This is a genomic window from Comamonas brasiliensis (genome assembly GCF_018292285.1).
Classification (GTDB): domain Bacteria; phylum Pseudomonadota; class Gammaproteobacteria; order Burkholderiales; family Burkholderiaceae_C; genus Comamonas; species Comamonas brasiliensis.
Genome location: NZ_JAANES010000005.1, coordinates 170,221 through 285,563, shown reverse-complemented (window position 1 = coordinate 285,563; position 115,343 = coordinate 170,221). Strand labels below are relative to the sequence as shown.

Annotated in this window: 98 protein-coding genes, 6 tRNA genes and 1 riboswitch (2 of these 105 only partly in view); of the genes, 28 read left to right on the top strand and 76 right to left on the bottom strand. The window is 62.5% G+C overall.

The annotated features are described in order from the left end of the window. Both DJFAAGMI_RS20425 and DJFAAGMI_RS20420 read left to right on the top strand, forming a co-directional pair. Window positions 1-1,539 carry the 3' portion of a hypothetical protein gene (locus DJFAAGMI_RS20425; RefSeq protein ID WP_211458713.1) on the top strand. 189 nt of this gene lie to the left of the window's left edge, so 1,539 of the gene's 1,728 nt are visible here — the last part of the coding sequence; its start codon lies off the left edge, out of view; its stop codon occupies window positions 1,537-1,539. Continuing rightward, window positions 1,536-2,900, top strand: coding sequence for an MATE family efflux transporter (locus DJFAAGMI_RS20420; protein WP_211458711.1), 1,365 nt, complete (start codon window positions 1,536-1,538; stop codon window positions 2,898-2,900). Before DJFAAGMI_RS20425 ends, DJFAAGMI_RS20420 begins: the two co-directional genes overlap by 4 nt. A gap of 5 nt (window positions 2,901-2,905) precedes the next feature. Here the strand turns inward: DJFAAGMI_RS20420 and phoR are convergent, their stop codons facing one another. From phoR to pstS, 7 genes are all read right to left on the bottom strand, one after another. Next, window positions 2,906-4,282: a phosphate regulon sensor histidine kinase PhoR gene (gene phoR / locus DJFAAGMI_RS20415; RefSeq protein ID WP_211458709.1), complete on the bottom strand. Its 1,377-nt coding sequence runs from the start codon at window positions 4,280-4,282 to the stop codon at window positions 2,906-2,908. Window positions 4,283-4,369: 87 nt separating this feature from the next. After that, a complete protein-coding gene (phoB, locus tag DJFAAGMI_RS20410) occupies window positions 4,370-5,065 on the bottom strand; it encodes a phosphate regulon transcriptional regulator PhoB (protein ID WP_003053455.1) in 696 nt (231 codons plus the stop codon). A gap of 18 nt (window positions 5,066-5,083) precedes the next feature. Then, complete coding sequence (gene phoU, locus DJFAAGMI_RS20405) at window positions 5,084-5,785, bottom strand: phosphate signaling complex protein PhoU (protein ID WP_003053453.1); 702 nt, start codon at window positions 5,783-5,785, stop codon at window positions 5,084-5,086. Between the two features lie 10 nt (window positions 5,786-5,795). Further along, window positions 5,796-6,572, bottom strand: a complete 777-nt coding sequence (gene pstB / locus DJFAAGMI_RS20400) for a phosphate ABC transporter ATP-binding protein PstB (RefSeq protein ID WP_003053452.1) — start codon at window positions 6,570-6,572, stop codon at window positions 5,796-5,798. Window positions 6,573-6,589: 17 nt separating this feature from the next. Next, window positions 6,590-7,480, bottom strand: coding sequence for a phosphate ABC transporter permease PstA (gene pstA / locus DJFAAGMI_RS20395; protein WP_043005431.1), 891 nt, complete (start codon window positions 7,478-7,480; stop codon window positions 6,590-6,592). Beyond that, window positions 7,477-8,415, bottom strand: a complete 939-nt coding sequence (pstC, locus tag DJFAAGMI_RS20390) for a phosphate ABC transporter permease PstC (RefSeq protein WP_211458815.1) — start codon at window positions 8,413-8,415, stop codon at window positions 7,477-7,479. Before pstC ends, pstA begins: the two co-directional genes overlap by 4 nt. A 173-nt stretch (window positions 8,416-8,588) precedes the next feature. Further along, complete coding sequence (gene pstS, locus DJFAAGMI_RS20385) at window positions 8,589-9,620, bottom strand: phosphate ABC transporter substrate-binding protein PstS (RefSeq protein ID WP_211458707.1); 1,032 nt, start codon at window positions 9,618-9,620, stop codon at window positions 8,589-8,591. Between the two features lie 456 nt (window positions 9,621-10,076). Here pstS and DJFAAGMI_RS20380 point away from each other — a divergent pair, with 456 nt between their 5' ends. Continuing rightward, window positions 10,077-11,558 (top strand): Ppx/GppA phosphatase family protein, encoded by a 1,482-nt coding sequence (locus DJFAAGMI_RS20380; protein ID WP_211458705.1) that lies wholly within the window; start codon window positions 10,077-10,079, stop codon window positions 11,556-11,558. Between the two features lie 171 nt (window positions 11,559-11,729). Here the strand turns inward: DJFAAGMI_RS20380 and ppk1 are convergent, their stop codons facing one another. The 5 genes from ppk1 to DJFAAGMI_RS20355 form a co-directional block, all read right to left on the bottom strand. After that, window positions 11,730-13,796: a polyphosphate kinase 1 gene (ppk1, locus tag DJFAAGMI_RS20375; protein ID WP_211458814.1), complete on the bottom strand. Its 2,067-nt coding sequence runs from the start codon at window positions 13,794-13,796 to the stop codon at window positions 11,730-11,732. Window positions 13,797-14,271: 475 nt separating this feature from the next. Further along, a complete protein-coding gene (glmM, locus tag DJFAAGMI_RS20370) occupies window positions 14,272-15,606 on the bottom strand; it encodes a phosphoglucosamine mutase (protein ID WP_211458703.1) in 1,335 nt (444 codons plus the stop codon). Between the two features lie 36 nt (window positions 15,607-15,642). Further along, window positions 15,643-16,491 carry a dihydropteroate synthase gene (folP, locus tag DJFAAGMI_RS20365; RefSeq protein ID WP_211458701.1) on the bottom strand — a complete coding sequence of 283 codons (849 nt, stop codon included), beginning with the start codon at window positions 16,489-16,491 and terminating at the stop codon, window positions 15,643-15,645. A gap of 71 nt (window positions 16,492-16,562) precedes the next feature. Beyond that, window positions 16,563-18,485 (bottom strand): ATP-dependent zinc metalloprotease FtsH, encoded by a 1,923-nt coding sequence (ftsH, locus tag DJFAAGMI_RS20360; RefSeq protein ID WP_003067340.1) that lies wholly within the window; start codon window positions 18,483-18,485, stop codon window positions 16,563-16,565. A 246-nt stretch (window positions 18,486-18,731) separates the two neighbouring features. Beyond that, window positions 18,732-19,394, bottom strand: coding sequence for an RlmE family RNA methyltransferase (locus DJFAAGMI_RS20355; RefSeq protein ID WP_003053442.1), 663 nt, complete (start codon window positions 19,392-19,394; stop codon window positions 18,732-18,734). Window positions 19,395-19,426: 32 nt separating this feature from the next. On the opposite strand from DJFAAGMI_RS20355, the gene DJFAAGMI_RS20350 reads away from it, so the two are divergent. Beyond that, window positions 19,427-19,897, top strand: coding sequence for a YhbY family RNA-binding protein (locus DJFAAGMI_RS20350; RefSeq protein WP_003067342.1), 471 nt, complete (start codon window positions 19,427-19,429; stop codon window positions 19,895-19,897). Between the two features lie 62 nt (window positions 19,898-19,959). Further along, window positions 19,960-20,718, top strand: coding sequence for a glycosyltransferase (locus DJFAAGMI_RS20345; RefSeq protein WP_211458699.1), 759 nt, complete (start codon window positions 19,960-19,962; stop codon window positions 20,716-20,718). Between the two features lie 122 nt (window positions 20,719-20,840). On the opposite strand, the gene DJFAAGMI_RS20340 is transcribed toward DJFAAGMI_RS20345, so the two are convergent. The 21 genes from DJFAAGMI_RS20340 to rpsB all read right to left on the bottom strand — a co-directional run bounded on the left by DJFAAGMI_RS20340 (window position 20,841) and on the right by rpsB (window position 43,126). Next, window positions 20,841-21,725, bottom strand: coding sequence for a Kdo hydroxylase KdoO (locus DJFAAGMI_RS20340; protein WP_211458697.1), 885 nt, complete (start codon window positions 21,723-21,725; stop codon window positions 20,841-20,843). Between the two features lie 46 nt (window positions 21,726-21,771). Continuing rightward, window positions 21,772-22,191 (bottom strand): DUF4149 domain-containing protein, encoded by a 420-nt coding sequence (locus tag DJFAAGMI_RS20335; protein ID WP_211458813.1) that lies wholly within the window; start codon window positions 22,189-22,191, stop codon window positions 21,772-21,774. Between the two features lie 137 nt (window positions 22,192-22,328). Next, the gene (gene greA, locus DJFAAGMI_RS20330) at window positions 22,329-22,805 is read right to left on the bottom strand and encodes a transcription elongation factor GreA (protein ID WP_003053437.1); all 477 of its coding nucleotides are present in this window, start codon (window positions 22,803-22,805) and stop codon (window positions 22,329-22,331) included. Window positions 22,806-23,025: 220 nt separating this feature from the next. Continuing rightward, the gene (gene carB, locus DJFAAGMI_RS20325) at window positions 23,026-26,277 is read right to left on the bottom strand and encodes a carbamoyl-phosphate synthase large subunit (RefSeq protein ID WP_003053436.1); all 3,252 of its coding nucleotides are present in this window, start codon (window positions 26,275-26,277) and stop codon (window positions 23,026-23,028) included. Continuing rightward, window positions 26,270-27,442, bottom strand: coding sequence for a glutamine-hydrolyzing carbamoyl-phosphate synthase small subunit (carA, locus tag DJFAAGMI_RS20320; protein ID WP_211458695.1), 1,173 nt, complete (start codon window positions 27,440-27,442; stop codon window positions 26,270-26,272). Before carA ends, carB begins: the two co-directional genes overlap by 8 nt. 172 nt (window positions 27,443-27,614) lie before the next feature. Further along, window positions 27,615-28,406 carry a TrmH family RNA methyltransferase gene (locus tag DJFAAGMI_RS20315; protein WP_211458693.1) on the bottom strand — a complete coding sequence of 264 codons (792 nt, stop codon included), beginning with the start codon at window positions 28,404-28,406 and terminating at the stop codon, window positions 27,615-27,617. A 216-nt stretch (window positions 28,407-28,622) separates the two neighbouring features. Continuing rightward, window positions 28,623-29,354, bottom strand: coding sequence for a ribonuclease HII (gene rnhB, locus DJFAAGMI_RS20310; protein WP_167003313.1), 732 nt, complete (start codon window positions 29,352-29,354; stop codon window positions 28,623-28,625). Continuing rightward, window positions 29,317-30,513, bottom strand: a complete 1,197-nt coding sequence (gene lpxB / locus DJFAAGMI_RS20305; protein WP_211458809.1) for a lipid-A-disaccharide synthase — start codon at window positions 30,511-30,513, stop codon at window positions 29,317-29,319. Before lpxB ends, rnhB begins: the two co-directional genes overlap by 38 nt. Before the next feature lie 50 nt (window positions 30,514-30,563). Further along, window positions 30,564-31,352: an acyl-ACP--UDP-N-acetylglucosamine O-acyltransferase gene (gene lpxA, locus DJFAAGMI_RS20300; RefSeq protein WP_211458691.1), complete on the bottom strand. Its 789-nt coding sequence runs from the start codon at window positions 31,350-31,352 to the stop codon at window positions 30,564-30,566. A gap of 15 nt (window positions 31,353-31,367) precedes the next feature. After that, window positions 31,368-31,808 carry a 3-hydroxyacyl-ACP dehydratase FabZ gene (gene fabZ / locus DJFAAGMI_RS20295; RefSeq protein ID WP_003053425.1) on the bottom strand — a complete coding sequence of 147 codons (441 nt, stop codon included), beginning with the start codon at window positions 31,806-31,808 and terminating at the stop codon, window positions 31,368-31,370. Beyond that, window positions 31,808-32,809, bottom strand: a complete 1,002-nt coding sequence (gene lpxD / locus DJFAAGMI_RS20290) for a UDP-3-O-(3-hydroxymyristoyl)glucosamine N-acyltransferase (protein ID WP_211458690.1) — start codon at window positions 32,807-32,809, stop codon at window positions 31,808-31,810. Before lpxD ends, fabZ begins: the two co-directional genes overlap by 1 nt. 16 nt (window positions 32,810-32,825) lie before the next feature. After that, the gene (locus tag DJFAAGMI_RS20285; protein ID WP_003053423.1) at window positions 32,826-33,332 is read right to left on the bottom strand and encodes an OmpH/Skp family outer membrane protein; all 507 of its coding nucleotides are present in this window, start codon (window positions 33,330-33,332) and stop codon (window positions 32,826-32,828) included. Continuing rightward, window positions 33,332-35,647 carry an outer membrane protein assembly factor BamA gene (bamA, locus tag DJFAAGMI_RS20280; RefSeq protein WP_211458689.1) on the bottom strand — a complete coding sequence of 772 codons (2,316 nt, stop codon included), beginning with the start codon at window positions 35,645-35,647 and terminating at the stop codon, window positions 33,332-33,334. The genes DJFAAGMI_RS20285 and bamA overlap by 1 nt, the downstream gene beginning before the upstream one ends. Window positions 35,648-35,690: 43 nt before the next feature. Continuing rightward, entirely contained in the window at window positions 35,691-37,061 is a 1,371-nt protein-coding gene (rseP, locus tag DJFAAGMI_RS20275) for an RIP metalloprotease RseP (protein ID WP_211458688.1), read from the bottom strand. A gap of 88 nt (window positions 37,062-37,149) precedes the next feature. Further along, a complete protein-coding gene (gene ispC / locus DJFAAGMI_RS20270; protein WP_211458687.1) occupies window positions 37,150-38,328 on the bottom strand; it encodes a 1-deoxy-D-xylulose-5-phosphate reductoisomerase in 1,179 nt (392 codons plus the stop codon). Further along, window positions 38,325-39,182 (bottom strand): phosphatidate cytidylyltransferase, encoded by an 858-nt coding sequence (locus DJFAAGMI_RS20265; protein ID WP_211458686.1) that lies wholly within the window; start codon window positions 39,180-39,182, stop codon window positions 38,325-38,327. The genes ispC and DJFAAGMI_RS20265 overlap by 4 nt, the downstream gene beginning before the upstream one ends. A gap of 14 nt (window positions 39,183-39,196) precedes the next feature. Continuing rightward, complete coding sequence (uppS, locus tag DJFAAGMI_RS20260; RefSeq protein ID WP_043009319.1) at window positions 39,197-39,934, bottom strand: polyprenyl diphosphate synthase; 738 nt, start codon at window positions 39,932-39,934, stop codon at window positions 39,197-39,199. Between the two features lie 23 nt (window positions 39,935-39,957). Continuing rightward, complete coding sequence (gene frr / locus DJFAAGMI_RS20255; RefSeq protein ID WP_211458685.1) at window positions 39,958-40,518, bottom strand: ribosome recycling factor; 561 nt, start codon at window positions 40,516-40,518, stop codon at window positions 39,958-39,960. A 37-nt stretch (window positions 40,519-40,555) separates the two neighbouring features. After that, window positions 40,556-41,278: a UMP kinase gene (gene pyrH, locus DJFAAGMI_RS20250; RefSeq protein ID WP_003053409.1), complete on the bottom strand. Its 723-nt coding sequence runs from the start codon at window positions 41,276-41,278 to the stop codon at window positions 40,556-40,558. Window positions 41,279-41,371: 93 nt separating this feature from the next. Beyond that, entirely contained in the window at window positions 41,372-42,265 is an 894-nt protein-coding gene (gene tsf, locus DJFAAGMI_RS20245) for a translation elongation factor Ts (RefSeq protein ID WP_003053404.1), read from the bottom strand. A 108-nt stretch (window positions 42,266-42,373) separates the two neighbouring features. Then, window positions 42,374-43,126 carry a 30S ribosomal protein S2 gene (rpsB, locus tag DJFAAGMI_RS20240; protein WP_003067383.1) on the bottom strand — a complete coding sequence of 251 codons (753 nt, stop codon included), beginning with the start codon at window positions 43,124-43,126 and terminating at the stop codon, window positions 42,374-42,376. 226 nt (window positions 43,127-43,352) lie between these two features. Between rpsB and DJFAAGMI_RS20235 the strand changes: the two genes are divergently transcribed. Both DJFAAGMI_RS20235 and DJFAAGMI_RS20230 read left to right on the top strand, forming a co-directional pair. Further along, window positions 43,353-44,741, top strand: a complete 1,389-nt coding sequence (locus tag DJFAAGMI_RS20235; RefSeq protein ID WP_211458683.1) for an amidase — start codon at window positions 43,353-43,355, stop codon at window positions 44,739-44,741. Window positions 44,742-44,838: 97 nt separating this feature from the next. Beyond that, complete coding sequence (locus tag DJFAAGMI_RS20230; RefSeq protein ID WP_211458681.1) at window positions 44,839-46,422, top strand: NAD(P)H-hydrate dehydratase; 1,584 nt, start codon at window positions 44,839-44,841, stop codon at window positions 46,420-46,422. Between the two features lie 64 nt (window positions 46,423-46,486). Here DJFAAGMI_RS20230 and rnr read toward each other — a convergent pair whose 3' ends face one another. Next, window positions 46,487-49,099, bottom strand: coding sequence for a ribonuclease R (gene rnr, locus DJFAAGMI_RS20225; protein WP_211458679.1), 2,613 nt, complete (start codon window positions 49,097-49,099; stop codon window positions 46,487-46,489). Between the two features lie 34 nt (window positions 49,100-49,133). Between rnr and DJFAAGMI_RS20220 the strand changes: the two genes are divergently transcribed. The 6 genes from DJFAAGMI_RS20220 (at window position 49,134) to DJFAAGMI_RS20195 (ending at window position 50,358) form a co-directional block, all read left to right on the top strand. Then, window positions 49,134-49,218, top strand: a tRNA-Leu gene (locus DJFAAGMI_RS20220). Between the two features lie 144 nt (window positions 49,219-49,362). After that, a tRNA-Leu gene (locus DJFAAGMI_RS20215) sits at window positions 49,363-49,447 on the top strand. A gap of 142 nt (window positions 49,448-49,589) precedes the next feature. Further along, window positions 49,590-49,674 (top strand) — tRNA-Leu (locus DJFAAGMI_RS20210). Window positions 49,675-49,817: 143 nt separating this feature from the next. Continuing rightward, window positions 49,818-49,902, top strand: a tRNA-Leu gene (locus DJFAAGMI_RS20205). 143 nt (window positions 49,903-50,045) lie between these two features. Beyond that, window positions 50,046-50,130, top strand: a tRNA-Leu gene (locus tag DJFAAGMI_RS20200). A gap of 143 nt (window positions 50,131-50,273) precedes the next feature. Beyond that, window positions 50,274-50,358, top strand: a tRNA-Leu gene (locus DJFAAGMI_RS20195). 148 nt (window positions 50,359-50,506) lie between these two features. Here the strand turns inward: DJFAAGMI_RS20195 and DJFAAGMI_RS20190 are convergent. Continuing rightward, the gene (locus DJFAAGMI_RS20190; RefSeq protein WP_211458677.1) at window positions 50,507-53,158 is read right to left on the bottom strand and encodes a DUF349 domain-containing protein; all 2,652 of its coding nucleotides are present in this window, start codon (window positions 53,156-53,158) and stop codon (window positions 50,507-50,509) included. A 215-nt stretch (window positions 53,159-53,373) separates the two neighbouring features. Next, window positions 53,374-57,267 (bottom strand): DUF748 domain-containing protein, encoded by a 3,894-nt coding sequence (locus tag DJFAAGMI_RS20185; RefSeq protein WP_211458675.1) that lies wholly within the window; start codon window positions 57,265-57,267, stop codon window positions 53,374-53,376. Window positions 57,268-58,140: 873 nt separating this feature from the next. Between DJFAAGMI_RS20185 and DJFAAGMI_RS20180 the strand changes: the two genes are divergently transcribed. The 3 genes from DJFAAGMI_RS20180 (at window position 58,141) to nrdR (ending at window position 61,030) form a co-directional block, all read left to right on the top strand. After that, window positions 58,141-58,974 (top strand): lytic transglycosylase domain-containing protein, encoded by an 834-nt coding sequence (locus tag DJFAAGMI_RS20180; RefSeq protein ID WP_211458673.1) that lies wholly within the window; start codon window positions 58,141-58,143, stop codon window positions 58,972-58,974. Window positions 58,975-59,088: 114 nt separating this feature from the next. Then, window positions 59,089-59,243: riboswitch (ZMP/ZTP riboswitch) on the top strand. Between the two features lie 35 nt (window positions 59,244-59,278). After that, entirely contained in the window at window positions 59,279-60,526 is a 1,248-nt protein-coding gene (gene glyA, locus DJFAAGMI_RS20175; protein WP_003053390.1) for a serine hydroxymethyltransferase, read from the top strand. 21 nt (window positions 60,527-60,547) lie between these two features. Beyond that, window positions 60,548-61,030, top strand: coding sequence for a transcriptional regulator NrdR (nrdR, locus tag DJFAAGMI_RS20170; protein ID WP_087081895.1), 483 nt, complete (start codon window positions 60,548-60,550; stop codon window positions 61,028-61,030). A gap of 130 nt (window positions 61,031-61,160) precedes the next feature. Here the strand turns inward: nrdR and DJFAAGMI_RS20165 are convergent, their stop codons facing one another. From DJFAAGMI_RS20165 to DJFAAGMI_RS20155, 3 genes are read right to left on the bottom strand one after another with little or no spacing between them, the layout of a single operon-like run. Further along, window positions 61,161-62,996, bottom strand: coding sequence for a bifunctional metallophosphatase/5'-nucleotidase (locus DJFAAGMI_RS20165; RefSeq protein WP_211458671.1), 1,836 nt, complete (start codon window positions 62,994-62,996; stop codon window positions 61,161-61,163). Between the two features lie 50 nt (window positions 62,997-63,046). Further along, the gene (gene aroC / locus DJFAAGMI_RS20160) at window positions 63,047-64,144 is read right to left on the bottom strand and encodes a chorismate synthase (RefSeq protein WP_211458669.1); all 1,098 of its coding nucleotides are present in this window, start codon (window positions 64,142-64,144) and stop codon (window positions 63,047-63,049) included. 29 nt (window positions 64,145-64,173) lie between these two features. Then, window positions 64,174-65,628 carry a CoA transferase gene (locus DJFAAGMI_RS20155; RefSeq protein WP_211458667.1) on the bottom strand — a complete coding sequence of 485 codons (1,455 nt, stop codon included), beginning with the start codon at window positions 65,626-65,628 and terminating at the stop codon, window positions 64,174-64,176. 171 nt (window positions 65,629-65,799) lie between these two features. Here DJFAAGMI_RS20155 and DJFAAGMI_RS20150 point away from each other — a divergent pair, with 171 nt between their 5' ends. Further along, window positions 65,800-67,080 (top strand): citrate synthase family protein, encoded by a 1,281-nt coding sequence (locus DJFAAGMI_RS20150; protein ID WP_249334580.1) that lies wholly within the window; start codon window positions 65,800-65,802, stop codon window positions 67,078-67,080. Window positions 67,081-67,148: 68 nt separating this feature from the next. On the opposite strand, the gene DJFAAGMI_RS20145 is transcribed toward DJFAAGMI_RS20150, so the two are convergent. Further along, complete coding sequence (locus tag DJFAAGMI_RS20145) at window positions 67,149-67,601, bottom strand: CBS domain-containing protein (protein ID WP_003053381.1); 453 nt, start codon at window positions 67,599-67,601, stop codon at window positions 67,149-67,151. Between the two features lie 254 nt (window positions 67,602-67,855). Between DJFAAGMI_RS20145 and DJFAAGMI_RS20140 the strand changes: the two genes are divergently transcribed. The 4 genes from DJFAAGMI_RS20140 (at window position 67,856) to DJFAAGMI_RS20125 (ending at window position 71,357) form a co-directional block, all read left to right on the top strand. After that, complete coding sequence (locus DJFAAGMI_RS20140; protein WP_211458665.1) at window positions 67,856-69,154, top strand: O-acetylhomoserine aminocarboxypropyltransferase; 1,299 nt, start codon at window positions 67,856-67,858, stop codon at window positions 69,152-69,154. Beyond that, a complete protein-coding gene (locus tag DJFAAGMI_RS20135) occupies window positions 69,154-69,576 on the top strand; it encodes a GNAT family acetyltransferase (RefSeq protein ID WP_211458663.1) in 423 nt (140 codons plus the stop codon). Before DJFAAGMI_RS20140 ends, DJFAAGMI_RS20135 begins: the two co-directional genes overlap by 1 nt. A 66-nt stretch (window positions 69,577-69,642) precedes the next feature. Further along, window positions 69,643-70,452 carry an alpha/beta fold hydrolase gene (locus DJFAAGMI_RS20130; RefSeq protein ID WP_211458661.1) on the top strand — a complete coding sequence of 270 codons (810 nt, stop codon included), beginning with the start codon at window positions 69,643-69,645 and terminating at the stop codon, window positions 70,450-70,452. Window positions 70,453-70,469: 17 nt separating this feature from the next. Next, the gene (locus DJFAAGMI_RS20125; protein WP_211458659.1) at window positions 70,470-71,357 is read left to right on the top strand and encodes a PoNe immunity protein domain-containing protein; all 888 of its coding nucleotides are present in this window, start codon (window positions 70,470-70,472) and stop codon (window positions 71,355-71,357) included. On the opposite strand, the gene DJFAAGMI_RS20120 is transcribed toward DJFAAGMI_RS20125, so the two are convergent. Then, window positions 71,343-72,155 (bottom strand): alpha/beta fold hydrolase, encoded by an 813-nt coding sequence (locus tag DJFAAGMI_RS20120; RefSeq protein WP_211458657.1) that lies wholly within the window; start codon window positions 72,153-72,155, stop codon window positions 71,343-71,345. The two genes, DJFAAGMI_RS20125 and DJFAAGMI_RS20120, sit on opposite strands and share 15 nt — an antisense overlap. Window positions 72,156-72,407: 252 nt before the next feature. Between DJFAAGMI_RS20120 and DJFAAGMI_RS20115 the strand changes: the two genes are divergently transcribed. After that, window positions 72,408-72,764 carry an Mpo1-like protein gene (locus tag DJFAAGMI_RS20115; protein WP_211458655.1) on the top strand — a complete coding sequence of 119 codons (357 nt, stop codon included), beginning with the start codon at window positions 72,408-72,410 and terminating at the stop codon, window positions 72,762-72,764. A 129-nt stretch (window positions 72,765-72,893) separates the two neighbouring features. Here DJFAAGMI_RS20115 and DJFAAGMI_RS20110 read toward each other — a convergent pair whose 3' ends face one another. Continuing rightward, entirely contained in the window at window positions 72,894-74,177 is a 1,284-nt protein-coding gene (locus tag DJFAAGMI_RS20110) for a YihY family inner membrane protein (protein WP_249334623.1), read from the bottom strand. A 539-nt stretch (window positions 74,178-74,716) separates the two neighbouring features. Between DJFAAGMI_RS20110 and DJFAAGMI_RS20105 the strand changes: the two genes are divergently transcribed. Next, window positions 74,717-75,232, top strand: a complete 516-nt coding sequence (locus tag DJFAAGMI_RS20105) for a DUF2069 domain-containing protein (protein WP_211458651.1) — start codon at window positions 74,717-74,719, stop codon at window positions 75,230-75,232. Here DJFAAGMI_RS20105 and DJFAAGMI_RS20100 read toward each other — a convergent pair. Continuing rightward, window positions 75,219-76,172 carry a LysR family transcriptional regulator gene (locus DJFAAGMI_RS20100; RefSeq protein ID WP_211458649.1) on the bottom strand — a complete coding sequence of 318 codons (954 nt, stop codon included), beginning with the start codon at window positions 76,170-76,172 and terminating at the stop codon, window positions 75,219-75,221. The two genes, DJFAAGMI_RS20105 and DJFAAGMI_RS20100, sit on opposite strands and share 14 nt — an antisense overlap. Window positions 76,173-76,315: 143 nt before the next feature. Between DJFAAGMI_RS20100 and DJFAAGMI_RS20095 the strand changes: the two genes are divergently transcribed. Further along, window positions 76,316-77,746 (top strand): FAD-binding oxidoreductase, encoded by a 1,431-nt coding sequence (locus tag DJFAAGMI_RS20095; RefSeq protein WP_211458647.1) that lies wholly within the window; start codon window positions 76,316-76,318, stop codon window positions 77,744-77,746. Between the two features lie 69 nt (window positions 77,747-77,815). Here the strand turns inward: DJFAAGMI_RS20095 and DJFAAGMI_RS20090 are convergent, their stop codons facing one another. Then, window positions 77,816-78,415 carry a hypothetical protein gene (locus tag DJFAAGMI_RS20090; RefSeq protein ID WP_211458645.1) on the bottom strand — a complete coding sequence of 200 codons (600 nt, stop codon included), beginning with the start codon at window positions 78,413-78,415 and terminating at the stop codon, window positions 77,816-77,818. Window positions 78,416-78,657: 242 nt separating this feature from the next. Here DJFAAGMI_RS20090 and DJFAAGMI_RS20085 point away from each other — a divergent pair, with 242 nt between their 5' ends. From DJFAAGMI_RS20085 to DJFAAGMI_RS20075, 3 genes are all read left to right on the top strand, one after another. Continuing rightward, window positions 78,658-79,488 carry a thymidylate synthase gene (locus DJFAAGMI_RS20085; RefSeq protein WP_003053357.1) on the top strand — a complete coding sequence of 277 codons (831 nt, stop codon included), beginning with the start codon at window positions 78,658-78,660 and terminating at the stop codon, window positions 79,486-79,488. A 123-nt stretch (window positions 79,489-79,611) separates the two neighbouring features. Continuing rightward, on the top strand, window positions 79,612-80,115 hold the full coding sequence (locus DJFAAGMI_RS20080; protein WP_211458643.1) for a dihydrofolate reductase: 504 nt from the start codon (window positions 79,612-79,614) through the stop codon (window positions 80,113-80,115). Window positions 80,116-80,281: 166 nt separating this feature from the next. Further along, the gene (locus DJFAAGMI_RS20075) at window positions 80,282-81,364 is read left to right on the top strand and encodes a metallophosphoesterase (RefSeq protein WP_003053352.1); all 1,083 of its coding nucleotides are present in this window, start codon (window positions 80,282-80,284) and stop codon (window positions 81,362-81,364) included. A 107-nt stretch (window positions 81,365-81,471) separates the two neighbouring features. Here the strand turns inward: DJFAAGMI_RS20075 and DJFAAGMI_RS20070 are convergent, their stop codons facing one another. Then, window positions 81,472-81,705 (bottom strand): DUF333 domain-containing protein, encoded by a 234-nt coding sequence (locus tag DJFAAGMI_RS20070; protein WP_249334577.1) that lies wholly within the window; start codon window positions 81,703-81,705, stop codon window positions 81,472-81,474. A gap of 254 nt (window positions 81,706-81,959) precedes the next feature. Here DJFAAGMI_RS20070 and xth point away from each other — a divergent pair, with 254 nt between their 5' ends. Then, window positions 81,960-82,736 (top strand): exodeoxyribonuclease III, encoded by a 777-nt coding sequence (gene xth / locus DJFAAGMI_RS20065; protein ID WP_211458641.1) that lies wholly within the window; start codon window positions 81,960-81,962, stop codon window positions 82,734-82,736. 11 nt (window positions 82,737-82,747) lie between these two features. On the opposite strand, the gene DJFAAGMI_RS20060 is transcribed toward xth, so the two are convergent. The 31 genes from DJFAAGMI_RS20060 to DJFAAGMI_RS19910 form a co-directional block, all read right to left on the bottom strand. Then, a complete protein-coding gene (locus DJFAAGMI_RS20060; protein ID WP_249334575.1) occupies window positions 82,748-83,509 on the bottom strand; it encodes a hypothetical protein in 762 nt (253 codons plus the stop codon). Between the two features lie 185 nt (window positions 83,510-83,694). Continuing rightward, on the bottom strand, window positions 83,695-85,245 hold the full coding sequence (gene ntrC / locus DJFAAGMI_RS20055; RefSeq protein ID WP_043008447.1) for a nitrogen regulation protein NR(I): 1,551 nt from the start codon (window positions 85,243-85,245) through the stop codon (window positions 83,695-83,697). 46 nt (window positions 85,246-85,291) lie between these two features. After that, entirely contained in the window at window positions 85,292-86,401 is a 1,110-nt protein-coding gene (glnL, locus tag DJFAAGMI_RS20050; RefSeq protein WP_003053347.1) for a nitrogen regulation protein NR(II), read from the bottom strand. Between the two features lie 36 nt (window positions 86,402-86,437). After that, a complete protein-coding gene (locus DJFAAGMI_RS20045; protein ID WP_148729735.1) occupies window positions 86,438-86,950 on the bottom strand; it encodes a hypothetical protein in 513 nt (170 codons plus the stop codon). A 179-nt stretch (window positions 86,951-87,129) separates the two neighbouring features. Beyond that, complete coding sequence (glnA, locus tag DJFAAGMI_RS20040; RefSeq protein WP_003053345.1) at window positions 87,130-88,545, bottom strand: type I glutamate--ammonia ligase; 1,416 nt, start codon at window positions 88,543-88,545, stop codon at window positions 87,130-87,132. Between the two features lie 321 nt (window positions 88,546-88,866). Further along, window positions 88,867-89,745, bottom strand: coding sequence for an EI24 domain-containing protein (locus tag DJFAAGMI_RS20035; RefSeq protein ID WP_043008451.1), 879 nt, complete (start codon window positions 89,743-89,745; stop codon window positions 88,867-88,869). A gap of 14 nt (window positions 89,746-89,759) precedes the next feature. Next, window positions 89,760-90,740 carry a sterol desaturase family protein gene (locus tag DJFAAGMI_RS20030; protein WP_211458639.1) on the bottom strand — a complete coding sequence of 327 codons (981 nt, stop codon included), beginning with the start codon at window positions 90,738-90,740 and terminating at the stop codon, window positions 89,760-89,762. Window positions 90,741-90,761: 21 nt separating this feature from the next. Beyond that, window positions 90,762-91,589, bottom strand: coding sequence for a polysaccharide deacetylase family protein (locus DJFAAGMI_RS20025; RefSeq protein WP_211458637.1), 828 nt, complete (start codon window positions 91,587-91,589; stop codon window positions 90,762-90,764). 71 nt (window positions 91,590-91,660) lie between these two features. Then, entirely contained in the window at window positions 91,661-92,842 is a 1,182-nt protein-coding gene (locus DJFAAGMI_RS20020; RefSeq protein WP_211458635.1) for a YncE family protein, read from the bottom strand. 281 nt (window positions 92,843-93,123) lie between these two features. Next, window positions 93,124-93,648 carry a phosphoribosyltransferase gene (locus DJFAAGMI_RS20015; RefSeq protein WP_003053337.1) on the bottom strand — a complete coding sequence of 175 codons (525 nt, stop codon included), beginning with the start codon at window positions 93,646-93,648 and terminating at the stop codon, window positions 93,124-93,126. A 40-nt stretch (window positions 93,649-93,688) separates the two neighbouring features. Continuing rightward, window positions 93,689-95,065 (bottom strand): adenylosuccinate synthase, encoded by a 1,377-nt coding sequence (locus DJFAAGMI_RS20010; RefSeq protein ID WP_167008345.1) that lies wholly within the window; start codon window positions 95,063-95,065, stop codon window positions 93,689-93,691. Between the two features lie 37 nt (window positions 95,066-95,102). Continuing rightward, window positions 95,103-96,251 carry an ATP phosphoribosyltransferase regulatory subunit gene (locus DJFAAGMI_RS20005; RefSeq protein WP_003053335.1) on the bottom strand — a complete coding sequence of 383 codons (1,149 nt, stop codon included), beginning with the start codon at window positions 96,249-96,251 and terminating at the stop codon, window positions 95,103-95,105. Between the two features lie 93 nt (window positions 96,252-96,344). Next, entirely contained in the window at window positions 96,345-96,533 is a 189-nt protein-coding gene (locus tag DJFAAGMI_RS20000; protein WP_211458633.1) for a DUF2065 family protein, read from the bottom strand. Between the two features lie 135 nt (window positions 96,534-96,668). Continuing rightward, entirely contained in the window at window positions 96,669-97,559 is an 891-nt protein-coding gene (gene hflC, locus DJFAAGMI_RS19995) for a protease modulator HflC (protein ID WP_003053333.1), read from the bottom strand. Between the two features lie 11 nt (window positions 97,560-97,570). Further along, complete coding sequence (gene hflK, locus DJFAAGMI_RS19990; RefSeq protein ID WP_211458631.1) at window positions 97,571-98,962, bottom strand: FtsH protease activity modulator HflK; 1,392 nt, start codon at window positions 98,960-98,962, stop codon at window positions 97,571-97,573. Between the two features lie 71 nt (window positions 98,963-99,033). After that, a complete protein-coding gene (gene hflX, locus DJFAAGMI_RS19985; protein ID WP_003053330.1) occupies window positions 99,034-100,197 on the bottom strand; it encodes a GTPase HflX in 1,164 nt (387 codons plus the stop codon). Window positions 100,198-100,298: 101 nt separating this feature from the next. Further along, window positions 100,299-100,553, bottom strand: a complete 255-nt coding sequence (hfq, locus tag DJFAAGMI_RS19980; protein WP_003053328.1) for an RNA chaperone Hfq — start codon at window positions 100,551-100,553, stop codon at window positions 100,299-100,301. Window positions 100,554-100,657: 104 nt separating this feature from the next. Then, window positions 100,658-101,998 (bottom strand): ribosome biogenesis GTPase Der, encoded by a 1,341-nt coding sequence (der, locus tag DJFAAGMI_RS19975; protein ID WP_043008468.1) that lies wholly within the window; start codon window positions 101,996-101,998, stop codon window positions 100,658-100,660. A gap of 15 nt (window positions 101,999-102,013) precedes the next feature. Then, window positions 102,014-103,189 (bottom strand): outer membrane protein assembly factor BamB, encoded by a 1,176-nt coding sequence (bamB, locus tag DJFAAGMI_RS19970; RefSeq protein ID WP_211458629.1) that lies wholly within the window; start codon window positions 103,187-103,189, stop codon window positions 102,014-102,016. Window positions 103,190-103,191: 2 nt separating this feature from the next. Further along, window positions 103,192-103,869 (bottom strand): YfgM family protein, encoded by a 678-nt coding sequence (locus DJFAAGMI_RS19965; protein WP_167008362.1) that lies wholly within the window; start codon window positions 103,867-103,869, stop codon window positions 103,192-103,194. A 49-nt stretch (window positions 103,870-103,918) separates the two neighbouring features. After that, window positions 103,919-105,265 carry a histidine--tRNA ligase gene (gene hisS / locus DJFAAGMI_RS19960; RefSeq protein WP_211458627.1) on the bottom strand — a complete coding sequence of 449 codons (1,347 nt, stop codon included), beginning with the start codon at window positions 105,263-105,265 and terminating at the stop codon, window positions 103,919-103,921. A gap of 157 nt (window positions 105,266-105,422) precedes the next feature. Beyond that, a complete protein-coding gene (gene ispG / locus DJFAAGMI_RS19955; protein WP_211458625.1) occupies window positions 105,423-106,703 on the bottom strand; it encodes a flavodoxin-dependent (E)-4-hydroxy-3-methylbut-2-enyl-diphosphate synthase in 1,281 nt (426 codons plus the stop codon). 19 nt (window positions 106,704-106,722) lie between these two features. Continuing rightward, a complete protein-coding gene (locus DJFAAGMI_RS19950; RefSeq protein WP_211458623.1) occupies window positions 106,723-107,715 on the bottom strand; it encodes a helix-turn-helix domain-containing protein in 993 nt (330 codons plus the stop codon). After that, complete coding sequence (pilW, locus tag DJFAAGMI_RS19945; RefSeq protein WP_419095619.1) at window positions 107,708-108,559, bottom strand: type IV pilus biogenesis/stability protein PilW; 852 nt, start codon at window positions 108,557-108,559, stop codon at window positions 107,708-107,710. The genes DJFAAGMI_RS19950 and pilW overlap by 8 nt, the downstream gene beginning before the upstream one ends. Window positions 108,560-108,584: 25 nt before the next feature. Next, the gene (rlmN, locus tag DJFAAGMI_RS19940; protein ID WP_211458621.1) at window positions 108,585-109,706 is read right to left on the bottom strand and encodes a dual-specificity RNA methyltransferase RlmN; all 1,122 of its coding nucleotides are present in this window, start codon (window positions 109,704-109,706) and stop codon (window positions 108,585-108,587) included. A gap of 130 nt (window positions 109,707-109,836) precedes the next feature. Then, complete coding sequence (gene ndk, locus DJFAAGMI_RS19935; protein WP_003053316.1) at window positions 109,837-110,262, bottom strand: nucleoside-diphosphate kinase; 426 nt, start codon at window positions 110,260-110,262, stop codon at window positions 109,837-109,839. A gap of 122 nt (window positions 110,263-110,384) precedes the next feature. Beyond that, the gene (locus DJFAAGMI_RS19930; protein WP_211458619.1) at window positions 110,385-111,974 is read right to left on the bottom strand and encodes a pseudouridine synthase; all 1,590 of its coding nucleotides are present in this window, start codon (window positions 111,972-111,974) and stop codon (window positions 110,385-110,387) included. Then, entirely contained in the window at window positions 111,971-113,125 is a 1,155-nt protein-coding gene (gene scpB / locus DJFAAGMI_RS19925) for an SMC-Scp complex subunit ScpB (protein ID WP_211458617.1), read from the bottom strand. Before scpB ends, DJFAAGMI_RS19930 begins: the two co-directional genes overlap by 4 nt. Window positions 113,126-113,224: 99 nt before the next feature. Continuing rightward, window positions 113,225-114,283 carry an RluA family pseudouridine synthase gene (locus DJFAAGMI_RS19920; RefSeq protein WP_211458615.1) on the bottom strand — a complete coding sequence of 353 codons (1,059 nt, stop codon included), beginning with the start codon at window positions 114,281-114,283 and terminating at the stop codon, window positions 113,225-113,227. Window positions 114,284-114,285: 2 nt separating this feature from the next. Then, window positions 114,286-115,155 carry a peptidoglycan DD-metalloendopeptidase family protein gene (locus DJFAAGMI_RS19915; protein ID WP_043005451.1) on the bottom strand — a complete coding sequence of 290 codons (870 nt, stop codon included), beginning with the start codon at window positions 115,153-115,155 and terminating at the stop codon, window positions 114,286-114,288. A gap of 13 nt (window positions 115,156-115,168) precedes the next feature. Beyond that, window positions 115,169-115,343 carry the 3' portion of a protein-L-isoaspartate(D-aspartate) O-methyltransferase gene (locus tag DJFAAGMI_RS19910; RefSeq protein WP_034376608.1) on the bottom strand. 611 nt of this gene lie beyond the right edge of the window, so the window shows 175 of its 786 coding nt (coding positions 612-786); its start codon lies beyond the right edge, outside the window — the gene reads right to left on this strand; it ends in the stop codon at window positions 115,169-115,171.

Sequence of the window (115,343 nt, the reverse complement as noted above, 5' to 3'; positions counted from 1 at the left end):
CCCACGCTTTCGGGTCTGGCTCCCAGCATCGATGGTCTGCTGCCCTACTGGCTGGGCGCCTTGTCCCTGCTGGGCTTCGAGTGGCTGCTCGGCGCTGAAATGGCGGCGCGCCTGCCGTTCATCGCCTTGCTGATCCTGACCCTGGGAGCCACCTGGTGGGGCGCCTACTATCTGGCCCGCACGCCAGGCGCACAGCCCGTCGCCTTCGCCTTTGGCGGAGAGGCGCAGCTGATCGACTACGCCCGCGCCATGGCCGATGCGGCCTTGCTGGCCCTGGTTGCCTGCCTGGGTCTGGCCCAGCTCTCGCATGAAACCACCAGCTACGTCACCCAGCTGGGCTGCACGGCACTGCTGTTCTTTGCAGCGGCAGCCATGGCCTATCACCCGAGGAAGTCAGCGGCGGCCCTGATATTCGGCCTGCTGGGACTGGCCCTGAGCGGAGCCCCCACGCTTGCCGTGCTGTTCGGACTGGGCGGCAGCGTGATCGCCTTCACCCAGCGCAGCTGGGGCGACAATCCGGGCCGCTCACACCGCCAAGCACGCCTCTGGGCCGCAGCCTGGATGGCCGCCACGGTGCTGGCCGCCAGCCTGACCACCGCACTGGATCAATGGGTCTGGCATCTCGTGGACTCGCTCAAGGACTGGAGCGCGCTGCTGCAGCTGCTGTTGTGGTTCTGCTGGCCTGCCTGGCCCCTGGCTCTGTGGACGCTGTGGGTCTGGCGCCGCCAGATTGCCTACCCCGGCCACAACCCGCATCTGTCCATTGCTCTGCTGTTTGCCACCGTTCCGGTGGCCGCCTGCCTGAGCAGCACCCCGGCCGACCGTGCCCTGCTGCTGGGACTTCCTGCCATCGCCACCCTGGCCGCCTTCGCCCTGCCCACCTTCAGGCGCAGCATCAGCGCGCTGATCGACTGGTTCACACTGCTGTTCTTTACGGCATCCGCGATTGCCATCTGGGTAGTCTGGCTGGCATTCCAGACCGGATTTCCGCCCAAGATCGCCGCCAATATTGCACGCCTTGCCCCGCAGTTTGAAGCCAGCATCTCCTGGCCCACGGTCATCGTGGCACTCGTCGCCACTGCCGGCTGGTTTGCACTGGTGGTCTGGCGCACTTCGCGCAACCGCGCAGCCATCTGGAAGAGCCTGGTGCTGCCGGCCGGCGGTGCCACGCTGAGCTGGGTGCTGCTGTCCACGCTCTGGATGGAGCCACTGGACCATGCTCGAAGCTATCAGTTCCAGATGACACAGCTGGACGACGAGCTCAGGCAAAACGGCGCCACAAGCTGCGTGCTGACCTATGGCCTGGGCCGCTCGCAGATTGCGGCCGTGCGCTACTACACCCATGTGGATACGGCACTGCTGCGCCGCAGCGATCCCGGCGACTGCGGCTGGGCGCTGGTCGATGCAGACCGCTGGGCGGGCGACCACAATCGCAAGCTGCGCCAGGGCTGGAGCGAGGTCAGCCGCATCACCCGCCTGGCTGGTCAGAAGGAAGTTCTGGTTCTGCTCAAGTACACCGGCCCCAAAGCCGCGCCATGAAGGGCGAGCTGCAGTACATAGGCCGCCATGCGGGTACGGTGCTGGCCGGCCAACTGGCCGTCATGGCCTTCGGCACCACCGATACCATCGTCGCCAGTCGCTATTCCAACGAGGCCGTCGCCGCCCTGTCCGTGGGCTCGGCCATTTTCATCAGCGTCTATGCTTCGCTGATGGGCATTTTTCAGGCTCTTCTGCCCCTGTGGTCCGAGCAGCGTGGCGCCGGCCAGCCCCAGGCCATAGGGCATTCGCTGCGCCAGTCCATGTATCTGTGTGCCGCAGCCTGCGTACTGGGGATGGCAGTGCTGCTAATGCCTGACGCGCTGCTGCGCTGGACCGATGTGCCCGATGCGCTGCAGCTGGAGGTCAAGCGCTATCTCGCCGTGCTGGCCTGGGGCCTGCCTCCGGCGCTGCTGTTTCGCATCTACAGCGCACTCAACCAGGCGCTGGGCCACCCCAAGCTGGTCACCTGGCTGCAGCTCATCTCGCTGCTGATCAAAATCCCCTTGTCCGTCTGGTTCACCTTTGGCGGCCTGGGCCTCGCTCCCCTTGGAGCCGTGGGCTGCGCCCTGGCCACGCTGCTGGTCAACTACACCATGTTTGCCGTGGCCCTGTGGCTGATGCGCACCCAGGATTTCTATGCGCCGCTGGCGCTGTGGCAGAAGCTGGAGCCCCCTGACTGGCTGCAGCTGGGCCGCTTCTGCCGCCTTGGCATTCCTGCGGGTCTGGCCATTCTGGTGGAAGTCACCTCCTTCACGCTCATGGCCCTGTATGTGGCACGACAGGGCTCGCTCTCGTCCGCCAGCCACCAGATCGCTGCCAATCTGGCCGCCATCTGCTATATGGTGCCGCTATCCCTGGCCATTGCCACCAGTGCCCGCGTCAGCTACTGGCGCGGCGCAGGCGATGAAGCCCAGGCCAGAACGCTGATTCAGCAGTGTTTCAAGCTTGCATTGATGATAGGCATGGCGACAGCTGCCACCTTGTTCCTTGCTCGCAGCTGGATTGCAGACATCTATACCGACTCCCCGCAGGTGCTGGCCATGACGTCCTGGCTGCTGATCTGCGTGGCCACATACCATGTGGCGGACTGCGTGCAGACCTACTGCATTTTCGTGCTGCGCTGCTACCGCGTGACCGTGGCGCCTCTGGTGATTTATTGCCTGCTGCTCTGGGGCGGCGGCCTGGGTCTTGGCTACTGGCTGACCTACCGGTGGCAGGCCGCTCCCGGCTGGCAGGACTGGCAGGCCACGCCCATGCCCTTGTGGATCTGCAGCGCGGCCGCCCTGCTGGTCACGGCCCTGGCATTCAGCACCATCCTGCACAAAACCATACGACCGCCCAGGCCCCGGACCAGCCACTGAAGCGCTCAATGAGACAGCGTCTTGGCCGGCACCTCGGTCACGGCCCGCACACGTCCGGGCGGAAAAGTCACAGCGAACTCCGAGCCCTTGCCCAGCTCGCTCTCGATGCTCAGCTTGGCACCATGCCGCTGCAGCACATGCTTGACGATGGCCAGTCCCAGGCCGGTGCCGCCAGTGTCACGTGAGCGGCTGCGGTCCACGCGATAGAAGCGCTCCGTCAGGCGCGACACATGCTTTTCATCGATGCCGGGGCCGGAATCCTTGACGGCAAAGCGGGCCGACCCGTCAGGCAGCAATTGCCAGCGCACATCGATCTGCCCGCCTGCAGGCGTGTAACGCATGGCATTGGCCAGCAGATTGGAGAACGCGCTGTGCAGCTCCGCGCTGGCACCTGCCAGCTCTCCGGCCTGCCTGAGCGCCTGCTCGTCGGGAAAGTTCAGCACATGGGGCTTGGCCTGCTTGCGCGTCAAGGCATTGGAGAGGCCGCGCGCCTCGTTCTCGCAGCGAGTGAGCAACTGCGCCACCGAGACCCAGTCGTTGTTGCCTGGCAGCGGACTGCCCTCCAGACGCGACAAGGTCAGCAAGTCCTCCACCAGATGCTGCATGCGCTCGGCCTGCTGGGCCATCAGCTCCAGATAGCGATTGCGCTCGTCCTCCTCCAGCGGCAGGTTCTGCAGCGTTTCCACAAAACCGGCCAGCACCGTCAGCGGCGTGCGGATTTCATGCGAGACATTGGCCACGAAGTCGCGGCGCATGGCTTCGGCCTGCTCCAGAGCCGTCACATCGCGCGCCAGCAGCAGCTTGCGCCCCTCGCCATAGCCGTAGAGCTGCACCGACAGCTTGACCGGCCGCGAAGGCGTGCTTTCGCGCCCCTGCATGACCAGATCGTGGGTGAAGTCCTGCGCCACGAAATAGGCACTGAACTGAGGATTGCGCACCAGGTTGCCTATGCTTTGCAGCACGTCGCGCTCGGCGTCGAAGCCGAACTGCTTGGCCGCAATCTGGTTGCACCATTCGATGCGCCCCTGCGCATCGAGCAGCACCACACCATTGGGACTGGCCTGCAGGGCCGACAAGATATCGTTGAGCCGCTGATCACCCTGCTGCACCTGCTGCACGCTCTGGCGAATCCAGCGGCGCATGCGCACGCCAGCCTCGCCCCAGATGCCCGCCAGGTTGGGCACGGCACCCAACTCCGACTGGCGCAGCCAGCGCAGCAGGCGCGCGCCATTCCAGCTATCCACCAGCCACCAGATCCAGCCGCCAATCAAGGCACCGGCCATGGCCGCCACAGATTGCTGCCCCACCGTCGCATCGGGTGCGAGCAGATGGGCCCACAGCAGCCATACCACCATGGCTGCCGCGATCTGAGAGGCCAACAATCGAAAACCACGCCACCCCATATTTGCTTTCAGTTGTGATTTTTGTCGACCCAGCCAGACCGGGCCGAGGTTTTGGGGGAAGTGCTGTCAGGCCATGGCCTGAGCGCTGAAACGGTAACCTGCGCCGCGAACGGTTTCAATCAGAACACCTGCCACGCCCAGCGATTCGCGCAGGCGCTTGACGTGCACATCCACCGTGCGCTCTTCGATGAAGACATGGTCGCCCCATACCTTGTCGAGCAGCTGCGCACGGCTGTGCACGCGCTCGGGGTGCTTCATCAGATAGTTGAGCAGCTTGAACTCGGTGGGTCCGATCTTGAGCAGATCGCCCTGCCAGCTCACGCGATGGGCTGCGGCATCCAGCACCAGCTCGCCAATGCTGACCTTGTCCTGCACCTGCTCTGGCGCGCGACGGCGCAGCACGGCACGGATGCGGGCCAGCAGCTCCTGGGTGGAGAATGGCTTGGTGATGTAGTCATCGGCTCCGGCATCAAGGCCTGCCACCTTGTCGGGCTCGTCACCGCGCGCCGTCAGCATGAGAATGGGTACGGCCTTGGTGCGGCTGTCGGCACGCCATTTGCGGGCCAGCGACAGGCCGCTGGCACCGGGCAGCATCCAGTCGAGCAAGATCACATCGGGCAGCACGGCATCGAGCTCGCGCTGCGCCGACACACCGTCTTCCGCCCAGACGGGCTGGAAGCCGTTATGCCTCAAATTGACCGCGATCAACTCTGCAATCGCAGGTTCGTCCTCCACGATGAGGACCATGGGCATCTTCTTCATCCCTGGGTAGCCTCCGTCTTACAACACCGCAGATTCGATTTCAGCCATGGTCTGATGGCGCACGTCCTTGCCCTCGACCAGGTAGATGATCAGCTCGGCCACGTTCTTGGAGTGGTCGCCGATACGCTCGATGGCCTTGGCCAGGAACAGCAGGTCCAGGCTGGCGGAGATGGTGCGCGGATCTTCCATCATGTAGGTGATGAGCTTGCGCACAAAGCCGTCGAACTCTTCGTCGATCAGATCGTCTTCGCGCAAGATGGCCACCGCCGCCTTGGTGTCCAGGCGGGCAAAGGCATCCAGGGTCTTGCGCAGCAGCTCGGAAGCCATCTGGGCAGCCATGCGCAGCTCGCCGCTGGGCAGGGAACGGGCGGCGCCGCTTTCGATGATGGACTTGACCATGCGGGCCATCTTGCAGGCCTCGTCGCCCATGCGCTCCAGATTGGCCGTGGCCTTGGAGAAGGCGATCAGCAGGCGCAGGTCGCGGGCCGTGGGTTGACGGCGCGCGATGATGGACGACAGCTCATGGTCGATCTCCACTTCCATGGCATTGACGCGCTGCTCGGTGCTGATGACCTGCTCCACGGCATCGGTGCTGAAGCTGGTCAGTGCATAGACGGCATTGCTGATCTGCGACTCGACCAGACCGCCCAGCTCCATGACGCGGGCAGAGACACGGTTGAGTTCGGAGTCGAACTGTGTGGACAAATGTTTTTCTGTCATTTTTGAGTCCTTAGCCGAAGCGGCCTGTGATGTAGTCTTCCGTTTCCTTGCGCTGGGGCTTGAAGAACATTTTTTCGGTGTCGCCGAACTCCACCAGGTCCCCCAGGTACATATAGGCCGTGTAGTCGCTGCAACGGGCGGCCTGCTGCATGTTGTGGGTCACGATGACCACGGTGTAGTCGTTCTTCAGCTCCGCAATCAGTTCCTCGATCTTGGCCGTGGAGATGGGGTCCAGCGCCGAGCATGGCTCGTCCAGCAGCAGCACCTCGGGCTTGATGGCAATGCCGCGCGCGATGCACAGACGCTGCTGCTGGCCGCCCGACAGACCCGAGCCGCTTTGCTGCAGCTTGTCCTTGACTTCATTCCACAGCGCCGCCTTGCGCAGCGCCCACTCCACGCGGTCGTCCATATCGGAGGCGTTGAGATTCTCGAACAGCTTCACGCCGAAGGCGATGTTGTCATAGATGGACATCGGGAACGGCGTGGGCTTCTGGAACACCATGCCGACCTTGGCGCGAATCAGTGCCACATCCTGCTTGCTGGTCAGCAGATTGTCGCCGTCCAGCATGATCTGGCCTTCGGCGCGCTGCTCGGGATAGAGCTCGAACATGCGGTTGAAGGTGCGCAGCAGCGTGGACTTGCCGCAGCCCGAGGGGCCGATGAAGGCCGTGACCTTCTTCTCGGGAATATCGAGGTTGATGTTTTTCAGCGCGTGAAACTTGCCGTAATAGAAGTTCAGGTCGCGCACGGCCAGCTTGACGTTGGCGGGAGCAATGGTTGCAGTCATGATCTTGAACCTTGGAATTATTTCTGGCGGGTGATGAAACGCGCCAGGATATTCAGACCCAGCACAGCCACCGTGATGAGGAACACACCGGCCCATGCCAGTTGCTGCCAGTTCTCATAGGGGCTCATGGCAAATTTGAAGATGGTCACCGGCAGGCTGGCCATGGGCTTGCTCAGGTCGGCATTCCAGAACTGGTTGTTCAGCGCCGTGAACAGCAGCGGAGCAGTCTCGCCTGCGATACGAGCCACGGCCAGCAGCACACCGGTGATGACACCGGCACGCGCCGCACGCAGCGTCACCATGATGATGACCTTCCACTTCGGCGTGCCCAGTGCATAAGCCGCTTCACGCAGGCTGGCAGGCACCAGCACCAGCATGTTTTCAGTGGTCCGGATGACCACGGGAATCACGATCAGCGCCAGCGCGATCACGCCGGCCATGCCGGAGAAGCTCTTGAAACGCACTACCACCACGGTATAGACAAACAGACCGATGACGATGGAGGGAGCGGACAGCAGAATGTCGTTGACGAAGCGCGTGGTGGAAGCCAGCCAGCTCTTTTTGTCGTACTCGGCCAGATAGACACCAGCCATCACGCCGATCGGCGTGCCGACAAAAGTGGCCAGCGTCACTATCATCAGCGAGCCCCAGATGGCGTTGGCAATGCCGCCCTCCTCGTTGGGCGGAGGCGTCATCTGCGAAAACAGCGCGAAGTTCAGGCCGCCCACGCCCTGGCGAATGGTTTCCCAGAGAATCCAGATCAGCCAGAAGACGCCGAACAGCATGGCAGCCATGGACAGGGTCAGCGCGATCTGATTGAGGCGCTTGCGCCTGTCGTACTTGGCCTGACGCACGGCAGCCAGGTCGGCCGCATCAAGCATCTTGGCGGAGGTGGAGGTCGAGCTCATGAGCGGGCTCCTTCGTTCTTCTGCAGGCGATTGAGCAGCATCTTGGAGCAGGCCAGCACCACGAAGGTGATGAAGAACAGCACCAGGCCCAGATAGATCAGCGATGCCTGGTGCAGGCCTTCGCCGGCTTCGGCAAACTCATTGGCCAGGGCCGAGGTGATGCTGTTCGCGGCCTCGAACACGGACAGCGAATTGAGCTGGTTCATATTGCCGATCACAAAGGTCACGGCCATGGTCTCGCCCAGCGCGCGGCCCAGGCCCAGCATGACGCCGCCGAGCACGCCGGTCTTGGTATAGGGCAGCACCACTTTCCAGACCACTTCCCAGGTCGTGGAGCCCAGGCCGTAGGCCGACTCCTTGAGCAGCGCCGGCGTGACCTCGAACACATCGCGCATCACCGAGGCGATGAAGGGGATGATCATGATGGCCAGGATGATGCCGGCCGAGAGAATGCCGATACCCACGGGAGGCCCGGAGACAAAGGCGCCCAGATAGGGCACGCCGCTCAGCAGGTTCTGCAGCGGCTGCTGCACATAGGTGGCCAGCACGGGGCCGAACACCATCAGACCCCACATGCCGTAGACGATGGATGGCACTGCGGCCAGCAACTCGATGGCCGTGCCCAGAGGGCGCTTGAGCCAGGCGGGAGAGAGTTCCGTCAGAAACAGCGCAATGCCGAAGCTCACGGGCACGGCAATCAAGAGCGCGATGGCCGAGGTGGCCAGCGTGCCGTAAATCATGACCAGGCCGCCGTACCGATTCTGGACGGGGTCCCAGACGCTGCTGGTCAGAAAGCCCAGACCGTATTCCGAAATGGCGGGCCAGGCGCCGACGATCAGTGAAGCCATGATGGCCAGCAGCAGCACCAGCGTCAGAATCGCTGCGCTGCGTGCCAGGCCACCAAACAAACGATCCGCCATACGTCCCGAGATCATCGGAGCACGTGGCGGAGAAGGAGAGCGTCGCTTGGCGGCATCGGTGGAGGCAGCAGCCAGCGAACTGGAGGGCGACGTAGTGGACACGTGAGCGCCTTTATTCGCAAAGGGTTGAAACAAGCAGCGGAGATGCCGTCCGGCACGGCAGTCCGCTGCTCACTGATTACACGAGATTACTTGGCAACAACCTTGCCCGAGGTGTCCTTGATGTCGTTCCAGGACTTGTAGATCACGTTCTTGACGGAGTCGGGCATGGGCACGTAGTCCAGATCGGCAGCAGTCTTGTCACCTTGCTTGTAGGCCCACTCGAAGAACTTCAGCGAAGTGGCGGCCTGGGCGGGCTTGTCCTGGGTCTTGTGCATCAGGATGAAGGTGGCCGAGGTGATGGGCCAGGCGCTCTTGCCGGGCTGGTTGGTCAGGATCTGGTAGAAGCTCTTGGCCCAGTCGGCACCGGCAGCGGCAGCCTTGAAGGTATCGTCGTCAGGAGAGACGAAAGCGCCGTCCTTGTTCTGCAGCTGTGTGTAGGTCAGCTTGTTCTGCTTGACATAGGCGTACTCGACATAGCCGATGGAGTTGGGCAGACGGCCCACAAAGGCGGCAACGCCTTCGTTGCCCTTGCCGCCGGCACCGGTGGGCCAGTTCACGGCCGTGCCTTCGCCGACCTTGTCCTTCCACTCGGCGTTGACCTTGGAGAGGTAGTTGGTGAAGCCGAAGGTGGTGCCGGAGCCGTCGGCGCGGCGCACGGGAGCGATGGCGGCATCAGGCAGGGCCACGCCGGGGTTCAGAGCGGCAACGGCGGGATCGTTCCACTTGGTGATCTTGCCCAGGTAGATGTCGCCCAGCACCTGGCCCGACAGCTTCAGCTGGCCGGGAGCCACGCCCTTGATGTTGACCACGGGAACAATGCCGCCGATCACGGTGGGGAACTGCAGCAGGCCCTTCTTCTGCAGCTCGTCATCGGTCAGGGGCGCATCCGAGGCGCCGAAGTCCACGGTCTTGGCATCGATCTGCTTGACGCCGGCGCTGGAGCCCACGGACTGGTAGTTGATCTTGACGCCTGTGGCCTTGTGATAGTCGGCAGCCCACTTGGAATACAGAGGAGCCGGGAAGCTCGCACCGGCACCTGTAGCTTCCTGGCTGGCGTTGGCAATACCCGCGGCAGACAGAGCACCGGCTACCAGAACGTGAATCAAGGACAACTTCATGAAACGACCTCTTAGGGTTGAAAGATTCGATGGAGTGGACTTTAAAAACCTTTTATGACAGCGTCGTGACATGAAAATTTCAAGGCGCAACCGAGTGAAAACCAGTCAATCCGGTCATGCGATTGTCATATTTCGTTCGCAAACTGCTGAGCCTTGACCTACATACTCGGTCCCCGAGTAAAAACACAGGTAACAGCTTGTCGCAAGGCCGATGCCGGGGCGCTGGCAATGTATGACATAGTCTGTCACACAGCGTGAGCACCCCTCGGCGGTGGCCCGGGCCGGCAATACCTGCAAATACCTGACTTGGCAGAGGCTGAACTCTTCCCCCTGATAGCCCGATGACGGCGCATATTGCATATTCCACTGCCCGATGCATGTGTCGTCAGCTCCCTCACGCTCATGCTCCACTCGTGCCCCAACCCGCATAACAACAACGCATTGATTGGCTCAGAAATGGCTCCAGAATCGCTGCTTGCCGCCGTAGACCTTGGCTCCAACAGTTTTCGCCTTGAAATAGGCCGCATCGGCTCGCATCAACGCATCGAGCGAGTGGAATACCTCAAGGAAACCGTGCGCCAGGGCAACGGCCTGAACTCGCGCCAGGAACTCTCGCGCGAGGCCATGGAGCGAGGCTGGGACTGCCTGGCGCGCTTCGGCGAGCGCCTCAGAGGCTTCGATGCCACGCATGTGCGCGCCGTTGCCACCCAGACCCTGCGCGAGGCACTGAACGCCGGCGAATTCGTGACGCATGGCAGCCAGCTGCTGGGCTTTCCCATCGAGGTCATTGCCGGCGAGGAAGAAGCCCGGCTGATCTATCGCGGTGTGGCCAGCTCCCTGCCGCCCAGCCAGCAAAAACGCCTGGTCATCGACATTGGCGGGCGCTCCACCGAAATCATCATCGGCCAGCACAGCCAGCCGCTGCAGGTGGCATCGTTTGCGCTGGGCAGCGTCTCCTGGAGCAGCCGCTTCTTCAGCGATGGCGCACTGAACAAGGCCAACTTTCAGGCCGCCGTCGCCGCCGCCAAGCAATGCCTGGCCCAGGCCCAGTTCGCCTATCCAGGCACCGCCTGGGACTGCGCCTACGCCTCTTCCGGCACGGCCAATGCCGTGGCCGACGCCCTCACGGCCCAGGGCCTGGACGGACAGGTGATCACCCCTGCCAAGCTGCGCCACCTCTACGAGATGCTGCTGGACATCGGCCATGTGGACCGCCTGCGCATGCCGGGCCTCAAGGAAGACCGCCGCCCCGTGGTCGCGGGCGGCATCAGCGTGATGATGGCCGTGGTCGATCTGCTGGGCATTACCGAGCTGGAAGTCGCCCAGGGCGCACTGCGCCAGGGGGCCCTGCACGACCTGCTCGACCATGAGCCTCCCGCCGACAAGGAGGCCGCAGAAATCAGCGCCCTGCAGCTGGATTTCGGCGTGGATGTCCCCCATGCCCTGCGCGTGCAGCGTATCGCCACCGAGCTGTACCAGCAGATCCTGCCCGCCGAAACGGCGGCGCAGAGCGCACAGGCCCTGACCATTGCAGCGCAGCTGCATGAGGTCGGCATGCGTGTGGCCCTGAGCAACTACCATCGCCACGGTGCCTACATCGTCGAGCATTGCGGCCTGGCCACCTGGGAGCCTGAGCTGCGCCAGCGCATCTGCCAGCTGGTGCTGGGTCACCAGGGCAAGCTGCGCAAGCTGGAGGACGCCATCGGCGAGCCCCAGCTGGCCCTGCCGCTGATGGCGCTGCGCATCGCCGTGCAGCTGTGCCACACCCGCCGCGAGCCGGACATGAAAGGCATGCAGATCAAGCGCTCGGGTTCGGAATGCAGGCTCTCCACCCCTTCGGGCTGGATGCTGACCTATCCGCAATCCGCACGCCTGCTGGAAGAGGAAGCCATGGCCTGGAGCAAGACGCCCTGGAGCCTCAAGCTGCAGCTGCGTTGACGCGGCCCGCCGTTCGGGCGCATGGCAAAGACAAAGGGACTGCGAGGCAGTCCCTTTTTTGCATTCAGCCTTCAAAAAGAGAGCTGCACGCGCCTGTCAGATAAAGATTTCAGCATGAAAAGCATCTGAAATCCTTGGCCAACAAGCGCAATCAGCTCCTTCTTTGATAACTCAGAGGCTCTTGCCGCCGTAGCGCACCATCAGCGCCTGCTGGGCACCCTTGCCCTCCAGGGGACGCTCGGGCTTCTGGTAAGCGCCCGAAGCATCCAGCGTCCAGGCATCGCGGTCATCGCCCAGATAGGCCACCAGGCACTCGTCAATCACGCGCTGGCGCAGCTTCTTGTCCAGCACCGGCCAGGCCAGCTCCACACGGCTGAGCATATTGCGATTCATCCAGTCGGCGCTGGACAGCAGCAGCTCTTCCTCCTGCCCCCAGGCAAAGTAGAAGACGCGCGAATGCTCCAGGAAACGGCCGATGATGGAGCGCACGCGGATATTGTCGGTGACGCCCGGGCGCTGGGCCGGCAGCATGCAGGAGCCGCGCACGATGAGATCGATCTGCGCGCCCTTGCGACCGGCCTCGACCAGAGCGCGGATCAGCGGCTCGTCGGTCAGCGCATTCATCTTGAGCACCATGCGCGCCTTCTCGCCCCGCGCCGCTGCGGCAGCCACCAGGCCGATCAGCTCCAGCATGCGGTTTTGCAGATGGAAGGGCGCCATGACCAGCTTTTGCAGCCTGGGCATGGTGTTGTGGCTGGAGAGGTGGCGGAACACCGCATCCATATCGGCCGTGATCTCGTCATTGCAGGTCAGCTGGCTGATGTCGGTGTACAGACGCGCGCTGCGGGCGTTGTAGTTGCCCGTGGACAGATGGGCATAGCGCTTGAGCTGGTTGTTGCGCTTTTCGCGCCGCGTGATCAGCAGCATCTTGGCGTGGGTCTTGAGGCCGACCACGCCGTACACCACCTGAACGCCCAGCGATTCCAGCTTTTCCGCCCAGTTGATGTTGGCCTCTTCGTCAAAGCGCGCCTTGAGCTCCAGCACGGCCAGCACTTCCTTGCCGCGGCTCACGGCCTCGGCCAGCAGGCTCATGATCTCGGAGTCGGTGCCCGTGCGGTAGATGGTCTGCTTGATGGCCAGCACCTGCGGGTCGTTGACGGCCTCGCGCAGCAGCTCCAGCACGCCGTCAAAGCTCTCGAAGGGCTGATGGATGATGATGTCGCTCTTGCGCATCTGGGCCAGGATGGAGCGGCCGGGCACAAGCTGGGTGGGCCATGCCGGCTTCCACTTGGGAAACAGCAGGGCCGGGTCGTCGACCAGATCGATCAGCTGCATCTGGCGCACCAGATTGACCGGTCCCTTGACGCGGAACAGCGCCTCGGCAGGCAGGCCGTATTGCTCCAGCAGCAGGTCAGAGAGCACCACGGAGCATGAGGAAGACACTTCCAGACGCACCGCCTGGCCGTAATGGCGGTGGTGCAGGCCCTGGCGCAAGGCCATGCGCAGATCCACCACATCGTCCTCATCCACGGCCAGATCGGAGTGGCGGGTGACGCGGAACTGGGAGAACTCGGACACTTCCCGGCCCGGGAACAGCTCGGCCAGATGGGCGCGCACCACGCTGGAGATGCTGACGAACAACTTTTGCTTGCCCGAAATCTTCTCGGGCAGGCGGATCAGGCGCGGCAAGGCGCGCGGCACCTTGACGATGGCCACCTCGTTGGCGCGCCCGAAGGCATCCACGCCGTTGAGGCGCACGATGAAATTAAGCGCCTTGTTGGCGACCTGCGGAAAGGGGTGCGACGGGTCCAGGCCCACTGGCATCAGCAGGGGCTGGACCTCGCGCATGAAGTACTCGCGCACCCATTTGCGCTGCGCCACGCTGCGCTCGCCGTGCGAGACCAGGCGGATCGCATGCTTGTCGAACGCAGGAATGATGGCCTGGTTGTAGAGCTGATACTGCTTGGCCACCAGGCCATGGGCCGTGGTCATCAGTCGCTCGAAGCTGGCACGCGAGTAGGTGCCCTGCTCGTCACCCACCTTGGCGGCCGAGACATGAGGGGCGCAGCGCACCTCGAACCACTCGTCGAGATTTGAGGACACGATGCACAGATAGCGCAGGCGCTCGAGCAGCGGCACATCCTCGCGCTCGGCCCAGCTCAGCACGCGCTCGTTGAAGACCAGAATGCTTTGATCGCGGTCCAGCAGCTCCAGAGTCGGCTCGATCACAGGCGGCATGGCTACCTCGTTCTTGGACGCCGCCCGGCGTCGGCGCGGCGCTTTGGCAGGGACGGAAGATGCCGCAGGGGCCGCGTCGGAAACGGCACCGGGCACCTCATGGTGCCCGGCCCCGGCGGCTTGCGCAACTGCAGGCGGCTCGCCTGCGGCGCCCTTCACGCTACCGCCCTGCTCTGCTGTTGCCGCTGCCGGCACCAGCGAGAGATGCGCCAGCCCCAGGGATGCGGGCCCCGCCTCTTGCGACTGACTGGCGGTCTGCGAGGCTGCGGCGCAATCCTGCCCTGAAGAAGAAGTGGTGGAAGCGGAAAAGAAAGAATCGGAACCAGGTACGGATTGGGACATGTGGCAGCAGCCTGCGAAAGCTTGAAGCGCCCCTGAGGGCATGTCCGCAGTCTGCCGATGGTTTATGACAATTGCATGACCAAAATATGACTGTCATCGTTGTTCATGACAGCCGCCCCTGGTTTGAACAGCGTCAGCTGGTCCTGACCACCTCGGCCAGACGCTCGGCACAGTTGCTGGCCATGTCCGCACTTCTGGCCTCGACCATGACGCGCACCAGGGGCTCGGTGCCGCTGGGGCGGATCAGCACGCGGCCGTCGCTGCCCAGCAGTTTCTCGACAGCCGCCTGCTCGCCGGGGAGCTTGGCGTTGTTTTTCCAGTCCTGTCCCGGCTGCAGGCGCACATTGATCATGACCTGGGGAAACAGCTTCACGGACTCCAGCCACTGGGCCATGGTCTTTTTGGAGCGCACGCAGGCCTGCAGCACCTGCAGCGCACTGACGAGGCCGTCGCCGGTGGTGTGCTTGTCCAGCGCCAGCAGATGGCCCGAGCTTTCGCCACCCAGCTGCCAGCCCTTGGCAGTGAGTGCTTCCAGCACATAGCGGTCTCCGACCTTGGCGCGTACAAAGCCCACGCCCTGCGCCTTGAGCGCCTGCTCCACCGCCATATTGGTCATCAGGGTTCCGGCCACGCCGCTCACCGCATCGCCGCGGGCCAGACGGTCGGCCGCCATGAGATAGAGCAGTTCGTCGCCGTTGTACAGGCGGCCCTGCGCATCGACCAGCTGCAGCCGGTCGGCATCGCCGTCCAGTGCCACGCCGTAGTCGGCATTGTTGGCACGCACGGCCCTGACCAGCGCCTCGGGATGGGTCGCACCCACGCCCTCGTTGATGTTGAGGCCATCCGGAGAGCAGCCGATCTCCACCACGCTGGCACCGAGCTCATGAAAGACCTTGGGTGCGATCTGATAGGCCGCGCCATGGGCCGCGTCCACCACGATCTTCAGACCGCGCAGCGACAGGCTGTGATCGAAGGTGCTTTTGCAGAACTCGATGTAGCGGCCGGCGGCATCGGCCAGGCGCCGTGCCTTGCCCAGAGAGGCGGAGTCCACCCAGACGGGGTCTTCCTTGAGGGCGGCCTCAACATCCTCTTCCCAGGAATCGGGCAGCTTGGTGCCCTCGGCGCTGAAGAACTTGATGCCGTTGTCGTAGAACGGGTTGTGGCTGGCGCTGATGACCACGCCCAGGCTGGCGCGCTGGGCACGCGTCAGATAGGCCACGCCCGGTGTCGGCAGGGGGCCAAGCAGCATGACATCGACACCGGCAGAGTTGAAGCCCGATTCGAGTGCGCTTTCAAGCATATAGCCGGAGATGCGGGTGTCCTTGCCGATCAGCACCAGAGGACGCTCTTGCGTACGACGCAGCACGCGCCCGACGGCATGCGCCAGGCGCAGGGCAAAGTCAGGCGTGATGGGCGACTTGCCCACCGTGCCGCGAATCCCGTCAGTGCCGAAGTACTGTCTTGCCATAGTCTTGTTGTCCTTTTTAGATTCAATACTCTGTCATCAGGCCTGCAGTGCTTGCGCATCATGCATGGCCTGCCAGACTGCCAGCGCGGCCACCGTGTCCTTCACGTCGTGGACACGCACAATTCTGGCCCCTCGCTCGACCGCCAGCAATGCCGCCGCCACACTGGGCACCATGCGCTGATCCACGGGCAGGCCGCTGACCTGCCCCAGAGAACCTTTGCGCGACCAGCCTGCCAGCAGCGGGAAGTCTAGGCCCAGCAGCTCACGCTGATGTGCAAGCAAGGCAAAATTTTGTACCACGCTCTTGCCAAAGCCAATACCGTAGTCCCAGGCGATGCGCGAGCGTGCAACGCCTGCGTCGAGCAAAGGCTGCGTCGCCTGCAGCAGAAAGTCACGCACCTGCGCCACGGCGTTGCCCTGCATATGCTCCAGATGCATGTCCTGCGGGGTCTTGTGCATATGCATCAGGCACACCCCGCAGCTGCCGTGCCGGCTCACCACTTCGAAGGCGCCGGGCTGACGCAGCGCCCAGATGTCATTGATGATGTCGGCCCCGAGATCCAGGGCTGCCGCCATGACTTCGGGCTTGTAGGTATCGATGGAGATGGGCACATCGAGCTTGACGGCCTCGCGCAGCACGGGCAGAACACGCGCCAGCTCGTCCTCCAGGCTGACTGCAGGTGAGCCCGGCCTGGTGGACTCGCCGCCTATGTCCAGAATATGCGCGCCCTGTGCTAGCAACAGCTCGGCATGGGCCATGGCCTGGGATACCCCGGCATGCTTGCCGCCGTCAGAAAAGGAATCCGGGGTCACATTCACGATGCCCATGACCTGGGGCTTGTCGAGCTGCACGAGAAAACGCGAGGTTTGCCACTGTTGCGACATAGATCTTCCGATATCTGAGAGTACAAAAACAAAAGGCCCCTGAGGGACCTTTTGCAGCGGAGACTTGGCGCTTAAGCCGTAGTCGGTGAAGGCTCGGCATTCGATGCGGGATTGCCTCCGGAGGAGTTGCCGCCATCCGACGAGGGCGGATTGCGAGGCGTCCAGTCCTTGGGAGGACGAGGCTCCTTGCCGGCCATGATGTCGTTGAGCTGTTCGGCGTCGATCGTTTCCCAGTCCAGCATGGCCTTGGCCATGGCGTGCATCTTGTCGCTGTTGTCTTCGATCAGCTTGCGCGCCAGCGCATATTGCTCGTCGATGATGCGACGCACTTCATCGTCCACCTTCTGCATGGTGGACTCGGACAGATTGGAGCCCCGGCTGAAGGTACGACCCAGGAAGGGCTCGCCTTCCTGCTCGGAGTAGACCATGGTGCCCAGCGCATCGCTCATGCCGTAGCGCGTCACCATGTCGCGGGCGATCTGGGTCGCACGCTCGAAGTCGTTCGAAGCACCAGTCGTCATCTGGTTCATGAACACTTCTTCGGCGATACGTCCGCCAAACAGCATGGCGATCTGGTTGAGCATGTACTCCTTGTCGTAGGAGTAGCGGTCCTTCTCGGGCAGGCTCATGGTCACGCCCAGCGCACGGCCGCGCGGGATGATGGTGACCTTGTGCACAGGATCGCACTTGGGCAGCAGCTTGCCTATCAAGGCATGGCCGGCTTCATGGTAGGCCGTGTTGCGGCGCTCTTCCTCGGGCATGACCATGGTCTTGCGCTCGGGGCCCATGATGATCTTGTCCTTGGCCTTCTCGAAATCCTGCATCTCCACCGTGCGCGCATTGCGGCGAGCCGCCATCAGAGCTGCTTCGTTGCAAAGATTGGCCAGATCGGCACCCGACATGCCGGGCGTGCCGCGCGCGATGATGGCGGGGTTCACGTCCTGGCCCACGGGGATCTTGCGCATGTGCACATTGAGAATCTGCTCGCGGCCGCGGATATCGGGCAGCGTCACATAGACCTGGCGGTCGAAACGACCGGGACGCAGCAAGGCGGCATCCAGGATGTCGGGGCGGTTGGTTGCAGCCACCACGATCACGCCGAGATTGGTCTCGAAACCGTCCATCTCGACCAGCATCTGGTTCAGAGTCTGCTCGCGCTCATCGTTGCCGCCGCCCATGCCGGCGCCACGCTGGCGACCGACGGCGTCGATTTCGTCGATGAAGATGATGCAGGGTGCATTCTTCTTGGCGTTTTCGAACATGTCGCGCACGCGGGCCGCGCCCACGCCAACGAACATTTCAACGAAGTCGGAACCCGAGATCGAGAAGAAAGGCACCTTGGCTTCGCCCGCAATCGACTTGGCCAGCAGCGTCTTGCCGGTGCCGGGAGGGCCGACCAGCAGCAGACCACGGGGAATACGACCGCCGAGCTTCTGGAACTTGTTGGGGTCCTTAAGGAAGTCCACGACTTCCTTGACCTCTTCCTTTGCCTCATCGGCACCAGCCACGTCGGCAAAGGTGACGGTGTTGCTGTTCTCGTCGAGCATGCGTGCCTTGGACTTGCCGAAGCTGAAGGCACCGCCCTTGCCGCCGCCCTGCATCTGGCGCATGAAGTACACCCATACGCCGATCAACAGCAGCATGGGGCCCCAGCTCACGAGCAGCGTCATGAGCAGCGAGCCTTCTTCACGTGGCTTGACGTCGAACTTGACGTTGTTGTTGATCAGGTCGCCCACCAGGCCACGATCCAGATAGGTGGCTGTAGTGCGGATCTTGCGATCATCGGTGGTGGTGGCTACGACCTCGGTACCGCCGGCACCTTCCTGAATGGTGGCGCTCTTGATACGGTTGTTGCGCACTTGCTCCAGGAATTCCGAGTAGCCAACATGAGAGGCACCGCCAGCACCTCGGGTGTCAAACTGTTTGAACACCGTAAACAGCACCATGGCGATGACCAGCCAGACGGCGACTTTTGAAAACCACTGATTGTTCAAGCGGGGCTCCAATGGAATATTCAGACGTAAAGGCCCGGAGGGGACTCCAGACCTAGTTGAGGTTCATTTTAGGTGTTTCAAGCGCCCAGGACGCCTATTTCCCCCTATAGCGGCCATAGGCAAGCTATGGTCCGACAGGCAATCGGCTCTAAGCCTGTGTTTTATCAGGGCTTTGCGCTATCAGTTTCACTGACTTGCTGCAGCAAGGCATGAGGTCAAATGCCCCTATGCAAGCCGGCAACTGCATCAGGAGCCCTGCTTCAGCCCCATCCCCACCAGGAAAATCTCGGCAGACCGGTCGCGCGAGGCCTTGGGCTTGATGGGCTTGACCACCTTGAAGGTCTGCTTGAACAGATCCACCAGCTCGTTGTAGCCGCTGCCGTGGAAAAGCTTGACCACCAACGCGCCCTCGGGCTTCATGTTGTTGATCGCGAAATCGACGGCCATCTCGATGAGCACCGCGACCCGCGCCCCGTCCGTGGCGCCATGGCCTGACAGATTGGGCGCCATGTCCGAGACCACCACGTCGGCCTTGCCGCCGCCCATGGCTTCTTCCAGCTGCGCCAGCACTGCCTCTTCGCGGAAGTCGCCCTGGATGTAATGCACGCCCTCGATGGGCTCCATGGGCAACAGGTCCAGCGAGATGATGCGGCCGTTGAGCTCGCCCACGGCCGCACCGCTGGGCGAGAGACGACGACGCACATACTGGCTCCAGGCGCCGGGCGCGCAGCCCAGGTCCACCACGGTGTGACCGGGCTGAATCAGCTTCAGCGACTCGTCAATTTCCTTGAGCTTGTAGGCCGCGCGGGCACGATAACCGTCCTTCTGGGCGGCTTTCACATACGGGTCATTGATGTGATCGTGCAGCCAATTCTTATTGACCTTCTTGCTTTTGGTTTTGGTTTTCATGCCTGAATTCTCGCAGCCTTGATAATACGGGTATGCCCCAAATTGAATTAACTCCCGCGCAGCGCCGGGAACACCGCGCCGAAGCCCACCATCTGGACCCCGTCGTCCTCATCGGTGGCGATGGTCTGACCACTGCCGTTCAGAAGGAAGTGGACGCCGCACTCAATGCCCATGGTCTGATCAAGGTCCGCGTTTTCGGCGACGATCGTGCAGCCCGCGAGCAGATCTATCAACAACTTTGCGACGAGCTGAACGCCGCGCCCATCCAGCACATCGGCAAGCTGCTGGTGCTGTGGCGCCCGATTCCCGAAAAGGAAAAGGCCTTTGACGAAGACCGCATGCCCGGTCCTCGCGACGTCAAGGTGCTCAAGTTCGGCCGCGCCGGACAGAAGCCCGAAGTCAAGCAACTGCGCGTGCTCGGCAACCAGCGCCTGACCGCCGGCGGCACCATCAAGCGCGCCAAGCCCAAGCAGAAGTCGGTCAAGAAAGGCCGTCAGGACTGATCTGCCGATCAGCCCCGTCTGCCCGTCCATCCGCCTTATTTCCTCGCCGAGACCGCCAACCCATGGTTCAGACCACACAGCAGCCGCGCCATATTCTTTGCATGAAATGGGGCACCAAATACGGCCCGGAGTACGTCAACCGACTCTATGCCATGGTGCGCCGCCATCTCAGCGGAGATTTTCGCTTTGTCTGCCTGACCGACAGCACAGAGGGGATTCGCTCCGAAGTGGAGTGCTTTCCCATTCCCGACCTGAACATTCATCTGGCTCCCGGCCAGCGTGATGGCGCCTGGAAGAAGCTGACCACCTTCGAGCGCGACCTGCATGGCCTCAAGGGTCAGGCGCTGTTCCTGGACCTGGATGTGGTGATCGTGGGCAGCCTCGACGAGTTCTTCACGCTGCCTGGCGAGTTCCGCATCATTCACGACTATCCGCGCTTCTGGCGCTTCGGTGAGCGCATTGTCGGCAACTCCTCGGTCTACCGCTTCGAGCTGGGTGCCCATGCCGATGTGCTGGAGCATTTCCGTGCGCACACCGAAGAAATGCGTGCCAAGTACCGCAACGAGCAGGAGTACCTGTCGCACTTTCTGCACAAGCAGGGCAAGCTGGACTACTGGCCTGCCGCCTGGTGCCCCAGCTTCAAGTACTACTGCATTCCGACCTGGCCCAGCAATTACTGGAAGGAGCCGCTGCCGCCCGTCGATGCGCGCATCGTGATCTTCCACGGCGAAGTGAACCCGCCCGACGCCCTGGAAGGCCGTCGCAACAAGCGCTTTCGCCATATCGAGCCGGCCAGGTGGATCGAGAAGGCCTGGGGCTGAAGGACGGCTGCAGTTGCAGCCTCAAAAACAAAAGGCGTTGACCGCGAGGTTCAACGCCTTTTTTGTGCCCGCCTGAGCGATGGATCAGCGCGAGCCCGGCATGCCGGGCTTGCTCGGCCTTGTCAGCGATACTTGGCATCGACCAGCGGATGCCCCTTCATGCGCGAGAGAATCGACAGCGGGCTGGCCGCCGGGTTGTATTCGCTGCCGGGCGGCAGGAACAAGGTCTGCTCCAGCATGTACTGCCCCGACATGACGGCATGCACGGCCTGATCGGAAAAGCACACCCAGGAGGAACCTGCCGCGAAAGGCACGGTCTCCTGCGGCGCGTTCTTCTGGTAGTCGGCGTCGCCCTTCATGCCATCGTGCAGCTGCAGCATCAGATGATCGTATTCGCTGCGATAGGACTTGGTCACATGCAGCAACTCCAGCGCCTTGGCCTGCCAGGCGCTGTAGGGCTTGGCACGCGGCACGAAACGCTTGGCCACATCGGTGAAGGGCTCGCCCACGCGCCAGACGCGCGGCTGGCCATCCGGGTTGACATTGGTGAACACGCGCAGAATGCGCTCGCCATAGTTGGGCCGCGAAGGAAAGGCATCCACATGCATGCGCTTGTCGTCGGCACGCCAGGACTGCGCCCGCGTTTCCACCTGCGAAGGGCGATAGCTGGTGGGCGCCATGCGCACCAGCGGCATATAGGCGGGAAACAGCCCTGCGATCAGCGCCGTGGCCTGCTCGCGAAAGCGTCCGACCATGGCCGCCACCTGGGCCTGCGTGGCCTCGTCGCCCGCCACGCCCTTGATCGAGCCATCCACGTTGAGGCTGATATTGCGCGTCTTGGGATCGCGCACATCGGGGCGCAGCAGGGTTTTTTCCTGCTCGGAGAGCTGAAAGCTCAGCTGCGGAAAGTACAGCACCTTGCCTGCCTCGACGGCAGCAGTCCATTCATCGCGCCCCTGGACCTTGTTCCAGTCGGTCGCGTCGATTTTTACGATTTGAGATTCCATGGCTTCGGCAGTGTACTCCCCGCAGCTGGCGCGGGCTTGCACTGGATCAAGCCGGCTTGCGCGCGCCCGCCACACGCCACAGCACGATGGCGGCGCACAGCCACTGAAGCGCATACATGCCGGTGCCCACGCTGTGCCAGAGTTTGAGGTTCTCGCGCGCCACGATCTTGGGCGACACGCCGTACTGCACCAGCAGGGCCAGCAACATGCCGGCGATCACAAAACCGATAGCTGTTTGCGCCCATTGCTCAAGCTTTTCAGCATGTTTTCGCTTTGAAAACACCAGCAGTAAAGCGCAACATGCTATGGAAATCCAGGTCTGCGCGGCGAACAGCTTGGCCGCCATAAAGCCCGCCAGAGCCGGCGTGGGCAGATGGGCAAACAGCATGGGCACGGCCACAAAGCCGATGGCGCTCAGGCTGCCCCACCACAGAGCCGCAAAGAAAACAGGAAAGCGTTCAAACATCATGGTGAAATTTCAGCATGGCAGAGCGCAAACCAGAGATGCCGAGCAAGAGCCGCCTCGCAGCAAGGGCATCGTCCCCTCTCCCGCAGCGCGAAGCGCCCAGAGACAGGGGAAGGCGCGCAGCGCCTCAGGGGTGATCAGATGTACTTTACGCCTACGATCTCGTAGCGACGCTCGCCGCCCGGTGCCTGCACCACGGCGGTATCGCCCTCTTCCTTGCCGATCAGGGCGCGGGCAATGGGGCTGGACACATTGATCAGTCCGTGCTTGAGATCGGCCTCGTCCTCGCCCACGATCTGGTAGGTCACGGCCGAGCCGCTGTCTTCATCTTCCAGATCCACGGTCGCGCCGAACACCACTCGACCGCCTGCATCCAGCTCGGTCGGGTCGATGACCTGCGCAGCGGACAGCTTGCCTTCGACCTCGATGATGCGGCCTTCGATGAAGCCCTGCTGCTCCTTCGCGGATTCGTATTCGGCGTTTTCGCTCAGGTCACCCTGGGCACGGGCCTCTGCAATGGCTTGAATGACCGCGGGACGATCCACCGTCTTCAGGCGTTGCAGTTCCACCTTGAGCTTTTCTGCTCCGCGCTTGGTGATTGGGATGGTGGCCATGATCAAGTCTCCAAATTCAGCAAACGCCGCGCCCAGCGCGGCACCTCTCGCACAGGCCTGAGTGACAACGTCAAACAGGGGCCTGTGCCCCAAAAGCAAACCGCCGCACGTTGCCGCGCGGCGGTTCAAATACATTACCGCAGATTATGCCGTGTTTGCTGCGGCACAAGTGCGGTAAAAACCCGGCAGCCCTTGCGGGCTGCTTCGGGCGTCAGCCTTTTCAGGCCTTGGTCAACATGGCATGCAGCTCTTGCACCGAGTGCACGTCCAGGCTGCCGCGCATGGCCTTCATGCCTTCCACGGCCGCTTCCGCGCCGAAGATGGTGGTGAAGGTGGTCACGCGTGCCAGCAGCGCGCTGGTACGGATCTGGCGCGAGTCGGCGATGGCGTTGCGGCGCTCTTCCACGGTGTTGATGACCAGGGCGATTTCGCCGTTCTTGATCATGTCCACGATGTGGGGGCGGCCCTCGGTGACCTTGTTCACGGTCTGCACCTCGATGCCGGCCTCGGCAATCGCCGTGGCCGTGCCGCGTGTGGCGCACAGGCTGTAACCCATGGCGGCCAGTTCCTTGGCCACGGCCACGGCACGGGTCTTGTCGTTGTTCTTCACCGACAGGAAGACCTTGCCTTCGGCAGGCAGGTGCACGCCGGCACCCATCTGGCTCTTCACAAAGGCTTCGCCAAAGGTCTTGCCCACGCCCATGACTTCACCGGTGGACTTCATCTCGGGGCCGAGGATGGTGTCCACACCGGGGAACTTCACGAACGGGAACACCGCTTCCTTGACGCTGAAGTAAGGCGGAGTGACTTCCTTGGTGATGCCCTGCTCGGCCAGAGTCTGGCCGGCCATGCAGCGCGCGGCCACCTTGGCCAGTTGCACGCCGGTGGCCTTGGAGACGAAAGGCACGGTGCGCGAAGCACGAGGATTCACTTCCAGCACGTAGATCACGTCCTGGCCGTCCGCTTCCTTGATGGCGAACTGCACGTTCATCAGGCCCACCACATGCAGGCCTTCGGCCATGGCTGCGGTCTGGCGCTTGATTTCAGCGACGGTTTCGGCCTTCAGGTAGTAAGGAGGCAGCGAGCAGGCAGAGTCACCGGAGTGAACACCGGCTTGCTCGATGTGCTCCATCACGCCGCCGATGTACACGGCGCCGGTCTTGTCGCGCACGCAGTCCACATCGCACTCGATGGCGTTGGACAGGAAGTGGTCCAGCAGCACGGGAGAGTCGTTGGAGACCTTCACGGCTTCGCGCATGTAGCGCTCGAGGTCGCGCTGCTCGTGCACGATTTCCATCGCACGGCCGCCCAGCACATAGGAAGGACGCACCACCAGGGGGTAACCCAGGCCGGCAGCCTTTTCCAGGGCTTCGGCTTCGGTACGCGCAGTGGCGTTGGGAGGCTGACGCAGACCCAGTTCGTTGAGCAGCTTCTGGAAGCGCTCGCGGTCTTCGGCGGCATCGATCATGTCGGGCGTGGTGCCGATGATCTTCACGCCTTCGCGCTCCAGGCCCAGGGCCAGCTTCAGAGGCGTCTGGCCGCCGTACTGCACGATCACGCCTTCAGGCTGCTCCACATCCACGATTTCCAGCACGTCTTCCAGCGTCAGGGGCTCGAAGTACAGGCGATCGGAAGTGTCGTAGTCGGTGGACACGGTTTCGGGGTTGCAGTTGACCATGATGGTTTCGTAACCATCTTCGCGCATGGCCATGGCGGCGTGCACGCAGCAATAGTCGAACTCGATGCCCTGGCCGATACGGTTCGGGCCACCGCCCAGCACCATGATCTTCTTCTTGTCCGTGGGAGCGGCTTCGCACTCTTCGTCATACGTGGAGTACATGTATGCGGTGTTGGAAGCGAACTCTGCCGCACAGGTGTCCACGCGCTTGAACACGGGACGCACCTTCAGCGCCTTGCGCGCTTCGCGCACGGCCTTGTCGCTGGTGTGCAGCAGCTTGGCCAGGCGGCGGTCTGAGAAGCCCTTTTGCTTGAGGCTGCGCAGGGTCTGTGCATCCAGAGCCGCCAGAGCGCCTTCGCCCTTTTCTTCGTACAGCTTGTCCAGCTCGAGTTCGATCTTGACGATCTCTTCGATCTGCACCAGGAACCACTTGTCGATCTTGGTGATGTTGTGCACTTCGTCCAGCGACCAGCCGGCAGCGAAAGCGTCACCCACATACCAGATGCGGTCGGGACCGGGCTCGCCCAGTTCCTTTTCCAGGATTTCGCGGTCCTGGGTCTTTTCGTTCATGCCGTCCACGCCCACTTCCAGGCCGCGCAAGGCCTTCTGGAAGGATTCCTGGAAGGTACGGCCGATGGCCATCACTTCGCCCACGGACTTCATCTGCGTGGTCAGGCGGTTGTCGGCAGCAGGGAACTTCTCGAAAGCGAAACGCGGGATCTTGGTGACCACGTAGTCGATCGAAGGCTCGAACGAAGCGGGGGTCTTGCCGCCGGTGATTTCGTTCTTGAGCTCATCCAGCGTGAAGCCCACGGCCAGCTTGGCCGCGATCTTGGCGATGGGGAAGCCCGTGGCCTTGGAAGCCAGTGCCGAGGAACGCGAGACGCGGGGGTTCATCTCGATGACGATCATGCGACCGTCCTTGGGATTCACCGAGAACTGCACGTTGGAGCCACCCGTGTCCACACCGATTTCGCGCAGAACGGCCAGAGATGCATTACGCATGATCTGGTATTCCTTGTCGGTCAGTGTCTGGGCCGGTGCCACGGTGATGGAGTCACCGGTGTGCACGCCCATGGGGTCCAGGTTTTCGATCGAGCAGACGATGATGCAGTTGTCAGCGGTGTCGCGCACCACTTCCATCTCGTACTCTTTCCAGCCCAGCAGGGATTCTTCGATCAGCAGCTCGTTGGTGGGCGAAGCCTCCAGACCGCGCTTGCAGATGGTTTCGAATTCCTCGGGGTTGTAGGCAATGCCGCCGCCGGTGCCGCCCAGCGTGAAGCTGGGGCGGATGACGGTGGGGAAGCCCATCTGCTTTTGCACGGCCCAGGCTTCGTCCATGGAGTGGGCGATGCCGGAGCGCGCGGAGCCCAGACCGATCTTGGTCATGGCGTCCTTGAACTTCAGACGGTCTTCGGCCTTGTCGATGGCTTCGGGCTTGGCGCCGATCAGCTCGACCTTGTACTTGTCCAGTACGCCGTTCTTCCACAGGTCCAGCGCGCAGTTCAGCGCGGTCTGGCCACCCATGGTGGGCAGGATGGCATCGGGACGTTCCTTGGCAATGATCTTCTCGACCGTCTGCCAGGTGATGGGCTCGATGTAGGTGACGTCGGCCGTGGCCGGGTCGGTCATGATCGTGGCGGGGTTGCTGTTGATCAGGATGACCTTGTAACCCTCTTCGCGCAGGGCCTTGCAGGCCTGCACGCCGGAGTAGTCAAACTCGCAGGCCTGACCGATCACGATGGGACCGGCGCCAATGATCAGAATGCTTTTAAGGTCGTTGCGCTTAGGCATTGTTGTGTTTCTCCATCAGCGCTGTGAAGCGGTCAAACAGATAGCCGATATCGTTGGGGCCGGGCGATGCTTCGGGGTGACCCTGGAAGCAGAAGGCAGGCACATCGGTGCGCTCCAGACCTTGCAGCGTGCCGTCAAACAGGCTGATGTGCGTGGCGCGGGCGTTGGCGGGCAGCGACTCGATTTCCACCGCAAAACCGTGGTTCTGGCTGGTGATGCTGACGCGTCCGGAGTCCAGGTCCTTCACGGGGTGGTTGGCGCCGTGATGGCTGTTCTGCATCTTGAAGGTCTTGGCGCCGGAGGCCAGAGCCATGATCTGGTGACCCAGGCAGATGCCGAACAGAGGCTTCTTGGCGGCCATGATCTCTTGCGCAGCGGCAATGGCGTAGTCGCAAGGCTCGGGGTCGCCAGGGCCGTTGGACAGGAACACGCCGTCGGGGTTCAGGGCCAGCACGTCCTTGGCAGGCGTCTGGGCAGGCACCACGGTCACGTCGCAGCCGCGCTCGGCCAGCATGCGCAGAATGTTCTTCTTCACGCCGAAGTCGTAGGCCACGACCTTGAACCTGGGCGCTTCGAGCTGGCCGTAGCCTTCGCCCAGCTCCCACTCGGTTTCAGCCCAGGGATAGGACTTGTCGGTGGTCACGACCTTGGCCAGATCCAGACCCTTCATGCTGGGTGCGGCCTTGGCTGCGGCGATGGCCTCGTCGATCCTGGCCTGGGTGACTTCTTCACCAGCGGCCAGACCCACGATTGCGCCGTTCTGCGCGCCGTGATCACGCAGCAGTCGCGTGAGCTTGCGGGTGTCGATATTGGCGATGGCGACGGTCTTACCTTCGGTCAGGTACTCGGACAGCGTCTGCGTGCTTCGGAAGTTGCTGGCCAGCAGGGGCAGGTTCTTGATGATGAGACCTGCGGCATGGATCTTGTCAGCTTCGACGTCTTCAGGATTGACACCGTAGTTGCCGATGTGCGGATACGTGAGTGTCACGATCTGCTGGCAATAGCTGGGGTCGGTGAGGATTTCCTGGTAGCCGGTCAGCGAGGTGTTGAAAACGACTTCGCCAACAGTGGTGCCTTGCGCACCAATCGAGTTGCCAATAAAGACCGTGCCGTCTGCGAGCGCCAGAATGGCGGATGGGAAATTTCCCTTGAGAGACAAAAGCACTGGGTTCTCCGGTTTTTTAATTACGGTTACGCCCAACGAAGCCCCGGCGTGTGCGCTGGGACATTTGTGTCTGCAGGGAATGGCGAGGAAGCGTCGCTAGGCGTATGAAGGAATGCTTGAAAGCCGCCCATTATAGGCTCTGTCCGCTTCACCCCTTTGAAGCGCCCCGGGATTACCCTCTACGGCGTAGCATGCTTACGCTGCTCGCATGCAGGCAGATCGCGGCCGCAGCAGCCACATTGAGTGACTCCTCACCTCCGGGCTGCGCAATGCTGATGCGGCGCTGCGCCATCTCCATCAGCGCCTCGCCCACACCCTGCCCTTCGTGACCCATGGCCCAGGCACAGGGCCAGGGCAGATCCGCCTCATGAATCAATGTCCCCTGATGGGAGCTGGTCACTACCAGGGGCACCTGCAGGGCTTTCACATCCTCGAGCGAGGCGGCCTCGACCAGATGCAGGCCGAAGTGAGCACCCATTCCTGCGCGCAACACCTTCTGACTCCACAGCGCGGCCGTGCCCTTGAGCGCCACAATCTGGGTGAAACCGAAGGCCGACGCGCTGCGCAGGATACTGCCCACGTTGCCGGCATCCTGCACGCGGTCCAGCACCACGGTGGCGATGCCGGACTGCACCTGCAATGCAGCGTCCCAGTCCATCACATAGCCCATGCGGGCGGGAGATTCCAGAGCGCTGATCTCGTCGAACAAGGCATCGGCCAGCACCACGACCTTGCTGGCGGCCTGCACCCACTCTTCGGGCGCCTGCGGCCAGAAAGACTGCGCAAAAACGGCAACTTTTGGTTTCAGACCCCGCACCAGGGCCGCACGGCAAAGATGATCGCCTTCTAGCCAGACCTGGCCCTGCTTGCGGTAGGCCGTGCTGTCCTGGGACAGGCGGCGCAGCTCCTTGACGAAAGCGTTGTCGCGCGAATGAATGTCCGTGACCTGGGGACGTGCTGCCATGTCGACCTCTGAGAAAAAACAAAAAACCCGGCATGCAAGCGCCTGGCCAGGCCTGAAACAAGAACACGACTTACGCAAAACGGGTTCAGGCAGGACGACTGCCTCAGAACGCAGGCCGTTGTGGCATTCCTGTTTGCGTAAGTCCCAAAGAAGATAGAGCGCCCAAGCCGGCCCTGCGCCCCACTCGGGAATGCAGGCCCGACCATCAGGCGCGCATCAGACGTAGAGCAAAGCCTGCGACATCTGCAGGCTGGAAGTCACCCCCGACAGCCCGGTCTCGCACAGCACGGGCTGGGCCGTGCCGCCCGCACACACCTGGCCGGCTTGCAGCACCTGGGCCACGGGTGCAAAGGAGCGCCTGTGCTCGGCCGTTGCACCATGGGCGCGCAAGGCCTGCAGATGCGCGGCCGTGCCATAGCCCTTGTGTCCAGCAAAGCCGTACTGCGGATACTGGGCATCCAGGCGCTCGCACCAGCGGTCGCGCGTAACCTTGGCCAAGATGGACGCTGCAGAAATGGCCTGCACCAGCGAGTCACCCTTGACGATGGCCTCGGCCTGCACATCAATCTGAGGCAACTGGTTGCCATCCACCAGCACCAGCACGGGCTTGAGGCGCAAGCCCATCACTGCGCGGCGCATGGCCAGCAGCGTGGCCTTGAGGATGTTGATCTCGTCGATTTCCTGCACCGAGGCCTGCGCTATGCAAAAGCACAGCGCCTTGGCGCGGATCTCGTCGTAGAGCACCTCGCGGCGGTTCGCCGTGAGCTTCTTGGAATCGTTCAGCCCGGCAATGGGCTTCATGTCGTCCAGAATAACGGCGGCCGCCACCACCGGGCCGGCCAGCGGGCCGCGCCCTGCCTCATCCACCCCGGCAACCAGCCCGGGCGGATGCCAGGGCAGGCAGCCTTGCTCAAGCAGCGGGGGTGGCAATGATTTTTTGGATCGCATGGGCAGCCAGTTCGGCGGTGTCGCGGCGCAGTTCGTGATGTAGCGCGGTGAAGCGCTCAACCAGCGCTTCAATGGTGGCAGGAGAATCCTGGCTGGCTCTGAGCCAGCCCAGCGCGGCCTGGGCCAGTGCCTCGGGCGTTGCCGCATCCTGCAGCAGCTCGGGCACGACGAAGTCGCCGCACAGAATATTGGGCAGCCCCACCCAGGGCTGCAGTTGCTTGCGCTTCATGAGGCGCCAGCTCCAGGGGTGCATGCTGTAGCTGATGACCATGGGGCGCTTGTAGAGCGCGGCCTCCAGCGTGGCGGTGCCGCTGGCAATCAGCGTGCAGTCGCAGGCAGCCAGCACATCGTGGGACTGGCCCTTGACGATGATGCATTGCTCCTGCATGCCTGCCTCTGCGGCGATGCGCTGCACCTCTTCGTACAGGGAAGGCACGGCCGGCACCACGATCCGAGTCTGCGGCAATGCCTTGCGGACCAGTGCTGCCGCCTTGAAAAAGCCTGAGGCGATATAGCGCACCTCGGAGCGGCGGCTGCCGGGCAGCAAGGCCAGCACCAGACCCTCTTCGGCCAGGCCCAGGCGCGCACGCGCAGCCGCCCTGTCGGGATGCAAGGGAATCACCTGCGCCAGCGGATGGCCGACGTAGGTGGCCTCGATGCCATGCTGGGCCAGCAGTTCGGGCTCGAACGGAAAGATGCACAGCACATGGTCGGCCGCGCGGCGGATTTTTTCCACGCGATCGGCGCGCCAGGCCCAGATCGAGGGGCAGACAAAATGCACGGTCTTGATACCCGCTTCGCGCAAGCTGGTTTCCAGCCCCAGGTTGAAGTCGGGCGCATCCACGCCCACAAAGACCGAGGGCGGATGCGCAATCAGACGCTGACGCAGCTTTTTGCGGATACCAAGCAGCTCGGCCACGCGGGCCAGCACTTCCCAGCTATAGCCGTGCACGGCCAGACGCTCGGACTGCCACCAGGCATCAAAGCCTCGCTCCTGCATTCCGTCGCCGCCGATCCCCATGGAGCTTGCATCGGGCCAGCGCTGACGCAGACCGTCCAGCAACAGCGAAGCCAGCAGATCGCCCGAGGCCTCGCCCGCCACCATGGCGATGCAGGGCGCTACGGAATCTGCAGCAGCTTGCGCTTGCTTGTTAGGCATTTCAGAGCTATTCACGACTCAAATCCAGATGGAGACAGCGCAAGCTGCTATCAACGTGTGATGCCACTGGTGGCCGATGCCAGAAAGGACTGCATGAAGTCCACATCCTGCACGGCTTCGGGCGTTGCCGACTTGATCGCATCCATGGCCGCAATGGCCTGCTCCAGCGTCAGGCCCTGGCGGTACAGCAGCTTGTGCATCTCACGCACCGCGGCAATACGCGCATCCGAGAAACCGCGTCGCTTGAGACCAATCAGATTCACGCTGCGCGCGGCCAGCGGATTGCCGTCCACCGTCATGAAGGGGGGCACATCCTTGTTCACATGGGCCTGAAAGCCCACCATGGCGTGCGCGCCGATGCGCATGCGTTGCAGCACGCCGGTCAGCCCGCCGATGGTCACCCAGTCACCGACATGCACATGGCCTGCCAGCGTGGTGTTGTTGGCCAGCGTGGTCTGGTTGCCGATGACGCAGTCATGCGCGATGTGCACATAGGCCATGATCCAGTTGTCATTGCCGATGGTGGTCTCGCCGCGGTCCTGCGTGGTGCCCGTGTTGAAGGTACAGAACTCGCGCACCGTGTTGCGGTCGCCCATCACCAGCCGCGTGGGCTCGCCCGCGTACTTCTTGTCCTGGGGCTGCGCACCCAGCGATGCGAACTGGAAGATGTGGTTGTCTTCACCAATCGTGGTGTCGCCCTCGATCACGCAATGCGCGCCCACCTTGCTGCCGGCGCCAATGCGCACCCTGGGGCCGATGACGGCATACGGCCCCACCGACACCGAGGTGTCGAGCTGGGCCGCGGGGTCCACCAGGGCGGTGGGATGAATCAAGCTCACAGCCGCCATCAATGCTTATCCCACGTGGCGCATGGTGCACATCAGCTGGGCTTCGGCAGCCACTTCGCCATCCACACTGGCAACGGCGTTGAACTTCCAGATGCCGCCGCGCACGCGGTCGATGGTGATCTCCAGGGCCAGTTGGTCTCCCGGCACCACGGGGCGCTTGAAGCGCGCCGAGTCGATACCCACGAAGTAGTAGATATTGTTTTCGTCGGGCACCTGACCCATCGCATCGAAAGCCAGCAGGCCGGCAGCCTGGGCCAGAGCTTCAAGAATCAGCACGCCGGGCATGACGGGACGACCGGGGAAGTGCCCGGTGAAGAACGGCTCGTTGAAGGTGACGTTCTTGATCGCCTTGATGCGTGTGTTGCGCTCAAGCTCCAGCACCCGGTCCACCAGAAGAAAGGGATAGCGGTGAGGCAGTTGCTTGAGAATTTCTTGAATATCCATCATCAATTTCCGTTGTTGCTTTGCCGGCCCTCAGCCAGCGCTTGTTCAAGCTTCTTGACCCGCTCCCGGAGCGTGTACAACTGCCTGAAGGTTGCAGCGTTCTTTTCCCATTGCTCGTTTTCTTGCAACGGAAAGATGCCTGTATAAAAACCTGCCTTGGGCAAGGAGCGAGTGACCATGGAGGTCGGCGAAATCACCGTACCGTCCGCAATCGTCAAATGCCCCAGGATATTGGCCGCGCCACCGATCTGGCAGTGCCTGCCAATGCGCGCACTGCCCGCAATACCGGTATTGCCGGCAATCACCGTATGCGCGCCAATATGAACATTGTGGGCAATCTGCACGAGATTATCGATCTTGACACCGTCTTCGATGATGGTGTCGTCGAGTGCCCCACGATCCACGCAGGTGTTGGCGCCGATTTCCACGTCGTTGCCGATGCGCACGGCTCCCAGCTGCTCGATCTTCTCCCATCGTCCGGCCGATGGCGCAAAGCCGAAACCGTCGGCTCCGATGACCACGCCCGGATGCACGATGCAGCGCTCGCCCACCACACAGCCCTGGCCTATGGTGACGCGCGACTTCAGTACCGTATCGGCACCGATGACGGCGCCCGCCTCCACCACGCACTGCGGCCCCACATAGGCGCTGGCATGCACCTGGGCCGTGGCATCCACCACGGCACTGGCATGAATGCCGCTGGGCCTGCCGCCTTGCTGATGCGCCTTCCACCACTGGGTGGCACGCGCGAAATAGGCATAGGGATCGGCCGTGACAATGCAGGCACCGCGCTGCGCCGCTTCATCGCGCAGCGCCGGCGCCACAATGACACAGGCCGCCTGTGAGGCGGCCAGTTGCTGGCGATAGCGGGGATTGCTTAAAAAGCTCAGATCACCGTGACCCGCAGAGTCCAGCGGCGAGATGCGCGAGATGGTCATCTCGCGCTCGCCGCCGATCAGTTCTCCACCGAGCGCATCGAGAATCTGTCCCAATAGAACGCTCACAAAAGTATCCCTGAGGTTACTTTGCGCCGTTCAGGGCCTTGATGACCTTGTCGGTGATATCGAACTTGGGGTTGATATACACGGCCTCCTGCAGGATGACGTCGTACTTTTCAGCCTCGGCCACTTGCTTGACAACCTTGTTGGCACGGTCGAGCACCGTGGCCAGCTCTTCGTTCTTGCGGGCGTTCAGATCTTCCTGGAATTCGCGGCGCTTGCGCTGGAATTCACGGTCCTGATCCACCAGCTGACGCTGGCGCGAAGCGCGCTGGCTCTCAGACATGGTGGTTGCTTCACGCTCGAACTTGTCCGAAGCAGTCTTCAAGGAATTGCCCTGATCGACCAAATCCTTTTCACGCTTAGAAAACTCCTGCTCAAGCTTGGCTTGGGCAGCCTTGGCAGCGGATGCCTCACGGAAGATGCGATCCGTGTTCACAAAACCTGCCTTGAATTCCTGTGCATGCGCAGAGACGGCCATGGCGCCAAGCAGCACAGCCAGAGAAAGATGGCTAGAGAGAGATTTCATTAGAAAGATGTTCCGATTTGGAATTGCAGTTTCTGGATTCTATCGCCGGTTTCCTTACGGATTGGCTGAGCATACGCCAAACGCAGAGGCCCCAGCGGCGAAATCCAGCTGATACCGATACCGGTGGAAGCACGCAGGGTCCCCAGATCCATGCTTTCACCTTCCGCCCACACATTACCCACGTCCACGAAGCCGAACAGACGCAGGGTTCTGTCGTTGCCCGCTCCGGGGAATGGAACCATGAATTCGCCGTTCAAGGTCAGCTTGCGGGTACCGCCCAGGGCCAGATTGGTGTTCACGGAATCGTGCTTGCCCAGAGAGCCTTGCTCGAAGCCGCGCACCGAGCCCAGACCGCCCGAGTAGAAGTTCTTGAAGATGGGATAGGGATTGCCGCCCAGGCCCTTGCCCCAGCCCAGCTCGCCGTTCAAGGCGATCGTGTACTTCTTGTTCAGCGGGATATATTGCTGAATCTGGTAGTTGGCCTTCGCATAGCGCATATCGCTCATGAACGAGGCTTCCAGATTCACGCGCTGATAGCGGCCGGCATTCGGAGCCAGTGCGCTGTCACGATTATCGCGAGACCAGCCCAGCGTCAGGGGAATACCGGTCTTGGAGCAGCCGACATTCGCACCGACAGCGCCGCCGCAATATTCGTTGTAGACCTCGGGCATATAGGTGCCCGGCTTGATTTCATTGCCTTCGACACCGGCACCGAAGAAGATGGTGTCCACTTCGCTGAAGGGCACGCCGAAACGCACGCTGGCACCCTTGGTGATGATCTTGTAGGCGCCATCGTCGTAGTAGGGACGGATGGTGCGGTAGTACAGGTCATAGGTGCGCGAAATACCCGTATCCGTGAAATAGGGATTCGTGGTCGACACCACCATGGTGCGGTTGTACTTGCTGGTGTTGATGTCCAGGCCCAGATAGTTGCCCGAGCCGAAAACGTTTTCCTGCTTGATACCGAAGGACAGCGAGACCTTTTCGGCGCTGGAAAAACCGGCACCCAGCTGGATCGAGCCCGTGGGCTTTTCCACCACGTTGATCATCAGATCAACTTGGTCGGGAGAACCCGGCACTTCCTGGGTTTCGATTTCAACCTGGGTGAAGAAGCCCAGACGGTCGACGCGGTCGCGCGACAGCTTGATCTTCTGGCCGTCATACCAGGAGGCTTCGAACTGGCGGAACTCGCGGCGAATCACTTCGTCGCGGGTCTTGTTGTTGCCGCTGACGCTGATGCGACGGATATAGGCACGGCGCGAAGGCTGGGCCTGCAGCACCAGGGACACACGGTTGTTCGCGCGATCGATGTCGGGCACCGCTTCCACCTTGGCGAAAGCAAAACCGAAATTGCTGTAATAGTCGGTAAAAGCCTTGATGGTCTCGGAAACCTGATCGGCGTTATAGGGCTCGCCGGGCTTGATCTTGACCAGCGACTTGAACTCGTCGTCGCGGTCCAGGTAGTTGCCTTCAAGCTTCACGCCCGAGACCACATACTGGTTGCCTTCGTGAATGTTCACGGTCAGGCCGATGCTCTGCTTGTCGGGAGAAATGGCGACCTGCGTGGACTCCACGCGGAACTCCAGATAGCCGCGCTGCAGATAGTAGGAGCGCAGCGACTCCAGATCGGCATTGAGCTTGTTGCGCGCGTAGCGGTCGGACTTGGTATACCAGCTCATCCAGTTGCCAGTGTCCTGGTCGAACAGGTCCTTGAGCGTGGATTCCTTGAAGGCCTTGTTACCCACAATGTGGATTTCGTTGATCTTCGCGGGCTCGCCTTCCGAGACGGTGAAGGTCAGGTTCACACGGTTGCGCTCGATAGGCGTCACCGTGGTCACAACCTCCGCGCCGTACAGGCTGCGGTTGATGTACTGGCGCTTGAGCTCCTGCTCAGCACGGTCGGCCAAGGCCTTGTCGAAGGGGCGGCCGTCGGCCAGACCCACATCGCGCATGGCCTTGAGCAAGGTGTCCTTGTCGAACTCCTTGGTGCCGGCAAAGTTCACCTCGGCAATGGTGGGACGCTCTTCCACGACCACCACCAGCACATTGCCATTGGCCTCCAGACGCACGTCCTTGAACAGGCCCAGTGCAAACAGCGAACGGATGGCCGCTGCGCCCTTCTCGTCGTTGTAGTCATCACCCACGCGCAAAGGCATGGAAGCGAACACCGTACCGGGCTCCACTCGCTGCAAACCCTCGACGCGGATATCTTGAACCTTGAAGGGCTCCAGCGCCCATGCCGCTTGCGCAGCTAAAACCATAGCAGCCAGGGCAGTTGCAGAGCGCACGCCCAAGCGATTGAAATGTTTTTTCATGAGTGGAAATCGCCGCGAATGCGGCCTACCGTAGCGATAAAAATTAGCCCCAGAGCCGGTTGATATCGTTGAAAAAGGCGACTGACATCATCAGCAGTATGACTGCGATGCCTGCACGCTGCAGTCTTTCAGCCCAGACATCAGAGACACTACGTCCCGTCAGACCTTCCCAAAGATAATACATCAGGTGCCCACCGTCCAGAACGGGCAATGGTAGCAGGTTGAGAACGCCCAGGCTGATGCTGATCAAGGCGAGAAACGACAGGTATTGCACCAGCCCCATGCTGGCGGACTTGCCCGCGTAATCGGCGATCGTCAGAGGGCCGCTGATATTTTTGAGCGAGGCCTGGCCGATCAGCATGCGCCCCATCATGCGCAGCGTCATTGAGGACAGCTCCCAGGTCTTGTGCACACCGGCACTCAGGCCATCGAGAAAGCCGCGGCGCACCAGCACCATTTCCGGCTGGCTGCCGATAAAGGCATTCACGCGTGCCGCAGGCGCCTGACCATCCTTGCTAGGTACTATTTCCGGCTGCACCTGCAGATTCAGACGCTGGCCCGCGCGCTCCACCACCCATGCCTGAGGCTGCACCTGACCAGACTGCCCCGAGGCGCGAATCAGGGCACGCGCCTGCGCGCCATCCTGGACTGCCTGAGCATTGATGCTGAGCAGCACATCGCTTTTTTGCAGGCCCGCCTTGTCTGCAGGGCCGCCTGCGACAATCTCGTCAATGACCGCACGGCTCCAGGCCCCCTGCAGCCCTACCTTGTCAAAGAAAGCTGCATCTGGTTCCTTTTGTTGCAAAGAAGCGAGATCCAGTGGCACGATGCGCGCCGCGCCATGTGCCTGGTCAGCCACTTCCAGCTTGAGGGACTCGCCTTCAATGGCCGCCGTCGTCACCAGCCAGCGCAAATCACCCAGGGCACGCACAGGCTGCCACTCCTGGCCTCCCACGGAGGCACGCTGCACCCAGTCGCCACTTTGAATACCGGCTTGCTGCAGCAAGCTGCCAGCCGCAGGCGCGGCAAGCCGGGCTGCAGGCTCGTTCGCTCCCACCCAGTTGACCACGGTCAGCAGCGCCACGGCCAGCACCAGATTGGCTGCCGGCCCCGCCGCAACAATGGCTGCGCGTGAACGCAGAGGCTGGTTGTTGAAGGCCAGATGCTTTTCCTCGGGCCTGACCGTGCCCTCGCGCTCGTCAAGCATGCGCACATAGCCGCCCAGAGGCAGCGCCGCGATCACATACTCAGTGCCCGACTTCTTGCCGACCCAGCGCAACAACGGCTTGCCAAAGCCCACTGAGTAACGCAGCACCTTGACACCGCAGGCCACGGCAACGCGATAGTGGCCCCACTCATGCACCGCAATCAGAACGCCGAGCGCCACGATGAAAGCCACAACTGTCAGCAACACCTGAAACTCCTTTTTGCCAATCGATGCTTGGAGTGTGCGCCAGGCCGCAAGTTCAACCGCCCTGCAAGCATCCGCACTTCGCGCCCGTTCAGCGCGCCCACTGGCCGGCTATGGCGGCCGCGCTCTCGCGTGCTCGCGCATCGAGCGCCATCAGGTCTTCAAGACTGCTCACGGAGCCCGGTTGCACCGATTCCAGCGTCTGCAGGTTGACGGCATGAATGCGGTCAAACGACAGGCGACGCTCCAGAAAGGCGGCAACCGCCACTTCGTTTGCGGCGTTGAGCACCGTGGTCGTACCTTCGGGCGCGCGCAGCGCCTGCCAGGACAGATGCAGGCCGGGAAAGCGATGCGCATCCGCCTCCTCGAAGGTCAGTGCCGCCAGCTTGGCAAAATCCAGCACCGGCGCGCCGCTCTCGATGCGCTCGGGCCAGGCCAGACCGCAGGCAATCGGCACCCGCATATCGGGCGTTCCCAGCTGAGCGAGCACCGACGAATCCTTGAACTGCACCATGGAGTGCACGATCTGCTGCGGATGAATCACCACCTTGATCTTCTCGGGCGCCATATCGAACAGCCAGCGCGCCTCGATCACCTCCAGCGCCTTGTTCATCATGGTGGCGGAGTCAACCGAGATCTTGCGCCCCATGGAAAAGTTGGGATGCGAGCAGGCCTGCTCGGGAGTGATTTCAGACAGTGTCGCCGGGTCGCGTTGGCGGAACGGACCGCCCGAGGCCGTCAGCAGCAAGGAGTCGACACGCTCGGCCCAGGTGCTGCTGTCTTCGGGCAGGCACTGGAAGATGGCGGAGTGCTCGCTATCGATGGGCAGCAATGTGGCGCCATGACGCTTGACGGTGTCCATGAACAGCGCACCGCCCACCACCAGGGCTTCCTTGTTGGCCAGGAGCAGGCGCTTGCCCGCTCTGGCCGCTGCCAGACAGGGGGCCAGTCCGGCCGCACCGACAATCGCCCCCATGACCGCATCGACATCAGGATGAGACGCTATCACTTCAAGAGCATTACGCTCTTGAAGGACCTGCGTCTGAAGTCCATGCGACTTGATCTTCTCAGCCAGCTGCTGTGCATGGGGCGCACTGGCCATCACGGCGAACTGCGGCTTGAACTGCGCGCATTGACTGAGCATCAGATCCACTTGCGTGGCTGCACTCAGCGCGAAGATTTCGTATTGATCAGGGTGGCGCGCCACCACATCCAGGGTATTGGTTCCGATGGAACCGGTAGAACCCAGAACCGTGATTTTCTGCTTCATGGATGCACAAAGGATGAGAGCATCATCGCCAACGGCAGTGTGGGCAGGAGGGCATCAATGCGATCCAGGACACCACCATGGCCGGGCAGCAAGCCGCTGCTGTCCTTGACACCGACGCTGCGCTTGATGAGGGATTCGACGAGGTCGCCCACCACACTCATCGCAGCCATAAACACCGCAGCCAGCAACAGGAACCAGAGCCCTCGTGACTGCAGCACCGAATAGAAACTTGGAACACTGGCGCCGTAGTGGCGATCTGCCCAGCTCCAGACCAGAGCCAGAACAACCACACCCAGCATGCCGCCCCAGACACCTTCCCAGCTCTTGCCAGGACTGATGGAAGGAGCCAGCTTGTTCCTGGTGAACTTCAGGCCGAAAGTGCGACCTGCAAAATAGGCAAAGACATCGGCCACCCAGACCAGCACCAGGACCGAGAGCAGGAAGTTGATGCCGATATTGCGCGCCTGCACCACAGCCAGCCAGGCCAGCCACAATGCCAGCACGCCGCCAACCAGCCTGACTGCAGCCGGAATATGCGGCCAGCCAGTAACACCAGCACGCAGCAGCAGCACGCCCCCCAGCACCCAGAGGCAACCCGCAATCAGCCACACCATGGACAGAGGCTGGTCAACCCAGCCGGCCCACCAGGAGCCCGCGCATAGAGCCGTACAGATAGCCCCCAGACCCAGCGAGCCTGCCTGCCCGAAGCCGTTGAGACGCCCCCACTCCCAGGCACCAGCCGCCATGAACAACAGCATCAGTGCCGAAAAAGGCACGGTGCTGGCCGTATAAAACAATGCAGGCAGCAAAATGGCCAGCAAAATCAAGGCGGTGATGACGCGCTGCTTGAGCATGGCACCTCTTATGGTTATGCCGTCAGGGTGACGGCAGATGATGGTTGAATCTGCTCTGAAGTCTGGCCGAAACGGCGCTCCCGGCCACCAAACACGGCAATGGCCTCGTCAAGAGCGGCCTCGTCGAAATCAGGCCACAGGGCATTGCTGAAGAACAGCTCGGTGTAGGCAGCCTGCCAAAGCAGAAAATTGCTGATGCGGGTTTCGCCGCCGGTGCGGATCATCAGGTCAGGATCCGGCACATGCGCCAGGGCCATGGCCTTGTCGAGATTCTCCGGGCTCAGCTCCAGACCCTGGGCCACCAGCTTCTGCGCTGCTTGCGCGATATCCCAGCGGCCACCGTAGTTGAAGCAGACATTGAGAACCAGGCGCGTGTTGTGCGCAGTGATGCGCTCGGCCTCGGCCAGGCCCTCACGGACCTTGTCACTCAGACCTTGACGGTCTCCGACAAAGTACAGGCGCACGCCGTCGCGGCTGAGTTGCGCAACTTCCTTGGCCAGGGCATTGGCCAGCAGGCTCATGAGGCCTGAGACCTCTTCCTGAGGCCTGCTCCAGTTCTCGGAGGAAAACGCAAATACCGTGAGCACCTGCACGCCACGCTCGACGCAGGCACGAGCGCAGCGGCGCAGGGACTCCACGCCCTGCTTGTGACCTGCAAGACGTGGAAGCAGACGGCGCTTGGCCCACCGCCCGTTGCCGTCCATGATGACGGCGATATGGCGCGGAACCGCGCCGGTTTTCTTGGATGTCAAAAGTGCAGGTCCTTCGGGAAGACTCAGACCGCCATGATGTCCTGTTCCTTGGCCGACACCAGCGCGTCGACCTCGGCAATGTGCTTGTCGGTGATCTTCTGGATTTCGGCTTCGGAGCGCTTCTGATCGTCTTCAGAGGCCTCTTTGTCCTTGACCAGCTTCTTCACGCTTTCATTGGCATCGCGGCGCAGGTTGCGGATGGCAATCTTGCCGTTCTCACCTTCGTTGCGGGCGAGCTTGGTCATTTCCTTGCGGCGCTCTTCGCTCATGGGAGGCATGGGCACGCGGATCAGGTCACCCATGGAGGCAGGGTTCAGACCCAGATCGCTTTCGCGAATGGCCTTTTCCACCTTGGCAGCCATGCTCTTTTCCCAGGGCTGCACGCTGATGGTGCGGGAGTCCAGCAGGGACACATTGGCCACCTGGGACAGGGGCACCATGGAGCCGTAGTACTCGACGTGAATGGCGTCCAGCAGTGCGGGGTTGGCACGACCGGTGCGCACGCGCGCCAGGTTGTTCTTCAGAGCCTCGATGGACTGGCCCATCTTGGTTTCGGTGTTCTTTTTGATTTCAGCGATCGTCATGTTCTTGTTCCTTTGCGAGCATTGGGCGGCAAAACGCTCAAGCGTACACCAGAGTGCCTTCGTCTTCACCCATGACCACGCGCTTGAGTGCGCCGGGCTTGACGATGGAGAACACGCGGATCGGCAGCTTCTGGTCGCGGCACAGCGCGAAAGCCGTGGCATCCATGATGCCCAGGTTACGCGAGATGGCTTCATCGAAAGCCAGCTTGTCGTAGCGTGTGGCCGAGGGATCCTTGACCGGGTCGGCCGTGTAAACGCCGTCCACCTTGGTGGCCTTGAGCACGACTTCGGCACCGATTTCGGCACCGCGCAGCGCAGCTGCGGTGTCGGTGGTGAAGAAGGGGTTGCCGGTACCGGCAGCGAACACCACAACCTTGCCCTCTTCGAGGTACTGCAGCGCCTTGGGGCGCACATAGGGCTCCACCACCTGCTCGATACCGATGGCCGACATCACGCGCGCCGTCAGGCCCTGCTTGTCCATGGCATCAGCCAGGGCCAGGGCATTCATCACCGTGGCCAGCATGCCCATATAGTCGGCAGTCGCACGATCCATGCCGACCGAGCCACCTGCCACGCCGCGGAAGATATTGCCGCCGCCGATCACCACGGCAACCTGCACACCCACCTTGGTCACTTCCACGATCTCGGCAACCATGCGCTCAATGGTTGCACGGTTGATGCCGAACTGGTCATCTCCCATTAACGCCTCCCCCGACAGCTTGAGCAAGATGCGCTTGTGGGCTGGAATGGCGTTGGACATGGTGTTTCTCCGGTGGAAGTTGAATAAGTATGAAAACGGGAGGGGAATAAATCAATCGCGGCTCTAGGCCGCGATTGTTGCTAAGGCTTAGGTTTAAGCACCAGCCTTGGCTGCTGCCACCTGGGCAGCCACTTCAGCGGCGAAGTCATCGGTCTTCTTCTCGATGCCTTCACCCACGACAAACATCGTGAACGCCTTCACATTGGTGTTGGCTGCCTTGAGCATCTGGGCCACGGTTTGCTTGCCGTCGGCAGCCTTCACGAAGACCTGGTCGGCCAGGGACACTTCCTTCAGGTACTTCTGAACGGAACCTTCCACCATCTTGGCGACGATGTCGGCGGGCTTGCCGGATTCGGCAGCCTTGCCTTCGGCCACTGCGCGTTCCTTGGCGATCAGCTCGGCAGGCACGTCAGCGGAAGTCAGGGCCACGGGCTTCATGGCAGCCACATGCATGGCCACGTCCTTGGCAGCAGCAGCGTCGCCGTCGAACTCGACCACCACGCCGATGCGGGTGCCGTGCACGTAGGCAGCCAGGCCAGCGCCGTTGAAAGCCTTGAAGCGACGGAAAGACATGTTCTCGCCGATCTTGCCGATCAGGCCCTTGCGCACATCTTCCAGAGTGGGGCCGTAGCCGTCTTGTTCGTAGGCCAGGGCGCCCAGGGCATCCAGGTCAGCGGGGTTGTGCTCGGCGACCAGCTTGGCAGCGGCGTTGGCCATGGCCAGGAAGCTGTCGTTCTTGGACACGAAGTCGGTTTCGCTGTTCACTTCGATCAGGCCGCCCTTGCCGCCTTCGATGAAAGCAGCCACAACGCCTTCAGCAGTCACGCGGGAAGCGGCCTTGCCAGCCTTGGTACCCAGCTTGACGCGCAGCAGCTCTTCAGCCTTGGCCATATCGCCATCAGCTTCGGTCAGAGCCTTCTTGCATTCCATCATGGGAGCGTCGGTCTTGGCGCGCAGTTCGGCGACCATGCTTGCAGTAATTGCCATCGTATTTCTCCAGTATCAGTTCGATTCGTTACAGGATTCCGGCTAAAAAAACGGGGCTACCTAGAGCCCCGCTTTTTCTCGCGATGCGGTCGCGCAGCCGGACTTCGCTTAGGCGGCGGATTCTTCCACTTCCACGAACTCGTCGCCGTTCTCACCGGCAGCAGCCTTCACCACGTCGTTCAGACGGGCTTCGCGGCCTTCCAGGATAGCGTCGGCGATGCCTTGGGCGTACAGCTGCACGGCCTTGGCGGAGTCATCGTTACCAGGGATCACGTAGTCGATGCCATCGGGGTTGTGGTTGGTGTCAACCACGCCGATCAGAGGAATGCCCAGCTTCTTGGCTTCAGCGATAGCGATCTTGTGGAAGCCCACGTCGATCACGAAAATGGCGTCGGGCAGACCGTTCATGTCCTGAATGCCGCCGATGTCCTTTTCCAGCTTTTCCAGTTCGCGAACGAACATCAGCTGTTCCTTCTTGGACATGGATTCCAGACCAGCTTCTTGCTGAGCCTTCATGTCCTTCAGACGCTTGATGGAGGTCTTGACGGTCTTGAAGTTGGTCAGCATGCCGCCCAGCCAGCGCTGGTCGACGAAGGGCACGCCAGCGCGCTTGGCTTCTTCGGCCACCAGTTCACGGGCTTGACGCTTTGTACCCACCATCAGGATGGTGCCGCCGTTAGCAGTCAGCTGCTTGGCGAACTTCTGGGCTTCCTGGAACATCGGCAGGGACTTTTCCAGGTTGATGATGTGGATCTTGTTACGGGCGCCGAAGATGAACGGAGCCATCTTGGGATTCCAGAAACGAGTTTGGTGACCGAAGTGGACGCCGGCTTCCAGCATCTCGCGCATTGTTACTGCCATGTTAATTACCTCAAAGGTTGGGTCTAAAATCCGGCCCAACGATTGCAGCCGCCTTGAAAAAGCGATCGCAACACCTTGGATAGGCCGGTTTGCTATTTGCCTTGCCGACTTGAAAGCAGGTGCTGCAAGGCGCAAAAACGCCATCGCATCAACCACTTTCAGAGCTTTTCAAGTCAATCCTCACGGACCAACCCTTAGCAAAGCCGCAAAATTTTAGCACATCGCCATGCAACTCGACCTCAGTCACCTCACTCTCGAGATCCGCGAAGGCCGCCAAAGCGCCGCAAGCCTCATGCAAATGAGCATTGCTGCCGCGCAAAGTCCCTTGTGCGCCAACGTTTTCAGTCAGACCTTTTTTGACGAGGCACGCTGGGCCGCCGCAGAAACACCGACGACTGCGCCCCTGGCCGGCCTGGCCATCTCGGTCAAGGATTTGTTTGACACCCAAGGCGCGCGCAGTGCCGCCAGCTCCCTGGTGCTGCAGGATGCGCCTGTCGCCCAGGCAGACGCCACGGCCGTCGCCCGCCTGCGCGCGGCAGGTGCAGCCATCATCGGCCGCACCCATATGGTCGAGTTCGCTTTTTCCGGCGTGGGTGTGAACCCGCATTTCGGCACCCCTGCCGCGCTGGATGCCCGCCACCCCGCCAACCCTCAGCTGGCCCCCACATGGCCGGCCCGCATTCCGGGCGGCTCCTCGTCAGGAGCGGCCGTTTCCGTCGCCAGCGGCGCCGCCTGGGCAGCTCTGGGCTCGGACACCGGGGGCTCCATCCGCATTCCCGCTGCACTCAATGGACTGGTGGGCTTCAAAAGCACGGCCAGGCTGGTGCCCACCGAAGGAACCGTGCCACTCTCGCCCACACTGGACACCGCCTGCGCCATTACCCGCAGCGTGCGCGATGCCGTGCTGCTGCACGAGATTCTGGCCGAGCGCAAAGTCGCCAAGGACGAACGCAGCCTGAGCCAGTGGCGTCTGGCAGTGCCGCGCCCCCTGTTCTTCGAACAGATCGAACCCGCCGTGCGCAGTGCCTTCGAACGCAGCATCGCCAAGCTGCAGGCAGGCGGCGCGCAGATCGAATGGATTGACCTGCCCGAGCTGGAAGAGCTGGACGGCATCAACGTCATCGGCGGCTTCTCGCCCACCGAAAGCTATGCCTGGCACCGGCAATATCTGCAGGATCCAGCAAAAGCCGCGCTCTACGATCCCCGGGTGCGCTCGCGCATAGAGCGCGGCGCGAGCATGAGCGCCGCCGACTATCTGGATCTGCTGGCCGCGCGCAAGCGCTGGATTACCAGGATGGAGAGCGCCATTGCCGGCTACGACGCCCTGCTCTCGCCGACCACGCCGATCACCGCCCCCACCATTGCATCCGTCGCCCCGGCCAACGGCTTCGATGCTGCGGCTGACCTCAGACATGACGAAGAATTCTTCCGCGTCAACGGCCTGCTGCTGCGCAATACCAGCGTGGTCAATATGCTGGATGGCTGCGCGCTGTCACTGCCGTGCCACAACCCGAACGAGCTCCCCATGGGCCTGATGATCTGGCATGCCGCCCTGCATGACGACGCCATACTGAATATCAGCGCGGGCATAGAGGCAGCGCTCAATCGCGTCTGACTTTCATTTTTGTAGCTACAACCGCTTATGGTCATTGGCCTACATGGCAAAAATCATCAAAACCCACAAATGCGCGGCCTGAGGCTATCCTCGGACCATGCTGCGCATTTCTCCAACCGACACCCCACCCGCTCCCATGGCCGCCGGCCAGGGCTGGCCGCTATTCAGCACTGCCGCCACGCGCCAGATTGAGCGGGATTGCGCCAGACGCCTGCCCCCCCACCAACTGATGGAGCGTGCCGGCCTTGCAATCGCAAAACTGGCGCTGGCAATAGCCCCGCACGCACAACGCATCTGGATCGCCTGCGGTCCGGGCAACAACGGCGGCGACGGCTTTGAGGCGGCAGCACAGCTCAAAGCCATGCTGCCCCACGCGCAAATCACGGTCAGCGAAGTGCGCACGCCTGCCGAGCTGCCATCCGACGCACAGATATCCCGGGACAAGGCCAGGCAGGCCGGCGTGCAGTGGCTACATGACGCCCCCGTCGATCTGGGATCGCAGGACCTGTGCATCGATGCACTGCTGGGCATAGGACTGAGCCCGCGCCCCTTGGACAAGGCCTCGGCTGCGGAGCTGCGCTTGCTGCAACTGCTGGCCCAGGTTCGGCAGTGCGCCTGCAGCGTACTCTGTGTCGACCTTGCCTCCGGCCTCGATGCCGATACCGGCCAGTATCTGAGGGAGTTCGCGCCCGGCCATATCGCCGCCAGGCAAGCGCGCCACACGCTTGCCTTGCTGACCCTGCAGCCCGGCCTGTTCACCGGCCAGGGCCGCGATGCCTGCGGACAGATCTGGTGGGACGACCTGGGCTGCGGCATTGCCGGCACTCCCGGCACGACCAACCCCGCTGCAGCGCGGCCCACGGCGCATCTGAACACCCGCTCCTCTGCTTCCTCGAGTGCACGCCCGCACGACAGTCACAAAGGCAGTTTTGGCGATGTAGCCGTGCTCGGCGGCGAAGGCCTGGGCTTGCGCGGCCTGTCGATGACGGGCGCGGCCTGGCTGGCGGCACTGGCCGCACTGCACGCCGGAGCCGGCCGCGTCATGCTGGCCTTGCTGGACGAAGCACTGGCGCAAGGCATTGCCCCTTGGCCGGAAATCATGCTGCGACGGCCTGCAGCCCAGGACTGGGGCCAGGCCACCGTGGTCTGCGGCTGCGGTGGCGGCGAAGCCGTGCAGGCTTGGCTGCCCCACATATTGAGCCAGGCGCCACAGCTGGTGCTCGATGCCGATGCCCTCAACGCCGTTGCCGCCAGTCCCACGCTGGCACAGCAGTTGAGCCAGCGCGCCGCGCGCCAGCACGGCACGGTTCTGACACCCCACCCGCTGGAAGCCGCACGCCTTCTGGAGACCAGTACAACCCAAGTGCAAGCCGACCGCCTGCAGTCCTGCCTGCAACTGGCCCGAAAATTTCAGTGCACGGTGCTGCTCAAGGGCTCGGGCACGGTTGTTGCCAACCCACGGCAGCAAGTCTGGATCAATGCCAGCGGCAATGCCCGCCTGGCCACGGGCGGCACAGGCGATGTGCTGGCCGGGCTGATCGCCGCGCTATGGGCACAGGATCGCAGTGCCGATATGGCTGCCATAGAAGGGGCCTTCCGCCACGGCCAGCTCGCAGATCGCTGGCCCGCAGACCGCCCGTTCAGCGCCAGTGCCCTGGCCATGCGCCTGGGCGAGCAGTAAGCAGCGCAAGAAAAAAGGCCTTACCGGTATCCGGCGAGGCCTTGTTTGCTTTGCAAGCCAGCAATCAGCGTTCGGTCTTGCGCTTGCTGGTTTTGCTTGCCGGCGCGGCCTTGGTACGCGCTGCGGGCTTGGCTGTGGCCTTTGGAGCCTTGGGCACCGATTTCGCCACAGACTTCGCCGCCACCTTGGCCGTGGTCTTGGATTCGGGCTTGGCCGCCGTCTTGACAACGGAGACGGGCTGCACATCAGGCGCAAGCAAGGCAGCAACCTGCTTCTTGCCTGCAACCTTGCGCGGCTTGGCAACCACGGCCACAGCGACGGGCTCCGCTACCGGCTCGGGCTTGGGAGCCTGCGCGTATTCCGCCTCCAACGCCGCCAGATTCACGCTTTTCAACATGGCCTTCTTGGCTGCTTTACGACCTTGCCTGGAGCGATCGGGCTCCGGCGCAGCAGCAGGCCCTGCAGCAGCATTGCGCTGCGCACGATTGGCCTTGGCGTCACGACGACTCCACTTGTCGGAATAGCCGCCCGCACTGCGCTCGTCACGCGAATCACGGCGACCACGCCCCTCATCCTTGGCCTGACCGCGGCCGCTGCGGCTCGACTGCACCAGGCCGTCTTCGCCATCGCGCACCAGGCGGAAATCGATGCGACGTCCATCCAGATCCACGCGACTGACTTGCACGCGCACTCGTGCACCGATGCCATAGCGAACACCCGAGCGCTCGCCGCGCAGTTCCTGCCGGGCTTCGTCGAAGCGGAAGTAATCACCGCCCAGCTCGGTGATATGCACCAGACCTTCCACATACATGGCATCCAGCGTCACAAAGACACCGAAAGTCGTCACCGAGGACACCGTGCCCGCGAACTCCTCGCCCAGATGATCGCGCATGTATTTGCACTTGAGCCAGGCTTCCACATCGCGGCTGGCCTCGTCGGCACGGCGCTCGTTGGCACTGCAGTGCAGGCCGGCAGCTTCCCAGGCCTGAAATTCCTTGGCCGCCGAACGCTTGCGCGGCTTCTGACCCGGTGCGACGACCCGCGAAGCCAGACGCTTGGCCATCTTCGCTTCGGCCTCGCCCGGTGTGGGCAGGCTGGGCAGCTTGTAGTGCGTGCCGTTCAGCTCTGCCTTGATCACGCGGTGCACCAGCAAGTCGGGATAACGGCGAATCGGACTGGTGAAGTGGGTATAGGCCTCAAAGGCCAGGCCGAAGTGACCCGAGCCCTCCGGCGTGTAGAAGGCCTGCATCATGGAGCGCAACAGCATGGTGTGAATCTGCTGCGAGTCCGGCCTGTCCTTGGTGGCATTGGCAATCTGCTGGAACTCCTTGGTCGAAGGGTTCTCGCTGATGCTCATGCTCACGCCCATGGCCTTGAGGTAGTTGCGCAGGATTTCCTGCTTCTCCAGCGAAGGCTTGTCGTGCACACGGAACAGACCCAGCTGCCCGCTCTGGTCGATGAAATCTGCGCTGCAGACATTGGCCGCCAGCATGGCTTCCTCAATCAGCTTGTGCGCATCGTTGCGGGTGCGCGGCACAATCTTCTCTATGCGACCGTTGTCGTCGCAGACGATCTGCGTCTCGGTCGTCTCGAAGTCCACCGCACCACGCGCCTCGCGCGCCTTGAGCAGGGACTGGAAGACACCATACAGATTCAGCAAGTCCTGCACGCGATCCTTGCGCTTGGCCGCTTCCGGGCCCCGCGTATTGGCCAGGATTGCCGCCACCTCGGTATAGGTGAAGCGCGCATGGCTGTGCATGACTGCCGGGTAGAACTGATAGGCGTGAATCTCCCCCTGCGCGGTGATCAGCATGTCGCAGACCATGCACAGCCGATCCACGTCGGGATTCAGCGAGCACAGGCCGTTGCTGAGCTTCTCCGGCAACATGGGAATCACGCGACGTGGAAAGTACACGCTGGTGGCGCGGTCGTAGGCATCGATATCGATGGCGCTGCCCGTGGTCACATAGTGGCTCACGTCGGCAATCGCCACCAACAGGCGCCAGCCCTTGCTGCGCCCCACCTTGGCAGGCTCGCAATACACGGCATCGTCAAAGTCGCGCGCATCTTCGCCGTCGATGGTGACCAGTGGAATATCGGTCAGGTCGATGCGGTGCTTGCAGTCTGCGGGGCGGACTTTTTCAGGCAGCGCCTTGGCCTGCTCCAGGCAGGCGTCGGAGAAGATATGCGGCACGCCATACTTGCGCACCGCAATCTCGATCTCCATGCCGGGGTCATCCACTTCGCCCAGCACTTCGACGATACGCCCCACTGGCTGACCAAACAGGGCTGGAGCCTCCGTCAATTCCACCACCACCACCTGCCCCGGTTTGGCAGCACCCGTGGCATTGGAAGGAATCAGAATGTCCTGGCCGTAGCGTTTGTCTTCGGGAGCCACAAGCCACACACCGCTTTCCTGCAGAAAGCGACCAATGATGGGCTGATCGGGACGCTCCACGATTTCCACCACGCGCCCTTCGGGGCGACCGCGATGATCATGGCGAGCAATGCGCACCTGGACTCGGTCCTTGTGCAGCACCGCACGCATTTCATTAGGGGGAAGGTAGATGTCACGCTCACCATCGTCGCGGACGACGAAGCCGTGACCGTCGCGGTGGCCCTGCACTGTGCCCAAAATTTCTTCGTTCATATCGGCAACTTTTGCGCGAGGGTTCATTTTTTTGATATACAATCTATGTCTTTCCTGAGATGCCCAGGTGGCGGAATTGGTAGACGCACTAGTTTCAGGTACTAGCGGGTAACTCCGTGGAGGTTCGAGTCCTCTCCTGGGCACCAAGTTTAACGACAACCTGCAAGGGTTGAAACAAACTTGGAAAACATTCCCCCAAAGGAATGCTTTCAAGCCAAGCGGCATCTTAGAGAATTTGAAGATTCGGATTGAACGCAAGAAATTGCATTACAATAAGAGCTTCCCTGAAAGCCCAGATGGCGGAATTGGTAGACGCACTAGTTTCAGGTACTAGCGGGTAACTCCGTGGAGGTTCGAGTCCTCTTCTGGGCACCAAACACGACAAGCCGTTGCATGCAAATGCAGCGGCTTTTTCGTTTCCGGGCTAACCTGATCGCTCGTGCTGTTTTTTGAAAAAACATACGCAAACCGGCATCTGCGCTAGATCAGCTGCTATATAATTCAGTCACTCTGAAATGCCCAGGTGGCGGAATTGGTAGACGCACTAGTTTCAGGTACTAGCGGGTAACTCCGTGGAGGTTCGAGTCCTCTCCTGGGCACCAAACACGACAAGCCGTTGCATGCAAATGCAGCGGCTTTTTCGTTTTTGCAAGCCCGCCACCGAAAGCGCAAAGTTTTCTGAAAAATCTGCACAAATCGGCCCGGACACCGTTTTGGCCGCTATATAATTCGCTCACTCTGAAATGCCCAGGTGGCGGAATTGGTAGACGCACTAGTTTCAGGTACTAGCGGGTAACTCCGTGGAGGTTCGAGTCCTCTTCTGGGCACCAAACACGACAAGCCGTTGCATGCAAATGCAGCGGCTTTTTCGTTTTTGCAAGCCCGTCATCGCAAGCGCAAAGTTTTCTGAAAAATCTGCACAGATCGGCCCGGACACCGCTTTGGCCACTATATAATTCGCTCACTCTGAAATGCCCAGGTGGCGGAATTGGTAGACGCACTAGTTTCAGGTACTAGCGGGTAACTCCGTGGAGGTTCGAGTCCTCTCCTGGGCACCAAACACGACAAGCCGTTGCATGCAAATGCAGCGGCTTTTTCGTTTCCGACCCAGCCCGATCGGTCGTGCTGTTTTTTTGAAAAAACATACGCAAACCGGCGTCTGCGCTACATTAGCTGCTATATAATTCAATCACTCTGAAATGCCCAGGTGGCGGAATTGGTAGACGCACTAGTTTCAGGTACTAGCGGGTAACTCCGTGGAGGTTCGAGTCCTCTCCTGGGCACCAAACACGACAAGCCGTTGCATGCAAATGCAGCGGCTTTTTCGTTTGTAAGTGTCCTAGCCGAGGGGACACGAGACAAATGCAAAAAAAAGGGAGCTCTCAAGCTCCCTTTTTTGCGACCGCCACCCCTTATCGAGGCGGCACCCATGACTTACTTGCGCAGCAATTGCTTGAGTGCGGCCTGCAGGCGACGGGCAGATGCCTCATCGCTCGCACTGCCCAGCACTGTGGCCACATCCTGGCCCCAGGTCTGCTGCGGCGCAGGATCGTTGCGGCGAGTCAGCATCTGCAGCTGCAGCGCACGGCGTGCAGCCAGCTGATCGGCCGGGGTGTGCACGTCAGCAGCCATTTCCAGGCGCAGCAGAGCTTCCGCAGCATTGCCCTTGGGCGCGGCGGCCACGGCGCCTGACCAGGATGTACGCACAGGAGCCGTCACCTTGCCGCCCAGCTGCTGAGCCGATGGCAGCTGCGCTGCATCACGTGCCTGCCAGGCACCCAGCAACTGGGTCAGCGCTTCGCCATGGGCCTGGGCCGCCAGCTTGCGCAAAGCCTCCTGGGCATGCTCCACAGCATCACGCTGGGCACGGAATGCGGGATCGGCCAGACGAGGACCGCGCTCTTCACGCGCGAACTCGCGACGACCACGACCGGCATCGCGGCTGTCGCGACCATCACGTCCACCGCGCTCGCCACGGGCTGCATCTCGGCCACGGCCTCCATCCTTGCGATCGCCAGGACGGCCACCAACGGCAGCTGCCGCCTCCTTCTTCATGCCAGGGCGGTCATCACCACGCACGGCGACCACGGGACGTGCCGGCTTGGCCACTGCCGCAGCTTCTGCCGCATCTGCTTCAGCCGCTGGCTCTGTCTGGGCTTGAGGCTGATTTTCGCCAGTCTTGGCCGGCTGAGCCTTGATGGCAGCCTCCAGCTCGGCCAGCGCTGCATGAATCTTCTGCGCATCGCCGCTGGCATTGGCAGCTTCAACTGCCTTGGATGCATCCAGCACGCGGCGATCATGCTCGGACAGCTCTACCGCTGCCTGGCTGCGACCACCACGCTCCACGCTCTTGCGATTGAAAGCATCATCCAGCGGCTTGCGGAATGCATCCCAAAGCTTTTGCTCATGCTTGCGATCCAGCGGCACCACCTGAGCCTCGGCCTGCCAGCGCTGCTGCAACGCCTTCACGGCATCGATGCGCAGGCTGGGCGCCGCGCCCAGGGCCGTGGCTTCGTCGATCATGGCATGGCGACGCTCCAGGCTGGCCTTCTGCGCCGTCTGCAAGGGCGCTTCGGCGGCAGCCATGGCCTGCTTGAACAGAGGTTGCAGCTCGGCAAACAGCTTCTCGCCGATATGCCCGCTTTCGCGCCAGCGTTCGCCAAACTGGCGCAGTGCGCGCAGCATGTTCTTCCAATCCTGGCTCGCGGAATGCTCTGCGGCCCAGGCCTTGATTTCTTCGATCAGCGCCAGACGCTGGGCCTTGGCCTGCGTGCTGTCCTGGCGAATCTTGTCGTGCCAGGACTCGACCACCTTGTAGGCGGCATTGCAGGCCTCGTCGAACTTCTTCCACAGTGCATGATTGGCCGCAGCACCCTGGTCGGCCTGCTTCCACTGCTCGCGCAGGCTACGCAGGGTTTCCTGGATCTTGCGACCACCCAGAACCTGACCGTCGGGGCGGTTGAGCAAGGCCTCGGCCTTGGCCACCAGATCTTCGCGCAGCTTGTCAGCCAGCTGACGCTGCCAGCCATCTGCCTCGCCGGCAGCCAGCAGAGCGTCGTGCACTTCGCTCACGGTCGCTTCATCCACAAAGCGGCCATGGGTCTTGATGGCCGCGCGCATGGCTTGCACGGCTTCGGAGCCTGCCTTGCTGTTGCCGGCTGCGGTCTCGGCCTTCAGTGCCTCCAGAGCCTGGCCCAGCCCGGCCTTGGCGGCTTCGACCTGCTCGGAGGTGGGCTTGCCACGGCCACCGGCTGCTGCGCGCGGCGCAGCAGGCTTGGCCGCTTCCACAGCAGCAGCTTCAGGCGGCAAACCACGAGCCACACGGATTTCGTCGGCCCAGACCGGCACGGTGGGCAACGGCGCAGACTCGTCGGCTGCAGCCGCTTCGGTCTGCGCAAGCGCAGACTGGAAGGCATCCCAAACCAGCGCCAGTTGTGCCGACGCGGCTTCCAGCTGAGGCGGGAAACGGCCATCCACGCTGCTCCAGCTGGCGTCACCCGTCAGCTCCTTGGCCTGTTCTTGCCAACGGGCCACATCAGCGCCCAGAGCTTCCAGAACGGCCTTGGCATCCTTCCAGGACTTGGTCGACAGCACTTCAATGCGCTGAGCCAGCAACAGCGCCACTTCGCGCTGCACCTGGGTGCGGTGCTGCAGATCTTCCACGGCCTTCACACGCTCGACCAACTGGGCCTTGAACTGCGACAGCGGCTCGCGCGACAGTGCGGCGCCGGCCTTGGCGGCATCGCGCTGCCAGGCGGCTGCAGCGGCGGCGTCAAAGGGCACGGCTGCCAGCAGCGCCTCGGCCTTCTCGGCCCATTCCACCGAAATCTTTTCCTGATTTGCGGTGCGGCGGATTTCATCAAGGCGCTCACGCACGGCACGGGCAGCACTCTTGTCGCCCTTGCTCAGTTCCTTGTGAACGTCCTGGAGTTGCTCGACCGTGGGCTGGGTCGCCAGCCAGTCGCGAATGCGCGCGGCGCGATCACCCGAGGTCTCGGCGGAGAAAGCACCACCCGTCAATGCATCCAGCGGATGTTGCTCAGAATTCTTGGCAGAGGCCGGGTTCACTTCAGATGCATCAGACATGGTGCTGCTAGGAGAAATAGATGTCATGTAAGGGTCAGAAAATGCTTGGCAGCCACCGCAGTCAACGCTGCAACAGGCCAGAGCCAACCCACATGAGGGCAGACTTTCCAAGCGCAAGCCCAGGCACATGGGTGCCTAGGCAAACCGATATTTTCGCCTTTATTTAAAGGCAAGCCAAAAAATGCGAAATCGCAAGGTATTTCGCGGCGATTTCATCACTGCGCCGACAGGCTCAGCTGGGCACGCGGAGTCCAATCCTTGTCCTTCGGGTCCAGCTTGGGAGCGCCCAGGAACAGGCGCTCCAGCGGCAGCTGCTGCGTGGCCAGATAGTCCCGCACAGCCACGCCGCGCGCCAGTGCCAGCTCACGCATGGCATCGTCGGGCACCTTGATGCTGGCCACCAGCAGGGCCTTCATCTGATCGGCCGGCAGATCCTTGGCCAACCCGACCATGTTACGGGGCTTTTTGATGTCGGCGCGGCCGTAGACAGCCTTGAGCAAGGCCAGGCGCTCGGTTTCGCTGAACTCCATCACCTCGTCGCCACTCTTGCCTTCGCGAATCACGTTGCGGCGCTTCTGGGCCAGCAGCAGGCGGTCCAGTTCCTCCGACTTCCAGGCCTCCTGGTCTTCGGCTTCGCGCGACTCACCCACCACCGTCATCTTGAGTGCCGGGCGGTCGTTGAGTGCCTTGACGATCTTGGCCAGTTGCTCCCTGGCCTGGCCATCGAGCTTCGCACTGCCCGGCGCAAAATTGACGGCACCCGACTCGTCGCCCCCCGAGAATGCGCCTGACAACAGCGCAAACGGCGCGGTCACGGCTTTCATGATGATGTTGCCGATCACCTTGAAGATGATGGGAGCCAGACGGAACTGCGGATCGTTGAGCGAGCCGCTCAGCGGCACATCCAGATCGATCACGCCGTTGCGGTCGGACAGCAGGGCCACGGCCAGCTTGACGGGCAGCGACGCGGGCGCGCCTTCGACCTTGTCACCAAAGGTCAGCTGACGCAGCACCAGCTTGTTCGAAGCCGTGAGCTGTCCATCGGGCTGCACCTTGTAGTTCACATCCATATAGAGCTTGCCGCGCTCTATGCCATAGCCCGCGTACTTGATGGAATATGGCGACAGCGGCGACAGCTCCAAATCATTCATCTGGGCGCGCACATCCAGCGCCAGAGGCTTGGCCAGCGGATTGATCTTGCCGCTGATATCGAGCTTCGCCGTGCCCTGGGCCCGGCCCTTGATTTCAAGATCGGCCATTTGCGGTTCGGCCTGGCCTGCAGGGGCCTGTGAAGAGAAGGCACTCAGACGGCCGGTCAGCTCACTCAGATCGGCCGAGTAGTTGGGCTGGATGAAGTAGTCGGAGAACTGCACCTTGCCGCCCGTCAGCACAATCGGTCCAACCTTGATGATGGGCGCAGGCCCACTGTCCTCGGGCTTTGCCGGCTCTTCCACAGGCTTGCTGGCTTCGGGCTTCTGGCCCGCCGCCACCTTGGCATTCGCCTCTTCGTTCTGCGCGACGGACTGTTCGGACTTTTCGGTCTTCACAATGTCCTGCAGATTGATGCGACCGTTGCGCTGCACGATGACGCGCGCAAAAAAATCGCTCAATGCCGTCTCGCGCACGCTCACGCGCAGCGGCTGGGCCGGTTGCATGCTCAGATCCAGCCCGCGCACGGCCAGCGTCTTCCAGGCCAGCAGATCATCGCCCAGGCCCAGGCCGGTACGCGCTGCCAGCGCCTTGGCGCGGTCCGCCGTGGAGTCATTGAGCACCGCCGTCAGCGCGCCCTTGGCGGTGCTGGGCTTGCCGGCCTCCTCTTGCACCGGAGCAGCCAGCGTGGAGCGCACGCGCAGGTCGTTGAGTTCGACATCCCCCGACACGGACACTTGCGGTCCCTTGGCATGGGCCAGATAGTTGAGCCGGCCGCGGAAGTTGCCATCGGCACGCACCAGATCCACATTGAGCTTGTGAGCAAAGTACGGCTCCAGTGCATGCAGCGGCACGGCACGAGCCTGCAGTTGACCCTGAGCCGAGACCGGCGTCAGGCCCAGCAGCCCCTTGAACTGAATTTGGCCAGCCTGCACCCGGCGATTGGCCGAGAGCTGAGCCGAGACCTCCAGCGGGGTCGGCGCCGCCTTGGCCGCCAGCGGCTCGAAAGCGCCCAGGCGCACGCGCAAGGCGCTCACATCCAGCTGTACCGGCTGCGCACTGCGGCCTTGCACAGGTGCGGCATCGCGGAACTGCAGCGCACCGCCATCCACGGCAATCGCTGCGAGCTTGACCGACCAGGGCTGGCCTGGCTCCGTCTTGCCCCCCTGGCTTGTCGATCTGGCTGCCGGCACTGCGGCAGGCAGCCAGCGCTCGTACATCCAGCGCCCTTGAGCATCGCGCAGCGCCGCCAGCTGAGGTTTCTGGACTGCGATGGCCTCCACCTGCACCTGCCGGGCAGCGAGATCGACCTGAACGCCGCTAACCTTGACCTGCTCGATATTGACGGGAGCCTGCTTGTCCTGCAGCTGCAGCTTGTCGGCAGTCAGCTCGGTCACTTCCGCCACCACCCCGCCCTCGCCCCAGGAAATCCCGGCATCGGTATTGAGCATGGCGCTGAGCTGCGGCGTGAAGTGCGCTTGCACATAGGGCTGCAGCCATTGCAGCGGCAACTGCTCCAGCTTGAGGCTGAGCTTGCCGGCCTTGAGCGTGGCCTCACCATCCACAGCCAGCCTGGCCTCCTCTTGCGCCCGTGGCTGGCCGCCTGTTTGCACTCCCGCGGAGGCCTTCAGATGCAAAGCTTCATTCATGGGCCAAGCCAGGCTCCTGGCCTGCAGGGTCAACGGAGCCAGCGTCAGCGCCGCAGGTGCCGCACCTGTTGCAGCATCCTGCCAGTGCACGATGCCGCCTTCAATATCGAACTGCTGCACGCCAACGACCAAAGGGCTGGGCTTCTCGGCCTTCGCATTTGCCTGGGCCGGATTGCTGGCCTCGACGGAAGCGGGCTCAGGCCCGGCTTTCTCAAGCGGCGCTGCGGGGGCGACGGCCGGCGCATTCAGCCCCAGCCAGTTGATCACGCCTTGTGCGTTGCGGCTGGCATGTACCTCCGGCTTGATCCAGCGCACCGCCTCCAGCGCAATCTGGTTCTGCAGCGGTTGAACATTCTGGAGCTGCACTTCCAGCGCATCAAAGCTCAGCAGCGGCGCGCCCTGGCGGTCCTGCAAAGCGACCTCGCTCAAGGCCAGCTTGCCGCTGATGCGAACCACCGGCTGGTCTTTTTCCTCGAAGCTGACCTGCAGATCCGTATCGAGCATTCCCGAGAGAGGCTGCACCGGAACGCTGGCAGGCACATAGCCCAGATAAGGAGTCAGATCGATGTGGTCCCATTTGAGATGCATCGCCGTCTGGCGACTGTCCGTGAATGGCGTGCTCTCGCCCGATGTATCGAACTTGCTGCCGTTGAGATCGAAAGCCAGATGCGGCAACACCTTGATCTCGCGCTTGGACGCCAGATTGCTGATGAAGGGAATGCTCAGCTGCAAGTCCTTGAGCTCATGCTTGCGCTGCACCGACTCGTCATTGAGTTCGATACGGCCGTCGCGCAAGGCAATGTTGTAGAGCGCAAAGCTCACGGGCTTGGCAGGCTCTTCGTCATCGGGCTCCATGAGCCTGGCAATCACATCGTCGATATCGAGCTTGCCCAGCGAATACTGAGTCAGGCGCACCACGGGCGCATCGACCTCGATGGCATCCAGCACAGGTGCGAGCCTGAACAGTGATTGCGCACTGGCATTGATGAAGATGCGCTTGATCTCCAGCTGGGGCTCTGCGGCAGACTTCAGGTCTTTCTGAGATGAAACGCTTTCTGCATCAGCAGTTTCAGCTACTTTTTTAATAGCTTTATCAATCACCAGATCATGCAGGGTGATGGACATCGCCCAGGGCGCAAACTCGATCTTGCCCACATGGACGCTGCGCCCCAGCTTCTCGGCAGCCCGTTTTTCCAGCTGGCTCTTGGCCACCCAGGGCACCAGCGCCCACAGCAGCAGCCATAACAGCAAAAGAGCAAGAACAGACCAGATCAGCCGGCGAAGCCAGCGATTCGATGTGAGCAAGGACATGAGGATTTGTTATTGATGCAGGGATTGAAAGCCTTCCAAGACTCTCAGGGGCGGGACCCGCCACGCGCCCGGAACACCACTGTACCTTGAGCGCATACAGGTGTATCTAGATTGCGCTCTATATATAGATAGATAGAGGCAAGAGGCGTTTCCAGGGAGAAGTTTGCGTCATCGGCATGCCCGCCAGAGACAGATGAGCGCGAAAAAATGCAAACAATGCGCTGCAGCACGAGACATCGCCAGAAACGACAAAGCCCGGAAGTGGCGAAACCGACTTCCGGGCTTCACGGCCGGTACCAGACCGGGCCGTTTTCGCGGTTCAAGGAGGGTGTGGTCCTTGCCGCTGGAAGCAACGATTGCTCCCTTTTGTGCCTCAAGCGAAGATAAAGAGCAAGTGCCAACAGCCCATGGAATCAAAGGCCTCGGCGGAGTTTGCTTTTCCTTTCCTTTGGCAAGCACCTGCAACTTGCAGGCAGATTCACTATATCTGTGCTCGCGTAGGGCTACCAGGCTTTTTGCACTTTATTTCGCCTTGATGACAAATAAAACGATGTGAGCGTATACACCTCTTGAATCCGTGATTTTTTGCTGTAATTTTTTGAGCAAACTGTACATTCATACAGTTTTTATATAATTTTAAAATCTAAGAAGTATTTTTGTTAGTGTTGACTGAATATTTAGGACGCTTCTAGAATCCGCCAGCGCTCGAAATGAGCGTTTTTTGTTTCCGCTGCCTCACGACTGAGCAGACCGATCGGCGCCCCGAGGGGCGCTTTTAATCGGCCCGCAGCAAACCTCATCGGCCAGTTGTCCTGGTTGCACCGCGAGATTGATCCGGTGCGACCTCGGGCGATAGCCAAGAAAGGACAAGCTATGCCAGCGTCAGGAAAATTAATCGCCTCCGCGCGAACGTTGGGCCATAAGACGGCCCACGGTTTTCTTGCTCTTACTCACAACGGTTTCGCCCTGCTGGGCTTGGCCGTGGCCATTTCGGCCCTGATTTTGATCTCTCGTCCGGACCTGCGTCTGGCCGGCGCCACCGAGCTGCGCGAGTGGCTCGACACACGCCTGCCCGCCAGCACCGTTGTGGCCGCCGCCGAAGTGGAGGAAGCCCCTGCTTCCGCCAACCTCGTCGTCGCCAGCGACCGCGCCACGGCCGTCAACCCCAAGAACCTGCCCAAGGAGCAGGCGGCTGTCGCCTACTGGCTCAGCAAAAAATACCGGGTGGCGCCCGAGCCGATTGCCGCACTGGTCAGCGAAGCCTATGCCCAGGGCAAGGCCAACAAGCTGGACCCGACGCTGATTCTGGCCATCATGGCGATTGAATCGAGCTTCAACCCGTTTGCCCAAAGCTCGGTCGGCGCCCAGGGCCTGATGCAGGTGATGACGTCCGTGCACACCGACAAGTATGAAAGCTTTGGCGGCCAGCATGCGGCCTTCGACCCTGTGACCAACCTCAAGGTCGGCGTCAAGGTGCTCAAGGAATGCATTGCCCGCGCCGGTTCCATCGAGGGCGGCCTGCGCTACTACGTGGGCGCAGCCAACCTTCCTTCGGACGGCGGCTATGCGGCCAAGGTGCTTGCCGAACACCAGCGCCTGCGCCAGGGCGTGGGCCTGCAGGCCAGCCCGCTGATGACGGCCAAGTCCGAGGCAGCCACCAAGGTCTCCCACGCCCAGCAGGTGGCCCTGGCCGACTCCAACCTCTAAGCGACAGATCCCCGTATTTCTCAAGCTGGCTTCGGCCAGCTTTTTTTATGCCTGGCAAGGCTCTGAGGGAAAAACGGGCATAGGCCTTGGAGCCATGCCAGCTCAGCTACACTAGCGGGTGTACGCAACTGGCGATAGGCGCAGAATTTTCTGCCGCTGACGTGGAAACCGGCAGACTGCAAGGTCTGTGAACCACCGGGGAGCGTACCGCCCAGAGCCGCAGCGACTGCAGCCTGCAAGCGTTTCAGCCGTTCGCCTGGGCAGCCCTTGGCCTCAAGGGAATATCTAAGTTCATAGGACTGCCATGTTTCAACGCACCGATACCGTCGCGAAAGTCGACCCCGAACTGTTTGCAGCTATTGAAGCTGAAAACCATCGCCAGCAAGAGCACATCGAGCTGATCGCCAGCGAGAACTACTGCTCGCCCGCCGTGATGGAAGCCCAGGGCTCCCAACTGACCAACAAGTACGCCGAAGGCTATCCCGGCAAGCGCTACTACGGTGGCTGCGAGCATGTGGACGTGGTCGAGCAGTTGGCCATTGACCGCATCAAGCAGATCTTTGGCGCCGAAGCCGCCAACGTGCAACCCAATTCCGGCTCGCAGGCCAACCAGGCTGTGCTGATGGCTTTCGCCAAGCCCGGCGACACCATTCTGGGCATGAGCCTGGCCGAAGGCGGTCACCTGACCCACGGCATGGCGCTGAACATGTCCGGCAAATGGTTCAAGGCCGTCTCCTACGGTCTGAATGCCGACGAAGCCATCGACTACGACAAGCTCGAAGAACTGGCCCGCGAACACAAGCCCCGCATCATCGTGGCCGGCGCTTCCGCCTATGCCCTGCGCATCGATTTCGAGCGCTTCGCCAAGATCGCCAAGGAAGTCGGCGCCATCTTCTGGGTGGACATGGCCCACTATGCCGGCCTGATTGCCGCAGGCGTGTACCCCAACCCCGTGCCCCACGCCGACGTGGTCACCACCACTACTCACAAGAGCCTGCGCGGTCCTCGTGGCGGCGTGATCCTGATGAAGGCCGAGCACGAGAAGGCCATCAACAGCGCCATCTTCCCCGGCCTGCAAGGCGGCCCCCTGATGCACGTCATCGCCGGCAAGGCCGTGGCCTTCAAGGAAGCCCTGACTCCCGAGTTCAAGGCCTACCAGGAACAGGTCGTGAAGAATGCCAAGGTGTTTGCCGAAACACTGACCGAGCGCGGTCTGCGCATCGTCTCCGGCCGCACCGAAAGCCACGTGATGCTGGTGGACCTGCGCGCCAAGGGCATTACCGGCAAGGCTGCCGAAGCGGCTCTGGGTCTGGCTCACATCACCGTGAACAAGAACGCCATCCCCAACGACCCCGAGAAGCCTTTCGTGACCAGCGGCATCCGTATCGGCACGCCCGCCATGACCACTCGTGGTTTCGGTGAGGAAGAAGCCCGCATCACCGCCAATCTGGTGGCCGATGTGCTGGACAAGCCCGAAGACGAAGCCAATCTGGCCGCCGTGCGCGCCAAGGTGGCCGAGCTGACTGCCAAGTTCCCTGTCTACAGCAAGTAATTCCTGCTGCGCTGATCTGTCATGAAGTGCCCCTTCTGCAACCATCCGGACACGCAAGTGGTTGAGACCCGCGAGTCCGAGGACGGGGGCTTCATCCGCCGCCGCCGCCGCTGCGGCGGCTGCGACAAGCGCTTCACGACCTACGAGCGCCCCGAGGTCAGCTTTCCGACCGTGGTCAAGAGAGACGGCCGCCGTATCGAGTACGAACGCGCCAAGCTGCAAGGCTCTTTTCAGATCGCGCTGCGCAAGCGCCCCGTGAGCACCGAACTCATTGATGCGGCCATAGAGCGCATCGAGGACAGGCTGCTCAATCTGGGCCAGCGTGAAATCGATTCCAGCCGCCTTGGCGAGCTGGTGATGGATGAACTCAAGGGCCTGGACAAGGTCGGCTATATCCGGTTTGCCAGCGTATACCGCAGCTTCGAGGATGTGGACGACTTCAAGAACATCATGGATGAGGTTCGCAGTCCCAAGGCCAAGGCCGCCAGAAAGCCCCAGGCCTGACCGCCGCCATGACAAAGCCACCCTCGGGTGGCTTTTGTTTTATGCACTTGATGGCAGACATCCGCTATCAACTCATGAGCACCTGGCGCATGATTTCAAAGGATATCAGATAGATTTTTATCTGATTTCCTTAATGAACGCGCGTAATGCGCTCCTTTAAAGGTAGTGCCATCGGACCGCTGCGGCTTTGCTCGCGCACATGCTCTGCCAGGGCATCCAGATCCGGCATGCCGCCTACCACATCGATGCCTTGCGCGAAGATGCTGAAGTTGTCGCCGCCGCTGCCCAGATAGCTCTGCAGCCCCACGCGGTAGCGCTGCGACATCTCTAGCCGCCGGCCGTTCAGACGCAGCTCGCTCACGCGCCGGCCCGCGGGCCGGCGACGGTCGAAGCGATAGCTGAAGCCCTCGGACACCTGCAGGATGCGCGGCGCATTCACGGTGTTGCTGCCGCTGTCGAATTGCTGCTCCAGCACCTGGCGAATCTGCTCGCCCGTCAGGCTCATCACCATCAGCGTATTGCCGAACGGCTGAACGCTGAACAACTGTCCATAGGTCACGCTGCCGTCGGCTGCGGGCAGCAGGTCGGCGCGCACACCGCCGGGGTTCACAAATGCCAGTTGCGCTGCGCCCGCAGCGGCATCGCGCGTGGCCGCAAGTATGGCGTCGGCCACGATGCGCCCCATTACGCTTTCGCCATTGGCTTGCGGCATGCGGCTGACAGGTCCGGCCAGCCGCCCTGCAACGGCCTCGGCCAGCGGCCGCGCCGCAGCCTTGTAGCGCGCCACCAGCGCCGCCACGTCGGCATCGGCGTCAAAGACCGGAAACTCGGGCTGCAAGCCCACCTGACCACCAGCGCTGCGATAGGCCTCGCCCTGCACGATGGTCTGGTGCGCCGACTTGCGGCTGACGCGGCGTGTGCGCGCATCCACCGTCAGTCTGACTTCGGTCAGCAGCGTGCCGTACTGACCCGCGCTGGTCAGCAAGAACGGCTTGCGGGCATTCACCCTGGCGTAATCGCACACATAGGAGCGGTGGGTATGACCGGAGATCACCACATCGACCTCGCTGGAGAGCTGCTCCAGAATCGGCACGATAGCGCCGGACAGGCCCTGGCAACTATCGTCCTGCAGGCCCGACGTGGTGGCTCCGCCCTCATGGATCAGCACCACGATCACATCGGCCCCCTGCGCACGCAGCTGGGGGATCAGCGCATTGGCCGTCTGTGCCTCGTCGGCGAATGTGAGCCCTCTGACCCCGCTGGGCCGCACCATATGCGGCGTGTTCCTGAGCGTCATGCCGATGAAGCCCACGCCTATGCGCAGACCGTCCTGCTCGAAGAACTTCAGCCCCGTCGCGGGAAACAGCGGCCGGCCGTCGCCGCGCAGCGTATTGGCAGCGAGAAACGGGAACTGCGCGCCCCTGAAGGGCTGGCTGATCTGGCATGGCTGCTTGCTGGTGAACTTCTCGCAGCCACCGTTTTGCATGCGCAGCAACTCGGCTACGCCCTGGTCGTATTCGTGATTGCCGGTGGCTGCAAAGTCCACCCGCATGAGATTGAGCACCTCTATCGTCGGCTCATCGAGAAACAGCGCCGAGACCATGGGCGAAGCCCCGATCATGTCCCCTGCCGTGACCAGCGCCACATGGCGACTGGCCTGGCGGCGCTGGGCGATGGCCCGGGCCATGTAGGCCACGCCGCCAGCGGGCACGACAACGTTCCGGCCCTGCGCGTTCTGCGCCGTCACCGCCAGTCCGGGCGGCTCCAGATGGCCGTGCAGGTCGTTGAAGCCCAGCACGGTGATCTCCATGCTGGCAGGCCTTGTCACACCACCGCTGCAGGCGCTCAAACCCAATGCGAGCAGCGCAGCGCAGAGGGGAGCTGAGACCTTGTGAAAAGCACAACGCCAGCCTGGCGACAGGGCGCGAGACTGGCGTTGATCCGGTTTTTTGTCGGTTGCAACCATCGGACTCTCCTGAGTCAGAGCTTGTAACGCACAAAAAGGTCTGGGTGATGTCAGCTGGCCGAGGCCGGAATCGGAACCAGGCCGGAATCCACATCGGCATTCTGCGCGCGGTGGCGCAGCGCATGGTCCATCACCACCAGCGCCAGCAGCGCCTCGGCAATCGGCGCGGCACGAATGCCCACGCAAGGGTCGTGGCGCCCCTTGGTGATGACTTCGGTGCTCTGGCCGTGCACGTCGATGGACTCACGCGGCGTGATGATGGAGCTGGTGGGCTTGATGCCGATGCGCACTTCCAGGTCCTGGCCGGTGCTGATGCCGCCCACGATGCCGCCCGCGTTATTGCTGCGGAAACCCTCGGGGCTCAGCGAGTCGCCGTGCGTGGTGCCACGCTGGGCCACGCTATCAAAGCCTGCGCCGATCTCCACGGCCTTGACCGCATTCAGGCCCATCATGGCGTAGGCGATGTCGGCGTCCAGGCGGTCATACAGAGGCTGGCCCAGGCCGACCGGCATATTGCTGGCGTTCACACGCAGCGCCGCGCCGCAGGAATCGCCGCTCTTGCGCAGCTGCTCCATGTATTCCTCGAAACGGCTCACATCGGCCACGGGCGCGAAGAAGGGGTTGTGAGGCACATGCTCCCAGCTCTCGAAGCCTATGGACAGCTCGCCGATCTGGGTCATGCAGGCGCGGAACTCGGTACCGAATTTTTCCTTGAGCCATTTCTTGGCCACGGCACCTGCGGCCACGGTGGGCGCCGTCAGACGTGCCGAGGAGCGACCGCCGCCGCGCGGATCACGGATGCCGTACTTCTGGAAATAGACATAGTCGGCATGACCGGGGCGAAAGCTCTGCGCAATATTGGAGTAATCCTTGCTGCGCTGATCGGTGTTGCGGATCAGCAGGGCGATCGGCGTACCCGTGGTCTTGCCCTCGTACACGCCGGAGAGAATCTCCACTGCATCGGGCTCGTTGCGCTGGGTGACGAACTTGCTGGTGCCTGGGCGACGCCGATCCAGATCATGCTGGATATCCGCCTCGCTCAAGGCCATGCCCGGGGGGCAGCCATCAATCACACAGCCAATGGCCGGACCGTGGGACTCACCGAAATTGGTGACCGTGAAAATTGTGCCGAAGGTATTGCCGCTCATAGACCGTCAATTATGCCTGCAGCGCCTGCTCACCACCGCGGCTGACTGCTGCCGGGCAGCATGGATGCATGGTCCCAGGCCACCGGCGTGTGCGAGAACCTGGCGCTGTGACGCACGGCCTGCAACCTGCCAAAGCCGCTGTCCAATGTCTGCAGATAGGGCGCGATATCAGGCCTGGCCTCTGTCCAGGCATGGCCCGCTACCTGCACCCGCCCCAAGCCACGCAACCAGTGCGCCACACCAGCCAGGGTGACACGCACACGCCAGCTCCCTCCCTGTTGCGCTTGACGAAGCAAGGCGGTCTCTATGCCAAAGGCCAGCCAGAACCCTGCACCATAGTCCAGCGCCTGCATGGGCAGCGCGCGGGGCTGGGCCGAGCCATGCGCGGCGGCCTCGTCCTCGTTGATGCCGCTGGCCGTCTGCACCAGAGAATCAAAGCCGCGCCGCCCGGCCCATGGCCCCTCCCATCCATAGGCGCAAAGTTCGGCCACCACCAACCCGGGCCGCATCTGCAGCAGTTGCTCCGTGCCAAAGCCCTTGGCCTGCAAAGCCCCGGGGCGGTAGGCCTGCATGAAGACATGGGCACCCCCTACCAGCATGCTCAGGGCATCGCGTCCTGCGACCTCATTCATATCCGCATATGTGGACCGCTTGCCCCTGCTGGTATCGGCAATAGCCTCGATATTGGGCAAATGCGGGCTGTTGACCAGCATCACATCCGCGCCATAGGCGGCCAAAGTACGCCCTGCAACCGGCCCGGCCAGAATGCGCGTGAGATCCAGCACCCGCAACCCCGCCAGCGGCCGCTGCCCGTTCTGTAGTCCCGGCCAGGGCAATGCTGGAGCATCGCCCACTCGCTCTATCTGCACCAGCGCAGCCCCGGCCACCTCATCTTCCTGGCCCAATGACTGCCACTGGGCATGGCTGCGCGATGCGGCCACCGGCAAGCCACGGACGGCTGCCTGTGTCTCGAAGTCCTGCGCACGCCAATGGGCCAGAGCCTGAGCCACGGCCTCGCGTGGAGTGGCTGCGCCCTCGGGCAGCCCCAGCAAGGCCAGCGCCCCGTCGCGGTGATGATCGAAATTGGCATGAATACGAACCCAGCCTGGTTCGCCCACCGCCTGGCCGCAGGCATACAGACCGGAGACTGGCGCCCATTGGTCAGGCCTTCGTCCATCCAGGGTGAAATAGCCGCTGGACTCGAATGCCGCATGCTGGGCATCCACCGTCACCACTTGCACAGGGCGACGGGGCTGACGCAGCTGCTCTATCTGCGTGGCCGCCAGCGCTGCCGCGGCCACGCTGGCCTGCACAGCATCCACCACGGCAAAGCTGCTGACAAAGCCGCGAGCCCTGCCCGTCAACTGCAGCTGCGATAAGGCCTGTGCTGGCAAACCGGCCAACTCCCACTGCTGCTGCAGCGCTGCACGAGCCCGCTGTGCGGACGCTGCGGAAGAAGAACAGCAAAGACTGGTTGTAGACATCGAAACTCCTGGCAAGCGCCGTAAACCCATGTCTTGCATTGCACGCGCCATGGTCCATGGCCGTCAATCTTGATTGGGCCAATCGACTGCGGCCAGCACACACTCGCCATCAACCAATCGGCAGGCGCTACGATGCAAGGCCATCACCCTTGATCGCCTGATCGACTGCCCATGTCCGCTGATATGCCCTCCTCCTCCCCATGGCTGCAGGCGGCAGAAGCTGCAGCCATGCTGGGGGTGCAGCGCGCCAGCCTCTACAGCTATGCCAGTCGCGGCCTGTTGAAGGCTCAACGACTGGCCGGCAGGCGCGGCACCGTCTACCTGCTGTCTGATGTACAGCGTCTCGTGCGCCAGCGGCAGGCCGTGCGCAACCCCGCACAACTGGCCCAATCCACCCTAGACTGGGGTCAGGCAGTGCTGGACTCGGCCATCACCCTGGTGCGCGACGGACAGCTTTACTACCGCGGCCACAGCGCCGTACAACTGGCACAGAGCGCCACGTTGGAAGAAACCGCAATGCTGCTCTGGCAGCAAGGCAGCGCAGGCCCCGCCGGGGTCGATGAGCCACCGGCAATGCGGGGGGCTCGTCACATGCCCCGTTGCGCGGCACAGGCACTGGCCACATGGTTTGGCATGGCAACGGTGCCGGGAAATCATCTGGCACTGCTTCACTGCATGGGAGATGTATTGCTGGGTCTGCCGCCACCAGCCAGCGCATCCAGTTCAAAGCCATCTGCGCAACCTGTGACGCTTGTGCCACTGCATCAGCGCCTGGCCGCCAGCTGGCAGATCGATGCAGATGCTGATGCCAACGTCGATGCCGCCAATGTGCTGCGTAGCGCCCTGGTACTGTGCGCCGACCATGAGCTCAATGCATCCAGCTTTGCAGCACGCGTGGTTGCGTCCACCGGCGCCAGCCTGCACGCCAGCGTCGGAGCAGGGCTGGCCGCATTGTCCGGCCCACTGCATGGCGGCATGACCCAGCACATCAGTGCTCATTGGGAGGAATGGCATGGCAGACCGCCCAAGACACCCCTGGCAGCCTCGTTGCTGGCCTTGCTGGAAGCCACGCAGACCGGTCAGACACCGCACTACCTGGCAGGATTTGGCCACCCGCTCTACCCTTCAGGCGACCCGCGCAGCGCCTACCTGCTGGCCCTGCTGCCATTTGACTCCCAGCGCGAAAACCTGATCGACCAGGTCCATGCGACCACTGGACTACACCCCAGTCTGGACTACAGCCTGGTGGCCATTGAACGCGCCCTGCGCCTGCCGCCAGGCGCGGCCTTTGTGCTGTTTGCCCTGGGCCGCACCGCGGGCTGGATCGCCCATGCGCTGGAGCAGCAGGCTACGGGCCAGTTGATACGACCGCGCGCGCAATACACCGGCGCCCAGCCCACTACAGACGTGGAGGCAGCGCCCACGCAGCTCGGCCGCATCATCCGCTTCTAGGCGGCCTTCGGGCCGCAAAAAACGGCCCGAAGGCCGCCTGACTCAGATGCAGAACTGCTGCGCAGTCATTACTCCGCGCCCTGGCGCTCGCCTTCGGGCCAGTCGCGGATATAGGCCTTGAGCATGCGGTTCTCGAAGTTCTGGCTGTCCACCACGGCCTTGGCCACGTCATACAGCGAGATCACGCCCATCAGCATGCGCTTGTCCATCACCGGCATATAGCGCGCATGGCGATCCAGCATCATGCGGCGCACCTCGTCCATATCGGTTTCCATGGTGCAGGTCATGGGCGCGTCGTCCATGGCGCCGCGCACGGAAATATTCTCCACGCCGCCGGTCTTCACAAAGCCCTGGATCACTTCGCGGAAGGTGAGCATGCCCACCACATCGCCGTGATCCATCACGACCAGCGAGCCGATGTCCTTCTCCGACATCACCTGCACCGCTGCGGCCAGGCTTTCATCGGGCGACACCGTGTACAGGGTATTGCCTTTGACGCGCAGGATGTCACTAACTTTCATTGCTGTTCTCCGAAGTCTGTTTGGCACGCTGTGGCAGCTTTTGTCCTGCATGTGTCAGCACATGCGGCATCGCTTTGCACAGAATGCAGGTGCGTGCACAAATATAGCCCACAATGGCTTGCATTGAGAAAAACTAAAACAATGACGAAACATATGAATCTCTACATATTTAATCGTCTATTCGACCAAATTGATCTTTGATTGCCTGCTCGATCACACATTGCGTCAATCAATACCAGCCATGGAGACACAACATGCCCGGTTACTCTGACCCCGGCTTCGACACCCTGAGCCTGCATGCAGGCGCCCAGCCCGACCCCGCCACCGGCGCACGCGCCGTGCCCATCCATCTGACGACCTCCTTCGTCTTCGAATCCAGCGACCACGCGGCCAGCCTGTTCAATCTGGAACGCCCCGGCCATGTCTACAGCCGCATCTCCAACCCCACCAATGCGGTGCTTGAGCAACGCGTCTCGGCCCTGGAAGGCGGCGTGGGCGCGATTGCCGTGGCCAGCGGCCAGGCGGCGCTGCACCTGTCCATTGCCACGCTGATGGGCGCGGGCAGCCATATCGTGGCCAGCACGGCCCTGTATGGCGGCTCGCAAAACCTGCTGCACTACACGCTGGCGCGCTTCGGCATAGAGACCACCTTCGTCAAGCCAGGCGACATCGATGGCTGGAAGGCTGCGGTGCGCCCCAACACCAAGCTGTTCTTTGGCGAAACCGTGGGCAACCCCGGCCTCGATGTACTGGACATTCCCACCGTCAGCCAGATCGCCCACGAGGCCGGCGTGCCGCTGCTGGTCGATTCGACGCTGACTTCGCCCTGGCTGATCAAGCCTTTCGAGCACGGCGCGGACATCGTCTACCACTCGGCCACCAAGTTCCTGTCCGGCCACGGCACGGTGATCGGCGGCATCGTCGTCGATGGCGGCAACTTCGACTGGGAAAAATCGGGGCGCTTTCCCGAGTTGACCCAACCCTATGACGGCTTTCACAACATGGTGTTCAGCGAGGAGTCCACCACCGGCGCCTTCCTGCTGCGCGCCCGCCGCGAAGGCCTGCGCGACTTCGGCGCCTGCATGAGCCCGCACAGCGCCTGGCTGATCCTGCAGGGCATCGAGACCCTGCCGCTGCGCATGGAACGCCATATGCGCAACACCGAAAAGGTGGTGCAGTTCCTGGCCAGCCACCCGTTGGTCAGCCGCGTGGGCCACCCCATGCTGGAGACCCACCCCTCGCACGTCCTGGCCAGAAAGCTGCTGCCGCGCGGCGCCGGCTCGGTGTTCAGCTTTGACATTGCCGGCAACCGCAACCAGGGCAAGAAATTCATCGAAACGCTGAAGGTCTTCAGCCATCTGGCCAATGTGGGCGACTGCCGCTCGCTGGTGATCCACCCTGCAAGCACCACGCATTTCCGCATGAGCGACGAGGCTCTCGCCCAGGCCGGCATAGGCCAGGGAACGATCCGCCTGTCGATCGGACTGGAAGACGCCGACGACCTGATCGACGACCTCAAGCGCGCGCTGAAGGCGGCCGAGAAAGCCGTCTGATGCAGGTTCGAGCCTTCACGCCGGCAGACACAGAGGCCGTCGTCCAGCTATGGCAAGACTGCGAGCTGACCCGCCCCTGGAACGATCCGCACAAGGACATTGCGCGCAAGCTCAGCGTCTCGCCCGACCTGTTCTGGTTGGGCTGCGACGCGGATGGCCGGATCATCGCCAGCATCATGGTCGGCTATGACGGCCACCGCGGCTGGATCAACTACCTGGCCGTGCACCCTGCGCATCAGCGCCGGGGCCATGCACGCCAGCTGATGCAGCGCGCCGAACAGACGCTGAGCGAACTGGGCTGCCCCAAGCTCAACCTGCAGGTGCGTGCGGGCAATGAAGCGGTGCTCGCCTTCTACGAAAGACTGGGCTATACCGACGACCGGACGCTGAGCCTGGGCAAGCGGCTGATTCCCGATCTTTGAGCCGCCTGCATCGCCTATTTATATAAAAAACAGCCTCTAGCGCTTACCCATACTGCGGAGACAGCTATGTTTTTAGAAGTCAACAAGGCCAATATCTACGCCTACACCGGCGGCAAGGCCTTCGATGCGGCCAAGCCCACGGCCATTTTCATCCACGGCGTGCTCTGCGATCACAGCGTCTGGGCACTGCAAAGCCGCTATATGGCCAATCACGGCTGGAACGTGCTGGCCATCGATTTGCCCGGCCATTGCAGAAGCGGCGGCCAGGCCCCGCAAACTGTCGAAGAGGCCGCGAGCTTCATCGGCGCCCTGATGGATGCGGCCGGGTTGCGCAGCGCTGCCCTGATAGGCCATAGCTGGGGCAGCCTGATTGCCATGGAGACTGCGGCCGGGCTGCGGGAACGCATCAGCCATCTGGTCTTGGTGGGCACGGCCTTTCCCATGAAGGTCTCTCCCGCGCTGCTGGAGTCGGCGTTGAATACGCCCGAGAAAGCCATACAGATGGTCAACACCTTCTCGCGCGCCACGCTGGCGCCGCCCAATGGCGCGGGCAGCTGGGTATTTGGCGCCGGCATGGCCCTAGGCCGCCGCGTGCTGGCCAGCAACACGGGCACGAATCTGCTGCATGCGGGCTTCAAGGCCTGCGACAGCTATGCAGGTGGCGAAGCCGCCATGACCCAGGTCAGCTGCCCGCTTCTGTTTGTGCTGGGCGAGCAAGATCAGATGACCCCGCCCAAGGCAGCCAAGGGACTGATCGATGCAGCCAGGGGCGCAGGCAAGACCACCAAGGTTCAGATCATCCCCAACGGCCACAACCAGATGACGGAGTCACCGGACGCGACGCTGTTTGCGATTCGGGATTTTCTGGCTGCGTAGGCCATTAAGCTTGGGCCATGAGCCAAACCTTCCAGCACCACGGCCAACTGGCTGACGCCTGCGCCGAATGGGCCAAGATTTCACTGAACGGTCTGCAGCCCCGGCGCAATCTCCACCTGAGCGACAAAAAAGCCGACTGGAAGGAGGCACTGAGCGCGCTCAAGCGCTTTGCTGGCAGCGATAGCTATCAAGCACCCCAGGATTTCAAGGCACATGCCGCGCTTGAAAACTACTGGAAATGGAAGGAAGTGGGCGAGCAGGCACGCTGGCTGCTGATCTATGGCATCGATCTGGGCCTGAGCGGTGATGTGCTGCGCCCCATCTACCAGGAAGTGGCCGCGCTGTGGATTGATGCTGCCTCGGTGGCCGAGCATGCGCGTGCCAGCATGGGGCAGGAAACCGGCGCGGACTATGGCGTCGCTGCACCCATCAACACGCGCACTGACGAGTACGCCATTGCCGTGACCCTGCTGTCATTGGCCACATTGCTGGATGCACAGGACGACGTGCCGGCGCTTGATGAGCATGTGCTGGCCTTCGATACCGACCAGTTGCTGGATTACCTGTGCGCAGGCGGCCTGCAGTTGCAGCAGGTCAGCGAGGAGCTTTTCCACAAGCGCCCTTACGGCGCCATGAGGCCTTTTTTCGAACAGCTCGAAGCCCTGCCTGACCCACTGCTGCCCTATCTGCAAACCCAGTACCAGGAGTTCCACAAGCTCTCGCCCAAGCAGCAGAAAAAAGGCGGCCCATGGCTGGGCACGGGCTACTGGGCACTCGAGGTCGCCGCCTTGGCCGTGCTCTACGGCTGGGATGACAGCGCCCTGCGCGCCAGCCCGCACTATCCGGCCGATCTGGTCGACTACGCCCTCGGTCGCCTGGATCAAGCTGAGTCAGGCGATTCTTGACAGGAAAGCCGCGATGCGGCCGCTGATGCGATCGGGCAGCTCGCGGTGCGGCACATGGCCGCCGCCGGCGATGATTTCCGCTTCGCAAGGGCCTTGCGCCCAGGTACAGATGTTCTCCGGATGCACCAGGGAGCCGAATTCATCGAGCTCGCCATGGATCGCCAGCACCGGGCAATGCACCTGCTTCAAGGCCGCATCCAGCCGGTAATGCGCAAAAGGCGGGCTCAGCCAGGTGTCCACCCAGGCCGACAGCACCCAGGCCGCCTTGTCGCCATGGTAGCGAGCGAGCCGCTCCAGCTGGCCGGGCTGGGCAAAGTTGTCACGCGCCGCCCTGATGCCCTGCAGCGTGCGGTCTTCGACAAAGCTTTGCGCCGACTCGGTAATCAGCGCCTGGCATTGCCGTCCATACGCAGCAGCCACCATGGCCGCCATGCCGCCGCCCACGCTGTGTCCCAGCATCACGAAATCGCCCAGGCCCAACTCTCGGTGAAGCGGCGCGAAACCGGCTTCAACCTCGCCTTCCACAAAACTGGGTTCAAGCCGATGCGGATTGGGGTCCGAATGGCCGAAGCCCAGGCGGTCATAGGCAATGACTTCGCGCCCGGTGGCCGCAGCCAGCTGGGCGGGAAACTCGCGCCACAGATCGACACTGCCCAGCGAGTCGTGCATCAGCACCAGTGGTGCCTTGGCGGCCCCGCCCTGCGCTTGCCAGCGCTTGACATGCAGCTGCCCGTCGGGCGTCTGAACACGGGTTTCACTGGAGCTGATCACAACGGGCGGCATGGTGTCGTCAAACATGGGCAGTGTCTGGGTTGAAGAACTAGGGATGGTGCTGCCACCTTAGCAAGAGTGCGCGGACAGAAGCCGGACCGGTGGCGAGAGTGGCCGCAAAAATGGCGAATCTGGCCGATTTTGCGCAGTCTTGCCGTATGCAGCCTGTCGTTCAGGTGACGAAGCGCGCTTGCGGCGACTTGGCAGCACTCGCTAACCCGCTGGCCCGCCCGGGCGGTCGGCAGTATAAAAACAGCATCCACTTCACCGGGGTTCGCCATGTCACAGACCACGACCTCAGAACCGGACGGCGCTGTCAAAGCCAGTGTCGATCCGCGCCAGTTCAGGAGCTTTGCCGAGTTCTACCCCTTCTACCTGGGCGAGCACAGCAACGCCACCTGCAGACGGCTGCACTTCATAGGCACCAGCCTGTCGCTGGTGTTTTTGCTGGCGCTGTTCCTGACGGGCGACTGGTGGTATTTGCTCGCAGGCCTGATCTGCGGCTATGCCTTTGCCTGGGTGGGGCATTTCGGCTTTGAGAAAAACAGGCCCGCCAGTTTCAAGCGCCCGCTCTACAGCTTTCTGGGCGACTGGATGATGTGGCGCGACATCCTGCTGGGCCGCATCAAGATGTAGCACCCCGTCCCGGGCACGCCCATTGACCTCTTTTGTGGACAGCTAAACGCTGCTCATGGATTCATGCGCCGCCTGCCATCGGCGGCCCGAGCGCCCGCCCATATATTCATAGATATTCGTTTTCAGTCATCAAACTCTATGAATATTTCCGCCAGGAGCAGCAATCAACTCCGCCACGGTCATGGCATCGAGCTGGGCGCGCTGCCACAGAGGCCGCACCGCCTCGGACGGTTCAAGCAACAGGCTCTGCACCAGAGGCTCTACCCGCGTGGCCTGCGGGTCGACCAGCAACACATAGCGCGGCTCGGTGCTCTCCAGCGATACATAGGCATCGGGCGGCTGTACGGCCCCCACCCAGTCCAGCTTGGCCAGCGCCTGCAGCACGGGCTGAATCTGGGAGGCCTCCACACGCAGGCGCCGCGACAGCTGGTGCACATACAGACCCTTGTGCGGCAGCTCGCGCTCCTTGGCCAGGCATTGCAGCACCTCGACGGCCAGCTCGAACTGCCAGCCGCGGTGCCCCGTCATGCGCTCCACGCCGGTGAGCACAGTGGGCAGATAGGCCGTGACCAGAGCCCCCAGCAACACAATGCTCCAGGCCACATACATCCAGATCAGCAGGATCGGCAGCGTGGCAAACGCGCCGTAGATCACCGAGTAGGTCGGCACGGACGACAGATAGAGGCCCAGCACCTTCTTGGCCACTTCCATGAACACGGCCACAAACACGCCCCCTACCAGCGCATGGCGCCAGCGCACCGGTGTGTTGGGCACATAGTGGTAGAGCCCGGCCATGCCAGCCGCGAGCACCACGAACTCTATGGAGTCAAATACAAAGCGCAGGCTACCCGGCAGCGCGTTGACCAGGCCCTTGGAGGCCGACATCACATAGGACGACAGCACCAGGCTCAGGCCCAGCAGCAGCGGCCCCAGCGTGATCGCGGCCCAGTAAATCAGCACCCGCTGGCCCAGCGGCCTGAGCTGGCGCACGCGCCAGATGTTGTTGAGCGTGCGGTCTATGGTCAGGATCAGCGCAATCGCCGTGACCATGAGAATGGAGAAGCCGACCAGGCCCAGCTGGCTGGCCTTGGAAGCGAACTGGGTGAGATAGCCCAGTACCTGGCGCGCAATGGTCTCGGGAATCAGGCTGTCCATCAGCCAGCGCTCCAGCACCTTCTGCGCCTTGCCAAAGATCGGGAAGGCCGTGAACAGAGCCAGCGCCACGGTAAAGAACGGCACCAGCGCCAGCAGCGAGGTAAAGGTCAGGCTGCTGGCAGTCACGCCCAGCCGGTCTTCCTTGAAGCGCGCCAGCAGCACCTGGGCCGTGTTGTGCCAGGGGAAGGTGCGCAGGCGCTGCTGCGCCCGGCGGCTTCTGCGGCGCAGCTCAGTCCTGAGCTCCTGCCGGCTGGGCATCTGGGGCTTGGGGATGCGCCCGGCCAGATCCTTGCAGCTAGCCGCCAGCGCCCTGGCCTTGTCGAGTCTGCTGCTGCGCGGGCTCTGGGCAACGCGCTCCGGGCGCGGGTCAGGACTGTCGGCGACTCCTGAAACGCAAGCATGCTCCGCCTTCTGGGCCTGGGCTGGCGTCGCATTCGGCGTGGAATAGCTGGTCCAGCCCTGAGCTCCCGTGCTGAATGCTGCCGCAGGCGATACCGCCGGAGCCGGAACGGGCTCGGGCAGGCCCATGCTGCGGTCAGGCTCGTCCAAGGGCTCGAACACCGGCTCCAGCGGCAGGCCCGGACCATCGAGGCTGGGCTCCTGGCGCTGATCGAGCGGCCCTGCACCCGCTGCCTGCGCTGCTGCAGGCGCGTCCGTCGAAGCCGGCTGCGCCGACAGCTCCCTGTCCTCGGTCACCGGCCTGGCTTGCTGCGTCTTGCCTTCCAGCGCGGCCCAGAAGCCGGCACGCTCGTTTTTCTTCATGACGGCACTCCTTCTCGAACGCAAAAGGAGGACGGGTGCTGCGCAACATCAAGCGCAGAACGCAAAACAAAACGACCGGATTCAAACAGGGCTGGCATGACCGATATGATGCCACTGCTATGACCGACGCCCTCTCGCCCCAAGCCGCCGAAAACACTTCTTCACCAATCCAGCAGCCAGGCTCCGACGTGGCCGCCACGCGCTGGTTGGCCGTGGGCAGCCTGCTGGCACTGATGCTGCTGTGCGTGGCCTGGGAGCTGTGGCTGGCCCCGCTGCGCGAAGGCGGCACCTGGCTGTTTCTCAAGGCCCTGCCACTGGCCTTTGCCGTGATCGGCCTGCTCAAGCGCCGCATGTACACCTACCGCTGGCTCAGCCTGCTGGTGTGGCTCTACTTCACCGAGGGCGTGGTGCGGGCCTGGAGCGATGCCGCGCCCAGTCGCTGGCTGGCGCTGGGAGAGGTGGCGCTGTGCGTGCTGCTCTTCATCGCCTGCGCAGCCCATGTACGCCTGCGCCAGCGTGCCGCCAGGGCGGCCCGGCTCAATCAGGCGTGATGCCTTCGAACTGCGCCAGCGTCTGCACCTGCGCCGCCAGCGCATCGAACAGCAACTGCGCGGCCGGCGACAGCGCACGGCGCGGGCGCTGAATCAGCAGCGTACGGCGCAGGATGCGCGGCTCGTCCAGCAGGCGAAAGCCCAGATTGCCCTGCAGGCCCAGCGAAGGGTGACGCGCCGTCAGCGCCGGAACAATGCTGACCCCCAGACCCAGGCTCACGGCCTCGAACAGCAATTGCGGATTGGACAGGCGCAGTGGTGTCTGCAGCAGGTTCTGCGGCATGCCCGGTGCCGAAGCCAGCAGCTGGCTGATGGCGGTGTCGGTGGTCAGGCCCACAAAAGCCAGATGGGGCAGCTGGGCCAGATCGGCCGCCGTCAGCCGCCCCGCCTGCAGCAGAGGTTCATCGAGCCTGGCCACCAGCCCCATGGCATCGCTGATCAACGGCTGGGTCAGCAGATCGCCACCGGCCGGGTGCGCCGCGCCCACGCCGAAATCCACGCTGCCGGCCTGCACACGCTGGGCGATGCCTTCGGCGCTGTCCTCGATCAGATCGACCTCGATGCCCGGATGCCGGGCCCGCAAGGCCGGCAGCACCGGCAGCAGCAACACCGACAGCACCGACGGAGCGGCAGCAATGCGCACCTTGCCGCGGCGCAGCGCGGCCAGATCGCCCAGGTTCTGAAAGCCCTGCTCCAGCATGTCGAAAGCCTGGCGCACATCGAGCAAGAAGGCCTGACCGGCGGCCGTCAGCCCCACGGTGCGCGTTGTGCGGTCAAACAGCCGCAGGCCCAGGGCCTCTTCCAGCTGCCGGATGGATTCGGACAGGGCCGACTGCGTCAGGCACAGCTCGCGGGCTGCCGGGGCAAACGCGCCCTGGCGCGCCACCTCGTCAAAGGCGCGCAGCTGGCGCAGGCTGATATTGTTCGGAAAAACCGGCATAACCAAGCAATTTATTTCGATTGCCCCGTAGTCTGCCATGCTCTACGCTTGCGGCTTCATGGTTTTCCGGCTGTGCCCCTGTGCCTGGCTTAGGATTTCCGTCTGTTTTCCCTCTCTGCCGCCCATGCTGCGGCCTGCTTGCCATGACCTCCACCGCTTTGCTTGAATCCCTGCGCCAGATTGTGGGCGCCACCCATGTGCTGACAGACGGCGATCTGACCGCCTACGAGCAGGACTGGCGCAAGCGCGTACACGGCAAGTCCCTGGCCGTGGTGCGCCCCGGCAACGCGGCCGAGGTGGCCGGCGTGGTCAAGGCCTGCGCTGCAGCCGGCGTGCAGATCGTGCCCCAGGGCGGCAATACCGGGCTTTCCGTAGGCTCCACCCCCGACGACAGCGGCCAGCAGGTCGTGCTCAGCCTGACGCGCCTGAACGCCGTGCGCCATATCGACAAGGACAATCTGACCTTCACCGTCGAAGCCGGCTGCATTTTGCAGAACCTGCAGGATCTGGCTGACCAGCAGGGCCTGCTGTTCCCGCTGTCGCTGGCCGCCGAAGGCAGCTGCACGATTGGCGGCAACCTGGGCACCAACGCCGGCGGCACGCAGGTGGTGCGCTATGGCAATACCCGCGACCTGTGCCTGGGCCTGGAAGTGGTGACGCCCCAGGGCGAAATCTGGGACGGCCTCAAGGGCCTGCGCAAGGACAACACCGGCTATGACCTGCGCGATCTGTTCATCGGCAGCGAAGGCACGCTGGGCATCATCACCGCCGCCACCATGAAGCTGTTCCCGCAGCCGGCCGCCCAGCTCACCGCCTTTGCCGCCGTACCCTCCATGGAGGCCGCCGTGCGCCTGCTGGGCCTGGCGCACCAGCATCTGGGCGCGGGACTGACAGGCTTTGAAGTCATGGGCCAGTTTGCGCTGAGCCTGGTCGTCAAGCACATGCCGCAGCTGCGCGTGCCATTTGCCGACATGGGCGACGAAGCCCCCTACTGCGTGCTGCTGGAGAACAGCGACAGCGAGTCCGAGCAGCATGCACGCCTGCGCTTCGAGCACCTGCTGGAGCTGGCTTTTGAAGACGGCTGCGTGGTCAACGCCGTGGTGGCGGAGAACCTGACCCAGGCCCATGACCTGTGGCATATCCGCGAGAGCATTCCCCTGGCCCAGGCCGAGGAAGGCCTGAACATCAAGCACGATATCTCGGTCGCCGCCTCGCGCATTCCCGCCTTTGTCGAGCATGCCGACGCCGTGCTCAAGCGCGAGATTCCCGGCGTGCGGCTGGTCAACTTCGGCCATCTGGGCGACGGCAATCTGCACTACAACGTGCAGGTGCCCGAAGGCGAAGACGGCAAGGCCTTTCTGCGCGACAAGGAGGCCCTGGTCAACCACCTGGTCTACGAGGCCGTGGATGCCTTCGGCGGCTCGTTCTCGGCCGAACATGGCGTGGGTGCGCTCAAGACGGACAAGCTCGAAAAATACCAGTCTCCCGTTGCACTGCAGCTGATGCGCGCCATCAAGCAGGCACTGGACCCACAGGGCATCATGAACCCCGGCGTGGTGCTGACGCGCGGCTGATCCCGCCGCCATCGATAAAAAAAGCCCTGCCATGACCGGCAGGGCTTTTTTCTGGCCGCAGCCAGGGCTTCAGTGGGTGGCCACGATGTTGCGCAGCATGCTCTGCACCGCACTGGGCCAGGGAATGTCTGCACCATCCACATCGGTGAACACGGTCTGCTTGCCCTCGCTGAGCAGCCAGACGCGCAGGCCGTTGCGCACCGGGTCTATCACCACGGCAGCCATTTCCTCGCCGCCCTGATGCTGGCGGTTGCCCATCACGTACAGCAGGCCTGCGGAAGGCTCCAGCGGACCCAGCGTTTGCAGGTTCTTGAGCAGCGTGTCGTACTGATGGCCCATCAGCGTCTTCAGCCGCTCGGCCAGCACGCCGTCCTGCACATAGTCCACGCCGTCCCAGCGGTACTTGCCCTGCAGTGGCTTGAGGCTGTCCAGGCTCTTCTCGCCCTCCTTGACCACATGCGGGGCGCGCACTTCCTGCAGGGAGCTCGCGGCCGCCTCCTCGATCTGTGCCGTCGCGGCGGGCTCCTGGGTCTGTGCCAAGGCATCGGGCGGGGCGGCCGCGGCCGCAGCAGTGGTGCTGGGAGATGGGGCCTTGGTCTTGTCGCAGGCGACCAGCAGGGCCGCAGCCGCCAGCGCAAAAGCCGCAGTGCTCACAAATTTGCGTGACATAAACTCGCTCTCCTTGTTTCAGCTCGGTGGTCTTGCATGACATTGTGAAGCCAGCGGCAGCGGCTTTGGGACAGACAGGGCCTCGGGCCGGGTCATTGCCAACCACCAATCCGGCACGCTCGCGCACGTGGCACACTCGGGCTATCGCGGCCCTGCGGGCCCACCCTCTTCAAGAGCAGCGACACCTTGTGTACGCTGACGGCACAGCCAGTCTTTGCAAGTCTTTGACCGCTTTTTGCACCATGAACTCCACCACCTGCACCCTGCGCCCCGTGCGCTGCCAGTACGAAACCTTCATGCGCCATGTGTACGAGCACGGCGCATCCAAGACCGACCGCACGGGCACGGGCACGCGCAGCGTGTTCGGCTACCAGATGCGCTTCAACCTCAATGAAGGCTTCCCCCTGGTCACCACCAAGAAGGTGCACCTGAAGTCCATCATTCTGGAGCTGCTGTGGTTTCTGCGCGGCGACAGCAATGTGAAATGGCTGCAGGAGCGCGGCTGCACCATCTGGGACGAATGGGCCGACAAGCAAACCGGCGACCTGGGCCCGGTCTACGGCGTGCAATGGCGCAGCTGGCCCAAGGCCGACGGCACGCATGTCGACCAGATTGCCGAAGTCGTCAAGCAGCTCCAGAGCAATCCCGACAGCCGCCGCATCATCGTCAGCGCCTGGAACGTGGCCGAGCTGGACCAGATGGCCCTCATGCCCTGCCATTCCTTCTTCCAGTTCTATGTGGCCGACGGCAAGCTCAGCTGCCAGCTCTACCAGCGCAGCGCAGACATCTTCCTGGGCGTGCCCTTCAACATCGCCAGCTACGCGCTGCTGACCCATATGCTGGCCCAGCAATGCGGTCTGGAAGTGGGCGACTTCATCTGGACCGGCGGCGACTGCCACATCTACAACAACCACTTCGAGCAGGTGCAGACCCAGCTGTCGCGACAGCCTTTCGCCTATCCGACGCTGAACATCAAGCGCAAGCCCGACTCCATCTTCGGCTACGAATACGAAGACTTCGAAGTGCTGGACTACCAGCACCATGCCGGCATCAAGGCGCCCGTGGCGGTCTAAGCTGCCGCGCTTCGAATCACTATAAAAATCAAAGCTGCTATCGCTTGATTCAAAACGATTTCAGGTACTTTCTCACCTGAAATCCATAACTGACAAGCGTTAGCAGCTTCTTTATTGATAGCTATGGCCATTCAACTCATCTATGCCCGCGCAGCCAACGGCGTCATCGGCAAGGACAACACCATGCCCTGGCACCTGCCCGAGGACATGGTGCATTTCAAGGAGCTGACCCGGGGCTGCGCCGTCATCATGGGCCGCAAGACCTGGGACTCGCTGCCTGCGCGCTTCCGTCCGCTGCCGGGCCGCAGCAATGTCGTCGTCACCCGCCAGGCCGACTGGCAAGCCGAGCCGGCATCGGACCAAGTCCTGCGCGCCGCCAGCCTGCCCGAAGCGCTGGAGCTGGGCCGCAAGCTCTCGCAAGATGTCTGGGTCATCGGCGGCGCGCAGATCTATGCCCAGGCCCTGCCGCTGGCCGATGCCGTGGAAGTGACCGAAATCGGCCGCGACTTCGAAGGCGATGCCTTTGCCCCCGAACTGGGCGAGCAGTGGCAGGCCGTGAGCCGCAGCGAGCATGTCTCCGCCAATGGGCTGCCCTACTGTTTTGTGCGCTTCGAGCGCCGGGGCTGACGCTTGCTCCGGCCGTCCTGCAGTCCGGCACGAGACAAAACTCTCTTGCCCTCGCGGTGCTGCGTTGCAACAATTGTCAGCTTCACTGCATGACTGTCGTATGACAATGGCAAGGCAGCCTGCTGCAGCCTGAGCCCTCCAACCCCGCAAGCTATCGCCCTTCATCATGAGCCTAGTCCAGCCCCTGCCTCCTGGCGCCCTCGATATCGTTGGTGATATCCACGGCGAATACGCCGCGCTGGTGCAATTGCTGGGCCACCTGGGCTACGACCTCCAGGGCAACCACCCCGAAGGACGGCGGCTGGTGTTTGTCGGCGACTTCTGCGACCGCGGGCCGGACAGCCCTTCGGTGCTCGCGCTGGTCGGCGCCATGCTGGCCTCGGGCACGGCCCATGCGGTGCTGGGCAACCACGAAATCAATCTGCTGCGCGAAGATGCCAAGGACGGATCGGGCTGGTTCTTCGACAGCCGTATCGACTCCGATCAGCCCAAGTACGCGCCTTTTGCGCGCATGCCGGCCGAGCAGACTCCCGCCATGCTCGAGCAGCTCGGCCAGTTGCCGATCGCGCTGGAGCGCGAGGATCTGCGCATTGTTCATGCGGCCTGGCGGCCCGAGCAGATTGCCATGATTCGCCAGCTGCCCAGCGGCAGCGCACGCGCCGCCTATGACCACTTCGAGACGATTGCCGACGAGCAGGCCATCGCCCAATGCGTGGCCGAGCGCATGCGTCAGGAAGCGCTGAGCTGGCCCTACAGCCTGGAAGACTATCGCCACGAGCCGCCGTTTCTACCCGCCCACAGCGAGAACGAACTCAACAAGGCCATGGTCAACCCTCTGAAAGTGCTGACGGCCGGCGTGGAACGCGAATGCCGCAATCCCTTCTATGCGGGTGGCAAATGGCGCTTTGTCGAGCGCGTGGGCTGGTGGAATGAATATGAGGAAGCGCCTGCCGTCATCGTCGGCCACTACTGGCGCCGCCTGCGCCCGGCCGATGCACCCGCGCACGGCTCGCAGTTTGAAAACCTGTTCGGCGGCACGCCCCCGCTGTCCTGGCACGGTCTGCGCGGCAATGTGTTCTGCGTGGACTACTCGGTGGGTGCCCGCTGGCTGGACCGCCTGCGCGGCGACAACCCCGTGCAGCGCAGCAAGCTTGCCGCCATGCGCTGGCCCGAGCGCGTGCTGGTCTTTGACGACGGCACCCAGGCCGCATCGGAGAATTTCGAGCAGGCCGTGGTGCTGCGGGACTGAGGCTACCCGCCACATCGGCCACGCTGGCCAGGCGACTCCGCCCCCAGCCTGCTGTCAGTCTGCGTATGAAGGGCGCGATGCCTGAGGCCCGAGGCCAATCTCCCTGGCTATTTGGCGGGCGGCTGCCGCCCATGCTGCACCCACTCCTCAAAGGCCGATCCGTCGGGCAGCACACAGGTGTTCTTATCGGCGACGGCGCCTTTTTCCGTGTGCAGCACCCCGCCCTGTTTTTTGCAATTGGCTTGCGAAGGATTGCCAAAATTGATGGAAACAGATTGCGCGCAGCCGCTGACTGCCGCAACGACGATCACCATCCCGGCCAAGCTTGAAACATGTTTCATGGGGCCAATGTAGCAAAGCCCCGCACGCCGGCACAGGCCCATTGGACTTCAGGCCTGCAAAGACCGAAGTCGCCACCCGTGGGATACGGTGGACAGCCTTGCCGGTTTCAGAGATGGCCAGGCTTGCTATGCTGTCAGTCACTGCGAGAAAGATGCCCGCCAGGGGCTCTGTTTGGGTAGCCAGACTGGTAGCTGGAGGCCTTTTTACAGGTAGCCCCCCTGGAACCCGCATGCAATAAGGAAAGTTGAAGAAGATGAAAATCGCCACCTGGAATGTGAACTCTTTGTCCGTGCGACTGCCGCAGGTACTGGAATGGCTTGCCGCCAACCCTGTCGATGCACTGGGACTGCAGGAGCTCAAGCTCACCGACGACAAGTTCCCGCACATGGCTTTCGAGGAAGCCGGCTACAAGGCCGTCAGCCATGGACAGAAGACCTATAACGGCGTGGCCTGGATCACGCGCGAAACGGGCCGTGATGTGGTGCGCAACATCCCGGGGCTTGATGACGAGCAGGCACGCATCATTGCCACAACGATTGACTCGCCAGCCGGCGAGGTTCGCCTCATCAACGGCTACTTCGTCAACGGCCAGGAGCCCGGATCGGAAAAATTTGCCTACAAGATGCGCTGGCTGCAGGCCCTGCAAGACTGGGTCAAGGAACAGATGGCCTTGCATCCGCGTCTGGTGCTGGTGGGAGACTTCAACGTGGCCCCCGAAGATCGCGACTCCTACGACCCCGTCGGCCTCAAGGACACGATCCACCATACGGTGCAAGAGCGTGACCATTTCCAGCGCCTGCTGCAGCTGGGCTTGAGCGATGCCTTCCGCATGTTCCAGCAGCCGGAAAAAAGCTACTCCTGGTGGGATTACCGCATGCTGGGCTTTCAGAAGAATCGCGGCCTGCGCATCGACCACATTCTGGTCAGCGAAGCGCTCAGGAGCAAGGTCAGCGCCTGCAGCGTGGACCGCACTCCGCGCAAGAACAAGCAGCCCAGCGACCACGCGCCCGTGATCGTCACACTGGACTGAAGCCGCACGGCTCAGGCCGTGCCGTGGCTGAGCCACTGCAAGGCCTGTACCTGACCGCGCAGCAGCATCACATGCCGCTTGAGCAGCTTGGCGGCCTTGGCCGGCAAGTCCAGCTGCGCCGAGCGCTCGGCGCATTCCAGCCAGGTCTGCAGGCGCCGCAACACATCCAGCCAGGTCTCGCCCACCGTCACGCCCAGATAGTCAAGCCAGGTCTTGCGTACTCGCTCGAGCAGCCCGCTGTCGCCGTCATCCGCGGCCTCGGGTGGCGCTTCCACGGCAGCGCCGCCGAGCAGCTCCGCCAGCTCGGAGACCAGCTTGTGCGAGTCCTGCGAAAAGCGGCGCAGCGCATCGACCGCCATGCTGGAGTCCGCAGTCGTCAGAAACTGCCTGGAGCTCTGTGCAAAGCGCTGTCCTGCCTGCAGCACCAGGGCCAGGCTGCTCTGCGCCCTCTGGCCCAGCACGGCCTCCGCGACAGGCTTGGTCAAAGGGGGAGCGATCGCCCGGCGCCATGCCGCCTTGACGGCTGCCCTGACCTGAGACCAGTCCAGCAGACTGCCCCCGCAATGTTCCGACCAATGCTGGCGCAGCTCCGGCTCCAGGGACTCAAAGCTCCTGGCCGCCTGCCGAGGCCGATAGCAGCCAGCCTGCCAGCCCAGCAGATAGGCTGGATAGTACTGATCGAAGCCACGCCCGGGTACAAAGTAAGGCTCGTACATGTAGCGCTCGTGCCAGAAGGCCTCTTCGGCCTCCGGCATCTGCAGCAAGGGCGACAAGGCGTTCGACCCCGGCTCAGGCGGGAAAGAGATGGATAAGGGCAAGGCAGACAACGCAAACAGTCCAATCAACAAAAAGCCTGTTGATTTTTACCCCTGCGTCATCTGCTCCATGTCGTCAACCGTGATTGCACCATGTAGGACGAATAAAACCCACGCCGAAAGCGAGTGGACACTACAGCGTTTCAGTCGAAGTTTTCGTTCTCCAGCCCCAGCTCCTGCAGCTTGCGCGTGATGGTGTTACGGCCGATCCCGAGCCGGCTGGCCGCTTCCACGCGCCTGCCATGCGTGGCGGCCAGGGCCGTTCGCAGCAGCTGTGCCTCGAACTGGTGGGACAGCTGATCCCAGACGTCATGATGGCCTTGCGACAGCAGCTCCTCGGCCTGCTTGCCCAGCCCCTGCAACCAGCCTTCGGAAGGCGCTGCGGCCTCGGGCACAGACAGCGCCGCAGCACCGAGCGAGGACAGCGCAACCGGCTCGGGCGGACTGGTCTTGGACGGCTCCAGGCCCACGCCGGTGCTCAGGGCGCCGGCAAAGATCGCGGCACTGCCCGGCGCCGCACTGCCCAGCACTTCTGGCGGTAAGTCCTTGAGGGCGATCTGCTGGGCCGGCGCCATGACAGTCAGCCAATGGCAGATGTTCTCCAGCTGGCGCACATTGCCGGGGAAGTTGAAGGCCTGCAGGCGGCTCATGGCGGCCGTGCTCATACGCTTGGGCTCCACCCCCAGCTGGCGTGCGCTTTGCTGCAGAAAATGCTGGGTCAGCATGGGCACGTCCTCCTTGCGCTCGCGCAGCGCGGGCAGGCGCAGACGTATCACATTCAGACGGTGGAACAAGTCCTCGCGGAAAGCGCCATCCTTGACGCGCAGCTCCAGATCCTGGTGGGTCGCGGCAATCACGCGGACATGGGCCTTGACGGCCTGGTGTCCGCCCACCCTGTAGAAGTGGCCGTCGGAGAGCACGCGCAGCAGACGCGTCTGCAGCTCGAACGGCATGTCGCCGATTTCATCGAGAAACAGCGTACCGCCCTCGGCCTGCTCGAAACGCCCCCGGCGCTGGGTCTGCGCGCCGGTAAAGGCACCGCGCTCGTGACCGAACAGTTCGGACTCCAGCAGGTCTTTCGGAATGGCCGCGGTATTGATGGCCACGAACGGTCCGCCGGCAACGGGAGAATGCTTGTGCAGCGCCCGTGCCACCAGCTCCTTGCCGGCACCGGACTCTCCGGTGATCAGCACCGTGACATGGCTCTGGCTGAGTCTGCCGATGGCACGGAACACATCCTGCATGGCGGGCGCCTGGCCCAGCATTTCCGCCTGCACCGGCGCCTGGATATCGGCCACCTCCTCGCGCTGGCTCTCCTCCACGGCGCGCCGGATCAGCTCCACCGCCTTGGGTACGTCGAAGGGCTTGGGCAGATACTCGAAGGCTCCGCGCTGGAAGGCCGAGACCGCGCTGTCCAGATCGGAATAGGCGGTCATGATGATCATCGGCAGGCCGGGCTGCTGCGCCCTGACCTGCTCCAGCAGCTCAAGGCCCGAACCGCCGGGCATGCGGATATCGCTGACCAGCACCTGAGGAGCCTGACGCTCGGGATCGCTGTTGTCCACATCAGCCAGGGCCTTGAGCACATCGCGCGGCTGGGTAAAGCTGCGAATGGGCCAGCCTTCGCGCCCCAGTGCCTTTTCAAGCACAAAGCGGATGGAAGGGTCGTCGTCCACAATCCAGATTGGCTTCATTCGTGCAACATCCTTCCCTTCTTCTGCATATTGATAATGTCAGGCTTTATGGCAGCGGAATCAGGATCCGGAAATCCGTCCTCCCCGGCTGGCTCTCGCATTCGATCAAGCCATGGTGACGCTGTACAAAGGTCTGAGCCAGCGTCAGCCCCAGGCCGGATCCGCCATCTCGGCCCGAGACCAAAGGATAGAAAATTCGCTCCTTGATGGCATCCGGCACACCTGACCCGTTGTCGATTACATGCAATTCCAGTGCCAATCTGTAGCGCTCACGCCCCAAAGTGACCTGCCTGGCCACACGCGTCCTCAGGATGATCTCGGCATCGCCTTCTGCAATGCGCCGCCCCAGCGCCTGGGCCGCGTTCTGAACGATGTTGAGCAGGGCCTGGATCAACTGCGCGCTATCGCCTCTGAATTCCGGAATGGAGATGTCATAGTCACGCGTGATCCTGAGTCCCTGGGGATGTTCGACCAGCACCAGTGAACGCACGCGCTCGCAGACCTCGTGGATGTTGACGTCGCCGACCTCGTGGGGGTGGCGATGCGGGGCCAGCAGCCTGTCCACCAGTGCCTGCAGGCGATCGGCCTCATGAATGATGACCGTGGTGTACTCCAGCAGCTCGGGCATGACCAGATCCATCTGCAGCAGCTGGGCTGCACCGCGAATGCCGCCCAGCGGATTCTTGATCTCGTGGGCCAGATTGCGAATCAGCTCCTTGTTTGCCTGGGCCTGTTCGCGGATGCGCTCCTCGCGATCCTGGCGGGCCTGCTGTTCCAGCGGCCACATCTCCACCATGACATGGCCGGCCTTCTCGGCCAGCGAGACGGCAGCGTGAATCGGCAGCGGCTCCTGTCCCAGGCGTAGCAGGCTGGCCTCGAAGCGCAGTGCAGCAAAGTCGTTGGAACGGGCTCCGCTGAGTGCCTTGTCCAGCAGGGCTGGCTCGGCAAAGCAGGTGGCGAAGTCACTGCCGACCATGATGCGGCGGGACTGGCCCAGGGCATTTTCCAGCGCCGCGTTGACGAAGCGCACCATGCCGTACTCGTCAAGCACGGCAATCAAGGTGCAAAGCCAGTCCAGCGACTGGTAGCCATGACCATTGGCCTGATCCGGATCAGGCGTGGAGATATCGGGAATCGGGGCTGCAGTGGAACTCATGCGATTGACCAAAAATGACCAGCCCCAGGGGGCGGATTAGTTGACCGCAGGCAGCCGGTCCAGCTCTCGCTTGATGCCTGCGATATCACTTTCCTGGCGGGTGATATCGGCCTTGAGCTTGGCCACCCGCTCCGGGTAGCCCTGAGGATTGCGCAGCTCCAGCGCAGTACGCACGGGATTGCCATCGTTGTACTCCGCCTTGAGCTCGGCCAGTCTGGCCTGGGCCTTGTTCAGCTCGCCTTGCAAGATCGCGCGGGCATCGGAGTCGCGCGCCTTCTGCGCGGCACTGTCGGCGCGGGCAGGGGCCGCCTGGCTCGATGCAGAGCTGCCTGCCGGCTTGGGATTGGCCGGCGCCGCCGCAGCATTGCCGCCCGAGGGACGGGTGCCGTGAATCACCGTCACGCCACTGCCATCGACCGGCTTGCACCCCTTGGCCTTGGCCTGCGAAACATTGTTGGTGTACTCATTGCCGCAGCGGTAGATCACATCCTGGGCAGAAACCAGCCCGGATGCAAGACACAGCAACGACAACACATAAAACTTCTTCATTCGGTCCTCTCAGGCAGACGGCGGCCGCAAGTCCGCAATACCCTGAGTATCGCTCCAAGCCTGCAGCTTTTATTGACTACTTGACCGCCACCAACCTGTTTGGTTCCTTTGCTGGCACGTCCGGCGCAGCGTCCGTGCAATAAAAAAGGCGGCTTGCGCCGCCTTTGAGAACCTCTGCTTTACAGCGAGAAGTACATATCGTATTCGACAGGATGCACCGACTGGCGATAGCGAGTCACTTCGGTCATCTTCAGCTCGATGTAGGCATCCAGCATGCTGTCGGAGAACACACCGCCCTTGGTCAGGAACGCACGGTCGGCGTCCAGGGCTTCCAGAGCCTGGTCCAGGCTGTGGCAGACGGTAGGCACCAGCTTGTCTTCCTCGGGAGGCAGATGGTACAGATCCTTGGTCGCGGCTTCGCCGGGATGGATCTTGTTTTCCACGCCGTCCAGACCGGCCATCAGCAGCGCTGCGAAACCCAGGTAGGGGTTCATCAGAGGATCGGGGAAGCGGGCTTCCACGCGACGTGCCTTGGGGTTGCTGACGTAAGGAATACGGATGGAAGCGGAACGGTTCTTGGCCGAGTAAGCCAGCTTCACGGGCGCTTCGAAGCCAGGGACCAGACGCTTGTAGCTGTTGGTGCCGGGGTTGGTGATGGCGTTCAGGGCACGAGCGTGCTTGATGATGCCGCCGATGTAGTACAGGGCGAAGTCGGACAGACCGGCATAGCCGTCGCCGGCAAACAGGTTCTTGCCATCCTTCCACACGGACTGGTGCACGTGCATGCCGGAGCCGTTATCGCCAGCATAGGGCTTGGGCATGAAGGTTGCCGTCTTGCCGTAGGTGTTGGCCACGTTCCAGATGATGTACTTCTGCAGCTGTGTCCAGTCGGCACGCTCGACCAGGGTCGAAAAGCGCGTGCCGATTTCGTTCTGACCGGCGCCGGCCACTTCGTGGTGGAACACTTCGACGGGAATGCCGACGGCTTCCAGCAGCAGCGACATCTCTGCGCGCATGTCCTGGGTGCTGTCAACGGGAGGCACGGGGAAGTAGCCACCCTTGACGCGAGGACGGTGACCGCGGTTGCCGCTCTCGAACTTGGTGCCGGTGTTCCAGGGAGCCTCGTATTCTTCGATTTCGAAGAAGGGGTTGTGAGGCTCGGTGCCCCAGCGCACGCCGTCGAAGATGAAGAATTCGGGTTCGGGACCGAAGTAGGCGGTATCGCCCAGGCCGGAAGCCTTCAGATAGGCTTCAGCGCGCTTGGCGATGGAGCGGGGATCGCGGTCGTAGGCCTTGCCGTCACCGGGTTCGATCACGTCGCACTGCAGAATCAGTGTGGTTTCTTCGAAGAAGGGATCGATGTTGGCAGTGTTTGGATCGGGAACCAGCTGCATGTCCGAGGCTTCGATACCTTTCCAGCCGGCAACGGAAGAACCGTCGAAAGCATGGCCCGAGGCGAACTTGTCCTCGTCGAAGTGCGACACGGGCACGGTCACGTGCTGTTCCTTGCCGCGGGTATCGGTAAAGCGCAGGTCCACGAACTTGACCTCGTTATCCTGCACCATCTGCATCACGTCTGCAACGGTCTTCGCCATTAGATCTCTCCTGCCAACTTTGGCTGATCAAATAAAGAATGAATAGTATCTAGCAGTTTGCGTGCCAACTCTGCTTCAGCACCTCATCCCAGCATCCGTGCACTGAAATCGGGCTCCTGCAACAAGCTCCTCGCTACAAGACATAAGCACTTAGCAGAGCCGCATCTGCAAATTGCACCAAACCGACGCGCATTGTCTCACTGCCGGCACGCATTTCTCAAATGCACCATCTTGGTGAAAATAAACGCACTAATACAGTGCATTTCGTAAATAGGGTTGTTTTTGGTGCACGCGGCACGATTCGCCCGGTGGCAAGCGCTCTCAGCGAGCAACCGAAGCGGCATCGTCTGCACCAGGCGCGAACGGCACCTGGGGATCGGTAGCACTCGGCATGGTCTGCGCCCTCATCTGTTCCAGCGCCGCCAGACAGAAGTGAGCGAACCACAGCGCAGAGAAGGCAAACACCAGCGCATAGATCCAGATGGCAATGGGCACCAGAATCCAGAAAGCAGCCAGAAACAGCAGCCCGGAAATCCAGACCACACCGGGCGCTGCGCCCAGATAGCCACAGATCACCCCCATGAGAATGAGCGACATGCGGTGACGGGCAAACAGGGCCCGGCGCTCATCCTTGCTGGCATGCTCGGATAAGGCATCAAATGCCATGACCCTGTAGGTGAGCCAACCCCAGATCAAGGGGGCGACCACCAGCATCAGCGGCGGAAACACCCATAGCGGCAGGGTGACGAAAAGGGCCAGCAGCGCAATCAACGTGGAGCCGCCCGACCAGAGCAGGCTGGCGACGGTGGAGCCGCCATGCTTTTTCTCCAGCCCGGCAAAGCGCTTCTCGGCCACCAGCTGCGTCAGCACAGGCGCCATGAACAGGCCCACCAGCAGCAAAACCAGCACCACTAGAACCGGCGTGGCCCCCAGCACCACAAACATGGAGGCCACCACCTCAGAGGCATAGCCCACGCCACGCTCCTGCAGCCACAGCCACAGGGAGTGCAGCCAGCCCACCCCATCCAGCAGGCTTTGCACCTTGAGGACCGCATCGGCCCAGAAGAAGTAGCCCAGAAGCCAGGCCATCAAGGCCATGGCCAACAGCGGCAAGAGTGACCAGACAATGACCCGCTTATGCAGGCAATACGCCAAGGCACGCCAAAAAGAGTCGAGTAGCAAGCTCATGCTGGCAAGCATACTCAAGGATTGGCTTATGCGCGACCCATCAGTCGTAGGACAGCCAGCCACTGTTGCGCCCAGAAGCCGCGGCCATAGTCTCGCAGCTGCCCTTTCGCATTGGCCTGCACCTGATCGCGAATGCCCGTGGGGTCGTAGCGCAGATCGAAGTTGGCCGTGCCGAACAACATGTCCCACCAGGGCAGGAGCACGCCGAAGTTGTTGCCGTGGACCTTTTTGTTGCGCACCGGCGCCATCGGCTCGTGGCCGATACCGATGGCGTGATGGCGGCGATGAAAGCGCGGGCTGATCCACAGGCGCTCGCCCAGCTGGCCAAACCAGATGCGCACATTGGCGTGCTGAAAGCTCTCGCTGAGCTGGGTCAGAGCCACGATGGCCACGAACTGCCCGGGAGCCACGCCGATCAGCTGCGCCACCAGCACGATGATGGCGTCATGGATCACGTCGTCGAGCAGGTGATTGCGGTTGTCGCTCCACACTGTCATCTGGCGCTGCGAGTGGTGCACGGCATGCAGCTTCCACCACCAGGTAAAGCCGTGCTGGCCGCGATGAATCCAGTACTCGACCAGATCGAAGACGACCAGATACATCAGCAGGCTGACCCAGGCGTTATCCGTCACGCCCGGCCAGATGTCGTCAAGGTGAAAGCCCGGCAAGCCCCAGACATGGAGCTGACCCATGAGCGAATCCCACAGCGGGTCAATCGTGAAGAACAGGGCCAGCCGGAAAAGTCCCAGCCGATGAATCAGCGTATAGAGGATGTCCACACGGATCGCCTGGCGGTCGACCACGGGCTCGGCCGGCCTCCAGCGCTGCAGCGGCACGATCACCGCGACCATGACGGCAATCTGCAGCAAGCCCACCAGCAGCCAGCCCGTGGCGGTATAGCCATCCTCCAGCAGATTCGCCATGCCGAAATGAAACAGAAAAGGCTGCACCACGCCTTCAAACAAGCGTTGCTGCGCCTCTCCAAACATCTGTACCAACCAATCCACGACTCACTCCTCTTGCAGCACTCAGCGCTGCTGCGCGATCCAGCCCTGATACGTAGGGTGCTCAGCCAGCGTACGGAAGCAAAAACCCTTGTCCAGCAAACCCAGAATCAAGGGCTCCAGCACCGCCGGAGCCCATGGATCCTGACGCGACCAGATCCCCAGGTGCGCCAGCAAGATATCGCCGCTACCTATGTTTTTGAGTGCCTGGGCCAGCAAGCGTTCATTCGGATATTTGTCGCTGGGCAGCTCGTCGCCCAGAAAGCCCGCCGGCGCCCAGCCCACATGCTGAAAGCCGCCCTGCCGGGCCGCAGCAATCAACGCCGGCGACGTCTTGCCGCCCGGCGCACGATAGAGCGGCAAGGTCTTGCGGCCCGTGATCTGGGCCAGCCGCTGGGCGGAGCGCGCAATCTCCTGCCGATACTCATCAGCAGACACCACATAGGTCTGACCAGCCCTGGGACCGGCCGAGGGCCTGACCCGGAAATGCGTGACCTGCCCGCTGGCCTTGTCGCGAATATCGGCCAGCCAGTACATATGGTCGAAGGTATGGGACGCGAGCTGGTGCCCCTCGTCGGCACGCGCCTTCCACCAGGGCGCCCAGAAGTCGCCCAGACTGCTGCCCCCCTCTTTCGTGGCCTCATTGGCCGCAAAGAAGGTGACGGGAACCTTGTGCTTTTGCAGCACCTGGGCGACCCACTGGGCTATGCCCATGTGCCCGGTGTCAAAAGTCAGGTAAACCGCCTTGGAGCATGTACCTGAAGCTATTTTTTTTGAAGCTTCGGCAGCGAAGGCAGGAACGGCAGACAGGCCACCGACCAGCGAACCGAGCATGAAACAACGTCTTTGCATCCACCCTCCTTGAGGTGGTCAACACGAAAACCGGGCGTCCCGGCCACTCCGATGTGGCCGGAACAGGCGCTTCAGCGCGCAGCGTGGGACAGCGTCCAGACCCCGTGGGGCGACTTGCCCACATTGACCTGATTGACCACCTTCTTCTCTACCGTGTCGATCACCGACAGCTTGCGTGCCCAGCGCGAGGCCACAAAGATGTAGCGACCGTCGGCCGAGACATCCATGCAGTCAGGGCCGCCCGGTGCCGGGTAGTTGGCCACGACCTGGCTGCTGACCATATCGATCTTGCTGATGGTATTGGCCACGCGGTTGCTCACGTACAGGTGGCGATCGTCGCCGGCAGCGCGGAAGGCATGTGCGCCGGCAGCCGTCTTGATCTGGCCCAGGCTGCGGGGCTCGGCGCCGGTGATGTCGAACACCTCGACACCATCGCCGCCGGTCAGGCCGACAAACAGCTTCTTGCCGTCAGGGCTGCCGTAGACGTCCGCGGGCATGGGGCCAGTGGGCACGCGAGCCTTGATGGTCTGGGTGGCGATGTCGATGGCCACCAGGGCATCGCTGTCCTGCATGGTGGAGTACAGCGTCTTGCTCTGCGCGTCGATGAACAGATGGCTGGGCGTCTTGCCGGTGGAGACACGCTTGACCAGCGTCGGCGTCTGCGTGGCCGCGTCCCAGCGGTAAAAATCGATGTGATTGAGGCGGTTGGCTGCCGTGACGAACCACTTCATGTCGGGCGAAAAGCGCAGATGGTACGGGTCCACGATGTCGCGGATCACGCGCTGCACGGCACCTGTGCGCGGATCCACCAGGGTCAGCGAATCGCCCAGCGCGTTGGCCACCACCAGCGACCTCTCGTCCGGAGTCAGGTACAGGTGATGAGGTTCCTTGCCCGTGGGAATGCGCGACTGCTCTTTCCAGCTGATCGGATCGATCACACTGATGGATGCATCCAGGGAATTCAGCACAAAGATGGGCGTGGGGCCTTGCACGGCACGCGCTGCCTGTGCCGGCTTGACGGCAACAGGCGACGCAGGCGCAGCGCTGCTAGCAAGCGGCGCTGCGGGCGCGGCTGTTGGAGCGACCGCCGAAGCGGCAGCAGCAGCCGGTGCGGCTGCCTTGGCAGACTTGAAACCGGGCAATGCCGAAGCCCCCAACCATGCCGCGGCACCCACGCCCACGACCAATGCCACAGCAGCGCCAGTGCGCCCAATAGAAAGACGTCCCACAACCACCACCTTCTCAGAATCCATGCAGTGTAGCTGCGCCAATGCAGCCGCTGCCAACACAAGCCTTCTGGTTTACAAAGCTTGTTGAAATGCCACGCGAACCATGCCAGACCGGCGCAGGCCGCATCATGACAACAATTCAAAAACAGGAGCAGTTAGCGCCTGTATTTCTTACGATACAGCTTTAAAAAAGCCTGAAATCGTTGGAATAAAGGCACATGCCGCTCATCTATTGATGAACATCACTGCTCTATAAAAAAAGGAGCCCCAAACGGGGCTCCTTTGCCAACATCGGTGCCGGGTCCTCAGACCTTCCACTTCTCCGCCAGCTTTTCAGGATTCAGCGTGTCATAGCCTTCGAAAGGCTGGTGAATCCAGGGGTTGGTGCCCAGGAAGTCCACCGAGTAGTCGGGCTCGAAGGTCGACACGCCCTTGGTCCAGATCACGGCGCTGCGCAGCTCCGTAATCGGTGCGTAGTTGGTCTTGAGCATGGCGATCACGGCCTTGAGCGTGGCGCCCGAGTCCGCCAGATCATCCACCAGCAGCACGCGGCCGGAAATATCGCCCTTGGGCGTGGCGATGAAACGACCGATGTCCAGATGGCCCTGCACCGTGCCGGCTTCGGCGCGGTAGGAGCTGGTGGACATGATGGCCAGAGGCTTGTCGAAAATACGGCTCAGGATGTCGCCGGGACGCAGACCACCGCGTGCCAGGCACAGGATGGTGTCGAATTCCCAGCCAGACTGGTGGATCTTGATGGCGAGCTTTTCGATGAGACCGTGGTACTCGTCGTAGCTCACATACAGGTGCTTACCGTCTTCTGTCAGCATGGGCACAGTTCCTTTGAAAGTTCAGTAAAACCCAGCCCGATCAGGCGGCGCTGTACGGGTTGTGCATCAGGATGGTGTGATCGCGATCGGGGCTGGTGGACACCATGGCGATGGGCACACCGGTCACTTCGGCAATACGGTCCAGATAGCGGCGGGCATTCACGGGCAGCTTGTCGTACTCGGTCACACCCACGGTGGAGTCGGTCCAGCCGGGAATGGATTCGTAGATCGGCTTGCAGCGCTCGATATCGTCCGCACCCAGAGGCAGCAGGTCGATCGTCTCGCCGTCGAGCTCGTAGCCCACGCACAGTTGCAGCTCTTCGATGCCGTCGAGCACGTCCAGCTTGGTGATGCACAGGCCGGACAGGCCGTTAATCTGGGCCGAACGCTTGAGCAGCGCAGCATCAAACCAGCCGCAGCGACGCGAACGGCCGGTAGTCACGCCCTTTTCAGCGCCCACGGTGGACATGACCCAGCCGGGAGTGCCTTCCTTTTCCCATTCCAGCTCGGTAGGGAAAGGACCGCCGCCCACACGGGTGCAGTAGGCCTTGGTGATGCCCAGGATGTAGTGCAGCAGACCAGGGCCCACGCCGGCGCCTGCGGCGGCATTGCCGGCCACGCAGTTGGACGATGTGACATAGGGGTAGGTGCCGTGATCCACGTCCAGCAGCGTGCCTTGCGCGCCTTCGAACAGAAGGTTGCCGCCTTCGGCGTGCACCGCGTTGAGCTCGCGCGAGACATCGGCAATCATGGGCTTGAGTAGCTCGGCATGACGCATGGCTTCTTCGTACACGGCGTCGAACTGCACTTCGCCGTCCTTCATATAGGGAGCCAGGCCAGCGCCGAAGTCGAAGTTCTTGGAACCCAGCACATTCACCAGAATGTGGTTGTGCAGGCTCAGCAACTCGCGCAGCTTGGTGGCGAAGCGCTCGGGGTGCTTCAGATCCTGCACGCGCAGGGCGCGGCGGGCGATCTTGTCTTCGTAGGAAGGGCCAATGCCCTTGCCGGTGGTGCCGATCTTCTGCACGCCACCCTTTTCACGGGCCGCTTCACGTGCCACGTCCAGAGCCTGGTGGAAAGGCAGGATCAGCGGGCAGGCTTCGGACACGCGCAGGCGGTCACGCACCTGCACGCCGGCCTTCTCCAGGCCTTCGATTTCCTCAAACAGCTTGCCCACGGAGAGCACCACACCGTTGCCGATGTAGCACTTCACGCCGGGGCGCATGATGCCGCTGGGAATCAGGTGCAGAGCCGTCTTCACGCCGTTGATGACCAGTGTGTGACCCGCGTTGTGGCCGCCCTGGAAACGCACGACGCCGTTGGCGCTTTCGGTCAGCCAGTCGACCAGCTTGCCCTTGCCCTCATCACCCCACTGGGTGCCGACGACGACCACATTGCGACCTTTGGATGTATTCATATTCCAATCCGATAAATCGAAGAATTAGTCAAATGCCTTAAATGGCTTGCACGACCCATTGCCCGCCAACATTGGCAAGCTCACGGTCGCAGTGGAACTCGTCCACTTCGCTTTCATGCCCTGGCAGCACGCAGACCACCGTCTCGCCCTGCTGGCGCAATGCGGCAATGGCGGCAGCCACTTGCACGTCATCGCCCCAGGGAGCGCGAATGGCAGCCTTGAGCGGACGCTCGGGCACGACAGCCACCAGTTGTTTGATATCAAGACTGAAACCGGCAGCGGGACGGTTGCGCCCGAACACTGCACCGACTTCGTCGTAACGGCCACCGCGCACCAGCGCATCGCTGCCGCCGGGCACATAGATGGCAAAGCGCGTACCGCTGTAGTAGGAGTAGCCACGCAGATCGGCCAGGTCGAAACTGACCTTGACGCCATCGAGTCGCTGCACCAGCCAGCGCAGATGAGACAGCACATTGCGCACACCGGCAGTGCGATCCAGCAGCTTTTCAGCCTGATCGAGCACTTCCATGCCGCCGTACAGCTGCAGCAGCGCCATCAGGCCTTCACGCGAGGCCTCGGGGAAATCGCGGGTCAGTTGGGCCAGCTCGGTTGCGTCCTTGGAGGCCAGGGCCGCATGCACGCCTCGCAGCACCTGCTCGTCCACCATCACGCCGGCCAGCAGGCTGCGCACGATGCGCACATCGGCCAGATCCACGATGACGTCCTTGACGCCCGCGCCCTTGAGGCAGTCCAGGGCCAGATGCAGGGCTTCGAGGTCGGCTTCCAGGCCTTCGTGGCCATAGAGTTCGGCACCGAACTGGAACGGCTCACGCGTGGCACGCGGACGGTCGGGGCGTGCATGGACAACGGGGCCGCAGTAGCACAGACGGGTCACGCCCTTGCGATTGAGCAGATGCGCATCGATACGGGCTACCTGCTGCGTCATGTCGGCGCGCAGACCCATGGTGCGACCGGAGAGCTGGTCAATCAGTTTGGAGGTTTGAAGGGCAAGAGCTTCGCCTGTACCCGTCAGCAAGGACTCCAGATACTCCAGCATGGGTGGCATGACAAGTTCATAGCCATAGCTGCGCGCAGTATCGAGCAATCCTCGACGCAATTCTTCGATGTGCCGTGCCTCTGAGGGCAAAACATCGGCAATGTGATCCGGCAGGACCCAAGCAGACATGGAGAAATGGGGAGGCTGTTAAAAATGCGATTCTACCGGCTTTGCCAGCCCTGCCCAATTTGACCGCTAAGGCCTAGCCAGTATCGGCAGTATTCATAGCAGCATCAGCATGATGGCGCCTGCTGCGATACAGAGCAGTCCGCAAAAGCGCAGCTGTCCATCCCTGAGCTGCAGCAGCTGGGTAAACAGCTGCCGCCACAACCTGGGCGCGAACAGCGGAAGCAAGCCTTCCAGCACCAGCAGCAGGGCAAGCGCCAGGCCCAGTGTCTCCAGCCAATCCATTTCCATCTCCCCAATAGGCAATGGCCCTCGAGGGGCCATTGCTTTCGTCGTTGTCAAAGCTATCGGAACTTGCGCAAAGGAGAAGGCGCAACAGGCATTGCTATCGACAGAAAACCATGCCTGATCCGAACGTGCTTATTTGCCAGCGGCACCGCCATTGCGGTAGGTCTTGAAGAAGTCGCTTTGCGACGGGTCAAGCACCATCACGTCGCTCTTCTTGGAGAAGCTCTCCTTGTAAGCGTCCAGGCTGCGATAGAACTGCGCAAACTGCGGATCCTTGCCAAAGGATTCTGCATAGACCCGTGCGGCTTCGGCATCGCCCTCGCCCTTGACCTTCTGGGCATCGCGGTAAGCATTGGCAATGATGACGTCGCGCTGACGATCGGCCTCGGCGCGGATCTTCTCGCCTTCAGCAGCACCCGTGGAGCGCAGTTCGTTGGCCACGCGCTTGCGCTCGGCCTCCATACGGCGGTAGACGGACTCGGTGATGGTCTCGGCGTAGTCCACGCGGGTGATACGCACATCGACGATGTCCACGCCCCAGGGCTTGGAGCCGCGCACGGTTTCCAGAACCTCACGCTTGACATCAGTCATCAGCCCCTCGCGCTTGGAAGACAGCAGCTCGCGCACGGTGCGGCGATTGATCTCTTCCTGGAAGGCATTGCGCACCACGCGGTTGAGCTGCATGGCACCGGCAGATTCATCCAGGCCCACGTTACGGATGTATTCCGAAGGCTCGGAGATGCGCCAGCGCACATACCAGTCAATGACCACACGCTGCTTCTCGGCGGTGAGCATGGGCTCGGTATCGGTGCTGTCGAGCGTCAGCAGACGCTTGTCGATATAGCGCACGTTCTGCAGCGGAGGCGGCAGCTTGAAGTTAAGTCCCGGCTCGGTGATCACTTCCTTGATCTGCCCCAGCGCATAGACCACACCGAACTGACGCTGATCCACCACGAACAGGGTGGAACTCAGCAAGGCCAGCACCACGAGAATGCTGGTGACAAAAAATCCGATTCGATTCACTGCATTCTCTCCTAGCGTGCGTCACGGTCACGGCTGCGCGCATCGCGGCTGCGGGCGTCACCGGCGGGATTGGGAACTACACGTACGTTGGCTGGAGCCGAAGCGGCGCCGCCGGCAGCTGCATCACCCGACGCAGCAGGAGCAGTTGCGCCGCCGGTCACGTTCTGCATGATCTTGTCCAGCGGCAGGTACAGCAGATTGGAGCCCTGACGCGACTCAACCAGAACCTTGGTCACGTTGGTATAGACCTGCTGCATCGCATCGATGTAGAGGCGATCACGCGTGACCTGAGGAGCCTTCTGGTATTCGGAATACAGCGAGCTGAAGCGCCCTGCATCACCCTGAGCCTGGGCCACGATCTTGGACTTGTAGGCCGCAGCCTCTTCACCCAGACGCGCTGCAGCACCCGCTGCACGCGGCACCACATCGTTGGCATAGGCCTGGGCTTCGTTCTTCGCGCGTTCGCGCTCCTGACCGGCCTTGAGCACATCGTCGAACGAGGCCTGCACCTGCTCGGGCGGACGCACGCCGCCCTGCTGCATATTGATGCCCACCACTTCAACGCCGATCTGGTAGCGATCCAGAATGGTCTGCATCAGATCACGCACACGCGGGGCAATCTGGTCGCGCTCCTCGGACAGGGCCGCATCCATCTTCATCTTGCCGACGACTTCGCGCACGGCGGACTCCGCCACCTGAACCACGGCCTCGGAGGGATTGCGGCTCTCGAACAGCCAGTCACGCGCATTGCTCAGGCGGTACTGCACGGCAAACTTGATCTCGACGATGTTCTCGTCCTCGGTCAGCATGGCCGATGCCCGCAATCCCGTGCCACGCACGATATTGTCGCTGCCCACTTCGGCCGAGCGAATCTGCGAAACGTAGACCAGCTCATGCTTCTGGATGGGATAAGGCAGACGCCAGTTGAAGCCGGCGCCCACGGTACCCTTGTACTTGCCGAACTGCGTGATGACGGCCTGCTGGCCTTCCTGCACGATGAAGAAGCCGGTACCCAGCCAGATCAGCACGGCCACGCCGGCGATCAGGAAAATGCCCTTGCCAGGATTGAAAGGCTCGCCGGGCTGGCCGCCGCTGCGGCTCGGAGGCGCGCCGCGGCCATTGCCGGAGCCGCCGCCGAACAGGCCGGAAAGCTTGCGATTGAGGTCGCGCCACACCTCTTCCAGATCAGGCGGCTGGCCTTGCTGGGAAGAGGAAGGACGGGGACGTTGCTCGGGTGCAGGCGGCATCGGAGGACGCTCCCCTTCAGGTGCCGAGCTGTCCGGCTTGGAGCTATCTTCGTTGTTGTTGTCGCCACGACCCCAGCGCGGATCGTTCAAATTGAACATCCCGCGAATGCGTTGCGGCAGCATCGCCAGGCGATGGACGCGTTGTGAAAAATTCATGCGAGACGTCTCTGTGTTTTCAAAAAGACATGGACCATGGCAAGCATTGTGCCCAATAGGGACGCAAGCCCCTAGTATTGCGCGTCGTCATCAGGGGACATCCAGTACGTATCGTCCTGCCCCTCGACTTCTTCGCGTGCCGCCTCTTCACGTACCTGCAAAACCCGGTCAGCCAACATCTGCCGCAGCTGCGCAAGCCCCTGCCCCGAGCGAGCACTGACAAACACACGTGGCACCGGCACGCCATCGAGCTCATACATATCCTGCAGCACGGCAGGCTGACGCTCGGGCTCAATGGCATCCAGCTTGTTGAAAACCAGAATCTGGGGCACATCATCGGCCCCGATTTCACCCAGAACTTTTTGGACTTGTTGTATTTGTTCCGGGAATCCGGGGTTCGATGCATCCACGACATGCAGCAGCAGATCGGCGTCAATCGCCTCCTGCAAGGTGGCCTGGAAGGCATCCACCAGACCGTGCGGCAAGTCACGAATAAAACCGACGGTATCCGACAGGGAAACCGATTCCTCGGCCTCAGTCAGGTACATCTGCCGGGTGGTCGTATCCAGCGTGGCAAACAGCTGATCTGCGGCATAGGCGCGAGCCTTCACCATGGCATTGAACAGCGTGGATTTGCCAGCATTGGTATAGCCGACCAGGGAAATATTGAAAACTTCGCGACGCGAGCGCTGGCGCCTTTGCGTGGAACGCTGCTTCTTGACCTTTTTCAGGCGCTCCTTGGTGCGCTTGATGGCATCGTCAATCATGCGGCGGTCCAGCTCGATCTGCTTTTCACCGGGGCCGCCGCGGCCACCGATACCGCCGGCCTGACGCTCCAGGTGGCTCCAGCGGCGCACCAGGCGCGTGCTGATGTACTGCAGACGAGCCAGCTCCACCTGCAGCTTGCCTTCATGGCTACGTGCACGCTGGGCGAAGATTTCGAGAATCAGCATGGTCCGGTCGTTGACCGGCATCTGGATATGGCGCTCCAGATTGCGCTGCTGAGCCGGGCTCAGGGCCTGGTCGAACCAGACTTCCTTGGCGCCATGCATCTGGGCCAGCATGCGGATTTCATCCGCCTTGCCGCTGCCCACGAACAGCGCGGGATCGGGGGCTTTGCGCTTGCAGGTCAAGCGCGCCACGGGGTGCAAGCCAGCGGTCTGGGCCAGCAAGCCCAGCTCTTCCAGCTCGTCGTCGAAATGGGGAACACCAAAATCCACGCCCACCAGCAGCACTGGCGCAGACGCGGAACGTTCAAAGGATTCAGAACTCAAATACCTGTCCCGTAGGGTAAGAGCCGCGCCGGGCTGGCCGGCGGGCGTTGACGCAAGAAAGCTTAGGCAGCGGGGGCGTCGTTGTCAGCCGGCGTAGCGGCCGAGAAGTTCACGGCACGGCCGGGAACGATGGTGGAGATGGCGTGCTTGTAAACCATCTGGGTCACGGTGTTGCGCAGAAGCACCACGTATTGGTCGAACGACTCGATTTGGCCCTGCAGCTTGATGCCGTTGACCAGATAGATGGAAACGGGCACATGTTCACGACGCAGTGCGTTCAGGAACGGATCTTGGAGGAGTTGACCTTTATTGCTCACGATATTCTCCGTGTTCGAAGAGTGTTGTTGTAAACCGACACATTACCACAGGGCCCGGGGAAAACAGTGAAAAAGGGTTTTCCCTAGACGCAAGCAGACTGCAATTAATCCTTGTCGGCGTAAGGATTATGAGAGGTTTTCAAGTCGATGCGCAACGGGGTGCCGATCAAATTGAACTCCTTGCGGAAACGACCTTCCAGGAAGCGCTTGTAGGCATCGGTGACCAGCTCCAGCGAGTTGCCGTGGATCACGATGATGGGCGGGTTCATGCCGCCCTGGTGGGCATAGCGCATCTTGGGACGATAGGCCCCCACCTTCTTGGGCGTCTGGAACTGGATCGACTCCATCAGGATGCGTGTCAGCACCGGCGTAGGCATCTTGCAGGTGGCTGCACGATGGGCCTGGATGATGGATTTCCACAGCGGCTCGAGACCCTGGCGCTTCTGTGCCGAGATGAAATGCAGCGGCGCAAACTTCAGAAAGGACAGGCGCGTCTCGATGGAGCGCTCCAGCATCTGGCGCTGGTAGTCATCGACGGCATCCCATTTGTTGATGGCCAGCACCACAGAGCGGCCGCTCTCCAGGATATAGCCCGCGATATGGGCATCCTGGTCGGTCACGCCCTGCGTGGCATCGATCAGCAGCAGCACCACGTTGGCGCCCTCGATGGCCTGCAGCGTCTTGACCACCGAGAACTTCTCGATGGCTTCAAACACCTTGCCCTTGCGACGCAGGCCGGCGGTGTCGATCAGCTCGAACTTCTGGCCGTTGCGCTCGAAAGGCACTGTGATGGCATCGCGCGTGGTGCCGGGCATGTCGAAAGCCACCAGGCGCTCTTCACCCAGCCAGGTATTGATCAGCGTGGACTTGCCGGCGTTGGGACGACCCGCCACCGCCAGACGCACGGGCTTCTGGTCTTCCTCGCCAAACGTTTCCTCTTCGGGCTCGGGCAGGTTCAGCAGACCAAGGGCTGCATCGACCAGGCTGCGCACACCCTGACCGTGGGCTGCAGACACGGGCACGACCTCGCCGAGACCCAGCTCATAGAACTCGGACAGTTGCGCACCATCCTTCATGCCTTCGGCCTTGTTGGCCACCAGCATGGTGGGCTTGCCCAGACGGCGCAGGTAGTTGCCGATCTCGTGATCCTGACCGGACAGACCGGCACGCGCGTCCAGCACGAAGATCACGACATCGGCTTCCGCCACGGCTTGCTGCGTCTGCTTGGCCATCTCCTTGAAGATGCCGCGCGATGCGTCCGGCTCGAAACCGCCTGTATCGATGACGATGTACTCATGCTTGCCCTGACGGCCCTGGCCGTAATGGCGGTCACGCGTCAGTCCAGCAAAGTCGGCGACGATGGCATCCCTCGACTTCGTGAGTCGATTGAACAGCGTCGACTTGCCCACATTCGGGCGCCCTACCAGGGCAATAACTGGCTTCATTCCAAAAACAACCTATCAATCCGGCTTGAAGCCATACACAGTTCCGCTTCGGCTGACGACCACCAGAGTATTGGCGGCAACAACCGGGGAAGTGGCAACTCCTGCCTTGTCAGTTTCCAAACGGGCCAGTGCAGAGCCGTCTTCACGCGAGAGCATATGCACCGTCCCCAAATCATCGGCCAGCACCACGGAGCGGCCCAGCACCAGAGGTGCCGTCAGCTTGCGGTACTGCAGCTTGTCGATGGACCACAGACGCTGACCGTCTGAACGATTCCATGCCTGTACCGTGCCATTGCTTTCAGCGCCGAACACAGCCTGCTCGTCACCGGCCACGCCATCGCTGCCCTTGGAGGTCTGCGTCCAGCGCACATTGGCCGTGCTCACGTCCACGCAACCCACCGAGGCCTGGAAGGCACGTGCGCAGACGCTGCTGTCCACACGGCTGACAGGGCCGACCAGATCCACCAGTCGCTCCACATCGTTGGTGCCGCGCGGTGCGGCCAGAGGCGCCATCCAGCGCACCGAGCCATTGTCTGGATCGACACCGGCCAGGCGCCCGGAGACGCCCACCACCAGATTATTACCAACGGCCTGCAAAACGCCGGGCTGGCGCAGAATAAGCGGTTCATTGCTGGGGCCTTCGACCGACCACAGCTCACGACCGGTGCCGGCATCGTAGGCCGCCAGCGAGCGGTCGGCGGCCATCACGAACACGCGCCCGCCCGCCACCAGGGGCGGGGTATAGACGGCGGCGTTCAGATTGCTCTTCCACAGCTGCTTGCCTTCGGCAAACACCATGAGCTGGTTGCTGCGCGTAACCACCGCCGTGCGCTGGCCGTCGCTGCCCACACCGGTGGTCAGCGGCTCGCCCGCACTGAACTTGCCCAGCTGGCTGCCCGTATTGCCGTCCAGCGTGGTGACGCTGCCGTCCTTGGTGACCACGGTGACGGTGCTGCCCTGCACCAGCGCAGGCATGGCCAGCGGCACTTCGCTGCCCAGCTTGGCGGACCAGGCCTGGTGCACGGCGATCTTGGCGGGGTTGGGCCCCAGATCCTGTGGCTTGGGCTTGTCCTTGCCGCTGAACATGGAGCAGGCAGCCAGCGACGCGGCCACGGCGGTCAGCACCAGCACACGGGCTGCGGATTGCGCTGCGGGAGCAGCGGATTTCACTTGATGGGCAAAAGTCTTCAAGATTATTTCTCCGACGGCGTTGTCTTGACCAGGGTTGCGGTTTCAGGAGCCGCACCCAGCGCGTTCAGCTTGAATTCCACCAGGTGGCGGTAGTCCAGATCCTTGTCCAGCGCCTTGTAGGCTGCCTGGTACTGGGCAATCGCCTCGGCCGGCTTGCCCAGCGCGCCATACAGATCGCCGCGGCGGTCGGCCTGCAGACCGGCGTAGGACTCGGGCATGGAAGCTTCCAGCACCTTCAGGCCTTCGTCATAGCTTTTTTGCTGCTCCAGCACCGAAGACAGGCGAATGCGGGCCAGGGCCTTGAAGCCTTCGTCGCCCTTCTCTGCCACCCAGCTCAGCTGCGCCTTGGCGTCATCGAACTTGCCGGCATCCACCGAGGCCTTGGCCATCAGCAAAGCCGTCTGGGCGGCCTGCGCAGTGCCCGCGTACTTGTCACGCAGCTCGCTGAAGGCCTGATCTGCACGGGCTGCATCCTTGGCCGTCAGGGCTTCGTCCACCGCGAACTCCAGGGCCGAGGCCTGAGTCGCCTGACGCTTTTGCCAGTACTGCCAGCCGTTCCAGCCAGCCAGTCCGAGAAAGACCACGACCAGCACGCTGGTGATCAGAGTCCCCCAGGAATTCCAGAAATGCTTGAGCTGCTCAATTTGCTCTTGTTCTTCAAGATCGAGATGGTTTGCCATGGCTACTTAGATTGAGTGGAACGCTGGTCAGAAAACGAGAAGCGGAAAATCAAACCGCCGATTTTAGGCTGCCGGCCCACAGGGCCACGTCCGCCAGAGCTTGCTGCAGCTGCTGGCCTTCGCCGTCGCGCAGCGACTTCACGGTCACCTTGCCCTGTGCCAGCTCGTCGGCGCCGAAGATCAGGGCGAAGCGTGCACCCGAGCCATCAGCCTTCTTGAACTGGGACTTCATCGAGCCCATGCCTTCGGCCGAGCCGCCTGCGGCTGCGTGCATCTGCACCGCCACACCAGCGGTGCGCAACTGCTGCACGGTCTTGAAAACCTGGGGCAGCGCCGAGGCGTCGGGAATGATGGCGTAGACATCGGCTGCGGGCTGAGGAATCTCGGCCCCCACTTCCTTGAGCACTTCGAGCACGCGCTCGACGCCCATGCCCCAGCCTACGGCCGGTGCGGGCTTGCCGCCGATTTCCTCGATCAGGTAGTCGTAACGACCGCCGCCGCAGATGGTGCCTTGCGAGCCCAGCTTGTCGGTAATGAACTCGAACACCGTGAGGTTGTAGTAGTCCATGCCGCGCACCAGGCGCGGATTCAGGCTCCAGGCCACATCGTTGGCATCCAGAATGTCCTGCACGGCCTTCAGATGCGCCTTGGAGGCATCACCCAGATAGTCCATCAGCTTGGGCGCTGCGTTAACCATGTCCTGCATGGCCGGATTCTTGGTATCCAGCACGCGCAGCGGGTTGCTGTACATGCGGCGCTTGGCTTCTTCGTCCATCACCTCGGTGTGCTGTTCGAAGTAGGCGATCAAAGCCTCGCGGTGCGCCTTGCGCTCCTCGGGTTGACCCAGGCTGTTAAGCTCCAGGCGCACGCCATCGATGCCCAGCTCCTTCCACAGCTGCGCAGCCAGCAGGATCACCTCGGCATCCAGCTCGGGGCCCGCAAAGCCCATGGCTTCCACGCCGACCTGATGGAACTGGCGATAGCGACCGCGCTGGGGACGCTCGTGGCGGAACATCTGGCCGATGTAGAACAGGCGCTTGCCGCCTTCATACAGCAGATTGTTTTCCACCACCGAGCGCACCACGCCGGCCGTGCCCTCGGGGCGCAGGGTCAGGTGCTCGCCGTTGAGCTTGTCCTCGAAGGAGTACATCTCCTTCTCGACGATATCGGTCACCTCGCCCAGGCCGCGCACAAACAGGGCCGTGGGCTCGACGATGGGGGTGCGGATATTGCGATAGGCAAAGCGCCCCATCAGATCGCGCACCTTGGCTTCAAACCATTCCCAGCGCGCCGAGTCGGGAGGGAGGATGTCGTTCATGCCTTTGACGGCAGTCAGTTTTTCGTTCTTGGCCACGTGAAATCTCACACTTGGGCTACTAGCAAAACAAGAGCACATTGCGCTTGGCAACTATGCCTTCTAGCTAGAAACCTAATTCAAATCCATACAGATAGTGCGCAAGCAGCTATCAATTCCAAAGTACCGGCTCGTCGGCATTGTGCCAGCAAGCGCAATCACCACCCGCGTGACGGGACGCTGCGAGCGCCTGAGCCGCTCAGGCCTTCTGGCCGTAGCGGCGCTGCACATATTCCAGCACCAGGGTCTGGAACTCCTCGGCGATATGCTCGCCGCGCAGTGTCAAGGCCTTCTCGCCGTCGATGAACACCGGCGCCGCAGGCGCTTCGCCATTGCCGGGCAGGCTGATGCCGATATCGGCATGCTTGCTCTCGCCGGGGCCGTTGACGATGCAACCCATCACGGCCACTTTCATCGCCTCCACGCCGGGGAACTGGGTACGCCAGACCGGCATTTCACCACGCAGGAAATCGTCGATCTTCTTGGCCAGTTCCTGGAAGGTGGTGCTGGTCGTGCGGCCGCAGCCCGGGCAGGCCGTGACGCTGGGCACGAACACGCGCAGACCCAGGGCCTGCAGAATTTCGGAGGCCACTACGACTTCCTGCGTGCGTGCTTCGCCGGGCTGGGGCGTGAGCGAGACGCGAATCGTGTCGCCAATGCCCTCCTGCAGCAGCACGGAAAGCGCAGCGGTGGACGCCACCGTGCCCTTGGTGCCCATGCCGGCTTCGGTCAGACCCAGGTGCAGCGCGTAATCGCAACGACGCGCCAGCTCGCGGTAGACCGAGATCAGATCCTGCACACCGCTGACCTTGCAGGACAGGATGATGTTGTCGGGGTTCAGCCCCATGCTCTTGGCCAGCTCGGCCGATGTGATGGCCGAGGTGATCAGTGCCTCGTACATGACCTGACGCGTTTCCCAGGGCTGGGCACGCTTGCTGTTCTGGTCCATCAGCTCGGCCATGATTTCCTGGTCGAGCGAGCCCCAGTTCACGCCGATGCGCACGGCCTTGTCGTACCTGGCGGCAATCTCGATCATCTGACCGAACTGCTTGTCTTTCTTGTCGCCCTTGCCCACGTTGCCGGGGTTGATGCGGTACTTGGACAGCGCCTGGGCGCAATCGGGATAGTCGGTCAGCAGGCGATGGCCGTTGTAGTGGAAGTCGCCCACCAGCGGCACATACTCGCCCATGCGGTCGAGTTGCTCGCGGATATAGGGCACGGCAGCCGCCGCCTCGGGTGTGTTCACCGTGATGCGCACCATCTCCGAGCCGGCCTGGGCCAACTGACGCACCTGGATGGCAGTCTCCACCGCATCCACGGTGTCGGTATTGGTCATGGATTGCACGCGCACGGGCGCATCGCCCCCCACGGTGACCACGTTGTTGCGCCACACCACACGGGCCTGGCGCGATTTGCGCGGCAGCGGGCTGGCGATGGCTATCGCCTGGCTGAGCTGCTGCGAGCTTTGAGAATCTTGCACTCTTGTTTACCTCGAACGGTTACTTCACCTCGAAGCGAGCCACATTGTCGCGTGTGCTCGAGATATCGAAGGGTTCGCCACGTACCGTCACCTGCGTGCCCTTGGCATTGCCCACAATCACCGACAGGGGCAACTGGCCTTCGGCAGTCGCAGATTCATCCTTGGACAGGGTCTTTTCCAGCACCACCTTGCCGGCCGCGTCCTTGACCTTGACCCAGGACTGGCCGGTATTCACCTTCAGCACCAGCAGGCCGCCAGCGCCGGTTGCGGGCGCGGCTGCCTCGGCGACCGGTGTGGCTGTCTGGGCCGTGGCGGCCGAGGCTGCAGGAGCGCCCCCGGCAGCCGCGCCCGTCACGCCGGCAGCCGCAGCAGCCGTCCCGGGCTCGGTCGACGCAGCCGCTGTCGCGGCCGATCCGCCCTGAGCAGTCTCCTCGGCCTGGGCCGCGGGCTCGGTCACTGGAGCGCCCATCACGGTCGCCTCGCCAGACTCCGCCTGCGCGGGCATCTGGGCCTGGGCGTCTGTCGTATCGGCGCCGTCAATCACCTGATGAAAGGGAACAAAGTACACGGCAGCCGCTGCCGCCAGCAGAATCAGCACGCCTGCCGCGATCTTGCGCGAGCTGCTGTTGCCGGAGTCCAGCGATGTCCCGGTAACCTTGAAGCTGCTGCGCACCTTCACGGCTTCGTTGATGCCGGGACCCGTGTTGGCCAGGCTTTTGATCTCGGTGCGCGGCAGCAGGGCCAGCACCGGGTCGGCATCGATATGCAATGTCCGGCACATGCCCATGGCCAGGGCACGCATGAACACATGATCGGGAAAGGCCGCGTAGTCATCAGCCTCCAGCGCCTCCAGCTTGCGCTGCGGCACCTTCAATGTTGCCGCCATCACGGGCAGCTGCATGCGGGCCGCTTCTCGCGCCTGACGCAACAAGGCCCCCGCCGTGGTCTGTGCCGGAGTTGGCGCCTGCTCTTCGCTTTGCATAGTTTCCTCTTCCACCGCAGCCTCACTCATTGAAAGCTCCGCGCTCATAGGCCAGCCACTGACGCGATTGAGGAAAACGCTCGCGCAGCTGATCGGCCTGTTGACGCACTCCAATGTCGTCGTGCAATGCCCTGTCTATTTTGATTCCCAGCCAGAGGCTTTCTGCACTGGCCTGATTGCTATTGTTATTCAAGCGCCGGATGTAGAACTGCGCTTTTTTCAGATCACCCTTGAGCCAGAGCACATTTGCCAGGTTGTAGCCCGTAGCGGCGTTGCCCACATCCATCTCGTAGGCGCGGAACATGTTCTGGTAGGCCTGCTCAAGCTGGCCTGCCTGCTGGTAGCACATGCCCTTGGCCAGCAGGGTCTTGGGCTGCTCGCGATAGCCCGGCGCCTGCAAGGCCCTGTCAAACCATTGCTGGGCTACATCGAAATGCTTTTGCTGACATTGCATCCAGCCGTAATTGTGAATCTGGTTGCCGTCGCGCGGATTGAGATCCACGGCCTTGCGCATGGCGACCTCGGCCTGTGTCCAGTCCTGGTTCTGCATGAGGATCAGGCCCAGCAGACCGTATGCATCGGCGTAATCGGGTTTGGCGGCCAAGGCCTGGCCGACCTCATCCATGGCCACGTCCAGGCGCCCGGCCTGGAAGTAGTTGGCCGCCAGCTCCAGGCGGATCTGCGCACGACGATTGGCATCGGCGACCTGGGTTGCGCCCGTGCTGACCACGGAAGCCTGGGGAACGGACGTAGAGGAAGTGGTGGTGGTCGTCGTCGAGGTACAGCCCACAAGTGCCGCGACCGCAACCGGTACCCCCCACCGGGCCAACAAGCCCCAATGTCGCCAAACCGGTCGCTGTGCCACTGCCCTCATTGATTGTCCTTTATTCAAAGCTCCGTCAAGACACCTGCTTGAGCGGGATGGTGCGCTGCCTGGCCATACGCTCGGCAGCGCGGGTTCTATCCTTGACGTCACCGGCCAGCTGACCGCAGGCCGCGTCGATATCGTCGCCGCGGGTCTTGCGCACCGTGGTCACGATGCCGGCATTGCTGAGCATGGCGGCAAATTCGGTCACGCGCGCCGCAGACGAGCGCAGCAGCCCCGAGGCCGGGAAGGGATTGAACGGAATCAGATTGAACTTGCACCAGCTCTTGCCGTCGCCGCGCGCGCGCACCAACTCTATCAGCTGACGCGCATGCTCCGGCTGATCGTTAACGCCGTCGAGCATGCAATATTCAAAGGTGATGAAGTCGCGCGGAGCAAACTCCAGATAGCGCTCGCAGGCATCCAGCAGCTCGGCAATCGGGTATTTCTTGTTCAGCGGCACCAGGTTGTCGCGCAGCGGATCGTTGGGCGCATGCAGGGAAACAGCCAGCGCCACGGCGCAGTCCTGCGACAGTCGGTCCATCATGGGCACCACGCCGGAGGTGGACACCGTCACGCGGCGGCGCGACAGGCCGTAGCCATGGTCGTCCAGCATCACGCGCAGGGCGGGCACCAGCGCACTGTAGTTCTGCAGCGGCTCGCCCATGCCCATCATCACCACGTTGGAGATGATGCGATCTTCGGTACCGAAACGCTTGCGCAGCGAATGCTCGGCATACCAGAGCTGAGCGAGGATTTCGCCAGTATCGAGGTTGCGGCTGAAGCCCTGATGCCCCGTCGAGCAAAAGCGGCAGCCCACGGCGCAACCGGCCTGGGACGAGACACACAGCGTGCCACGGTCGTCCTCAGGAATGAAAACGGATTCGACGGCATTGCCGTCACCCACATCGAACAGCCACTTCACGGTGCCATCGGCAGAGACATGCTCGGTCACCACAGGCAAAGCGGTAATGTGGGCCCGGCTCTTGAGCTTTTCGCGCAGGGACTTGGCCAGATCGGTCATCTGGTCGAAATCGGATGCGCCACGCTGGTGAATCCAGCGGAACAGCTGCGTCGCACGGAAACGCTTCTCCCCGAGCTGCTCGCAATAAGCGGTCAGTCCTTCGAGGTCAAAATCAAGCAAATTAGTAGTCATATCGGCATGTGGCGAGGCGTCTTGCGAACGGTGTTTGCCACGCCGTGGCCAGCATCTTCAAGTGCTGACACCGGCTTCGCCCAGGCGAAGCGCTGGCGTCAGCGAGAGCATGCTGTAAAGCTAGCGTGGATTAACGCGAGTACACGTTCATGCCGGGGAAGAAGAAGGCAACTTCCACAGCAGCGGTTTCAGCAGCGTCGGAGCCGTGCACGGCGTTGGCGTCGATGCTGTCGGCGAAGTCGGCGCGGATGGTGCCCTTCTCGGCCTTCTTGGGGTCGGTGGCGCCCATCAGTTCACGGTTCTTCAGGATGGCGTTCTCGCCTTCCAAAGCTTGAATCATCACGGGGCCAGAGACCATGAAGTCCACCAGATCCTTGAAGAAAGGACGGGCAGCGTGCACAGCGTAGAACTGCTCGGCTTCGCCGCGCGACAGGTGCACCAGCTTGGCAGCCACGATCTTCAGGCCAGCAGCTTCGAAGCGGGCGTAGATTTGGCCGATCACGTTCTTGGCAACTGCGTCGGGCTTGATGATGGAGAGGGTACGTTCGATAGCCATGATGATTATTTCCTAATCAGGGTTACTATGGGTTTTTGCCGAAAAAGCAAAACAGTTGATTTTAGCGGTGCCGCCATAGACCTTGAAGTCCAGGCAGCACTCAAATCCTTACGGACGCCTTTTTAGCGGCCGCCGCGGCGACCACCACCACCGCCGCCACCAGGGCGACGCTTGGCGTTCTGACGGGCACGCGACAGGCTGTCGCTGCCGATATAGCCCACCGAGGTACGCATGGGGTCGGGCTGACCGCCCCCCTGCGAGCGGCCCGAGCCACCGGAGCGGCCGCCGGACTTGTTGCGCGGGTTGTCACCCAGCATGCCGCTGGGTGCCGGACGATTGCCGTCCCACTCGCCACGGCGCTGACCACCGCCTTCACGACGACCCTGGGGTGCGCGATCGGCATTCATGCCATTGCCGCGACCGCCACTGCGACTGTTGCGGCCGCCACGGTTGTTGGCACCACGGGCGCCACTGTTGTTGCGCTCGACGGGAGCACGCTCCTTGACGCCGGCTGCCGACATCAGCGCCTGAATATCGGCCTGATCGAGCTCCACCCAGGCGCCGCGCTTGAGACCGCGCGGCAGCATCATGGCGCCATAGCGAATGCGGATCAGACGGCTGACGGCATGACCCACGGCCTCGAACATGCGACGCACTTCGCGGTTGCGGCCTTCGGAGATGGTCACGCGGTACCAGCAGTTGGCACCTTCGCCACCGCCATCTTCCACGGCACCAAAGCTGGCTTCGCCGTCTTCAAGCTGCACGCCGTCCAGCAGACGCTGCTTTTCTTCCTTGCTCAGCGCGCCCAGCACGCGGGCCGCGTATTCACGCTCCAGGCCGAAGCGGGGGTGCATCAGCGAGTTCGCCAGCTCGCCCGAGCTAGTGAACAGCAGCAAACCTTCGGTGTTCAGGTCCAGGCGGCCCACCGACTGCCACTTGCCATGCTGCAGCTTGGGCAGCTTGCGGAACACCGTTGGGCGGTTCTGCGGATCGTCATGCGTCACCACTTCACCCACGGGCTTGTGATAGGCAATCACGCGTGCGGGCGGCGGGTCGATACGGAAGCGAATGGGCTGGCCATTGACCTTGACGATATCGCCGAACTGAATGCGCTGGCCGACGTGGGCAGGCTCGTTGTTGACCGAGATACGCCCTTCCAGGATCAGTTGCTCCATCTCCAGGCGCGAACCCATGCCGGCCTGGGCCAGCACCTTGTGCAGCTTGGGAGAATCAACCTGGGGCGCAAGCACGCGCTTGGCGGGCATGGCGCTGCCGTTCTCTTCCTCGTCGTCGAAGTCGCCCGAGATCACATCGGCAAAGTCGATGTTCTGACCCTTGCGCCCCTTGGCCCCATGAGGAGCTGCAACGCTCTGCACAGCCACTTCGGCAACAACGGCATCCGCTGCGTCATGGCCCTGATCTTGGTCCAGGGACTGGACCTCCTGCTCGGCCACGGGCTGAACCAGCTCCTCGACGGCCACGGCTTCTTCGGCACGTGGCTTGGTCACACGCTTGCGCGCTGGCTTGGTCTCGGCAGCAGCGTCCTTTTTGACGCCGGCACGCTTGCGCGGTGCAGCTGGCTTCTTGGCCTCGGCGGCATCCTTGGCACCATCGGCCTTGGCTGCGCGGGGCTTGCGAGTCTTCTTGACCGGCTCGGCTTCGGGCGAAGCGGCTGCGGACTCGGGCATCGGGTTCGATGTCTCGTTGTTCATTCCAGTTTTCCTTCGGGGATGACGCCATCGTCACCCTCCACAATTCGTTGTTCTGCCGGCCCGACGGCATCGTCGGCCCGCGCTTTCGTCTTTGCGTCCTCGGCCTCGTCATCGTCGCTGCCGTAGTCATCCTCGAGAAACGCCTTCAGGCCCACCCACTCGGTACGTCCGGCTTTCCTGGCCGCCGGTTTGGGCTCCGGCTCTGCCGCTTTGGCTGTCCTGGCGGGCCTGGCCGCCTTGGGCTTGCTCAAGGACGGCGGCTCCTCGGTCGGCCCTGGTTCCAAATCCGGCAACTCAGTCGCTATCTCTTCAGTAGCAGCTTGCGCAATGCCATCCTTCGTTTGCTCCGGATATGAGTCCAACTCCGGTGTATCAGCCTCGGGCTGTAGCTCCGACATAAGCGCTGCAGGCGCTTGCGCCACGAGGTCGACATCGGCATCCGGCAGCTCCTGCGCGCCATCTTCCTCATCCGGGGCTCGCAGGATCTCACTCTCCGCCGCATCGGACTCTGTCACGGCGCCTGCCGACTCTGCAGCCTCCACGCCCTCCTGAAGCTTGGCCTCCTCCGCACCGGCCTCCGGCACGGCGGCTGGTTCGCCCTCATCCCCATCCAGTGCCTTGAACAGACTTTGCTGGGCCTGAGTTTCCTCCAGCATGGGCAGTTGATCCAGCGACTGCAGACCCAGATCATCGAGAAACTGGCGCGTGGTGGCAAACAGAGCTGGTCGCCCCACGGTTTCGCGGTGACCGATGACCTCGATCCAGCCTCGGTCTTCCAGCTGCTTGATGATCAGGCTGTTCACGGTCACGCCGCGAATATCCTCAATATCACCCCGCGTGACCGGCTGACGGTAGGCAATGATGGCCAGCGTCTCCAGCGTCGCCCGCGTGTACTTGGGCGGCTTCTCGGGATGAAGCTTGTCCAGGTAGACGCGCATTTCGGGCCGGCTCTGAAAGCGCCAGCCAGAAGCCACCTGCACCAGTTCCACGCCCTTGAGGGCCCAGTCCTTTTGCAGGTCCAGCAGCAAATCCTTAACCGTGTCCGAGCCCAGCACATCATCAAAGAGTGAGCGCAATTCCCGCAGCGTCACAGGCTGTGGGGCACAAATCAATGCTGTTTCAAGAACCCGCTTGGCATCTACCGTATTCATGGGCGCAGCGTTTCGGGAGCGGCTGTCGCACCGACTGCGGTGGGACGCCTGATTCTAAGAAGAGAGGGAAGCGCCCCAAAGATGCCATGCGAGTGATGGTCAGAGGCTTTCCGGCAGATTGTAACGCAGACCCCATAAATCCAGTGCACCGGCCATGTCTTGTGGCAGCGGCGCATAGTGGACCAGCGGCTTTTTCGTCACTGGGTGCTCGAAGGCCAGTCTGAAGGCATGCAGTGCCTGACGCTCCAGCCCTCCCTCGGGCTGACCGCCATACAGCGTATCGGCTATCAGCGGATGACCGAGCGAAGCCATGTGCACCCGGATCTGGTGCGTGCGGCCAGTGTGCAGCGTGCAGCGCACCAGACTGTGCGCCGCATCGCCATCGAGCAGATCGAAGTCGGTACGTGCCTGCTTGCCGGGATGCAGATTCAGATCCACCACCGCCATGCGCAGGCGGTTGCGCGGGTCACGGCCGATCGGCGCATCGACTTCGCGGCGCTTGCGGCTGCCCCATTGCTTGTGGGCAAGCGCCAGATACTGGCGGCTCACCTCACGTGCAGCAATCATCTTGATGAGCGCATCCATGGTGCTGCGATTGCGCGCCACCACCATCAAGCCGCTGGTGTCCTTGTCCAGCCGGTGAACAATGCCTGCACGCGGCACTTGGCGTGCTTTTTCGTCACGCGCCAGCAGGCCGTTGAGCAGTGTGCCGGTCCAGTTGCCGGGCGCCGGATGCACCACCAGACCCGCAGGCTTGTTGATGACCAGCAGATCCTCGTCCTCATAGACCACCTGCAGATCCATGGCCTCTGGCTGAAAGGCCATGCTCTGCTGGGTGGGCCGCATTTCCACGCGCAGACGCTCACCCACGGCTACCTTGACCGAGGGCTTGAGCAGAACCTTGCCGTTGAGCGTGACCGCACCGTCGGCCAGCAACTGCTGCAGATAGCTGCGCGAGAACTCGGACACCCCCAGCGCCAGCACCTTGTCCACACGCTGACCATGATGCTCGGCGGCGACCGTGAGTTCGCGATTCTCGACCTCGGCCGAGGCAATGCCATCTTCGGCTGCCTCGTCCCAGCTCTGCTCGACCGCGTCAGAAGGCACAAGCCCCTGCGGGGCAGGGGCTTGTGCGGCTTGCTTGCGTTGCGAGGCCATGCTCAACGCGAGGGCAGATAACGCGAAGGATCGACAGGCTTGCCCTGGCGACGCACCTCGAAGTGCAGCTTGACGCGATCGGCATCGGTGCTGCCCATCTCGGCGATCTTCTGCCCCTTCTTCACGGCCTGATCTTCCTTGACCAGCAGCGACTGGTTGTGGGCGTAGGCGGTCAGATAGGTGTTGTTGTGCTTGAGGATGATGAGGTTGCCATAGCCACGCAGGCCGGCACCGGCATACACCACACGACCATCGGCCGCAGCCAGCACGGGATCTCCGGCCTTGCCGCTGATGTCGTAGCCCTTGTTGCGCTGCTCGTCAAAGCCGGCAATCAGCGAGCCGCTGGCGGGCCAGATGAAGTTCACATCATCGGCTCCCTTGGCAACAGGCGCAGGGCTGGTTGCAGGTGTGGCCGGTGTCGCAGGCACGGGCGTTGCGGTTGCCGCCGGGGGAGTCACGGGCGTGGTCGTCGCTGCGGTGCTGCCACCACCCACAACCACGGGCGCGACACCGCGGCCCGAGCCGGACGATGCGGCGGGCGTGTCACGTCCGGGCGGCACCACGCGCACCACCTGACCGACTTCAATCACGTTGGGATTGTCCAGATTGCTCCAGCGAGCAATGTCCTTCCAGCTCTGGCCGTGCTCCAGACCAATCCTGATCAGAGTGTCGCCAGGCTTGATGGTGTAGTAACCGGGTTTGCCGGCATTTTCAGCGCCGGGCAGCGACTTGACGTCCACAGTTGAAGACGAGGAGGCCGACTGTCCGCGATCCTCCACAGGAGCCCTGTTTGCCTGGGCAGCACAACCGGCCAGGATGACACCTGCCAGCACGGCCGTTCCCCATGCACCAAGACTTCGCGATACCAACATAAGCTATTCCCTTCTAGGCGATCCCCGATTTTAGAGGGACAAAGTTGACTGCTTCCAAAACTGTCTGAGTAAAACCGTGTGAACTCTTGTCAATCACCAACAGTGCCTGCTTACCGGCGCCAACCACTACCGGAGCCACCAGACGTCCGCCCACAGCCAGCTGGTCGCACCACTCCTGCGGCACCACG

Coding starts and splice junctions, on each gene's coding strand:
- DJFAAGMI_RS20015 (WP_003053337.1), bottom strand. CDS start 93,648: ATGCTGACAGAAGACGGTAAGCACCTGTATGTGAGCTACGACGAGTAC.
- DJFAAGMI_RS19930 (WP_211458619.1), bottom strand. CDS start 111,974: ATGAACAACGAGACATCGAACCCGATGCCCGAGTCCGCAGCCGCTTCG.
- bamA (WP_211458689.1), bottom strand. CDS start 35,647: ATGAAAAAACATTTCAATCGCTTGGGCGTGCGCTCTGCAACTGCCCTG.
- scpB (WP_211458617.1), bottom strand. CDS start 113,125: ATGAATACGGTAGATGCCAAGCGGGTTCTTGAAACAGCATTGATTTGT.
- DJFAAGMI_RS20335 (WP_211458813.1), bottom strand. CDS start 22,191: ATGTTTGAACGCTTTCCTGTTTTCTTTGCGGCTCTGTGGTGGGGCAGC.
- DJFAAGMI_RS20345 (WP_211458699.1), top strand. CDS start 19,960: ATGGTTCAGACCACACAGCAGCCGCGCCATATTCTTTGCATGAAATGG.
- nrdR (WP_087081895.1), top strand. CDS start 60,548: ATGAAGTGCCCCTTCTGCAACCATCCGGACACGCAAGTGGTTGAGACC.
- DJFAAGMI_RS20110 (WP_249334623.1), bottom strand. CDS start 74,177: ATGCCCAGCCGGCAGGAGCTCAGGACTGAGCTGCGCCGCAGAAGCCGC.
- DJFAAGMI_RS20005 (WP_003053335.1), bottom strand. CDS start 96,251: ATGTCTGCTTGGGTCCTGCCGGATCACATTGCCGATGTTTTGCCCTCA.
- glnL (WP_003053347.1), bottom strand. CDS start 86,401: ATGAGTTCCACTGCAGCCCCGATTCCCGATATCTCCACGCCTGATCCG.
- phoU (WP_003053453.1), bottom strand. CDS start 5,785: ATGACAGAAAAACATTTGTCCACACAGTTCGACTCCGAACTCAACCGT.
- pstA (WP_043005431.1), bottom strand. CDS start 7,480: ATGAGCTCGACCTCCACCTCCGCCAAGATGCTTGATGCGGCCGACCTG.
- DJFAAGMI_RS19920 (WP_211458615.1), bottom strand. CDS start 114,283: ATGGCCTCGCAACGCAAGCAAGCCGCACAAGCCCCTGCCCCGCAGGGG.
- DJFAAGMI_RS20190 (WP_211458677.1), bottom strand. CDS start 53,158: ATGTCTGATGCATCTGAAGTGAACCCGGCCTCTGCCAAGAATTCTGAG.
- glmM (WP_211458703.1), bottom strand. CDS start 15,606: ATGGCAAGACAGTACTTCGGCACTGACGGGATTCGCGGCACGGTGGGC.
- ppk1 (WP_211458814.1), bottom strand. CDS start 13,796: ATGCCGCCTGTGATCGAGCCGACTCTGGAGCTGCTGGACCGCGATCAA.
- rnr (WP_211458679.1), bottom strand. CDS start 49,099: ATGAACCCTCGCGCAAAAGTTGCCGATATGAACGAAGAAATTTTGGGC.
- DJFAAGMI_RS19965 (WP_167008362.1), bottom strand. CDS start 103,869: ATGGCAAACCATCTCGATCTTGAAGAACAAGAGCAAATTGAGCAGCTC.
- DJFAAGMI_RS20165 (WP_211458671.1), bottom strand. CDS start 62,996: ATGGTTGCAACCGACAAAAAACCGGATCAACGCCAGTCTCGCGCCCTG.
- hflK (WP_211458631.1), bottom strand. CDS start 98,962: ATGAATTTTTCACAACGCGTCCATCGCCTGGCGATGCTGCCGCAACGC.
- DJFAAGMI_RS20020 (WP_211458635.1), bottom strand. CDS start 92,842: ATGGATTCTGAGAAGGTGGTGGTTGTGGGACGTCTTTCTATTGGGCGC.
- DJFAAGMI_RS20420 (WP_211458711.1), top strand. CDS start 1,536: ATGAAGGGCGAGCTGCAGTACATAGGCCGCCATGCGGGTACGGTGCTG.
- rlmN (WP_211458621.1), bottom strand. CDS start 109,706: ATGACTACTAATTTGCTTGATTTTGACCTCGAAGGACTGACCGCTTAT.
- ntrC (WP_043008447.1), bottom strand. CDS start 85,245: ATGAAGCCAATCTGGATTGTGGACGACGACCCTTCCATCCGCTTTGTG.
- lpxB (WP_211458809.1), bottom strand. CDS start 30,513: ATGCCTAACAAGCAAGCGCAAGCTGCTGCAGATTCCGTAGCGCCCTGC.
- DJFAAGMI_RS20340 (WP_211458697.1), bottom strand. CDS start 21,725: ATGGAATCTCAAATCGTAAAAATCGACGCGACCGACTGGAACAAGGTC.
- DJFAAGMI_RS20000 (WP_211458633.1), bottom strand. CDS start 96,533: ATGGATTGGCTGGAGACACTGGGCCTGGCGCTTGCCCTGCTGCTGGTG.
- DJFAAGMI_RS20120 (WP_211458657.1), bottom strand. CDS start 72,155: ATGTTTGACGACACCATGCCGCCCGTTGTGATCAGCTCCAGTGAAACC.
- pstB (WP_003053452.1), bottom strand. CDS start 6,572: ATGACTGCAACCATTGCTCCCGCCAACGTCAAGCTGGCCGTGCGCGAC.
- DJFAAGMI_RS20010 (WP_167008345.1), bottom strand. CDS start 95,065: ATGAATACATCCAAAGGTCGCAATGTGGTCGTCGTCGGCACCCAGTGG.
- rnhB (WP_167003313.1), bottom strand. CDS start 29,354: ATGCGATCCAAAAAATCATTGCCACCCCCGCTGCTTGAGCAAGGCTGC.
- DJFAAGMI_RS20185 (WP_211458675.1), bottom strand. CDS start 57,267: ATGTCCTTGCTCACATCGAATCGCTGGCTTCGCCGGCTGATCTGGTCT.
- DJFAAGMI_RS20285 (WP_003053423.1), bottom strand. CDS start 33,332: ATGAAATCTCTCTCTAGCCATCTTTCTCTGGCTGTGCTGCTTGGCGCC.
- DJFAAGMI_RS20075 (WP_003053352.1), top strand. CDS start 80,282: ATGAGCCTAGTCCAGCCCCTGCCTCCTGGCGCCCTCGATATCGTTGGT.
- DJFAAGMI_RS20315 (WP_211458693.1), bottom strand. CDS start 28,406: ATGGCAGCACGTCCCCAGGTCACGGACATTCATTCGCGCGACAACGCT.
- DJFAAGMI_RS20085 (WP_003053357.1), top strand. CDS start 78,658: ATGAACTCCACCACCTGCACCCTGCGCCCCGTGCGCTGCCAGTACGAA.
- pstC (WP_211458815.1), bottom strand. CDS start 8,415: ATGATCTCGGGACGTATGGCGGATCGTTTGTTTGGTGGCCTGGCACGC.
- aroC (WP_211458669.1), bottom strand. CDS start 64,144: ATGAGCGGCAATACCTTCGGCACAATTTTCACGGTCACCAATTTCGGT.
- glnA (WP_003053345.1), bottom strand. CDS start 88,545: ATGGCGAAGACCGTTGCAGACGTGATGCAGATGGTGCAGGATAACGAG.
- DJFAAGMI_RS20070 (WP_249334577.1), bottom strand. CDS start 81,705: ATGAAACATGTTTCAAGCTTGGCCGGGATGGTGATCGTCGTTGCGGCA.
- DJFAAGMI_RS20145 (WP_003053381.1), bottom strand. CDS start 67,601: ATGAAAGTTAGTGACATCCTGCGCGTCAAAGGCAATACCCTGTACACG.
- ndk (WP_003053316.1), bottom strand. CDS start 110,262: ATGGCTATCGAACGTACCCTCTCCATCATCAAGCCCGACGCAGTTGCC.
- DJFAAGMI_RS20045 (WP_148729735.1), bottom strand. CDS start 86,950: ATGAAGAAGTTTTATGTGTTGTCGTTGCTGTGTCTTGCATCCGGGCTG.
- DJFAAGMI_RS20025 (WP_211458637.1), bottom strand. CDS start 91,589: ATGCAAAGACGTTGTTTCATGCTCGGTTCGCTGGTCGGTGGCCTGTCT.
- DJFAAGMI_RS19950 (WP_211458623.1), bottom strand. CDS start 107,715: ATGAGTGAGGCTGCGGTGGAAGAGGAAACTATGCAAAGCGAAGAGCAG.
- pyrH (WP_003053409.1), bottom strand. CDS start 41,278: ATGTCCAACGCCATTCCAGCCCACAAGCGCATCTTGCTCAAGCTGTCG.
- greA (WP_003053437.1), bottom strand. CDS start 22,805: ATGGCCACCATCCCAATCACCAAGCGCGGAGCAGAAAAGCTCAAGGTG.
- DJFAAGMI_RS20100 (WP_211458649.1), bottom strand. CDS start 76,172: ATGCCGGTTTTTCCGAACAATATCAGCCTGCGCCAGCTGCGCGCCTTT.
- DJFAAGMI_RS20135 (WP_211458663.1), top strand. CDS start 69,154: ATGCAGGTTCGAGCCTTCACGCCGGCAGACACAGAGGCCGTCGTCCAG.
- der (WP_043008468.1), bottom strand. CDS start 101,998: ATGAAGCCAGTTATTGCCCTGGTAGGGCGCCCGAATGTGGGCAAGTCG.
- DJFAAGMI_RS20355 (WP_003053442.1), bottom strand. CDS start 19,394: ATGAAAACCAAAACCAAAAGCAAGAAGGTCAATAAGAATTGGCTGCAC.
- ispC (WP_211458687.1), bottom strand. CDS start 38,328: ATGAAGCAGAAAATCACGGTTCTGGGTTCTACCGGTTCCATCGGAACC.
- DJFAAGMI_RS20035 (WP_043008451.1), bottom strand. CDS start 89,745: ATGCTTGCCAGCATGAGCTTGCTACTCGACTCTTTTTGGCGTGCCTTG.
- DJFAAGMI_RS20235 (WP_211458683.1), top strand. CDS start 43,353: ATGCAACTCGACCTCAGTCACCTCACTCTCGAGATCCGCGAAGGCCGC.
- rpsB (WP_003067383.1), bottom strand. CDS start 43,126: ATGGCAGTAACAATGCGCGAGATGCTGGAAGCCGGCGTCCACTTCGGT.
- DJFAAGMI_RS20380 (WP_211458705.1), top strand. CDS start 10,077: ATGGCTCCAGAATCGCTGCTTGCCGCCGTAGACCTTGGCTCCAACAGT.
- DJFAAGMI_RS20180 (WP_211458673.1), top strand. CDS start 58,141: ATGCCAGCGTCAGGAAAATTAATCGCCTCCGCGCGAACGTTGGGCCAT.
- pilW (WP_419095619.1), bottom strand. CDS start 108,559: ATGAGGGCAGTGGCACAGCGACCGGTTTGGCGACATTGGGGCTTGTTG.
- DJFAAGMI_RS20090 (WP_211458645.1), bottom strand. CDS start 78,415: ATGTCACGCAAATTTGTGAGCACTGCGGCTTTTGCGCTGGCGGCTGCG.
- tsf (WP_003053404.1), bottom strand. CDS start 42,265: ATGGCAATTACTGCAAGCATGGTCGCCGAACTGCGCGCCAAGACCGAC.
- DJFAAGMI_RS20230 (WP_211458681.1), top strand. CDS start 44,839: ATGCTGCGCATTTCTCCAACCGACACCCCACCCGCTCCCATGGCCGCC.
- hisS (WP_211458627.1), bottom strand. CDS start 105,265: ATGTGCTCTTGTTTTGCTAGTAGCCCAAGTGTGAGATTTCACGTGGCC.
- DJFAAGMI_RS19915 (WP_043005451.1), bottom strand. CDS start 115,155: ATGTTGGTATCGCGAAGTCTTGGTGCATGGGGAACGGCCGTGCTGGCA.
- carB (WP_003053436.1), bottom strand. CDS start 26,277: ATGCCTAAGCGCAACGACCTTAAAAGCATTCTGATCATTGGCGCCGGT.
- pstS (WP_211458707.1), bottom strand. CDS start 9,620: ATGAAGTTGTCCTTGATTCACGTTCTGGTAGCCGGTGCTCTGTCTGCC.
- phoB (WP_003053455.1), bottom strand. CDS start 5,065: ATGAAGAAGATGCCCATGGTCCTCATCGTGGAGGACGAACCTGCGATT.
- DJFAAGMI_RS20155 (WP_211458667.1), bottom strand. CDS start 65,628: ATGTCTACAACCAGTCTTTGCTGTTCTTCTTCCGCAGCGTCCGCACAG.
- DJFAAGMI_RS20080 (WP_211458643.1), top strand. CDS start 79,612: ATGGCCATTCAACTCATCTATGCCCGCGCAGCCAACGGCGTCATCGGC.
- DJFAAGMI_RS20150 (WP_249334580.1), top strand. CDS start 65,800: ATGTCCGCTGATATGCCCTCCTCCTCCCCATGGCTGCAGGCGGCAGAA.
- DJFAAGMI_RS20130 (WP_211458661.1), top strand. CDS start 69,643: ATGTTTTTAGAAGTCAACAAGGCCAATATCTACGCCTACACCGGCGGC.
- DJFAAGMI_RS20350 (WP_003067342.1), top strand. CDS start 19,427: ATGCCCCAAATTGAATTAACTCCCGCGCAGCGCCGGGAACACCGCGCC.
- fabZ (WP_003053425.1), bottom strand. CDS start 31,808: ATGATGGATATTCAAGAAATTCTCAAGCAACTGCCTCACCGCTATCCC.
- DJFAAGMI_RS20115 (WP_211458655.1), top strand. CDS start 72,408: ATGTCACAGACCACGACCTCAGAACCGGACGGCGCTGTCAAAGCCAGT.
- DJFAAGMI_RS20125 (WP_211458659.1), top strand. CDS start 70,470: ATGAGCCAAACCTTCCAGCACCACGGCCAACTGGCTGACGCCTGCGCC.
- DJFAAGMI_RS20140 (WP_211458665.1), top strand. CDS start 67,856: ATGCCCGGTTACTCTGACCCCGGCTTCGACACCCTGAGCCTGCATGCA.
- DJFAAGMI_RS20095 (WP_211458647.1), top strand. CDS start 76,316: ATGACCTCCACCGCTTTGCTTGAATCCCTGCGCCAGATTGTGGGCGCC.
- xth (WP_211458641.1), top strand. CDS start 81,960: ATGAAAATCGCCACCTGGAATGTGAACTCTTTGTCCGTGCGACTGCCG.
- folP (WP_211458701.1), bottom strand. CDS start 16,491: ATGTCGCAACAGTGGCAAACCTCGCGTTTTCTCGTGCAGCTCGACAAG.
- glyA (WP_003053390.1), top strand. CDS start 59,279: ATGTTTCAACGCACCGATACCGTCGCGAAAGTCGACCCCGAACTGTTT.
- frr (WP_211458685.1), bottom strand. CDS start 40,518: ATGACGATCGCTGAAATCAAAAAGAACACCGAAACCAAGATGGGCCAG.
- DJFAAGMI_RS20265 (WP_211458686.1), bottom strand. CDS start 39,182: ATGCTCAAGCAGCGCGTCATCACCGCCTTGATTTTGCTGGCCATTTTG.